General features: G+C 68.7%; 89 protein-coding genes, 8 pseudogenes and 1 riboswitch (2 of these 98 cut by a window edge). Of the genes and pseudogenes, 48 read left to right on the top strand and 49 right to left on the bottom strand.

The genetic code is table 11. From position 1 onward, the window contains the following. From AC1UKG_RS20265 to AC1UKG_RS20255, 3 genes are all read right to left on the bottom strand, one after another. Positions 1 to 961, bottom strand: the 5' portion of a protein-coding gene (locus AC1UKG_RS20265) for a phosphotransferase family protein (protein WP_482642943.1). The gene continues 17 nt to the left of window position 1, outside the view; only the first 961 of its 978 coding nucleotides appear in the window; it begins with the start codon at positions 959 to 961; its stop codon lies off the left edge, out of view. A 68-nt stretch (positions 962 to 1,029) separates the two neighbouring features. Beyond that, entirely contained in the window at positions 1,030 to 1,428 is a 399-nt protein-coding gene (locus AC1UKG_RS20260) for a phosphotransferase (RefSeq protein WP_482642944.1), read from the bottom strand. Beyond that, positions 1,421 to 1,663, bottom strand: coding sequence for a hypothetical protein (locus tag AC1UKG_RS20255; RefSeq protein ID WP_475889273.1), 243 nt, complete (start codon positions 1,661 to 1,663; stop codon positions 1,421 to 1,423). Before AC1UKG_RS20255 ends, AC1UKG_RS20260 begins: the two co-directional genes overlap by 8 nt. 78 nt (positions 1,664 to 1,741) lie before the next feature. On the opposite strand from AC1UKG_RS20255, the gene AC1UKG_RS20250 reads away from it, so the two are divergent. Beyond that, a complete protein-coding gene (locus AC1UKG_RS20250; RefSeq protein WP_080644667.1) occupies positions 1,742 to 2,014 on the top strand; it encodes a GntR family transcriptional regulator in 273 nt (90 codons plus the stop codon). A gap of 197 nt (positions 2,015 to 2,211) precedes the next feature. On the opposite strand, the gene AC1UKG_RS20245 is transcribed toward AC1UKG_RS20250, so the two are convergent. Next, positions 2,212 to 3,531 carry an MFS transporter gene (locus tag AC1UKG_RS20245; protein ID WP_482642945.1) on the bottom strand — a complete coding sequence of 440 codons (1,320 nt, stop codon included), beginning with the start codon at positions 3,529 to 3,531 and terminating at the stop codon, positions 2,212 to 2,214. Between the two features lie 1,147 nt (positions 3,532 to 4,678). On the opposite strand from AC1UKG_RS20245, the pseudogene AC1UKG_RS20240 reads away from it, so the two are divergent. Further along, positions 4,679 to 4,871, top strand: a pseudogene (locus AC1UKG_RS20240) (discoidin domain-containing protein); the annotation flags it as partial. 63 nt (positions 4,872 to 4,934) lie between these two features. Here the strand turns inward: AC1UKG_RS20240 and AC1UKG_RS20235 are convergent. Next, the gene (locus tag AC1UKG_RS20235; protein ID WP_018743487.1) at positions 4,935 to 5,168 is read right to left on the bottom strand and encodes a hypothetical protein; all 234 of its coding nucleotides are present in this window, start codon (positions 5,166 to 5,168) and stop codon (positions 4,935 to 4,937) included. A gap of 358 nt (positions 5,169 to 5,526) precedes the next feature. Here AC1UKG_RS20235 and AC1UKG_RS20230 point away from each other — a divergent pair, with 358 nt between their 5' ends. Beyond that, positions 5,527 to 6,174 (top strand): hypothetical protein, encoded by a 648-nt coding sequence (locus tag AC1UKG_RS20230; RefSeq protein WP_018813844.1) that lies wholly within the window; start codon positions 5,527 to 5,529, stop codon positions 6,172 to 6,174. Between the two features lie 21 nt (positions 6,175 to 6,195). On the opposite strand, the gene AC1UKG_RS20225 is transcribed toward AC1UKG_RS20230, so the two are convergent. The 5 genes from AC1UKG_RS20225 to AC1UKG_RS20205 all read right to left on the bottom strand — a co-directional run bounded on the left by AC1UKG_RS20225 (position 6,196) and on the right by AC1UKG_RS20205 (position 11,328). Beyond that, positions 6,196 to 6,750, bottom strand: a complete 555-nt coding sequence (locus tag AC1UKG_RS20225; RefSeq protein ID WP_018813843.1) for a MaoC family dehydratase — start codon at positions 6,748 to 6,750, stop codon at positions 6,196 to 6,198. Further along, complete coding sequence (locus AC1UKG_RS20220) at positions 6,740 to 7,981, bottom strand: 8-amino-7-oxononanoate synthase family protein (RefSeq protein ID WP_018743484.1); 1,242 nt, start codon at positions 7,979 to 7,981, stop codon at positions 6,740 to 6,742. The genes AC1UKG_RS20225 and AC1UKG_RS20220 overlap by 11 nt, the downstream gene beginning before the upstream one ends. 47 nt (positions 7,982 to 8,028) lie before the next feature. After that, entirely contained in the window at positions 8,029 to 8,871 is an 843-nt protein-coding gene (locus tag AC1UKG_RS20215; RefSeq protein WP_018743483.1) for an HpcH/HpaI aldolase/citrate lyase family protein, read from the bottom strand. Next, entirely contained in the window at positions 8,871 to 9,893 is a 1,023-nt protein-coding gene (locus AC1UKG_RS20210) for a zinc-binding dehydrogenase (protein ID WP_026271282.1), read from the bottom strand. Before AC1UKG_RS20210 ends, AC1UKG_RS20215 begins: the two co-directional genes overlap by 1 nt. Positions 9,894 to 9,993: 100 nt before the next feature. Then, entirely contained in the window at positions 9,994 to 11,328 is a 1,335-nt protein-coding gene (locus tag AC1UKG_RS20205; protein ID WP_026271281.1) for a preATP grasp domain-containing protein, read from the bottom strand. A gap of 521 nt (positions 11,329 to 11,849) precedes the next feature. On the opposite strand from AC1UKG_RS20205, the gene AC1UKG_RS20200 reads away from it, so the two are divergent. Then, the gene (locus tag AC1UKG_RS20200) at positions 11,850 to 13,004 is read left to right on the top strand and encodes a glycine amidinotransferase (protein ID WP_026271280.1); all 1,155 of its coding nucleotides are present in this window, start codon (positions 11,850 to 11,852) and stop codon (positions 13,002 to 13,004) included. Positions 13,005 to 13,106: 102 nt separating this feature from the next. Here the strand turns inward: AC1UKG_RS20200 and AC1UKG_RS20195 are convergent, their stop codons facing one another. Both AC1UKG_RS20195 and AC1UKG_RS20190 read right to left on the bottom strand, forming a co-directional pair. Beyond that, entirely contained in the window at positions 13,107 to 13,679 is a 573-nt protein-coding gene (locus tag AC1UKG_RS20195; RefSeq protein WP_018743479.1) for a TetR/AcrR family transcriptional regulator, read from the bottom strand. Between the two features lies 1 nt (position 13,680). Continuing rightward, a complete protein-coding gene (locus AC1UKG_RS20190) occupies positions 13,681 to 14,376 on the bottom strand; it encodes a type 1 glutamine amidotransferase domain-containing protein (protein WP_018813839.1) in 696 nt (231 codons plus the stop codon). A 182-nt stretch (positions 14,377 to 14,558) separates the two neighbouring features. On the opposite strand from AC1UKG_RS20190, the gene hrpA reads away from it, so the two are divergent. Then, complete coding sequence (gene hrpA / locus AC1UKG_RS20185) at positions 14,559 to 18,581, top strand: ATP-dependent RNA helicase HrpA (protein WP_018813838.1); 4,023 nt, start codon at positions 14,559 to 14,561, stop codon at positions 18,579 to 18,581. Here hrpA and AC1UKG_RS20180 read toward each other — a convergent pair. After that, positions 18,578 to 19,513 carry a LysR family transcriptional regulator gene (locus AC1UKG_RS20180; protein WP_018743476.1) on the bottom strand — a complete coding sequence of 312 codons (936 nt, stop codon included), beginning with the start codon at positions 19,511 to 19,513 and terminating at the stop codon, positions 18,578 to 18,580. The genes hrpA and AC1UKG_RS20180 overlap by 4 nt on opposite strands. A gap of 80 nt (positions 19,514 to 19,593) precedes the next feature. Between AC1UKG_RS20180 and AC1UKG_RS20175 the strand changes: the two genes are divergently transcribed. The 5 genes from AC1UKG_RS20175 to AC1UKG_RS20155 all read left to right on the top strand — a co-directional run bounded on the left by AC1UKG_RS20175 (position 19,594) and on the right by AC1UKG_RS20155 (position 26,757). Further along, positions 19,594 to 20,277, top strand: a complete 684-nt coding sequence (locus tag AC1UKG_RS20175; protein ID WP_080644666.1) for a succinate dehydrogenase cytochrome b subunit — start codon at positions 19,594 to 19,596, stop codon at positions 20,275 to 20,277. A 2-nt stretch (positions 20,278 to 20,279) separates the two neighbouring features. Beyond that, the gene (locus AC1UKG_RS20170) at positions 20,280 to 22,211 is read left to right on the top strand and encodes a fumarate reductase/succinate dehydrogenase flavoprotein subunit (protein ID WP_018743474.1); all 1,932 of its coding nucleotides are present in this window, start codon (positions 20,280 to 20,282) and stop codon (positions 22,209 to 22,211) included. Continuing rightward, complete coding sequence (locus AC1UKG_RS20165; protein WP_018743473.1) at positions 22,208 to 22,963, top strand: succinate dehydrogenase/fumarate reductase iron-sulfur subunit; 756 nt, start codon at positions 22,208 to 22,210, stop codon at positions 22,961 to 22,963. Before AC1UKG_RS20170 ends, AC1UKG_RS20165 begins: the two co-directional genes overlap by 4 nt. Before the next feature lie 129 nt (positions 22,964 to 23,092). Next, complete coding sequence (locus AC1UKG_RS20160; RefSeq protein WP_033662686.1) at positions 23,093 to 24,268, top strand: MBL fold metallo-hydrolase; 1,176 nt, start codon at positions 23,093 to 23,095, stop codon at positions 24,266 to 24,268. 104 nt (positions 24,269 to 24,372) lie between these two features. Beyond that, the gene (locus tag AC1UKG_RS20155) at positions 24,373 to 26,757 is read left to right on the top strand and encodes a Tex family protein (RefSeq protein WP_018813836.1); all 2,385 of its coding nucleotides are present in this window, start codon (positions 24,373 to 24,375) and stop codon (positions 26,755 to 26,757) included. Positions 26,758 to 27,012: 255 nt separating this feature from the next. Here the strand turns inward: AC1UKG_RS20155 and AC1UKG_RS20150 are convergent. Next, positions 27,013 to 27,350 (bottom strand): annotated as a pseudogene (locus tag AC1UKG_RS20150) (dihydrofolate reductase family protein). An 81-nt stretch (positions 27,351 to 27,431) separates the two neighbouring features. On the opposite strand from AC1UKG_RS20150, the gene AC1UKG_RS20145 reads away from it, so the two are divergent. The 3 genes from AC1UKG_RS20145 to AC1UKG_RS20135 all read left to right on the top strand — a co-directional run bounded on the left by AC1UKG_RS20145 (position 27,432) and on the right by AC1UKG_RS20135 (position 32,186). Continuing rightward, on the top strand, positions 27,432 to 27,857 hold the full coding sequence (locus AC1UKG_RS20145) for a hypothetical protein (protein ID WP_018743468.1): 426 nt from the start codon (positions 27,432 to 27,434) through the stop codon (positions 27,855 to 27,857). 154 nt (positions 27,858 to 28,011) lie between these two features. Next, positions 28,012 to 31,116 carry a M14 family zinc carboxypeptidase gene (locus AC1UKG_RS20140; RefSeq protein WP_018813833.1) on the top strand — a complete coding sequence of 1,035 codons (3,105 nt, stop codon included), beginning with the start codon at positions 28,012 to 28,014 and terminating at the stop codon, positions 31,114 to 31,116. Positions 31,117 to 31,256: 140 nt separating this feature from the next. Then, positions 31,257 to 32,186: an NAD(+)/NADH kinase gene (locus AC1UKG_RS20135; protein WP_018743466.1), complete on the top strand. Its 930-nt coding sequence runs from the start codon at positions 31,257 to 31,259 to the stop codon at positions 32,184 to 32,186. A 1-nt stretch (position 32,187) separates the two neighbouring features. On the opposite strand, the gene pgm is transcribed toward AC1UKG_RS20135, so the two are convergent. Further along, the gene (gene pgm / locus AC1UKG_RS20130) at positions 32,188 to 33,840 is read right to left on the bottom strand and encodes a phosphoglucomutase (alpha-D-glucose-1,6-bisphosphate-dependent) (protein WP_018743465.1); all 1,653 of its coding nucleotides are present in this window, start codon (positions 33,838 to 33,840) and stop codon (positions 32,188 to 32,190) included. Positions 33,841 to 33,908: 68 nt separating this feature from the next. Continuing rightward, positions 33,909 to 34,895, bottom strand: coding sequence for a phosphatase domain-containing protein (locus AC1UKG_RS20125; protein WP_018743464.1), 987 nt, complete (start codon positions 34,893 to 34,895; stop codon positions 33,909 to 33,911). Positions 34,896 to 35,075: 180 nt separating this feature from the next. Here AC1UKG_RS20125 and AC1UKG_RS20120 point away from each other — a divergent pair, with 180 nt between their 5' ends. The 3 genes from AC1UKG_RS20120 to AC1UKG_RS20110 all read left to right on the top strand — a co-directional run bounded on the left by AC1UKG_RS20120 (position 35,076) and on the right by AC1UKG_RS20110 (position 38,518). After that, on the top strand, positions 35,076 to 36,683 hold the full coding sequence (locus AC1UKG_RS20120; RefSeq protein WP_018743463.1) for a hypothetical protein: 1,608 nt from the start codon (positions 35,076 to 35,078) through the stop codon (positions 36,681 to 36,683). Between the two features lie 122 nt (positions 36,684 to 36,805). Further along, on the top strand, positions 36,806 to 37,477 hold the full coding sequence (locus AC1UKG_RS20115) for a hypothetical protein (protein ID WP_482642946.1): 672 nt from the start codon (positions 36,806 to 36,808) through the stop codon (positions 37,475 to 37,477). 84 nt (positions 37,478 to 37,561) lie between these two features. After that, positions 37,562 to 38,518, top strand: a complete 957-nt coding sequence (locus AC1UKG_RS20110) for a TAXI family TRAP transporter solute-binding subunit (RefSeq protein WP_482642947.1) — start codon at positions 37,562 to 37,564, stop codon at positions 38,516 to 38,518. A gap of 7 nt (positions 38,519 to 38,525) precedes the next feature. On the opposite strand, the gene AC1UKG_RS20105 is transcribed toward AC1UKG_RS20110, so the two are convergent. After that, a complete protein-coding gene (locus AC1UKG_RS20105; RefSeq protein ID WP_018743460.1) occupies positions 38,526 to 39,950 on the bottom strand; it encodes a sensor histidine kinase in 1,425 nt (474 codons plus the stop codon). 6 nt (positions 39,951 to 39,956) lie between these two features. Continuing rightward, a complete protein-coding gene (locus AC1UKG_RS20100) occupies positions 39,957 to 40,613 on the bottom strand; it encodes a response regulator transcription factor (RefSeq protein ID WP_026271278.1) in 657 nt (218 codons plus the stop codon). A gap of 191 nt (positions 40,614 to 40,804) precedes the next feature. Between AC1UKG_RS20100 and AC1UKG_RS20095 the strand changes: the two genes are divergently transcribed. Next, positions 40,805 to 41,353: an acyltransferase gene (locus AC1UKG_RS20095; RefSeq protein WP_482642948.1), complete on the top strand. Its 549-nt coding sequence runs from the start codon at positions 40,805 to 40,807 to the stop codon at positions 41,351 to 41,353. 68 nt (positions 41,354 to 41,421) lie between these two features. On the opposite strand, the gene AC1UKG_RS20090 is transcribed toward AC1UKG_RS20095, so the two are convergent. The 5 genes from AC1UKG_RS20090 to AC1UKG_RS20070 form a co-directional block, all read right to left on the bottom strand. Beyond that, complete coding sequence (locus AC1UKG_RS20090; RefSeq protein ID WP_018813827.1) at positions 41,422 to 42,705, bottom strand: nucleotide sugar dehydrogenase; 1,284 nt, start codon at positions 42,703 to 42,705, stop codon at positions 41,422 to 41,424. Between the two features lie 5 nt (positions 42,706 to 42,710). Further along, the gene (locus tag AC1UKG_RS20085; RefSeq protein ID WP_018743456.1) at positions 42,711 to 44,267 is read right to left on the bottom strand and encodes a glycosyltransferase; all 1,557 of its coding nucleotides are present in this window, start codon (positions 44,265 to 44,267) and stop codon (positions 42,711 to 42,713) included. Continuing rightward, positions 44,264 to 45,835: a glycosyltransferase family 4 protein gene (locus tag AC1UKG_RS20080; protein WP_018743455.1), complete on the bottom strand. Its 1,572-nt coding sequence runs from the start codon at positions 45,833 to 45,835 to the stop codon at positions 44,264 to 44,266. The genes AC1UKG_RS20085 and AC1UKG_RS20080 overlap by 4 nt, the downstream gene beginning before the upstream one ends. Positions 45,836 to 46,086: 251 nt before the next feature. Continuing rightward, positions 46,087 to 48,138 carry a glycosyltransferase family 4 protein gene (locus AC1UKG_RS20075; protein WP_482642949.1) on the bottom strand — a complete coding sequence of 684 codons (2,052 nt, stop codon included), beginning with the start codon at positions 48,136 to 48,138 and terminating at the stop codon, positions 46,087 to 46,089. 161 nt (positions 48,139 to 48,299) lie between these two features. Further along, positions 48,300 to 49,649 (bottom strand): glycosyltransferase, encoded by a 1,350-nt coding sequence (locus AC1UKG_RS20070; RefSeq protein ID WP_018743453.1) that lies wholly within the window; start codon positions 49,647 to 49,649, stop codon positions 48,300 to 48,302. Positions 49,650 to 50,657: 1,008 nt separating this feature from the next. Here AC1UKG_RS20070 and AC1UKG_RS20065 point away from each other — a divergent pair. Then, the gene (locus AC1UKG_RS20065) at positions 50,658 to 52,793 is read left to right on the top strand and encodes a glycosyltransferase (protein WP_482642950.1); all 2,136 of its coding nucleotides are present in this window, start codon (positions 50,658 to 50,660) and stop codon (positions 52,791 to 52,793) included. Positions 52,794 to 53,363: 570 nt separating this feature from the next. Here the strand turns inward: AC1UKG_RS20065 and istB are convergent. From istB to AC1UKG_RS20040, 5 genes are all read right to left on the bottom strand, one after another. Further along, entirely contained in the window at positions 53,364 to 54,158 is a 795-nt protein-coding gene (gene istB, locus AC1UKG_RS20060) for an IS21-like element helper ATPase IstB (RefSeq protein WP_482642336.1), read from the bottom strand. Continuing rightward, positions 54,159 to 55,439: an IS21 family transposase gene (gene istA / locus AC1UKG_RS20055; protein ID WP_026271760.1), complete on the bottom strand. Its 1,281-nt coding sequence runs from the start codon at positions 55,437 to 55,439 to the stop codon at positions 54,159 to 54,161. It lies immediately after the preceding gene. A 347-nt stretch (positions 55,440 to 55,786) separates the two neighbouring features. Beyond that, positions 55,787 to 56,821 (bottom strand): Gfo/Idh/MocA family protein, encoded by a 1,035-nt coding sequence (locus AC1UKG_RS20050; protein WP_018743450.1) that lies wholly within the window; start codon positions 56,819 to 56,821, stop codon positions 55,787 to 55,789. Further along, entirely contained in the window at positions 56,818 to 57,927 is a 1,110-nt protein-coding gene (locus tag AC1UKG_RS20045; protein ID WP_026271277.1) for a DegT/DnrJ/EryC1/StrS aminotransferase family protein, read from the bottom strand. Before AC1UKG_RS20045 ends, AC1UKG_RS20050 begins: the two co-directional genes overlap by 4 nt. 98 nt (positions 57,928 to 58,025) lie before the next feature. Continuing rightward, positions 58,026 to 58,697, bottom strand: coding sequence for a TetR/AcrR family transcriptional regulator (locus AC1UKG_RS20040; protein WP_018743448.1), 672 nt, complete (start codon positions 58,695 to 58,697; stop codon positions 58,026 to 58,028). Between the two features lie 156 nt (positions 58,698 to 58,853). Between AC1UKG_RS20040 and AC1UKG_RS20035 the strand changes: the two genes are divergently transcribed. From AC1UKG_RS20035 to AC1UKG_RS20020, 4 genes are all read left to right on the top strand, one after another. Continuing rightward, positions 58,854 to 59,753 carry an ABC transporter permease gene (locus AC1UKG_RS20035; RefSeq protein WP_018743447.1) on the top strand — a complete coding sequence of 300 codons (900 nt, stop codon included), beginning with the start codon at positions 58,854 to 58,856 and terminating at the stop codon, positions 59,751 to 59,753. Further along, positions 59,746 to 60,561, top strand: a complete 816-nt coding sequence (locus AC1UKG_RS20030; protein WP_018743446.1) for an ABC transporter ATP-binding protein — start codon at positions 59,746 to 59,748, stop codon at positions 60,559 to 60,561. The genes AC1UKG_RS20035 and AC1UKG_RS20030 overlap by 8 nt, the downstream gene beginning before the upstream one ends. Before the next feature lie 146 nt (positions 60,562 to 60,707). After that, the gene (locus AC1UKG_RS20025; RefSeq protein ID WP_018743445.1) at positions 60,708 to 62,255 is read left to right on the top strand and encodes a bifunctional cytidylyltransferase/SDR family oxidoreductase; all 1,548 of its coding nucleotides are present in this window, start codon (positions 60,708 to 60,710) and stop codon (positions 62,253 to 62,255) included. Next, entirely contained in the window at positions 62,245 to 63,939 is a 1,695-nt protein-coding gene (locus tag AC1UKG_RS20020; RefSeq protein ID WP_482642951.1) for a CDP-glycerol glycerophosphotransferase family protein, read from the top strand. Before AC1UKG_RS20025 ends, AC1UKG_RS20020 begins: the two co-directional genes overlap by 11 nt. 69 nt (positions 63,940 to 64,008) lie before the next feature. Here AC1UKG_RS20020 and AC1UKG_RS20015 read toward each other — a convergent pair whose 3' ends face one another. Further along, entirely contained in the window at positions 64,009 to 64,845 is an 837-nt protein-coding gene (locus AC1UKG_RS20015; RefSeq protein WP_482642952.1) for a C39 family peptidase, read from the bottom strand. 224 nt (positions 64,846 to 65,069) lie between these two features. Beyond that, a riboswitch (cyclic di-AMP (ydaO/yuaA leader) is annotated at positions 65,070 to 65,203 on the bottom strand. Between the two features lie 686 nt (positions 65,204 to 65,889). Here AC1UKG_RS20015 and AC1UKG_RS20010 point away from each other — a divergent pair. Further along, a pseudogene (locus AC1UKG_RS20010) lies at positions 65,890 to 66,149 on the top strand (spore coat protein); the annotation flags it as partial. A gap of 1 nt (position 66,150) precedes the next feature. On the opposite strand, the gene AC1UKG_RS20005 reads toward AC1UKG_RS20010, so the two are convergent. Both AC1UKG_RS20005 and AC1UKG_RS20000 read right to left on the bottom strand, forming a co-directional pair. Continuing rightward, positions 66,151 to 68,634, bottom strand: coding sequence for a DNA topoisomerase IV subunit A (locus tag AC1UKG_RS20005; protein ID WP_018743441.1), 2,484 nt, complete (start codon positions 68,632 to 68,634; stop codon positions 66,151 to 66,153). Between the two features lie 71 nt (positions 68,635 to 68,705). Beyond that, positions 68,706 to 70,763 (bottom strand): DNA topoisomerase IV subunit B, encoded by a 2,058-nt coding sequence (locus tag AC1UKG_RS20000; protein ID WP_018743440.1) that lies wholly within the window; start codon positions 70,761 to 70,763, stop codon positions 68,706 to 68,708. 453 nt (positions 70,764 to 71,216) lie between these two features. Here AC1UKG_RS20000 and AC1UKG_RS19995 point away from each other — a divergent pair, with 453 nt between their 5' ends. From AC1UKG_RS19995 to AC1UKG_RS19975, 5 genes and pseudogenes are all read left to right on the top strand, one after another. Further along, on the top strand, positions 71,217 to 72,491 hold the full coding sequence (locus AC1UKG_RS19995) for a hypothetical protein (RefSeq protein ID WP_018813817.1): 1,275 nt from the start codon (positions 71,217 to 71,219) through the stop codon (positions 72,489 to 72,491). A 157-nt stretch (positions 72,492 to 72,648) separates the two neighbouring features. Continuing rightward, positions 72,649 to 73,503 carry an alpha/beta fold hydrolase gene (locus AC1UKG_RS19990; protein WP_018743438.1) on the top strand — a complete coding sequence of 285 codons (855 nt, stop codon included), beginning with the start codon at positions 72,649 to 72,651 and terminating at the stop codon, positions 73,501 to 73,503. A gap of 82 nt (positions 73,504 to 73,585) precedes the next feature. After that, positions 73,586 to 74,961, top strand: a pseudogene (locus tag AC1UKG_RS19985) (adenylyl cyclase); the annotation flags it as partial. 6 nt (positions 74,962 to 74,967) lie between these two features. Further along, positions 74,968 to 75,381 (top strand): metalloregulator ArsR/SmtB family transcription factor, encoded by a 414-nt coding sequence (locus AC1UKG_RS19980; protein WP_196230525.1) that lies wholly within the window; start codon positions 74,968 to 74,970, stop codon positions 75,379 to 75,381. Beyond that, positions 75,378 to 76,079: a cation efflux transmembrane domain-containing protein gene (locus AC1UKG_RS19975; RefSeq protein WP_018743436.1), complete on the top strand. Its 702-nt coding sequence runs from the start codon at positions 75,378 to 75,380 to the stop codon at positions 76,077 to 76,079. Before AC1UKG_RS19980 ends, AC1UKG_RS19975 begins: the two co-directional genes overlap by 4 nt. A gap of 57 nt (positions 76,080 to 76,136) precedes the next feature. Here the strand turns inward: AC1UKG_RS19975 and AC1UKG_RS19970 are convergent, their stop codons facing one another. Continuing rightward, complete coding sequence (locus tag AC1UKG_RS19970) at positions 76,137 to 77,042, bottom strand: LysR family transcriptional regulator (RefSeq protein ID WP_018743435.1); 906 nt, start codon at positions 77,040 to 77,042, stop codon at positions 76,137 to 76,139. 72 nt (positions 77,043 to 77,114) lie between these two features. On the opposite strand from AC1UKG_RS19970, the gene AC1UKG_RS19965 reads away from it, so the two are divergent. Next, on the top strand, positions 77,115 to 78,368 hold the full coding sequence (locus tag AC1UKG_RS19965; RefSeq protein ID WP_482642953.1) for an MFS transporter: 1,254 nt from the start codon (positions 77,115 to 77,117) through the stop codon (positions 78,366 to 78,368). 18 nt (positions 78,369 to 78,386) lie between these two features. Here the strand turns inward: AC1UKG_RS19965 and AC1UKG_RS19960 are convergent, their stop codons facing one another. Then, the gene (locus AC1UKG_RS19960) at positions 78,387 to 78,527 is read right to left on the bottom strand and encodes a hypothetical protein (protein ID WP_482642954.1); all 141 of its coding nucleotides are present in this window, start codon (positions 78,525 to 78,527) and stop codon (positions 78,387 to 78,389) included. 250 nt (positions 78,528 to 78,777) lie between these two features. Here AC1UKG_RS19960 and AC1UKG_RS19955 point away from each other — a divergent pair. The 6 genes and pseudogenes from AC1UKG_RS19955 to AC1UKG_RS19930 all read left to right on the top strand — a co-directional run. Beyond that, a pseudogene (locus tag AC1UKG_RS19955) lies at positions 78,778 to 78,861 on the top strand (polymorphic toxin type 24 domain-containing protein); the annotation flags it as partial. Between the two features lie 844 nt (positions 78,862 to 79,705). Then, positions 79,706 to 79,792: pseudogene (locus AC1UKG_RS19950) on the top strand (polymorphic toxin type 24 domain-containing protein); the annotation flags it as partial. A 22-nt stretch (positions 79,793 to 79,814) separates the two neighbouring features. Then, positions 79,815 to 80,105 (top strand): polymorphic toxin type 24 domain-containing protein, encoded by a 291-nt coding sequence (locus AC1UKG_RS19945; protein ID WP_482643219.1) that lies wholly within the window; start codon positions 79,815 to 79,817, stop codon positions 80,103 to 80,105. Between the two features lie 63 nt (positions 80,106 to 80,168). Next, positions 80,169 to 80,597: a hypothetical protein gene (locus AC1UKG_RS19940; protein WP_051418990.1), complete on the top strand. Its 429-nt coding sequence runs from the start codon at positions 80,169 to 80,171 to the stop codon at positions 80,595 to 80,597. A 1,079-nt stretch (positions 80,598 to 81,676) separates the two neighbouring features. Next, entirely contained in the window at positions 81,677 to 81,922 is a 246-nt protein-coding gene (locus AC1UKG_RS19935; RefSeq protein WP_482642955.1) for an HNH endonuclease, read from the top strand. 98 nt (positions 81,923 to 82,020) lie between these two features. Continuing rightward, complete coding sequence (locus AC1UKG_RS19930; protein WP_155253954.1) at positions 82,021 to 82,515, top strand: DUF4265 domain-containing protein; 495 nt, start codon at positions 82,021 to 82,023, stop codon at positions 82,513 to 82,515. A 68-nt stretch (positions 82,516 to 82,583) separates the two neighbouring features. Here AC1UKG_RS19930 and AC1UKG_RS19925 read toward each other — a convergent pair. Further along, a pseudogene (locus tag AC1UKG_RS19925) lies at positions 82,584 to 83,445 on the bottom strand (IS5 family transposase). A 1,189-nt stretch (positions 83,446 to 84,634) separates the two neighbouring features. Here AC1UKG_RS19925 and AC1UKG_RS19920 point away from each other — a divergent pair. Further along, positions 84,635 to 84,934 (top strand): type II toxin-antitoxin system Phd/YefM family antitoxin, encoded by a 300-nt coding sequence (locus AC1UKG_RS19920; RefSeq protein ID WP_188115270.1) that lies wholly within the window; start codon positions 84,635 to 84,637, stop codon positions 84,932 to 84,934. Continuing rightward, complete coding sequence (locus tag AC1UKG_RS19915) at positions 84,931 to 85,173, top strand: type II toxin-antitoxin system RelE family toxin (protein ID WP_018732983.1); 243 nt, start codon at positions 84,931 to 84,933, stop codon at positions 85,171 to 85,173. Before AC1UKG_RS19920 ends, AC1UKG_RS19915 begins: the two co-directional genes overlap by 4 nt. A 79-nt stretch (positions 85,174 to 85,252) precedes the next feature. On the opposite strand, the gene AC1UKG_RS19910 is transcribed toward AC1UKG_RS19915, so the two are convergent. Then, a complete protein-coding gene (locus AC1UKG_RS19910) occupies positions 85,253 to 85,570 on the bottom strand; it encodes a helix-turn-helix domain-containing protein (protein WP_029123370.1) in 318 nt (105 codons plus the stop codon). Beyond that, positions 85,524 to 85,967 (bottom strand): type II toxin-antitoxin system RelE/ParE family toxin, encoded by a 444-nt coding sequence (locus AC1UKG_RS19905; protein ID WP_482642956.1) that lies wholly within the window; start codon positions 85,965 to 85,967, stop codon positions 85,524 to 85,526. Before AC1UKG_RS19905 ends, AC1UKG_RS19910 begins: the two co-directional genes overlap by 47 nt. A gap of 175 nt (positions 85,968 to 86,142) precedes the next feature. On the opposite strand from AC1UKG_RS19905, the pseudogene AC1UKG_RS19900 reads away from it, so the two are divergent. Continuing rightward, positions 86,143 to 86,729, top strand: a pseudogene (locus AC1UKG_RS19900) (ISL3 family transposase); the annotation flags it as partial. 160 nt (positions 86,730 to 86,889) lie between these two features. Here AC1UKG_RS19900 and AC1UKG_RS19895 read toward each other — a convergent pair. From AC1UKG_RS19895 to AC1UKG_RS19845, 11 genes are all read right to left on the bottom strand, one after another. Then, the gene (locus tag AC1UKG_RS19895) at positions 86,890 to 87,912 is read right to left on the bottom strand and encodes an ABC transporter ATP-binding protein (protein WP_482642957.1); all 1,023 of its coding nucleotides are present in this window, start codon (positions 87,910 to 87,912) and stop codon (positions 86,890 to 86,892) included. Beyond that, the gene (locus tag AC1UKG_RS19890; RefSeq protein WP_018743427.1) at positions 87,909 to 88,901 is read right to left on the bottom strand and encodes an ABC transporter ATP-binding protein; all 993 of its coding nucleotides are present in this window, start codon (positions 88,899 to 88,901) and stop codon (positions 87,909 to 87,911) included. The genes AC1UKG_RS19895 and AC1UKG_RS19890 overlap by 4 nt, the downstream gene beginning before the upstream one ends. Next, a complete protein-coding gene (locus AC1UKG_RS19885) occupies positions 88,898 to 89,779 on the bottom strand; it encodes an ABC transporter permease (protein ID WP_018725488.1) in 882 nt (293 codons plus the stop codon). The genes AC1UKG_RS19890 and AC1UKG_RS19885 overlap by 4 nt, the downstream gene beginning before the upstream one ends. Further along, positions 89,776 to 90,720 (bottom strand): ABC transporter permease, encoded by a 945-nt coding sequence (locus tag AC1UKG_RS19880; protein ID WP_018732978.1) that lies wholly within the window; start codon positions 90,718 to 90,720, stop codon positions 89,776 to 89,778. Before AC1UKG_RS19880 ends, AC1UKG_RS19885 begins: the two co-directional genes overlap by 4 nt. 50 nt (positions 90,721 to 90,770) lie before the next feature. After that, positions 90,771 to 92,303 (bottom strand): ABC transporter substrate-binding protein, encoded by a 1,533-nt coding sequence (locus tag AC1UKG_RS19875; RefSeq protein WP_482642958.1) that lies wholly within the window; start codon positions 92,301 to 92,303, stop codon positions 90,771 to 90,773. Positions 92,304 to 92,408: 105 nt separating this feature from the next. Further along, entirely contained in the window at positions 92,409 to 93,860 is a 1,452-nt protein-coding gene (locus AC1UKG_RS19870) for a glucose-6-phosphate dehydrogenase (protein WP_018743425.1), read from the bottom strand. A gap of 208 nt (positions 93,861 to 94,068) precedes the next feature. Beyond that, a complete protein-coding gene (locus AC1UKG_RS19865) occupies positions 94,069 to 94,374 on the bottom strand; it encodes a hypothetical protein (RefSeq protein ID WP_018732975.1) in 306 nt (101 codons plus the stop codon). Positions 94,375 to 94,488: 114 nt separating this feature from the next. Continuing rightward, positions 94,489 to 96,447: a Na+/H+ antiporter NhaA gene (gene nhaA, locus AC1UKG_RS19860; RefSeq protein WP_018743424.1), complete on the bottom strand. Its 1,959-nt coding sequence runs from the start codon at positions 96,445 to 96,447 to the stop codon at positions 94,489 to 94,491. A 93-nt stretch (positions 96,448 to 96,540) separates the two neighbouring features. Continuing rightward, on the bottom strand, positions 96,541 to 98,133 hold the full coding sequence (locus AC1UKG_RS19855) for a GGDEF domain-containing protein (RefSeq protein ID WP_018743423.1): 1,593 nt from the start codon (positions 98,131 to 98,133) through the stop codon (positions 96,541 to 96,543). A gap of 414 nt (positions 98,134 to 98,547) precedes the next feature. Then, positions 98,548 to 99,219: a Crp/Fnr family transcriptional regulator gene (locus AC1UKG_RS19850; RefSeq protein WP_018743422.1), complete on the bottom strand. Its 672-nt coding sequence runs from the start codon at positions 99,217 to 99,219 to the stop codon at positions 98,548 to 98,550. Continuing rightward, the gene (locus tag AC1UKG_RS19845) at positions 99,216 to 100,826 is read right to left on the bottom strand and encodes an adenylate/guanylate cyclase domain-containing protein (protein ID WP_482642959.1); all 1,611 of its coding nucleotides are present in this window, start codon (positions 100,824 to 100,826) and stop codon (positions 99,216 to 99,218) included. The genes AC1UKG_RS19850 and AC1UKG_RS19845 overlap by 4 nt, the downstream gene beginning before the upstream one ends. Before the next feature lie 219 nt (positions 100,827 to 101,045). Here AC1UKG_RS19845 and AC1UKG_RS19840 point away from each other — a divergent pair, with 219 nt between their 5' ends. The 5 genes from AC1UKG_RS19840 to AC1UKG_RS19820 all read left to right on the top strand — a co-directional run bounded on the left by AC1UKG_RS19840 (position 101,046) and on the right by AC1UKG_RS19820 (position 106,314). After that, positions 101,046 to 101,684 (top strand): hypothetical protein, encoded by a 639-nt coding sequence (locus AC1UKG_RS19840; RefSeq protein ID WP_482642960.1) that lies wholly within the window; start codon positions 101,046 to 101,048, stop codon positions 101,682 to 101,684. After that, positions 101,681 to 102,277 carry a DUF6529 family protein gene (locus tag AC1UKG_RS19835; protein ID WP_018743419.1) on the top strand — a complete coding sequence of 199 codons (597 nt, stop codon included), beginning with the start codon at positions 101,681 to 101,683 and terminating at the stop codon, positions 102,275 to 102,277. Before AC1UKG_RS19840 ends, AC1UKG_RS19835 begins: the two co-directional genes overlap by 4 nt. After that, positions 102,274 to 102,897: a Rieske (2Fe-2S) protein gene (locus AC1UKG_RS19830; RefSeq protein ID WP_026271275.1), complete on the top strand. Its 624-nt coding sequence runs from the start codon at positions 102,274 to 102,276 to the stop codon at positions 102,895 to 102,897. Before AC1UKG_RS19835 ends, AC1UKG_RS19830 begins: the two co-directional genes overlap by 4 nt. Positions 102,898 to 102,994: 97 nt before the next feature. Then, on the top strand, positions 102,995 to 104,812 hold the full coding sequence (locus tag AC1UKG_RS19825; protein WP_018813805.1) for a dynamin family protein: 1,818 nt from the start codon (positions 102,995 to 102,997) through the stop codon (positions 104,810 to 104,812). Then, complete coding sequence (locus AC1UKG_RS19820; RefSeq protein WP_482642961.1) at positions 104,809 to 106,314, top strand: dynamin family protein; 1,506 nt, start codon at positions 104,809 to 104,811, stop codon at positions 106,312 to 106,314. Before AC1UKG_RS19825 ends, AC1UKG_RS19820 begins: the two co-directional genes overlap by 4 nt. A 5-nt stretch (positions 106,315 to 106,319) precedes the next feature. Here AC1UKG_RS19820 and AC1UKG_RS19815 read toward each other — a convergent pair whose 3' ends face one another. After that, positions 106,320 to 106,946, bottom strand: a complete 627-nt coding sequence (locus tag AC1UKG_RS19815) for a hypothetical protein (RefSeq protein WP_018743415.1) — start codon at positions 106,944 to 106,946, stop codon at positions 106,320 to 106,322. Positions 106,947 to 107,144: 198 nt separating this feature from the next. Here AC1UKG_RS19815 and AC1UKG_RS19810 point away from each other — a divergent pair, with 198 nt between their 5' ends. From AC1UKG_RS19810 to AC1UKG_RS19790, 5 genes are all read left to right on the top strand, one after another. Beyond that, positions 107,145 to 109,034, top strand: coding sequence for an Hsp70 family protein (locus tag AC1UKG_RS19810; RefSeq protein ID WP_482642962.1), 1,890 nt, complete (start codon positions 107,145 to 107,147; stop codon positions 109,032 to 109,034). A 23-nt stretch (positions 109,035 to 109,057) separates the two neighbouring features. Next, positions 109,058 to 111,424: a helix-turn-helix transcriptional regulator gene (locus AC1UKG_RS19805; RefSeq protein ID WP_482642992.1), complete on the top strand. Its 2,367-nt coding sequence runs from the start codon at positions 109,058 to 109,060 to the stop codon at positions 111,422 to 111,424. A gap of 152 nt (positions 111,425 to 111,576) precedes the next feature. Then, positions 111,577 to 112,614, top strand: a complete 1,038-nt coding sequence (locus AC1UKG_RS19800) for a hypothetical protein (protein ID WP_018743413.1) — start codon at positions 111,577 to 111,579, stop codon at positions 112,612 to 112,614. 640 nt (positions 112,615 to 113,254) lie between these two features. Next, positions 113,255 to 114,754 (top strand): SulP family inorganic anion transporter, encoded by a 1,500-nt coding sequence (locus tag AC1UKG_RS19795; protein ID WP_018743412.1) that lies wholly within the window; start codon positions 113,255 to 113,257, stop codon positions 114,752 to 114,754. After that, positions 114,754 to 115,209: a helix-turn-helix domain-containing protein gene (locus AC1UKG_RS19790; protein WP_018743411.1), complete on the top strand. Its 456-nt coding sequence runs from the start codon at positions 114,754 to 114,756 to the stop codon at positions 115,207 to 115,209. Before AC1UKG_RS19795 ends, AC1UKG_RS19790 begins: the two co-directional genes overlap by 1 nt. 50 nt (positions 115,210 to 115,259) lie before the next feature. Here AC1UKG_RS19790 and AC1UKG_RS19785 read toward each other — a convergent pair whose 3' ends face one another. Next, a protein-coding gene (locus AC1UKG_RS19785) for an SAM-dependent methyltransferase (RefSeq protein ID WP_018743410.1) crosses the window boundary here: on the bottom strand, positions 115,260 to 115,343 show its end. The gene runs 726 nt beyond the window's last position; the window shows 84 of its 810 coding nt (coding positions 727-810); the start codon falls outside the window, past its right edge; the stop codon is at positions 115,260 to 115,262.

Here is a 115,343-nt window from a genome sequence, read left to right as displayed (position 1 = left end):
CCTTGGTGATGTTCCGCTCGGCCAAAGCCAGCATCCACCGGCGGTCCGGGAAGTCGGTGTCGGCGATCCGAAGGGGGCCCTCGATCAGAGACAGGACCTGGGCGAATCGGTAGAACTCCAGCCGGTTGGGGTCGAGTTCGACGGACTGCAGCGCGGGGTACGCGTCACCGAAGCGCAACTGCAGCCAGGCGTGCTCCCACTCCACGTCGAAGAACGTCATCCCCTCGATGTCGACCATGGCGGGTGCACCGGAAGGCGGGACGAGCACGTGGTCCGGCCCGAGTTCGCCGTGTATCAGCCGGTAGTCGTGGCGAATGGTGACCGCGCCGCGCAGGCGCCGGAGATGGTCGGTGATTCGGTCGTGGGCATCGGCGAGCCGCACGTCGCGGACGGCCGCCGCGTCGAGGTGGCCGAGCGCCCGGTCCTGGATGATGTCCTCGGTGCTGCGGGTCTGTAGGGCCTCCCCGCGGGCGATGGCGGCAAGCTTGCCGTAGTGGGTGCCGCGGGTGGTGTGCATGCGGCGCAGGGCATCGCCAAGTGTGGACAGCGGGGTCACGGCTGCGACCGGGTCATGTTCCATGAGCGCCTCGAGCGTCACCGCACCGACATCCTCGACCAGTGCAAGGTCGGCCGGGTGGTAGCGGCCGGCGCGGTCGAGCATCAACAGCCGTGGCGTCCGCACGTCCACAGCGGTGAGGGCCGCGTGGTTGGTGGCGAACAACTCGACGCCCGATGCGTCGGTGAAGGGATCGTCGGGGACGGCTGGTGCCGGCGGCCAGTAGTTCTCGCCGGTTGCCCAGACATAGAGGATCGCTGTCGACTGGTCGTCCAACGTGAGCCGGTAGACGCCCTTCTTGCTGCCACCGGTCAGCCGGCCCAGGGCGGCAGGTCTACGGTCTGCGCCGAACTGGTCCAGCACCAGGTCATGCAGGTCGTCAGATTGTAGGACTGTCCGTGTCACAGGTCGCCTTTCTCCTGTTGCTCGGCGGTGGTTCACGATGGGCGCAGCCGTTCACCGAGAGTCCGGAGTCAGCGTTCTGCGGCGTCGGTGAGGATCGTGTCGAGTCGCGTCCGGCATTCGCTCGCGAAGGCGGGCCAGGAGTTCCGGTAGTAGGAGATTCCGGCGATGCCCACGGCGATGGCCCATGCCCGAGCCTTCGCCCAGCTCACGTCGTCGAGGTTCATGGCATTCCAGTAGGCCTGTCGCGCTGGAGCCGGCAGGTCCCAGACCGGGGCGTGCTCGGCGGCAGGAAAGCCGATCGACAGTCCCCCGAAGTCGATGACAGCGTGCAGCCGGCCCCTCGCTGCCAGAAGGTTGGCGGGGCGAAGGTCACCGTGGAGCCACACGTGCGGGCCGCGGGGCTCGGGCAGCCTGATGGCGGCGCTCCAGAGTCCTGCCAGGGTGTCGACATCAAGGTCGTCATCCATCGTGGTCCAGCAGTCCGCGAAGTAGGTACTGATGGCCTCTCCGCACCCCTGCAGGCAGCGCCTTGTCGGCTGTTCGCGGCAGCCGGACCAGGAGGTCCTCTCCCAGCCGGTACATCACGTTGTCAGTGCCGGCGCCTGCCGGCGCCAAGGGCAGCGATGCCCAGTCCGGGCGTTGAAGCTGCAGAAGTGACGTGACGACTGCCTCGTCCACCGAGATCTCGTCCTTGTGCAGCATGGCGGAGATGCTGCCGTAGCGGGAAGATCCAGACCAGCCAATTCTCGGCAGCAGCGGTGACCACGACCCGGCGACCGCCTGCCACCGCTGCGGCAACTCGCCAGCGACCTCGGCCTGGCCGTCGGCACCGTGGCCCGCACCTACCGCGAGTTGGAGGCCGCCGGGCTGATCCGGTCCCGACGCGGCGGCGGCACCCGCGTCGCGGACCAGGCACCCGCACCACCCGCCGACGGACACCGCCAAGCACTCGACCGGCACGCGGCCGCCTACCTGCGACAGGCACAGCTGCTCGGCGCCGACCGGGAAACCGCCCTCGACGCCGTACGCCGCGCCTGGCCCGCCGACGCGTGACACGAATCAGGCCCCGCCGCACCGGAACAACTCGCGTCATCAGACGATAATCGTGGACGCAGATCTCGCCGCCAGCACCATGCTCGGCGTGACTCACCGTGATTGCTGGACGAACCACTCTCGACAAGGAAATCGGAGGAGGTGGAATCAAAGGGAAGCGAAGCAGGAGGAGCAGCTTCCCGAGAGCGGGTCCGAGATTATTTCCTCAAGGACTTCTCTCCCTCACCTGAATTCAGGCTAACAGCCGTCCGGAGAATTTCACCCCGCACACTTCCGCGAATTTTTCGAGCAGTCTGAGACAGGGCCGTGACGGCTGCGGGAAGCAGCACAACGGCTCCGGTCACAGCGAAACACCAGGCCAAAGAGAGGGGAGACAGCAGCAGGCCGATCCCGGCCGCCCCCGCGGCATTTCCCGTGTTGAAGGCGGTATTCACCCAGGTACCGGCCTCCGTACTGCGGGCCTGGGAATCCACTTCGCCGGCAATCAGATAGGCCGTGGTCAGCGCCGGCGCCATCAGAAACCCAACGGCACCGGCCAGCGCAACCAGCCCGACCATTCCAGTGGCCTGGCCGGACAGCACACAGAAAACTCCGAGAAAAGCGGCCAGAATCGGCAGCCGGGTGCGCGTGGACAGCCGCCAGCGCACCGCACCGTAGAGCAGCCCGCCCAGCGCGCTGCTGACCGCCAGCGCCGCCGACACCCAGGACACGGAGGCAGCGGCGCCGTGCCGGTCCGCGAAGGCGACGGCCAGGAGAGTGAAGGCCCCCATGCAGGCCCCCAGCCCGGCGGTAGCAAGAACCGGATCGGCCAGGGACGTCCACCAGCGTGCGTCCCGGCGGGGCGGGGCGGCCCCCTGCTCGCCGCCGGTGTCGGGCTGCGGCGCGGCTGAACCGCGGAAGGAGGCGGCGACCGGGGAACCCGCGAGGACAGCCGTGCCGCCGAACAGCAGCACCGCGCTCAGGGCGACTCCGAGGGCGGGCTCGGCGAGCGCCGTGAGCACCCCGGCCAGCAGGGGCCCGACGACGTAGAGCAGTTCCTCCGCGACAGTGTCCAACGAGTAGGCCCGCTGGAGCAGTTGCTCGTCGTCGTCCGGGACCAGATCACGCCACAGGGTGCGCATGAACGGTCCCAGCGGGGGCGCGCACGCGCCGGCCGCGGTGCCGAGCACCCACAGCGCTGCACCGGGGGCGCCGGGCTGCCAGGCCACCGCCGCGATCAGGCCGAGCAGCGACGCACATGCCGCCGCCATGGGCAGCAGCGCCCGGTGCACACCGTGCCGGTCGATGAGGCGGGCGCGGTACGGGGCCAGCAGGGAACTGGCGAGTCCGAAGACGGCCAGGACACCACCGGCGACGGCGTACGACCCCGTCGCGTGTTCGACGGTGAGCACCAGCGCCAGGAAGACGATGCCGTAGGCGAACCGGGCGACGAGCGCGGCACCGAACGTGCGGGCCGCCTGCGGTAGCCGGAGGACGGTGAGATAGGAGGGGGCATGCACAGGGGATGCGGATGACACGGGGGACTCCTGCGGGTTCACGCGTCCCGGTGGCGGGCACGGGACGGGCTGCGGACCAGGGGGTACGGGATCGCGGAGGGCAGGGTTCGTCCGGGGCCGGGGTGCGGCCGTGGGCGGCTACGGACGGAGGCCCGTGACGGTGCCGGCGCCGGACGGAGCACCCGGCATACGGGCAAGGGACAGGGTCACGGCGGCCTTGAGAGCGTCGGCCGTAGCCGTGCCCAGGCCATGACGGTCCAGAGTGGCCAGCGCCTAATCCGTCATGCCACCGGGGAGCTCACGGCTGAGACGGTGTCGGCGAACGACGCGCCCGGCCGGGCGTGCAGGACCCGCGGGCCGTGCATCAGGTCACTCCACAGGGCCCGTATCACCGGCCCGAGCGCAGGCGCGCAGGCGCCCGCCGAGAGCGTCAGCACCAGCGGTCTCCAAGGCGATGTACCCGAACCGCAGGTTGCCGCTGCCAGTGTCGCGAGCAAGGCCGCATAGACGGTCGCCATGACCGGCAGAACCTGCCGTGGTCCTCGCCGGTCGAGCAGTCGGGCACGCAGTGGCGCCAGGAGAGTTAGAAAGACGATGCCGTATGACAAGCGGCCGACTGTGGCTGCAGCAAAGGTCGACAGCACAGATGGCTGACACAGCACCGTAGAATACGAAGGATTCCCTGAAAGGGAAGACATGTGACGTTCCTCATCGAACGCGGCGCGCGTACGCGCCAAAGGCAGGTCAAAGACAGCAGGGCCTTGATCCGCACCAGGGCGGAGGCAGTCTTTGGTCTACGCACGAAGGAGGAACATTCCGGTAACGGTAGCAGCACCCACGGGGTCGGCCCCGACGGCGGGGTGGCCGACTGCCTGAGCAGCGGGAGTTCGCTGACATCAGCACCGTCGGTGTGCCAGTCCGGCACCCCGATCCCACAACGTTCGTACCCGATGGGCGTGTGCCTCCCCTATCACCGGTGAGTACACCGTCAAGGGTCTCCGGAGTGCTGCCTGATTTTCCGCAGTTGGTGGGCACGCGGATGCGTCGGGCCGGGGATCCATGGTGTGCTCGCAGATCTCCGAGCGGCTGAGCCACCGGTGGGCACGCACCGTCGCCACTGCGACGGGACTGCCCCCGTCGCCACACTCACACTCACGGCCAGCGGCGGCATGCGACCAGCTATCGGGTCGAAACCTCAACCGACGGGACAGACTGGATACTCCTTCACCACGCCACCAACGGGACCGGTGGGACCGCGCGGGTCAGTGCGGCTATGGCACTCGCTCGCCACGTTCGGGTCATGGGTGTCCAACGTGCTACCAGCTACGGATTACTCGCGGTGGGAAATTGAGGTGCGGTGAACCGAACCTCCGCCCCGTTGATCTGGCCGTTGCTGACGATGGGCCGCGCCACACCGTCCGCCGTCAGCAACTGCCGCCGCCGTCTCCGCCGGAGGAACCTCCACTGCTGTCCCCGCCGGAGAACCATCCACCCCCACTCGAACCGCTGTCGCAGGAGGCGCCACCGTCGCCGCCTGCCGTGGCGCTGGGCACCGACGACGCGTACGCCGACGAGCCGCGCCGGCCCGTCGCCGTACGCCGACGCGCGAGGAAGGTGAAAACGACCGCGGCGGCGAACAGCCCGAAGAAAATCTCCATGTCGACGACGGTACGGAAGCCGATCAACCTTCTGTGCGGACTGCGGGCGCAGTCCCCGCGCGGCCGCCAAAGCCTGCCTGACCGACGGTGACGAGTATCAGGCGTATCTCGATGGTGACGAGTACGAGCGCTGGCGCTGGCGCTGGCGCTGGCGGCGGTCATTCTTGGTCACCGACAGCCGATCGCCCCGCGCGACTCACCAACCGGAGCCGAACGTCGCCAACTGCTCGCCTGCCACCCCAGCGATTCGCCAGCTAGAGCCTAAGGCGCAAGCGGGAAGGGGATTTGTCCTGGGCGACGTCAGCTCGGTCGATTAGAATGTATGTACTAATATCGCTGTTGAGCTGGGAGGATGCCCGTGACCGTGCCCACCCCCGCCGCTCCCCTCGCCCCCTACACCACGCTCCTTGGCTTCACCCGTTACGTCGACCGCACCGGCCCAACCAAGGCCACCTTCGTCGGTGGCCTGCGCCGGCAGCGGGCCAGCCGCTCCGGCTTCAACCCACATGGTCAGTTCGTCAAGGCCCTCAAGGCCGACATCGCCTTCCACACCAGCGGCACCCACCTCGATCGGGTGGTCGCCACCGTCAAGCCCCGATGGCGTCCGCTCTACCAGGCGTTGGCGCCGGGGGCGATGGCCTGGCTGCTGTCCCTCGGCGCACCCAGGTCGATCGACCTGGCCCAGACCCGCGACGCCCTCGCCCTGCTGGGCGACCTACCCGTGAAGATCAACCCACACTTCGGAATCCGGTATGCCGACGGGCGGGCCGAGGCCGTCCGCCTGCACTTTGACGAGGCTCCGCCGACCGACGAGGCAGCGCTGGCCATGCTGCACCTGATGGGCCGACAGATGGAGGCGATTTTGCCGCACGCCGAACCCGTCCTGGTCGATGTCCGGCGCGGCCGGACGCACCGCACGCCAGCGACCGCGAAACCCGCGGAGATCGAGCGCTGGCTGACCGGCGAGGCCATCGCCTTTCAGGCGCTGTGGAGCACTGCTGCCTGACCGCGTGGGGTGGGTGGAGGGTCAGTAGCCCGTCGTATCGTCGATGCTGGATTGCGCGGTCGGCACCAGGAAGCTCCGCTCGAAGGTGAGGACCACCTCACCGGTGGCTTTGCGGCCGATGGTGCGGCAGCTCACGATGCCCTCGCCCGGCCGGCTGGCGGAGAGCCGTTTCGCGGTCACCTCGCTCTCGGCGTACAGCGTGTCGCCCACGAAGACCGGCTGGGGAAGGTGGATCCGCTCCCAGCCGAGGTTTGCGATGGCCCGGCCGCTGGTACTGCGGGCGGTCATCCCGCCGACGATGCTCAGGGTCACCAGACTGGAGACCAGGGGCTGGCCCCACCGACCGGCCTCGGCGTATGCGTCGTCGATGTGCAGCGGTGACGCGTTCATGCTCAACATGCTCATCAACACGTTGTCCATCTCGGTCACGGTGCGGCCGGGCCGATGCTCGATCACCGTGCCGATGACGATCTCGTCGTAGTAGAAGCCGACCTGCTCGCGGTATCGGTTCTCGCCTACCCTGCGGAAGCCGACTGGACCGGAGCCGGTCGGCTTCCCGGCCTGCTCAGGCCGCATCGGTGAGCTCCCGTACGTGGTCGGCGAAGGTAGCCAGGACCGACCGGTCAAGGTCGGCACGGATCATGATCCGCAACCCGGCCTGGCCCTGCGGCACGATCGGAAAGAACACCGCCGAGCTGTAGAAGCCACGCCGGTACAACTCCGCGGAGAGTTGGACCGCCCGGTCGGCGTCGCCCACGGTGATTCGACGTACCGGCAGTCCGTTTCCGGCAAAGGAGGTGGGCAGCAGCTCATCGAAGTACGCCACGTTCTCGTCCAGTCGGCGCTGCAACTGGCCCAGCTCGGGTGAACGGTGAATGGCGGCGCTCGCCAACGAGGCCCCGACCAGTGGCAGGGCCATGTTCTGCGACCACCCCACCGGCCCGGCGTGCCGGGTCAGGAAGCGGGACATCGCCGGGTCGCCGAGCATGGCCACACCACCGCCGGTGCCGAAGCCCTTGCCCAGGCTGGTGACGATGACGGTGAGTGGATTCATGACCAGTCGGGATCGGACAAAGCCCTCACCCCGCTCGCCGACCAGCGACAACGAGTGCGAGTCGTCGATGAAGAGGAACAGACCGTACCGGTCCTGCAGTTCCAACAGACCGTCCAGGGCAGCGGCGCCGCCCATCGAGTACGCGCCGTCGGCGACATAGGCCACGCTGGGGTACTGCCGGCAGACGTCCTCCAGGTAGTTCAGGTCGTTGTGGTCGCAGGTGAGGACCAGACTTTCCTCTGCGCAGATGGGCTTCACATACGACATGCAGAAGTGGCAGTGCCGGTCAAAGACCATCACCCTGGGGCCGCCCGGAGCGAGGTGCCCGGAGGCCACCAGGGGCAAGATGCCGGCGGTGAGCGCGCTACAGGTGGTACCGGGGAGGATCTGGGCACCGAACAGTTCTCCCAGTTCCTCCTCCAACCGGGCCAGCAGTTGGTGCCGGATGCGGGTGGTGGAGGTGACCAGCCAGGTGGTGCCGGCCTCGCGTAGCGCCGACACCGCCCCCTCAATCACTGCCGGATGGTGGTTGAGGCCGAGGTAGGCGCAGGAGCACATGTTGACGAACTCGTGGCCGGTCGCCCGGTCAACGAGCCGGTTGTTGGAGTCGCCCGAGGGCGTGTCGACACTGATCCCGGTCAAACCGTGGTCGGCCGCTGCCTGCCAGACCGGGTCGGCGGTCCGGATCATCTTCTCCGCGTGGCGGTACCGGTGCGGACCGACGAAGCTCTGGTGTTCCGCTGTGCTCGTCATTTCCTCTCCCTGCCAGTGAGACTGACCGCTGTTGTCCCGGCCATGGGTCAGCCGGATGAGTCGAATTCGTCAAGCAGCCGCTGGGACGCCTCGAAGAAGGGCCGGCCGACCATCACCCCGTCGACGGTGGTGATGCCCTGGCCGCTTCGCTGGCCGGCGGCCACCACTCGTCGGGCCGCCTCCAGGGATGCCGCGTCGGGGGAAAAGACCTGGTTGATGACCGCCACCTGGCGTGGATGCAGGGCGATCTTGCCGCTGAACCCGAGGTCCCGTGCCAGAATCGCCTCCCGCCGTAATGCGGTCAGGTCCTGCACGTGGAAGGTCGGCGAGTCGATCGCCTCCACCTCAGCCGCCCTGGCGGCGTTCACCACCCGGGTCCGGGCCTGCTCCAGCGGCTCCCAGCGCAGTGGGGCACCGATAGCAGACGCGTAGTCCGCCGACCCGAAAATCAGCGCACGCAGGTGCGGCGACGTCGCCGCGATCGCCGCGGCGGCCTCCACCCCTCGTGGTGTCTCAATCACCGCGCACAGCTCGAGGTCCGGACGGACCGGCCGGAGTAGTCGCGCGACTATCTCAATGTCGCGTGGCGATTCGACCTTGGGCACCAGCACGATGGAGGGCCGGATCGGATACTCGCGCAAGGCGAGCAAATCCCGCATGCCTTCCGATTCGGTGAGTGTGTTCATCCGAACGGCGCAACGGCGACCGGACGCGCTCTCCCCACTGAAGAACGCGCTCCCCCGGTCCCGGGCCTCGGCCTTGTCCTGCGGCGGCACCGAGTCTTCCAGGTCGACCAGGCAAATGTCGGCTCCCGAACGGTGGCAGGTTGCGTACCTGCCGACCGCGGTCGCCGGCGTACACAACATGGAACGGCAGTACCGGGCGTACATCACACCTCCCGCCCTACGTCGATGAGCACCTTGCCCGAAGTGGCGCGGGCGGCGACCGCCGTGTGGGCGGCGCCGACCTCGTGCAGCGCGACGGTTCGGTCGACGTGGACCGTGAGCTGGCCCTGGGCCGCCAGCTCGAAGAGCCGGCCGACGATCCCGCACAGCAGCTCACGGTCGTCCACCACGTGCCGCATCCAGAAGCCGGCACAACCGATGGATCGCTCGGCCAGTTGCGCGGTGGTCACCGCGACGACACCGGTGGGGTCCTCCGGACCGACGGACACGTCACCAGCGACGCCGGTTCCGGGATCGCGCGAGTTGCCGGGCCGCCAGCCGAGGCAGACCAACCGCCCAAACGGCGCCAGGCCGACCAGGGCGGCCCGCGCCACCGCGCCGCCCACCGAGTCGACGAACAGGTCCACGCCGGTTCCGCCGGCCGCCTCCCGCACCCGGTCGGCCAGCTCTGGATCTGCCGGGTCCAGCACCACATCTGCGCCGAGCCCGGTGACGAACTGTCGCTTCGCCGCGGTCGACGCCAGGCCGATCACCGGCGAGGCGCCAAGCGCCACCGCGAGCTGCACCGCGAGGTGTCCAACCCCGCCGGCTGCGGCGGAGACCGCGACACTCTCCCCGGCCCGCAGCCGACCGGCCAACGACAACGCCCCGTACGCGGTGCTGCCCTGCTCGAACAGACCGAGAGCCTGCGGGTCATCGATGCCCGCCGGAATCTCCACCGTGTGCGCCTCCGGGGCCGCCACCACCTCGGCGTAGCCACCGCCGTGGCGTAGGAGCGCGACGACCCGCCGTCCGTCGGCCCGTCGACGCCCGACCGCCTCCACGCCGAGCACCGCCGGCAGCGGCAGCTCGGGGTGAGCACCGGCGCAGCGCTCCAGGTCATCGAAGTTGACCCCGGTCAACGTCACGTCGATCAGACTCTCCCCAATCCCCGGCGATGGCTCGGGTATCCGCTCGACGCGTAGTGCTTTCGGACCATCTGGTCGGCGCAGAACCACCGCACGCATGGACCGGGTCATCGCGGCCGCCGACGGCCGCTGCGGCGCGCACCGACGAGTACCGGTCCCCAGCCACCGCTACGGGTGCGTCCCGACGACGCGGAGCAGGTCATGCCGACTGGTCCACGAAGAGTTCCCCCCGCCGGCGGTGCATCTCCTCCGCTGCCTGAAGGTCATCCGCGATGGCGCAACAGGCGACGGTACCGTCCGCGGCAACGTCGTCGGAGGTGATCACGACCCCGGTACGGCTGGTGCGGTCGTACGCCAGGCCGGCCGTCGCGAGCCGCTCGACAGCCGCCGTGAACGACGGCACGGCCCAACCGAAGCGTTCCAGGAAGACCCGCTTCTCTCGGTATCCGGGATTGACCACCCGACCGTAGAGGGCCAGGTGGAGGTGGGTGGAGCCAGTTAGGCGACAGTTGGTCTCGGTGAAGAGCACCTGCTTGTCCGGAGTAGCGATAGCGTCCGCACAGACCACGCCCCGGTAGCCGAGTACACGGAGGGACTCGACCAGCCGGTGGGCGCCGTCCAGCAACTCTGCCCTGGTCTCCGCGTCGATCGTCTGCGCCGGCAGCACCTGGCCGATCGCCCTTGGCGCCATCAGCAGATCTCCCACCCCGATCAGCTGCGCCGCCTCGTCGGTGACGATGTACTCCGCGTAGCTGGTGGCGGACCCGGGGAAGAACTGCTCCACCACCAGCCGGTGTGTCTGGCCTGCGGTGAGCCCTTCCCATCGCTGCCCTACGTATGCCACCAGCGCGGGACGGTCCGGCAACACCACCGCCCGGGTCGCGCCGATCGGCGCGACGCCATCGGTACGGCTGAGAACCTCGTTGCCGAGACCACCGCCGTTGAACTCCATCTTCACGATCGCATCGTGTCCCTGGTCGAAGAGGTCAGCTATCGCCTCCAGTGCCTGCTCCGGCCGGGCGACCACGGTGCCCGGCGCGATCGGCACCCCGGCTCCGGCGGCCAGGGCCCGGAACCCGGCCTTGCTGTTCACCAGCGCATCACCGGCCTGGTTGCTGAACGGATAGCCGGGGAGGGCCGCTTCGGCGCCGAGTGTCCGGGCGATCCTGGTGATGGAGAGGTCCTTGTAGACGGCCAGGATCTTGGCCGGAGGCCGGTTGCCGAGAGCGCCGCGTAGCTCGTCTAAAAAGCTCGGATCGGTGAGCCGATCTGGGGTGAGGATGTCCGAGCCGAGACTGCCCGGTGGCGGGATCACAGTGGTCAGGGTCGAGGCGCGGGTTCCGGTCAGGTCAGTGATGTAGCTCAGGTAATCCGCCGGCGGGGCGAACGGCAACACCAGCACGTCGCCGTCCCGGGCGAACCAGAGTAGGCGCTGCGCGGCACAGCCACCCCCGCGCAGTTGGTCGGCGGTCAGCGCCGCCAGATCGCCGACCATCTCCCAGGTTCGACTATTACCGATAATCAAGGTTCTCATTACCGCCCCATCAGTTCGGCGGGATTTTCGGACACGGCCCCGCCCAGCCGGATCAACCGACTGTTGAGCTGCGAAATGAGACAGAACGGGGCATCGTTACGAACCGTGTGGCAACGTATGAAGAGATCTCCGATTTGCTGATCGACACGCTATCAATTGACACCGTCGAGAGCAAGGAGTGATCTTGCAAGCACCCAGTGTAGCGGCGATCGGCCTCCCGAGGTCACGCCGTGAAAGATCATCAGCGACGCCACCCCACCCACGCCCGGTCGCGTCATTCATCCACATGAGATTTAAGCAGCTCACCGACGTTACGATCACCGCTGGTCACGGCCAACCCACCCCAGCCGGCCGGCCCACCCCCACCGCGTCGCCGGCCTAGATCATCATTGCCGAAAGTATCGATCACTGGTTGCATGAGTGACGGACATAGCTCCAAGCCGCCACTGCAGGTAACAACAACGTCACGCTCCTCGCCACTGCGGGTGAGCGCACCACAATACGTCTCCTGGGGGCGCCACATGAGGCTGCACAGTTTCGATGAATGGTCGCCGTTACGCGAAATCGTCGTGGGTTCAGCCTCGGGCTACCGACAACAGGCCCGCGACCTTTCCTTTGATCTCTTCTTCTACGACAACCTCATCCACGACAACCCAAAGACCCACCCTATCTACTATCCACGGTTCATGGCCCACGGCCAGCCGACGCCGGGGTCATTGACCTCGAAAACCCTGGATATCAAGCAACGCTATGTGGACGAGTTACACGAAGACGTGGAAGGAATAGCCGGGACGCTCAAGTCCCTTGGCGTACGCGTTCACCGACCGATGAACCTCCGCGAGGGCGCCGCACACTTCGCCACCCCCGCGTGGTCCGCCACCGCGCTGCCGCCCCTGAACGTCCGGGACAACACGTTGATCCTGGGTGACGAGATCATCGAAACGCCACCAATGATGCGCTCGCGCTACTTCGAGACGCAGTTTTTGAAGCCCGTTTTCATGGAGTACTTCAAACACGGTGCCCGGTGGACGGTGATGCCCCGGCCGTGGATGACCGACCGCTCCTTCGACCTCGCCCAGGCCGAACAAATCGTCACGATGGAGACGGTGCCCACCATCAACGACTCCCCCTATGACGTGGGCATCGAGATGCTCTTCGACGCCGCCCAGTGCCTGCGATTCGGTCGGGACATCCTGGTCAACATCGCGACGGCGAACCACCTCCTCGCGTGTGAGTGGCTGGAGCGCCACCTGGCGGGCCGCTACACCATCCACCGGATCGACCGGCTGGCCGACAGCCACATCGACAGCATGGTGCTCCCCCTGCGACCGGGCACGTTGTTGATCCGCTCCCGACGGTTCCTCGACTACCTGCCCAAAGCTCTCCAGAAGTGGGATGTCATCGAGGCGCCCGAGCCGAAAGCACAGAACTTCCCCCAGTACGACGACGATGACGTCATCCTCACGAGCCCGTTCATCGACCTGAACGTGTTGTCCATTGATGAGCACACCATCATGGTCAACGATTCCTGCCCGGAGCTGAGCCGTGCACTGGAAAAGCACGGCTTCGACGTCGTACCGGTACGTCATCGCCATCGGCGACTGTTCGGCGGCGGCCTCCACTGCTTCACCCTGGACACCGTGCGCGACGGCACACTCGAGGACTACTTCTCCTGATGGAGCTTGTCGCACCGACTAGCCCCAGCGGGTAGCAACACCGATCTTGCCGGCTCGACCTACCGACCCCTGCGGCGTGTCGTCGGGGCCGACGGAGGGATCCTAACCAGTGGTACCACTGACGTGACCGACCTGCTCGACCGGGTGCAGTAAACCGGGGACGAGCGCATCGACGGCGCGCCCCAGCAGACGCCGGCTGTCCGGGACCGTCTCCAGGCCGGAGACCAGGGCGACACAGATCTCGGCGGCCGCGTCCGCATCCGCCGCACCCGCCTCGGTGAAGAGATCCCCCAGCAGCTTCCGCAGCTCCACGGTGAACTCGGTGCAGATCTCACCGAAGAGCCGGGCCTTGCTGTCCATGAGCTCGGCGGTGTGCGGCGAGTCCCCGATCAGACGCAGGGACAGGTCGAGTTTGGCGGCCAGGACGCCCCGAATGCGCTGGGCATAGGGGGCGTCCTGGCTGGCGGCCTGCCGAGCGCGGGCCAGCGCCTGGGTGTGCAGACGTCCGGCGAGTTGCCGGAACGCGTCATCCTTGCCACGAACGTACTGATAGACGGCGGACCGAGAGACCCCCATCGCGGCGGCGATGTCATCCATCGTCGTCCGCCGTACGCCATACCTGGTCAAGCAGGTGTAGGTAGCGTCGAGGACGTCGGAGAGCCGACTATTGTCCATGTCAGCTCAGTTTACCCAGCAGCTCCGTGGCGACCTGCGCGGAGGACGCCGGGTTCTGCCCGGTGACCAGGTTGCCGTCGACGACCACGTTCGGTGCCCACGGCTCACCTTCCTGGACCTGTACGCCGAGGTCGACCAGGCGGTCCTGAAGCAGCCACTTGGCCTTGTCGGCCAAGCCGGCCTGGGCCTCCTCCACGTTGGTGAAGGCAGCCGCCCGGCGTCCGGTGAAGGGGTTGCTGCCGTCGGCGTCCACCGCGGCGAGCATCGCGGCTGGCCCGTGGCAGACGATGCCGACCGGCTTCTTGGCCCGCATGGCGTCCACCAGCAACTGGCCGGAGTCCTGGTCGACCGCCAGGTCCTCCATCGGCCCGTGACCACCCGGGTAGAAGACAGCCTGGTAGTCGTTGAGGTTGACCTCCGACAGGGTGAGCGGCTTGCGTAGATCTTCGATGCTCTCCACGGCCTTGGTCATCCGGGCGGCCCCCTCCGGACCGCCGGTGGCCTCCGGCTGCAGGCTGCTCCGGTCCACCCGCGGCACCACTCCTCCCGGGGTGGCGATGCTGACCTCGTGGCCGGCGCTGGTCAACATCTCGTGGGGCACCACGAGCTCCTCGGCCCAGAGACCGGTGGGGTGCTTGGTGCCGTCGGCGAGCTCCCAGTAGTGAGCGCCGGTTACCACGAACAGGATCTTTGACATTGATCAAACCCTCCGTAGCTGGGCGGGCCAAAGCAGTCCGCCTCGAGACCCACCATACAGACTGACGTTCTGCATGCAAAATGCCAGTTCAACTTCTCGTGCCGGCTCCGCGGCGATGCCGGGGCTCCAGCGGAGGTAACTCCGGGCGGAGAATCACCCGGCTGCCTATCCTTGGCGACGACATGCCGAACGAAGTCGCCTCCACCCCGCCCGACGTCACCCGCGAGCTGCACCGCCGGCTACGCCCGCTGATGCTCCGTGACCAGCACCGTCTCCGACGGCGGCTGGACGGCGCACAACGAATACCCGACCCCCAACGCCGGGAAACAGCCCTGGCCGAAATCACGTCGGAGGTAATCCGAGCCGAGACCCGGCTGGCGGGCCGGCAAGCCGCCGTACCCCGAATCACCTATCCGACGATGCTGCCGGTCAGCGAGCGCCGGGACGAGATCGCCGCGGCGATCCGCGACCACCAGGTCGTTATCGTCGCCGGCGAGACCGGCTCCGGCAAGACCACCCAGCTACCCAAGATCTGCCTGGAGCTGGGCCGCGGCGTCCACGGGCTGATCGGGCACACCCAGCCCCGTCGGCTCGCCGCCCGCACGGTCGCCGACCGCATCGCCGACGAGCTCGGCACCGAACTGGGCGAGGTGGTCGGCTACCAGGTGCGCTTCGCCGACCAGGTCAGCGACCGAAGCCTGGTCAAGTTGATGACCGACGGCATCCTGCTCGCCGAGCTACAGCACGACCGGATGCTTCGCCAGTACGACACGATCATCGTTGACGAGGCGCACGAGCGCAGCCTCAACATCGACTTCATCCTCGGCTACCTACGGCAGCTTCTTCCCCGCCGCCGGGACCTCAAGGTGATCATCACCTCGGCCACCATCGAGACCGACCGGTTCGCACGGCACTTCGCCGACGCCGACGGCAACCCGGCACCGGTCGTCGAGGTGTCGGGGCGAACCTACCCGGTCGAGGTACGGTACCGACCGCTGGTCGAGGTGAGCGAGGACGAGGACGACACCGACGACGAGCAGGTTCGCGACCAGGTCCAGGCGATCGGGGACGCGGTGCAGGAACTCGCCGCCGAAGGCCCCGGCGACATCCTGGTCTTCCTCTCCGGCGAGCGGGAGATCCGGGACACCGCCGACGCGCTCGGCAAGCTCGTCACGCACCGACCAGCGTTACGCAACACCGAGATCCTGCCGCTGTACGCCCGGCTGAGCACCGCCGAGCAGCACCGCGTCTTCGCCCCGCACACCGGCCGGCGGGTGGTGCTGGCCACCAACGTCGCGGAGACGTCGCTCACCGTGCCCGGCATCCGGTACGTGGTGGACCCCGGCACGGCGCGTATCTCCCGCTACTCGAACCGGCTCAAGGTGCAGCGGCTGCCCATCGAGCCGGTCTCGCAGGCCTCAGCCAACCAGCGCAAGGGCCGGTGCGGGCGTACCTCGGACGGCATCTGCATCCGCCTCTACGACGAGCTGGACTTCCAGTCCCGGCCCGAGTTCACCGACCCGGAGATCCTGCGGACCAACCTCGCCTCGGTCATCCTCCAGATGACCGCGATCGGGCTCGGCGACATCGCCGCGTTCCCCTTCATCGACCCACCGGACCGGCGCACCATCACCGACGGCGTCAACCTGCTGCACGAGCTGGGCGCGTTGAACCCGGCCGAGACCAACCCGGCGAAACGGCTCACCCCGCTCGGCCGACGGCTCGCTCAGCTGCCGGTCGACCCCCGGCTGGCCCGGATGGTGCTCGAGGGGGAGCGCAACGGCACCGCCACCGAGGTGGTCGTGATCGCGGCGGCGCTGTCGATCCAGGACCCCCGCGAACGACCGGTCGACAAGCAGGCCCAGGCCGACCAGGCGCACGCCCGCTTCGCCGACCAGGAGTCGGACTTCGTGGCGTACCTCAACCTGTGGCGCTACCTGCGCGAGCAGCAGCGGGCCCGGTCGTCCAGTGGATTCCGGCGGATGTGCCGGTCGGAGTACCTGAACTACCTGCGGGTGCGGGAGTGGCAGGACATCGTCAGCCAGCTCCGACAGGCGCTGCGGACTCCGGAGCAGGGCCGGCGACGCGGCGGGCCGGCCGCCGACGACGGCGGCGCGCGACGCGGCGGCGGGGCGGACCTGCCGGAGGAGATCGACACCCCGAAGGTGCACCAGTCGCTGCTCGCCGGCCTCCTCTCCCACATCGGCCTGAAGGACACCCAGCGGTACGAGTACCTGGGTGCGCGGGGGGCGAAGTTCGCCCTCTTCCCCGGCTCCGCCCTGGCGAAGAAGCCGCCGCGCTGGGTGATGGTCGCCGAGCTGGTGGAGACGAGCCGGCTCTGGGGCCGGGTGAACGGTCGCATCGAACCGGAGTGGGTCGAGCCGCTCGCCCAGCACCTGGTGAAACGCAGCTACAGCGAACCGCACTGGGAGAAGCGGCAGGCAGCGGTCATGGCCGTCGAGAAGGTGACGCTGTACGGCGTTCCGATCGTCACCTCCCGCAAGGTCAATTTTGGCCGGATCGACCCGGTGACCAGCCGCGAGCTGTTCATCCGACATGCACTGGTCGAGGGGGACTGGCAGACCCACCACCAGTTCTGGCGGGACAACCAGCGCCTCCTCGACGAGGTGACCGAGCTGGAGAACCGGGTCCGACGGCGGGACATCCTGGTCGACGACGAGACGATCTTCCAGTTCTACGACGAGCGGATCCCGGCCGAGGTGGTCTCCGGTCGGCACTTCGACGCCTGGTGGAAGCGGGAGCGCCGGCAACGACCGGAGCTGCTGACCTTCACCCGGGAGCTGCTGGTCAATGCCGGCCGCGGTGGCGTGGACGGGGACGGTTTCCCCGACGAGTGGCGCACCGACGGGGTGCTCCTGCCACTGACGTACCGGTTCGACCCCGGCACCTCCACCGACGGGGTCACGGTGGACATCCCGCTACCGCTGCTCAACCAGGTGCCGGCGGAGAGCTTCCAGTGGCAGGTGCCGGGGCTCCGCGAGGAGCTGGTCATCGCGCTGATCCGCTCGCTGCCCAAGGCGCTCCGGCGCAACTTCGTCCCGGTGCCCGACTACGCCCGGGCCGTGCTCGCCGAGCTTCCGGCCGGCGAGGAGGACCTGCTGGACGCCCTCACCCGGCAGTTGCGCCGAATGACCGGGGTCACCGTCCCCCGGGACGCCTGGGAGCCGGGGAAGCTTCCACCGCACCTGCGGGTCACCTTCCGGGTACTCGGCGAGGACGACCGCCCGGTCGCCGAGAGCAAGGACCTGCCGGCGCTGCAACGCCAGCTCACCGCGGAGGTACGTCAGGTGGTGGCCGCCGCCGCGCCGGACGTGGCCCGCACCGGGCTGACCGACTGGGAGATCGGCGCCCTGCCCCGCACCATCGAGCAGGTCCGGGCCGGGTACGCCGTCACCGCGTACCCGGCGCTGGTGGACGAGGGCGCCACGGTCGGGGTACGGGTCTTCGACTCCCCCGCCGAGCAGGAGGCCGCGCACTGGGCAGGGACCCGACGCCTGCTCCGGCTGGCCGCGCCGTCCCCGGCGAAGTTTCTCCAGGGGCGGCTCTCCAACGAGGCGAAACTGGCGCTCAGCCGCAATCCGCACGGGGGCGTACCGGCGCTGATCGATGACGCGGCCGGCGCGGCGCTCGACAAGTTGATCGCCGACGCGGGCGGTCCGGCCTGGGACGCCGAGGGTTTCGCCGCGCTACGCGGTACGGTCCGCGCCGGTCTGGTGGAGACCGTCGTCGAGGTGATGCAGCGGGTCCGCGGGGTACTCGCCGCCGGCTACGCGATCGAGCAACGCCTCGGCGCGACCCGAAACCTGGCGGTGGTGGCCGCGCTCACCGATGTCCGCAGCCAGCTCACCGGACTGATCCACCCGGGTTTCATCACCGAGGCCGGCTACGCACGGCTACCGGATCTGGGGCGCTACCTGACCGCGATCGAACGCCGGTTGGACCGGCTCCCCGGCAACCCGGCCCGGGACAAGCAGCAGCAGGACCGGATCGCCGTCGTGCAGCGGGAGTACGCGGACCTGCTCGCCGCGCTGCCGCCCGCGAAGCGGCGGACGGCGGCCGTCCGGCAGATTCGGTGGATGATCGAGGAGCTGCGGGTGAACGTCTTCGCCCAGGCGCTGGGGACCCCGTACCCGGTCAGCGAACAGCGCATCTACAAGGCCATGGACGCCGCCGAGGTGGCCTAGCGGGGCTCGAGGCCGGATGGCAGGGCGGCGGCGGCGATCGCGTCGTCAACGTACTCGAGGAGGATGCGACGCAGCTCCCGGCCGGCATGGGTGGGGACGACATCGCGGCGGCGGGCGACCGCGATGGTCCGGCGGACGCCGGGCGCGGCGAGTCGGGTGACGTGGATTCCGGGCCGGCTGGCGACGACACTGCCGGGTACCAGGGCGACCCCCAGCCCGGCAGCGACGAAGCTGAGCACGGAGTCCATCTCCCCGCCGTCCACCGAGATCCAGGGCTCGAAGCCGGCCTCGCGGCACGCCTGCAGGGTCGCGTCCCGCAGGTCGTACCCCTCCCGAAACATCACCAGCGGGTGGCCGCGCAGGTCGGCGACGCGCATCGGGTACGTCGGCGGGGAGTCCGGCAGGGGCCCGACGCTGGCGACCACCAGGCTCTCGGTGAGGATCGCGTCGGTGCGCAGCCCGGGGTCGGTGCCCTGGGCCGGCGCGATGATCAATGCCAGGTCCAGGTCGCCGCGGAGCAGGTGTCGGACCAGATCCTGGGAGCCGCCCTCCTCCACCCACAGGTCGACGGTCGGGTAAGCGTCACGGAAGCGGCGCAGCACGGGTGGGGCCAGTGCGGTGGCCAGGCTGGGGGTCGCACCGAGGCGTACCCGACCCCGCCGCAGGCCGACCAGCTCCTGCACCTCCCGGGTGGCGATCTCCACGTCGGTGAGGATCCGTTTGGCGAACGGCAGCAGCACCTCACCCGCGGCGGTGAGCGCGATCTTTCCCCTTACCCGTTCGAAGAGCGGGGTGCCGAGTTCCGTCTCCAGAGCGTGAATTTGCTTACTCAACGAGGGCTGCGTTATGCCGACATGATCGGCGGCTTGGGTGAAATGTCGTACTTCTGCGACCGCTGCGAAGTAGCGAAGCTGATGGAGTTGCATCTTCATAGCTTATGGCTATGAAGACTGCGGAGTCGATGCATTGGACGACTGATCTGACTGCTCCTAGCGTCAGCAATGTGGTAGTCATGTCACGAACTCGGTCGCCCATCCGCTCCACTGTCGGCCTGAAAGCCGTCATGGCGGTGACGGGCCTTGTCTTGGTGCTGTTCCTCGTCGCACACATGCTCGGCAACCTGAAGATCTTCACCGGAGCCGAGGATTTCGACCACTACGCGCACTGGCTGCGTGAGCTCGGCACGCCACTGCTCCCCTACGGCTGGTACCTGTGGTTGCAGCGGGGCGCGCTCCTGGTCGCGCTGGCCGGCCACATCTGGGCCGCGACCATGCTGGCGCTGCGCGCGCGCTCCGCCCGCCCGGTCAGGTACGCCCACCGCAACAAGGTCCAGGGCAGCTACGCCGCCCGCACCATGCGCTGGGGTGGCGTGATCATCGCTCTCTTCGTGATCTACCACATCCTGGACCTGACCACCGGGCACCTGAACCCGGTCGGCGACCCGACCCGGCCACAGGCCAACGTGGTCGCCGACTTCGCCCCGGAACGCTGGTACGTGACGCTGTTCTACACACTCGCGGTCGTCGCTCTCGGCTTCCACCTACGGCACGGCGCCTACAGCGCGCTGCGCAGCCTCGGTCAGCAGACGCCGCAGGGCGAACGCCGCGCCCGGGGCGTCGCGCTGCTCTTCGCCGTCGCGCTCAGCGTCGGCTACCTGGTGGTCCCGTTCGCCGTACTCCTCGGATTGGTGCGTTGATCATGGATCTCTACACCGAAGGTAACCCGGTCACCGACACCCGGGCCCCGGACGGACCGATCGAGGGCCGCTGGGACAGTCGCCGGTTCAACGCCAAGCTGGTCAACCCGGCCAACCGCCGCAAGCTGACGGTGATCGTCGTCGGCACCGGCCTGGCCGGTGGTTCGGCCGCCGCCACCCTCGCCGAGCAGGGCTACCGGGTCCGGTCCTACTGCTACCAGGACAGCCCGCGCCGGGCCCACTCGATCGCCGCGCAGGGCGGCATCAACGCGGCGAAGAACTACCGCAACGACGGCGACTCGGTGCACCGCCTCTTCTACGACACCGTCAAGGGCGGCGACTTCCGCTCCCGTGAGTCGAACGTGCACCGACTGGCCGAGGTGTCGGTCAACATCATTGACCAGTGCGTCGCCCAGGGCGTCCCGTTCGCCCGCGAGTACGGCGGTCTGCTCGACACCCGCTCCTTCGGCGGCGCCCAGGTACAGCGCACCTTCTACGCCCGGGGGCAGACGGGTCAGCAGCTGCTACTCGGGGCGTACCAGGCGCTGGAACGTCAGGTCGGCCTCGGCAACGTGGAGATGAACACCCGGCACGAGATGCTGGAGCTGATCGTCGTTGACGGCCGGGCCCGGGGGATCGTCGTCCGGGACCTGGTGACCGGCGAGATCACCACCGAGTTCGCCGACGCGGTCGTGCTCGCCTCCGGCGGTTACGGCAACGTCTTCTACCTCTCCACCAACGCCAAGGGCTGCAACGTCACCGCCACCTGGCGGGCGCACCGCCAGGGGGCGTACTTCGCCAACCCCTGCTACACGCAGATCCACCCGACCTGCATTCCGGTCTCCGGCGACCACCAGTCGAAGCTGACGCTGATGAGCGAGTCGCTGCGCAACGACGGCCGGGTGTGGGTGCCCAGGGCCGAGGGCGACGACCGCGATCCCCGTGAGATCCCCGAGGACGAGCGGGACTACTACCTGGAGCGGATCTACCCCTCGTTCGGCAACCTGGTGCCCCGGGACATCGCCTCCCGCGCCGCGAAGAACGTCTGCGACGAGGGACGCGGCGTCGGCCCGACCCGGCTCGGCGTCTACCTGGACTTCGCCGACGCGATCCAGCGGCTGGGCCGCAAATCCATCGAGGCCAAGTACGGCAACCTCTTCGAGATGTACGAGCGGATCACCGGCGAGGACCCGTACGAGGTGCCGATGCGGATCTACCCGGCCGTGCACTACACGATGGGTGGGCTCTGGGTCGACTACGACCTGCAGGCGACCATCCCCGGCCTCTTCGTGATCGGCGAGGCGAACTTCTCCGACCACGGCGCGAACCGGCTGGGCGCCTCCGCGCTCATGCAGGGGCTCGCCGACGGCTACTTCGTGCTACCGAACACCATCGCCAACTACCTCGCTTCCGGCCCGTTCGAGAAGCTCGAACCGAGCCACCCGGCGGCGGTCGAGGCCCGCCGCACCGTCGAGGATCGGATCCACCGGCTCCTCTCCGTGGACGGCGACCGGACCGTGGACTCGTTCCACCGGGAGCTGGGCCAGATCATGTGGGAGCACTGCGGCATGGAGCGTTCCGCCGCAGGTCTGCGCAAGGCGGTTGACGAGATCCGCGCGCTGCGGGAGGAGTTCTGGCAGCGGGTCCGGATCGTCGGCGACGCCGACGGGCTCAACCAGTCGCTGGAGAAGGCCGGCCGGGTGGCCGACTTCTTCGAGCTGGCCGAGCTGATGTGCATCGACGCCCTGCACCGCGAGGAGTCCTGCGGCGGCCACTTCCGGGCCGAGCACCAGAGCCCGGACGGCGAGGCCCAGCGCGACGACGAGCGGTTCGCGTACGTGGCGGCCTGGGAGTACGGCACCGAGCAGCCGGTGCTACACAAGGAAGACCTCAAGTTCGAGTACGTCCACCCCACGCAGCGGAGTTACAAGTGAACCTGACCCTACGCATCTGGCGCCAAACGGGCCCCGAGGACAAGGGTCGGATGGTGACCTACCCGGTCGAGGACATTTCCCCGGACATGTCGTTCCTGGAGATGCTCGACGTACTCAACGAGCGCCTGACCCTCGCCGGTGAGGAGCCGGTGGCGTTCGACCACGACTGCCGTGAGGGCATCTGCGGCATGTGCGGCATGATGATCAACGGCAACGCGCACGGGCCGCAGCGCGGCACCACCGCCTGCCAGCTGCACATGCGGCAGTTCACCGACGGCGAGACGATCGACATCGAGCCGTGGCGGGCCCGGGCGTTCCCGGTCGTCAAGGACCTAGTGGTCAACCGCAACGCCTTCGACCAGATCATCGCGGGGGGTGGCTTCGTCACCGCTCCGACCGGCAGTGCGCCCGAGGCGCACGCGGCCCCGGTGGCGAAGGCCGACGCGGACGCCGCCTTCGAGTCGGCCGCCTGCATCGGCTGTGGCGCCTGCGTCGCGGCCTGCCCGAACGGCTCTGGCATGCTCTTCACCGCCGCCAAGGTCACTCAGCTCTCGCTGCTGCCGCAGGGCCAGCCGGAGCGGTACACCCGGGTGATCGGCATGGTGGATTCGCACGACGAGGCCGGCTTCGGCGGCTGCACCAACGCCGGGGAGTGCACCGTGGTCTGCCCCAAGGGCATCCCGCTGCACACCATCGGTCGACTCAACCGCGACTACCTGGCGGCCACCGCCAAGCACACCGGGCGCTCCTGACCGCGACACCGTCGGTTCAACCCCTCCGTTGCGGGTAGCCCCCTTCTCGGAAGCGAGAGGGGGGCGGAGCCGACGGCGCTGATGCGGTAGGGCCGGTGGGTACGGCGGAATCCAGTCGGAGGGGCGGCGATGGGGGCACCAACGGAGCGGGGCCGTCAGCTGCGGGGCCGTCAGCACCGGAGCGGTGGGCGGCGACTGGGCGGAGTGGTCGGTTTGGCCGCGCTGGCCGGCCTCGCCTGGGCGGTACGGGATGTCCCGCTGGCCCTCGGTGGCCGGCTGACCGGTGCGCGGGCCGCGCGTGCCCGCCGCTCGCCGCAGTTCCGGGCCGGTGCCTTCCGGAACCCGGCAAGCAGCCGTCCCGCCGCCAGCCCCACGACGGGCTCCACGGATCGGAACCTGCTCCGCGAGCTCCTCTTCGGCAAACAGCAGCGTCACCCGCGTCTGCCGGTGCCGTTGGTGCGCCCAGCACCTGCGCCGGAGTCAGCCCCGCACTCGCCCGAGCTGAACGTGGTCTGGTACGGCCACGCCTCCACGCTGGTCGAGATCGAGGCGCGCCGGGTGCTGATCGATCCGGTGTGGAGTCGGCGTTGTTCCCCGTCGACGCGGATCGGGCCCAAGCGGCTCCACCCGCCACCGGTCGGCCTCGACGAGTTGCCCGCGGTCGACGCGATCCTGATCTCCCACGACCACTACGACCACCTCGACCTCGCGACCGTACAGGGGCTGACAGCAGGACAGGACGCACCGTTCGTGGTGCCGCTCGGGATCGGTGCCCACCTCCAGCGGTGGGGGGTTCCGGAGCACCGGATCGTGGAGCTGGACTGGTCGGAGAGTCACGACATCGCCGGATTACGGCTCACCGCCACCCCGGCCCAGCACTTCTCCGGACGCGGCCTGCGCCGGGACGCCACCCTCTGGAGCTCCTGGGTGATCGCCGGGGCCCACCGCAGCGTCTTCTACACCGGCGATTCCGGGTACTTCGCGGGATACACTGCCATTGGTGCCGGATATGGGCCTTTTGATGTGACGTTGATGCAGATCGGCGCCTATGACCGGGCCTGGCAAGATATTCACATGTTCCCGGAGGAGGCGGTCACCGCCCACCTCGACCTGCGCGGCGGACTACTTGTCCCAGTGCACTGGGCGACCTTCAACCTCGCCGTGCACGACTGGTCGGAGCCGGTGGACCGGCTCTGGGCCGAGACGAAGGCCCGGGACGTGCGGCTGGCGGTGCCCCGGCCAGGCCAGCGGGTGATGGTTGACGACCCACCGCCGGTGGATGGCTGGTGGCAGGCGGTCGCCTGATCGAAGAGGACAACCCGAACCGCCGTACCGGACGGTGATTCCACCACCGCTTCGGTGGCCCGGCAGAATGCACGGGAACCCACTCCCGAAGGCGGATCGAGATCGTGACCCTCTCTGTTTCCCAGCGGATCGCCGAGGAGCTCGGCGTCGCCGAGCGCCAGGTACACGCGGCCGTGGAACTACTCGACGGCGGCGCGACCGTGCCGTTCGTCGCCCGGTACCGCAAGGAGGCCACCGGCCTGCTCGACGACACCCAACTGCGCACCCTCGAGGAGAGACTGCGCTACCTGCGCGAGTTGACCCAGCGGCGGGACGCCATCCTGGAGTCGATCCGCAGCCAGGGCAAGCTCGACGAAGCCCTGACGGCACAGATCATGGCCGCCGACTCGAAGTCTCGGCTGGAGGACATCTACCTGCCGTACAAGCCCAAGCGGCGCACCCGCGCGCAGATCGCCCGCGAGGCCGGCCTGGAACCCCTCGCCGACACCCTGCTCGACGCGCCAGCTCAGGAGCCACGGGCGACGGCCGCCGGGTTCGTCGACCCGGACCGGGGCATCGCCGACGCCGCCGCCGCGCTCGACGGCGCCCGGGCCATCCTCGTCGAACGGTTCGCCGAGGACGCCGACCTGATCGGTACGCTGCGCGAGCAGATGTGGTCACGGGGCCGGCTGGTGTCCCGGGTCCGCGACGGCCAGGAGACGGCGGGCGCCAAGTTCGCCGACTACTTCGACTTCGCCGAGCCGTACCCGAAACTGCCCGCACACCGGGTCCTCGCCCTGTTCCGCGGGGAGAAGGAGGGCATGCTCGACCTGACGATGGAGCCGGAAGAGGCCCCGGATCCGGCGACCACCGGCCCGACCCGGTACGAGACGGCCATCGCCGCCCGATTCGGGGTCAGCGACCAGGGACGGCCGGCGGACCGCTGGCTCTGCGACACGGTTCGTTGGGCCTGGCGTACCCGAATCCTCATCCACCTCGGCGCGGACCTGCGCCTGCGGTTGTGGCAGGCGGCCGAGGCGGAGGCGGTACGAGTCTTCGCCACGAACCTGCGGGACCTGCTGCTGGCCGCCCCGGCCGGCACCCGGGCGACGATGGGGCTGGATCCCGGCCTGCGCACCGGGGTGAAGGTCGCCGTCGTTGACGCCACCGGCAAGGTGGTCGCCACCGACACCATCTACCCGCACGAACCGCGCCGGCAGTGGGATGCCTCGATCGAGACCCTCGCCCGGCTGGCCGCCGCACACCAGGTGGAGTTGGTGGCGATCGGTAACGGCACCGCGAGTCGGGAGACCGACCGGCTCGCCGGAGAGCTGATCCGGCGCCACCCCCAGCTGAACCTGACCAAGCTCGTCGTCTCCGAGGCCGGGGCCTCGGTCTACTCGGCGTCCGCCTACGCGGCGCAGGAGCTGCCGGGGCTGGACGTTTCGCTGCGGGGAGCAGTCTCGATCGCCCGCCGCCTCCAGGACCCGCTCGCCGAGCTGGTCAAGATCGACCCGCGCTCGATCGGAGTCGGGCAGTACCAGCACGACCTGTCCGAGGTGTCCCTGTCCCGGTCCCTCGACGCGGTCGTTGAGGACTGCGTCAACGCGGTCGGGGTCGATGTCAACACCGCCTCCGCACCGCTGCTGACCCGAGTCTCCGGCATCGGTGCCGGGCTGGCGGAGAACATCGTGCTACACCGAGACGCCAACGGACCGTTCCGGAGCCGACGCGACCTGCGGCAGGTCCCCCGGCTCGGCCCGAAGGCGTTCGAGCAGTGCGCCGGCTTCCTGCGCATCCCCGGCGGTGACGACCCGCTGGACTCGTCCAGCGTGCATCCGGAGGCGTACCCGGTGGTGCGGCGGATCCTCGCCGCGGTCAAGCAAGAACTACCGGCGGTGATCGGCCGGAGTACGATCCTGCGCGGGCTGCGGGCCACCGACTTCGTGGATGACACCTTCGGGCTGCCGACGGTCACCGACATCCTCACCGAGTTGGAGAAGCCCGGCCGGGACCCGCGGCCGGAGTTCCGCACCGCCACCTTCGCCGAGGGTGTGGAGACGATCGCCGATCTGGTGCCCGGCCTGATCCTGGAGGGAGTGGTCACCAATGTGGCCGCCTTCGGCGCATTCGTGGACATCGGCGTGCACCAGGACGGCCTGGTGCACGTCTCGGCGATGTCCCGCGCCTTCGTCCGGGACCCGCACGAGGTGGTGAAGTCCGGTGACGTGGTGAAGGTCAAGGTCCTCGACGTGGACGTACCGCGCAAGCGCATCTCGCTGACTCTGCGCCTGGACGACACCGAGGCTGGCCGCGGCGGGCGGGAACAGCAGGGGGGCCGCGGCGGCGACCGGGAAGCCGGCGGCCGTTCCCAGGGTCGCGGCGGGCAGGGCGGTCGCTCCCAGGGCGGGCAGGGCGGTCGCGGCGGGCAGCCACGATCGGGACGTGGGGGCGGGGCCCCGGCCAACGACGCAATGGCGGATGCCCTACGCCGCGCCGGTCTCGCCTGATCGCACCTGCGCGACGCCGGGCCCGGAAACAGGCCGAGTCGCATCTGATGCAACGGCTCGGTGAGCGTGGGAGCCGGCCGGGGTCGAGGCGTTCCTCGCTCGCCTACGGCCGGCTGGTCCACGGCCCAGCACCGGGTCGATGGCCGGGTCGAGCGGATCCGCGCACATCGACCCAACGGCGTCCTGGCGGCGTAGCGCGACCCAGCGATACTCAGGACGGTTTACGCCTTCGGACCGCGCCGGGACTCCGGTGGTTCAGTGCGCGCGGCGGTGGTGCAGGGCCACCACGCCGTTGCGGAGCGGTTCCGCCGAGAGCAGCTCGAGTTGGCGCGTGCCGGGCAGCCCGCCCTGGTACAGCCTCGGACCGTGGCCGGCGATCCGGGGATAGACGAGCAGCTTGTACTCGTCGATCAGCGGGCCACGGCCGGCCAGTAGCCCTCCAACATCTCGTAGGTGACGCGACCCCACAGCATCGCCCCGGCTACGTCCATGAGACGGGTGAAGAAGACGTGCGTCTCGTCGTCCGCGATCCCCTCCTGGTGGTCGACGCAACCGTCCAGGGTGAGGTTGAGGGTGAAGGTGAGCGCTCCCAAGGCCAGCCACCCTAACCGCCACCACCGCCGCGCCACCCCAGGCGAGCGTCGCGTGTGGCGAGCTCGCGTAGCGTCACGGACGTGGGCGTGGAAGAGAGCCGGGACTGGCGGGAGCAGCGACGACGGGCGGTAGCGGCGCACGCCGCGGCCGAGGAGCACCGACGACTCGCCGAGCAGGCGGAGGCCGCCGAGTTGGTTGCGGAGTTCGTGGCCGAGGCCCGCCGTCGCGGCCTGCCACCCGAGCGGCTCACGGCGACCGGATACGGGGGCCGGGGCCGTTACCGGACCCGGCTGCGGGGCTGGTACGTGGACCGGGCCCGCAGCCGGGCGGTGGACGTGACCGGCCGATTCCACCTCCTGGTCGTACCCGGCGGTCTTCGCGCCCGGCTCTTCGGCGCGAATCCCCAGCCCAGTCCAGCGCCGCTGGTCGTCGGCGCGGGTGGGCGCGACGGCGAGTCGGTGCCGCTGCGGACGCTGCTGTGCCGGCGGCTGGAGGACGCCGGCTGACCTTGGAAGAACCACGCAGCAAGGCGCCGAAGCGGCGACGACCTACCCCAGTGTTCCCCCCTCCATCGCGGAGAAGCCACCCGGACGTTTGATTGACAGTCGTTGACGGATGGCGAAAGCTCGCGGCACAGGCCCTTCCATCCCAGGAGGCGCGATGAGGCGCACACGGCTGGCGATTGCCGGCGTGTTTACCCTGGTCGGCGCATTGGCGCTGACCGCACCGGCGACCGCACAACCGGCGTCCGAACCAGGCAGCCGGGACAGTCTGGAGGTGTACGTCGGCACGGTTGACCCGGAGCAGCTGGAGAAGCTGCGGCAGGCCGGGGCCGACCTCGGCCACGAGCACACCGAGACCGACCGGTCCGGCGACATCCGCGTCGAGACGGTTCTCAGCAAACGCCAGGCCGCCCGTCTGGCCAGCCAGGGCGTGCAGCTGGAGGTCAAGAAGGTACGGGGCAAGCCGGCCAGCGAGGCGCTGCGGGAACAGGCCGCCACCGGTTGGTCCGCATTCCGGTCCTACAGCGAGCCGGGCGGCATCCGAGACGAGATCACCGCCACCGCCGCCCGCCACCCGGAGCTGACGAAGGTGATGACGATCGGCCACAGCCACCAGGGCCAGCCGATCCTCGCCGTCAAGGTAACCAAGAACGCGGACCGGACCCGGGACGGCAAACGGCCGGCGGTGCTGTACGCCAGTGCGCAGCACGCCCGAGAGTGGATCACGCCGGAGATGACCCGGCGGCTGATGCACCACGTCCTGGACAGCTACGGCACGGACCAGGAGATCACCCGGCTGGTGGACACCACCGAGCTGTGGTTCCTGCCCGTCGCCAATCCGGACGGCTACGACCACACCTTCACACCCGGAAACCGGCTCTGGCGCAAGAACCTACGGGACAACGACGGCGACGGGCAGATCACCACCGCCGACGGCGTCGACCTGAACCGCAACTGGGGCTACAAGTGGGGATACGACAACGAAGGCTCCTCCCCCGACCCGAACAGCAACACCTACCGGGGGCCCAGCCCGCACTCGGAGCCCGAGACCCGGGCGCTGGACCAGCTGTTCCGACGGGTCGGCTTCGAGTTCTTCATGAACTACCACTCCGCCGCCCAACTGCTGCTCTACGGCGTGGGCTGGCAGGTCGCCACCCCCACCCCGGACGACATCATCTACGAGGCGATGGTCGGTGACGACGAGAACCCGGCTGTGCCCGGTTACGACCCGGACATCTCCGCCGAGCTGTACACCACCAACGGCGACACCGACACCCACGCCACGGTCCGCTACGGGACCCTCGGCTTCACTCCGGAGATGTCGACCTGTCAGGCCGCGGCGGCCTCCGACCCGGACGACGAATGGCTACCGGAGGACTGCGTCAGCGGTTTCATCTTCCCCGACGACGAGAAACTGATCTCCGCGGAGGTGGCGAAGAACCTGCCGTTCGCCCTGGCCGTGGCGCAGTCGGCACACGACCCGGACGAGCCGGTGTCGGTCGTCGGCCGCAGCACCCCGGACTTCGTGGTGGACGCCTTCGACACGTCGTACGGCCGCGACCAGCAGGTCGCCTCGCTCACCCGACGGGCGCTGCGCAGCGTCCGGATGCACTACACGATCAACGACGGCCGGACCAAGACGGTCAGCGTCCGGGAGTGGCAGGGCGGTGAGCGCTACGGCGACACCCACGACGACTACTACGCTGAGCTGCGGGGCACGGTGCAGGGCGCCACACCCGGCGATCGGGTCGAGGTCTGGTTCAGCGGCAAGAAGCCCAAAGCGGGGAAGGTGACCAGCGAGCGCTTCACCTACCAGGTGCACGACGACGTCGGCGGCGACGTCCTGGTGCTGGCGATGGAGGACGTCACCGGGCCGAGTCCCGATCAGGACGGCACCAGCGCGAAGTATGCCGACGAGATGGCCGACGCACTGACCGCGGCCGGGCGCACCAGCGACGTCTACGACTTTGACACGATGGGCCGCCAGGCCCCACACCATCTGGGTGTCTTGTCGCACTACCAGATGGTGCTCTGGGAGACCGGTGACGACATCATCCCGCGCGCTCCGGGACAGGTACCGGGCACCATCGCCCGAGCAGCGGTGGAGACCGAGTTGGCTGTCCGGGACTACCTGAACGAGGGCGGCAAGCTGCTGCTCAGCGGTGAGTACGCGCTCTACGCCCAAGCCGCCAACGGCCTGTACGGCTACCAGCCGAATGGGCCGGCGGAGTGCACCGACTCCAACGACGAGACGTGCCTGCCGGTACTCAACGACTTCCAGCAGTACTGGCTGGGGGCCTTCACCTACGTCAGTGACGGTGGCACCGGCGAGACCGGGCCGTACCCGGTGACCGGCACCGACGACCGGTTCACCGGCTTCGCCGGTGCGCTCAACGCACCGGGTTCGGCGGAGAACCAGGAGCACACGGCATCGTTCCTGACCACGTCCGGCTTCCTGCCACCAGAGCAGTTCCCACAGTTCGAAAGCGCGGCGCCGCTCGGCTGGGAGCGGCCGGGAGGTGCGCCGTTCGACCCGCGTACCGGTGACTGGTACCTGTGGAGCGACCAGACCAACAATTCGTACAAGCGGCTCACCCAGACCGTTGACCTCACCGGCGCCAACGCCGCTGAGCTGCGCTTCTTCGCCTCTTACGACATCGAGACGAGCTGGGACTACCTGATCGTCGAGGCGCACGAGGTGGGCAGCGACAGCTGGACGACGCTGCCGGACGCCAATGGCCGGACCAGCACCGACACCGGGGACAGCTGCGAGTCGGGCTGGGTCGAGGCGCTGCACCCATGGCTCGCCCGTTACCAGAGCGAGGACTGCTCGCCGACGGGTACCACCGGCAGTTGGAACGCCGTCACCGGCGCCTCCAACGGCTGGCAGGAGCTCGTGGTCGACCTCTCCGGGTATGCCGGTAAGGAGGTCGAGCTGTCGATCTCATACATCTCGGACTGGAGCACCCAGGGTCTGGGGGTCTTCCTTGACGACGCCCGGGTGATCGTGGACGGCGCCACGGTCAGCGACACCTCGTTCGAGACGGACCTGGGCGACTGGGCGCTGGCGGGCCCGCCGCCCGGCTCGGCCGAGACCACGGAAGACTGGGGGCGCAGCCAGCAGGCCTTCGCGGAGGGGTCGGCGGTGGTCACCGCGGACACCGTCTACCTCGGCTTCGGCCTGGAGGGGTTGGCTCCGGAGGCCCGGGCTGACCTGGTCCAGCGCTCGATTGACCATCTGTTCGCGGCGGATCGCCGCTAACGGCTCGGGGCGCCGGCGGTCTGTGGAGGCCGCCGGCGCCCGCGTGGCGCCGGGCGGGGCGCGGTGGGGCGCGGGCGGGCCCGCACCGTCGGCCCCAGCGAAGTCCCGCCGGGCCAGCCCGGATGTGGTGAGCTGGGCAGATGGATCAGATCCGGCTCGGACTGGTGCTGCACCCAACCCGGGACGTATCCGAGGTGGTCGACCTCATCGTCGACTGGGCGACGAGGCACCGGATAACGCTGGCGGTTCGGGGGCCGGACCGGCACCGGGTACCGGCGACGGTCGAGCCGCTTCCCACCGAGCAGGTGGCCCCGACCAGCGACGCACTGATCAGCATCGGCGGGGACGGCACCATGCTCGGCGCGTTGCGCTCGGCGGTCGGCGACCCGAAACCGGTGCTCGGGGTGCACCTGGGCCAGCTCGGCTTCCTGGTTGAGGTCGAGCCGCCGGAGCTGCCGACCGCATTGTCCCGGCTGGCCCGCCAGGACTTCACCGTGGAGCGGCACAGCTGCCTGGCCTGTACGGTCTGCGGGGACGACGCGGTCGCGTTCAACGATGTCGCGCTGGTTCGGCAGCCCGGCGCGGGCTTCGTCACCGCCACCCTCGCCGTGGATGGGCAGCGGTACGGCTACTACCGGTGCGATGCGCTGGTGGTGAGCACGCCGACCGGGTCAACGGCGTACGGCTATGCTGCCGGCGGACCGCTCGTCTCTCCGGCGAGCGACGTGGTGGTGGTGACCCCCTCCGCGTCGATGGCGGGGATCGCCCGCTCGGTGGTCCTCTCCCCCGATGAACGGATCCGGCTGGAGCTTGCCCCCGGCTCCGCACCGATTGCGGTGGAGATGGACGGGCAAGTGATCCAGGACGCGGTGACCGAGGGCGCGGTGGAGGTGCGATACCACCGCGACGCCGGCCTGGTGGTCCGCCTCGACCCCCGCCGCCATCGAGAGCGCAACCAACTCACGTTGAGCCTGCTGGACCTGCCGCTCCTGCCCGAGCAGCTCCGCGAGCTCCTCCCCGAAGGCCTCCGCGAGGAACTGAGCCGACGGCGGCTCCCTCCGCACCGTTGACTCACCCGCCCGCAGCTGCCAGCACTGACGAGACCAGTTCCTTCGCCTCCGCCTGAATGCGCGCCAGCTGCTCGGGGCCCTGGAACGACTCGGCGTAGATCTTGTAGACGTCCTCGGTGCCGGAAGGGCGGGCGGCGAACCAGCCGCTCTCGGTGGTGACCTTCAGGCCACCGATCGGAGCCCCGTTGCCGGGTGCGCGGGTGAGCGTGGCCGTGATCGGTTCACCGGCCAACTCGGTAGCCGGCACCTGTTCCGGCGAGAGTCGACCGAGCACCGCCTTCTCCGCCCGACTGGCGGGAGCGTCGATCCGGGCGTACGCGGGGGCGCCGAACCGCCCAGCCAGCTCCGCCCAGTGTTCGCTCGGGGTACGCCCGGTGGTGGCGATGATCTCGGACGCCAGCAGGCAGAGCAGGATGCCGTCCTTGTCGGTGGTCCAGGTGCTGCCGTCGCGACGCAGGAAGGAGGCGCCGGCGCTCTCCTCGCCACCGAAGCCGACCGCGCCGTCGAGCAGGCCCGGCACGAACCACTTGAAGCCGACCGGCACCTCCAACAGCGGGCGCCCCAGGTCGGCGGCCACCCGGTCGATCATCGACGAGGAGACCAGGGTCTTGCCGACAGCGGCGTCGGGTGCCCACCTCGTCCGGGTACGGAACAGGTGGGCGATGGCCACCGTCAGGTAGTGGTTCGGGTTCAGCAGACCGCCGTCCGGGGTGACGATGCCGTGCCGGTCGGCGTCGGCGTCGTTACCGGTGGAGACCGCGAACCGATCCCGGGCGGCGATCAGCGACGCCATCGCGTTCGGAGACGAGCAGTCCATGCGGATCCGGCCGTCCCCGTCCAGGGTCATGAACCGCCACGTCGGATCGACAGTCGGGTTGATCACGGTGAGGTCCAGCCGATGACGGTCGGCGATCTCGCCCCAGTAGGCGACACTGGCCCCGCCGAGCGGATCGGCCCCGATCCGGACGCCGGCTGCCCGGACCACGTCGAGGTCGAGCGCGGACGGCAGATCGGCCACGTAGCGGCCGAGGAAGTCGTACCGGCTGGTGGTGTCGGCGGTGCGCGCCCGCGCGTACGGGATACGGCGCACCTCCTTGAGCCCGGCGGCGAGGATCGCGTTCGCACGCTCCTGAATCCACGTCGTGACATTGCTGTCTGCCGGGCCGCCGTGAGTCGGGTTGTACTTGAACCCACCGTCCTCCGGCGGATTGTGCGATGGGGTGATCACGATGCCGTCGGCGAGCCCACTGCTCCGCCCCCGATTGTGGGCCAGGATGGCATGGGAGACGGCTGGCGTCGGCACGTACCCGTCCCGGCTGTCCAGCAGGACCGGGACCTCGTTGGCGGCGAGCACCTCCAGCGCGTCCACCGCCGCTGGGGCGGAGAGCGCGTGGGTGTCCCGGCCGAGGAAGAGCGGGCCGTCCAGAGCGCACTTCCGCCGGTAGTCACAGAGCGCCTGGGTGATCGCGACGATGTGATCGGAGTTGAACGCGTTTCGCAGCGGGGACCCACGGTGCCCGGAGGTGCCGAAGGAGACCTGCTGCCCCGGGTCCGCCGGGTCGGGATGCCCGGCGTAGTACGCGGTGACCAGCATCGCCACGTCCACCAGGTCGGATGACTGGGCGGGCTGACCCGCGCGGGAGTGCGTGCTCATCAGCTGACCTCCTCGTCCGGCCCCTGTCCGCCAGTCCCGACGCTATCAAGATCCGGCGGGGCCAGAACTCAGACCAGGCCCGCGTCCCGCAGCAGTTTCCACAACCCGGCCCCGTCCGGCGCGGAGAGCCATTCCTGCCCCACCGGGGGAGCCGACGCGCTGTCGCTGGTCGAGTGGGGCAACGCCCCGGCGAGCATCGCCTGGGTCGGGGAGAGACGGCGAATCGCGATCCCGGCGACGTTGTCCGGATGGGACACCGCGAACTCCCGGTAGATCTCCTGGTCGTGCTGACCATCGTCGCCGACCAGCAACCACCGCACGTCCGGGAACTCCCGAGCGAGCCGGGTCAGGGTGGCCCGCTTATGCTCCCGGCCACTGCGGAACCAGCGGTCCGCCGTCGGGCCCCAGTCGGTGAGCAGCAGCGGCCCGGCCGGGTAGAGGTGCCGAGACAGGAACCGGGTGAGAGTCGGCGCCACGTTCCAGGCGCCCGTGGACAGGTAGAACACCGGAGCGCCGGGGTGGGCCGTAACCAGCCGCTCGTACAGCACGGCCATCCCGGGCACCGCGGCCCGGGCATGCTCGTCGAGGACGAACGTGTTCCAGGCCGCCAGCAGGGGCCGGGGCAGCGTGGTGACCATGACCGTGTCGTCAACATCGGAGATCACCCCGAAGCGCACCCGGGGGTCAAGTATCCGCACCGGCGCCTGGACCGGCTCCGCCTCCGGGACTCGGATCCGCACCGATCCCCAACCCGGGGGCAGGTCCACCGGCACGATCGTATCCACGAAGCCGCTGCGGTCGGTTCGCGTCTCATGCCGCTCGCCCCCCGACTCGATGTCCACCTGGACGTGCTTGGCCGGCAGGGTGGCGAAGCTACGCCAGCCCCGAACCTTCTCTGGCCGGCCTCGCTGCCGGTTGTCCGGCCGCCGCAACAGCACCCGACACATCACCCGAACCCAGCCCGGGGCTCCGTAGCCCGGGTAGGCCACGGTGTGGATCCGCCAGCCGGTGCGCCGGAGCCGCCGCTCGACCAGACGGTGCACGGCGTCCTCCATCCGCGCGGCCCGGTGTAGTTGAGGTACGGCCAGTTGGCCGGCGGGGTTCGGTGGCACACGGCCACCCTGCCACAACCGACCTACCGCGACCACGCCAGGCGAACGGGCCGGCAGCGAAACCGCTCCGCCCCGCCGGACGCCTGTGCCAGACTCCGGTGAAGGGATGACGGGGGCTTGGTCGTGTCGCAACCTCTACCGCGCCGTGGGCGGTGGCGCCGGCGGCTGGACCCGCCGGCGGTCGTCGCGCTGGTGCTTGGGGCGGCCGGAATCGGGTACCGGCTCCTCCTCACGCTCTCCACCGTCCCGCCGTCAAACAGCGACGAGGCGACATTCGGACTCGCCGCCCTCCACATCGCCGCGGGCCAGGAGCGGCCCGTGTTCCTGTACGGGCAGCACTACATGGGGGTGCTGGAGTCGTATCTCGCCGCGCCCCTGCTCGCGCTCTTCGGGCCGAGCTGGCCGGCGCTCCGGCTGCCGCTGCTGGCCCTCTACGCACTCTTCCTCTGGCTGATCCATCGGCTGACCCGCCGGATCGGCTCCCCCTGGTTCGCCACCCTGATCGTTGGCCTGCTCGCGCTCGGTGCAGAGCGGGTGATCCGGGACCAGCTGACCGCAGTGGGCGGGCGCCCGGAGGGGAAGGTCGCGGTGCTGCTGATGCTGCTGGTCGTGGTGGGGCTGGCCCGGGGGACGCTCCGGCTCCGCCGGCTGGCTGTCGGCCTGTTCGGCCTGCTCGCCGGGGTGGCCGTCTGGTCCGACTGGCTGCTCCTGCCCTACCTCGGGGCCGCCACTCTGGCGCTGCTGTGGGCGGCCCGCCGCGACCTGCTCGGCTGGGCGGGCGTGCTGCTGGTCGCCGGATTCGCGCTCGGCGTCGCACCGATGATCGGGTACTACCGCACCGCCGGCCCGGGTACGGACCCACTGTCTGTGCTCAGTCAGGTCCACGACGATTCGGACCCACCGCTGGCCCAACGGTTCTCCGGTGCCGTTCTGGAGGGGGTGCCGCTGGCCACCGGGCTCTGCCCCGTCACCGGGTGCAGCCGCTGGCTGGAGGGGTTCGGCCTGCTCTACCCGGCGCTGCTGGTGATCGCAGCCGTGGTCGCGGTCGTCGCGTATCGGCGGGCCACCGGGCGGGCCGCGCGGGTCGCCCCGGTCGTGCACCTCGCGCTGGTCGTCGGCGCGGCGTTGACCCTCCTGTCGTACATACGCACTTCGGTCGCCGCCACGGATCCCCTGGCTAACGCCCGCTACCTGGCGCTGCTGCAGCTGTCCCTACCCGCGGTGCTGTGGCCCCTCTGGCAGGCGGCGGTCGCGGCCCTGCAGGGCACCGCCGGTGTGTTTGGTCGGCTGGCGGGCGCGCTCGCCGCGGCGTTCCTCGCTGCCCTCGCCGTCACCGCCTCACTGATCACGGTCTTGTTCATCACCACCGGCACCGCCGCTTCTCGGGCCAACGAACGCGCCGCCCGGGAGTTGGCGGACGCCCTGCGGGCGTCCGGTCCCCACGAGGTCTACGGGACCTACTGGACCTGCAACCGACTGATCTTCAACACGGACGAGGAGGTGGCCTGCGGAGTCCTCGACGACGAGCTCAACCCGGGAAATAACCGCCACCCCGCCTACTGGGACCGGGTGGCGGTGGCGAGCCGGCCCGGTTACGTGGTGGAGACCGGATCGCCCCAGGAACAGCGGCTGCGCCAACTGCTGGGCGAGCGAGCCGACGCCGCCCTCATCGCCGACATCGATGAGTATCGGGTGTATTACCCAGAGACACCGCTCCGGCCCTGGCAGTAGGGCGACCGTCATCGCGCCGCGCCATACCCGCAAGATTTCCTCAAGGCTTGGCCCGATCGGTTCCCTACGCCTGTGACAGCCGCCACCGTAGGGGAAATCCGACGCCGATAAGGAGTCCCGAGGTGAACCCGATCCTGCTGGACCGCCCCCGGTCTGCGTCGACCTCACACCCGCTGGACTGGCTGACCCTGACCGCCGGGTTCGAGGCCGCCTGCCTCCTGCGCTGCGTGACCACGCCGACGACGGTCCGACGCCAGCGTGGCACCCCGATCCACCCACCCGAGCGGGTGGAGTTCAACCGCGAGGACGCGGCGCAGCGGCTCCGCCGCCTGCTCTACCAGCTCGACGTTCCGGTCACCCAGGAACGCGCCGTCGGCGGCCTGCGCCGCCGTTACGAGCTGCACCGGCTGACCCTCGCCCCGGCCCACCAGCCCAGGTACGCCGCCATGCTGGATGCCAGTTGGCGCCGTGGACGCGGGGAACTCATCGGTGCGCCGGTGCGCGGCGCGTCCGGCGCCCGACGAGTGGGACGAACCCGGCTGGCCGCAGCGGCCTGGCGGGCCGCGCTGCTGGCTGGCGGCCGACACATCCGCCGGCACATCCTCGGAGTCCGGGTGACCGACCGGGACCTGGCGGCGATTCTGGTCCGGAGCGCCGCTCTGCTGGACGCACCGGCGATACTGCGCCCCAGCACCGGCTGCTATCTGGTGAGCGTGCCACACGGACCGGCCCGCGAACGGATCATGCAGGCCACGGAGTTGGGGCCACCACCCCCCGAACTCATCGCCGTCTGATCCTCGCGGTGGGCCGGCGGGACGAACGCCGGGACCGCATCGGCGGGCAATGGGGGTTGCGCCCGACCACCCGTACGACGCACAGTGCAGCGCGTGATCCGAATCCCAGGTCGCCGACGCGACGCGGTGCTACCGGTGCTGCTCCTGGCGATGGCGCTGCCGGGCCTCACCGGATGCCAACACGGCCCTCCGCCGGCCATGCAGATCCGCATCGCCACCGGCAGCCCCGCCGCCGTTTACCATGCCTTCGGGCAGTCTCTGGCCACCATCCTCAATCGGGAGCTACCGAACGTGGAGGCTGAGGTGCTGGTGACCGCCGCGTCGGCGGAGAACATCCAACTCGTGGGCGCGGGCGAAGCGGAACTCGGCTTCACCCAGGCCGACGTGCTCCCCACCTTCCCGGCCCCACCGCCGACAGTGGCCGCGGTGGCCCGCGTCTACGACGACCTCCTACACCTCGTCACCAGCCCGACCAGCGGCGTCCGCACCCTCGCTGATCTGCGGGGCCGGCGGGTCTCCGTGGGGGCACCCGGATCCGGCACCGAGGTCACCACCTCCCGGCTGCTCGACGTGGCCCAACTCGACGGGGATGAGGTCCGTCGGGAGCGGCTCGGCCTGGACGACTCGGTCGAGGCGCTGCGGGCCGGCCACATTGACGCATTCTTCTTCTCCGGCGGCCTACCGGTGGGGGCGGTAGCGACGCTGGCCGCACAACAACGCGTCCAGCTGGTCGGACTGGGTGCGTGGAGCACGCCGTTGCGCGCCCAGCACCCCGGCTTCTACGTCTCCCGGGACATTCCCCGCTCGGTGTACGGGGTGGACCCGGTGACCACCGTCGCCAACCCGAACTACCTGATCGTCCGCGCCGACCTGCCGGAGGGGCTGGTCCGGGAGTTGACCCGGTTACTCATGGATCGGCGCGAGGAGTTGGCATCGGCACACCCCGCAGCCGGCCAGATGAGTCCGCGCTCGGCCATCAACACCACACCCCTACCCCTGCACCCCGGGGCGGTGGCCTGGTACAACGCGGTCAAACCGTAGCCACCGGTCAGCTCCGCGCCGAAGGGCGGTACCGCTCCTGCGCCCCGTCCTTGACGGGCATCGGCAGCGACGCGGGAAACCACAGGGCTGCGATCAGTCCGTGGGGCTGGTTCGGACACATACTGAGCCGCCCCGCGGAGGCGTCCACCAGGACGGCGACGATGGCCAGTCCCAGCCCGGCACCGTCGATGTTCTGCGCCTCCGGCGCCCGCCAGAACCGTTCGGTCGCCTGGTCAAGCTGGCTGGGCGTCATGCCCGGGCCGGTGTCGCGTACCCGCAGCGTCGTCCCATCGTCCCGACCCCGAACCTCCACCGTCACCTCGCCCCCGGCACCACTGAACTTCACCGCGTTGTCGATCAACGCATCAAGCGCCTGGTCGACGGCGGTCGGCACGGTCCTCGCATAAGCCGGCGCAACATCAGTGTCCAGCCGCAGCGTGACTGACCGGCGGCGGGCGAGCGGCTCCCACGCCGCCACCCGGCTCGCGGCGACCGCCGCCGCGTCAACGGTCACGCGCAGGTTCTCCGTCCGCTCGGCCCGAGCCAGGGTGAGCAGAGCATCCAGCACGAGTGCCAGCCGGTCGGTCTCGGCCAGGGCAAGCTGGTGCTCGGCCTGGCCCTGCGGGTCACCCAAACTGGGCCCCAACTCCTCGACCCGCAGCCGCAGTGCCGTCAACGGATTACGGAGTTGGTGGCTGGCGTGCGCCACGAACGCCCGCTGCCGATCCATCACGTCGGACACGGCGCCGGCCATATGGTTGAAGCTCGCCGCCAGGCGGCGTAGTTCGGGTGGGCCCTGCCGATGCTGCACCCGGGCGGTCCGGTCACCCTCGGCGATCTCGTGGGTAACCGCGTCCAGCTCGGTAACCGGTCGCAGCACCCACCCGGCCAGGGCGAACGCGGTCGAGACACAGGCCAGCACCGCGAGCAGGCCAGCGCCGGCGAGCAGCAGCCACCAGCGGGTGACGGTCCCCCGGATCCGCTCGGTGGGGGTAGTGGTGACCACCGCGCCGAGCACCTCGCCGCCGTCGTTGATCGGCACCGCGACGACGATCGGCCCGTCCACCCACGGCAGCACCGAGTCGGGGCCGCTGGCCTGCTGCCCGGAGAGGGCCACGTCAAGCGCCCCCCGCGTGCCCGGAGCGGGTTGCCAGCTCGGCGACGCGACCACCGTCTGCCGGTCCCGGTCAACCACCGCGGCGCCGATGCCGTACAACTCGTCGTAGCGGTCCAACTCACTGCCGATCGGGCCGGCGCTTCCGCCGCGCAGCGCCGCGTCGGCCAACGACGCGAAACGGGTGGCGTCGGCGAGCCGGTCGGCGCGGACCCGCTCGGTCTCCCGACTGGCCAGGGTGGCCGCGAGCGGGGTTTCCAGGGCGACCAGGACCAGCACCATCAGCAGCAGATAGCTGATCACCAGACGGCGACGCACCGCCCCTCACCCGCTCCGCAGCCGGTAGCCGATCCCGCGTACGGTCTCCACCAGGCGCGGGTCGCCCAGCTTGCCGCGGAGGGAGCCGACGTGCACCTCGACGGTGTGCCGGTCGGCGAAGGTCGTGCCCCAGGCGTCGAGCAGGATCCGATCGCGGGGCACGGCGGACCCGGGCTGGCGGGCCAGGGAGAGCAGCACGTCGAACTCTTTACGGGTCAGCGCCACCTCCTGGCCGTGGATGCGGACCGTACGGGCCGCCACATCGATCTGCACCGGACCAACCTCGATCAGATTGCGCTCTGGCGCGGCCTGGGCGGCGCGGCGCAGCACCGCCTCGATCCGGGCCTGCAACTCCACCATCGAGAACGGCTTGACCACGTAGTCGTCCGCACCGAGCCGCAGCCCCAGCACCCGGTCGCGCTCCTCCCCCCGCGCGGTCACCGCGATGATCCCGAGTTGGCTGCTGCGCCGCCGCAACTCCCGACACAGGTCGGTGCCGTCCCCGTCGGGCAGGGTGAGGTCCAGCAGGGCCAGGTCACACGGGGCAGCGCAGAGCGCGGCGGCGACCGTCGCCGCGTGCTCCACCTCGTAACCGCGCCGGGTCAGGGCCGCGGTAAGCGCGGCGGCCACACGGTGGTCGTCCTCGACCAGCAGGATCCGCACCCAGTGCCCCCAACTCTTGCCTTCGCTGACCACGAATGGTTGCAGACATCGGCGGCTGATGGGAGGGCGGACTTCACCCCACAGCCGGTCGCGACCGGTCGCAGCGTTGGCCGACGTGGCGGGCCGGCGGGCCGGCGCGGTGGGGTGGCTATGCTACGACGCGTTTGGGACCCAAGACGATGTGAGTTGACATGGCTGACACCAACGACCGCACGCCGGTCTTTGTCCACCCCACCGCCGACGTGGAAGCCGGTGCCCAGGTCGGCGACGGCACGAAGGTCTGGCACCTGGCCCATATCCGCTCTACCTCACGGGTCGGCGCGGGCTGCGTCATCGGACGCAACGTGTACGTGGACGCGGAGGTTACCGTCGGTAACCTGGTAAAGATCCAGAACAATGTCTCGGTGTACCAGGGCGTGGCCCTTGAGGACGAGGTCTTCGTCGGCCCCTGCGCGGTCTTCACCAACGACTTCCGGCCCCGGGCCCAGAACCCCGACTGGACGATCACCGAGACGAGGGTCCGCCGCGGGGCTTCCATCGGCGCGAACGCCACCCTGGTCTGCGGGATCGAGGTCGGCGAATATGCCATGGTTGCTGCTGGCTCCGTGGTGACGAAGGACGTCCAGCCGTACCAACTGGTGGTGGGGAACCCGGCCCGCCCGAGGGGTTGGGTGAACGCCAAGGGCGAGGTTGTCTCCCGCGACGTGGAGAACCCACCCCCCGGGCTCACCCAGTCCTGAGTCCACCGCAGCCCGCTGGCAGAACGGTCCCGACCGCTGGTCGGGACCGTTCTGCCAACTGCGCTGAGTCAGCCGCCGATGATGACGCGCCGCACGTCCGCCCAACGCGCCGGGTCGGTCACCCGCCGGCCGTCCACCAGCACCCGCACCGACGGCAGATCTGCGGGGGCGAGGGTGCGGTACTCGGCGTGGTCCGCCTGCACCACCGCAGCGGTGACCGGCTGGCCCTCGTACGGTGGCAGGCCGAGCGCGGTCAACTCCTCCGAGGTGTACATCGGGTCGGAGACGTAGGGCTTCGCTCCCCGGGCGCGCAGCGCCTCGACCGTCGGGAAGACGCCAGAGAACGCGGTCTCCTTGACGCCACCCCGGTAGCTGGCCCCCAACACCACGACCTCGGCGTCGGTCAGGTCGCCGTACGCGGCGGCGAGCAGGTCAACGGCGTACTGCGGCATCGCCGCATTCGCCTCCCGCGCGGAGCGGACCACCGTGGCGGCCGGGTCGTTCCACAGGTACATCCGCGGGTAGATCGGGATGCAGTGCCCACCGACCGCGATGCCCGGAGCGTGGATGTGGCTGTACGGCTGCGAGTTACACGCCTCGATAACCTTCAGCACGTCCACGCCGACGCTGTCGGCGAACCGGGCGAACTGGTTGGCGAGGCCAATGTTGACATCCCGGTAGGTGGTCTCAGCGAGCTTGGCCAACTCCGATGCCTCGGCGGAGCCGAGGTCCCACACGCCGTTCGGCCGGCCCAGGTCGGAGCGCTCGTCGAAGTCGAGCACGGCCTCGTACAGCTTGACCCCGTGCGCAGCCGAGGCCTCGTCGATCCCGCCGACCAGCTTCGGGTAGCGGCGCAGATCGGCGAAGACCCGACCGGTGAACACCCGCTCCGGGCTGAAGACCAGGTGGAAGTCGGTGCCGGCGGTCAGACCGGAGCCCTCCGCCAACATCGGTGCCCAGCGGTTGCGGGTCGTACCCACCGGTAGCGTGGTCTCGTAGCTGACCAGAGTGCCCGGCTTCAGGCCGCGAGCAATCGCCCGCGTCGCGTCGTCCATCCAGCCGAAGTCCGGCACGCCCTCGGCGTCAACGAAGAGCGGGACGACGACCACAACTGCTTCGGACTCGGCCACCGCGGCGGCGGTGTCGGTCGTGGCCGACAGCAGGCCGGCCGAGACGACCTCCTTGAGCTTGACATCCAGATCAGTTTCGCCGGGGAACGGCACCGCGCCGTTGTTGACGAGACTGACCACCCGCTCGGAGACATCAGCACCGATCACCCGGTGCCCCTTCGTCGCGAACTGGACGGCCAGCGGCAGCCCGATCTTCCCGAGGGCTACGACGCAGATGTTCATGACTACTACTTTCCTCCTAGTGGAAGCCGGCGCCGCAGCCGAGCCATCACCCGGCGTGGGGTGACCGGTGCTACGGCGATAACAAGCTGGCCCTTGTGGTTGGTGGTGGTGGTCAGGACATGCAGTCTGGCGCCCCGACGCAGCACCGCCCGCTGTGGCACCGGCCGCCGGGCACCACGCAGAGCCGCCGCGCCGGTGGCACCGAAAGCTTCCGCAAGTGCCTGGACAGTGCGTAGTTCCCCGCCCGGACCGGCGTCTTCCAATAACCGAGCCAGCGGAATCCGGGCACGCAGGGTCGTCCCGGTTGCGTCAGCGACCATCGACACCGTCTCGCCGGTCACGTCGCCTGCTGCGAGCCGGACCGACGACGCCAGCTCCGGCAGGTCGGGGCGAGGGCTGCGCGCGGTCACCAGCAGCGCCCGCGAGCCCTCGAAGGCTGCCGAAACGGTGTCCAGTCGGGCCACCCAGTCCGCGGCGGTGTCGGTGATCTCGTACCAGCAGTCCGGGATCTGCAGCTGCGGATCCCGGAAACCTGGGTAGCCGGCGTACCAGCGCTCACCGTCAACCACGGCGGCCGGAATTCCCAACTCGGCGTCCTGCCGGATCACCGCGAGAAGGTGGTCGGTGTCACCGTAGCGGACAGCGGCGAGCCGCACCCGGGCCTCGATCGGCAGGCGCTCGCGGATGCGGTCGGTCAGATACGCCTCGGTGAGCGCCCGTACCCCCACCACCACCTGGTCCTGCACGGTGCGCGTAAGCTGCAGGAAGTCGTTCTCCAGCAGCTTGGCGACCTCCCAGGTGAAGTGACGCAGCAGGACCGCGTCCCGCTTCGGGCCGGCCTCGACCAGCCCGGCCACGAAGGTAACCAGTTCCTCGGCGCAGCGCAGCCGTTCCAGGTGTCGGCTGCGGTAGGTGATGTTACGGGCGTTCAGCCGGCGCACCGCGTAGTAGTAGTCGTAATCGGCGAGCACCGAGATCCGACGGGCCCGCACACAGGCCTCAACGGTGAACGGTTGGTCACTCCCGACCGGCATCTCCTCCGGGTAGCGCAGCCCGTGCCGCTCGATGAGCTCCCGCCGAAACAACTTGGTGTTCGACAGCGACCAGGGCAGGGCCGAGTCGAACAGGTCGACGCTGGCCGAGGTCTCTGCGTAGATTGCCTGGTGGATGTAGCGGCTGTTCACTCCGACCAGACGCCCGAGCACCACGTCCGACTCCCACCGGTCGGCGGCGGTGACCAGCCGCTGCAGCGCCTCGGGCCCGAGGTAGTCGTCGGAGCCGATGAAGAAGACGTATCGGCCGGTAGCCAGCTCCAGCCCGCGGTTACTCGGTGCAGCCGGGCCGCCCGAGTTGGATTGGTGCACCACCTGCACCGTGCCCGGATAGAGTCGGGCAAACCGGTCCAGCTCCGGACCGCTGCCGTCCGTTGATCCGTCGTCAACCGCGATGATCTCCAACCGGTCCCGCCCGATGCTCTGCTCCACCAGCGACGTCAGGCACCGGGTCAGGTACGGCATGGTGTTGTAAACCGCCGTGATGACGGTGACGTCGGGGCCAGTCACGGGACAACTCCGGCTGCGGGCTGCTCCCCCTCCTGCGCCGCTGACTGCACCCCGGCCGGGTCCGCCGCGGACGGGCTCGCGGGCAGCAGGCGGTGGTATACGGAGTCCAGCACCTTGGCCTGCGCCTCCCAGGTCCAGCTCTCCAGCAGGCCCGGTCGGTCGTACGCGGCCCGGTAGCGTTCCGGTTGCGCCAGCACCGCCCTGACGGCGCGGACGTAGTCGGCCACCTCCTCGGCCCGGAACACCTCGCCCTGGCCGGTGGAACGCACCGTGTCGGCCATCGTCTTCACGTCGCTGACCACCAACGGCAACCGCGCGTGCGAATACTCGAAAAACTTGGTGATCAGCGCGATCTCGTGGTTGGGCCAGTGGTGGATAGGGATGATCCCCGCGTCGGCACCAGCCAGGTACGGCACCACCTGCCAGTGCGCCACGTACGGCAGGACGTGCACTCGATCAGCGACACCGAGCCGGGCAGCGGTTGCCCGCACCTCGGCCATGTAAGGTCCGTTTGGCCTGTTGACGACCAGTGCGGCGTGCACACCAGGCAGCTGTGGCAACGCTTCGACCATGGTGTCCAGGCCGCGCTGCCGGGCAGCTGTACCGCTGTAGACCAGCAGCGGCACGTCTGGACCGATTCCACAAGCGGCACGCAGGTCCGGCACGGGGGCATCCGCCCAAAGGTCCCCCGAGTCCACCGCCGGGGCATTGAGCACCACCTCCGGCACCGTCACCAGGCTGTGCTCCCGGACGAGCAGCTCGGCGAGGCCGTCGGAAACCGTCACCGCCGCGTCGGCGTACGGCACGTACTCCCGCTCGTGGGCGAGGTTACCGGGCAGCCAGCGGGCGTGGTCCTGCCAAGGTTTGATCCCGGGCAGGAATTCGTGCGCGTCCCACACCACCTTGATGTCCCGCCCGTTCGCGGCGGCACGAAGCTTGGCTCGGGAAGCCACCCCGAGCATCCGGAAGTCGTTGGCGTGGATCAAGTCCGGCCGTAGCCCGTCAACCACCGGCCCGTACGCGAGTTCGTAATCCCACAGACCCGGCTCCAGCCGCCGCCATGAGCCATCACCCTTGACAGCTTGCCAGAACATCGTGTAAAGGCGATCCCAAGGGTGACGGAACCGCCGCCGGACACGAGCCTGGGTGAGCATCCAGTGCCGCCCGGAAACCCAAGTCTTGGTCAGCCTTGCGGCAGATTGCTCGACCCGTAGGGCCCACCGGCGTAGCCCCAGCCGGGGAGTCGCTGGGCCAGCGACGGCCAGTTGCGCGGCCCGCACGGCAAGGTCAGCCTGCCAGGCTTTGACGGCTTGCTGACGATACGGGGCGACCCCATTCGGCGGGTAGGCCAACGGCCAACGCAGCCAGGCCCGCCGGAACTCATGGCGTCGCCGCGCCAACGGGGCCGGCATCGACAGCAGGCGCACCTGCGCTCGGCCAAGCTGCCAGGTCTTCCCCTCTGCTACCGGCGAGCGGCCGAGCAGAATGACCTCCCACCCGGCCTCGGCAGCAGAGCGGGCGGCCTTCTGTACCCGAGAGTCCCCGTTCACACCGTTGTCAACCAGCATGACAACCCGTCCACGCGTCCGCGCAGCAGCACTGTCCATCGCCATTGTGCCTGTTTCTACCTCTCTGCGGACCTGCGCCTGACCTTCGCGAAGGCCACGGAGCGGACCACCGCCACCGCACACCGGCACTCGCCACGAATCTCCGCGAGTCTACGTGAGGACTTTCCGTACCACCCATACGTCGCGCCGGAAGGCCGCCCTCCCCGACAGGCACTCAAGGAGGTGCGACGCGGCTGCCGGTGTGAAGCAAATCAGTGGGACGCTGATTCTGGCGGCAGCAGAGACGTGGTGACGGTCAGGTCGTGGCGCAGGCGAGCCAACTGCCATCCGATTGAGACGCCGAACACCCCGCTCACCACAATCCTCTCCGTATTGGCAAGGTCGAGCTTGGGCAGCACTTCCCGCCGGACAATCTTCCATAGCACCCGCGGACGCACCACCTGGTAGCCCGGGTCGAAGACCGACCGGTGGAACCACTGCGCGGCCTTCGTGTGACGCCGTTGCATCCGATGCACCATCAACTCCGGCCACAGGGCCTCGGCCGTCTTGGCCCGCCTACGCGCAATGCCGAGCGCCTTGCGCGGAGCGCGGTAAACGGCCACCTGCTCGGCCCAGTAGAGTGGCCGGCGCCGCTCGCTCACGTTCAGCGGCAGCAGGCGTACCCGCTCGTCTATCTGCGACCGATGCCACTGAGCCGGATCGTTGCTGATCACGTCGACGCCCACGCCGGAGTCGAGGAGGCGTTGGGCGTACTGCCGCACGACCGTGAACTGGGGCGTGCCAATCGCAACGATCACGACCCGCGGTGCGACCGCGCCGGCTGCGCCCGGCGGTGACGATGCTTGCGCACCCCCCACCTCGTCAGCGTCCGTCAGGGCCTCGACCCGCGTCGTTACCTCGGTCGAGGTCGCGACCTCGACCGGCTCCGTTGACGCATACACCTCCCGCAGTCGAGACGTGACAGCGTCGAGCCCGTATCGCTCCACCAGCGTGGCGCAAGCTGCCGGTAGGTCGAGCTCGTTGATGCACTTGCGCAGCTCACGATAGCCGTCCACGAGCGTCGCTGGGTCCTCGCTAACCTCGATCAGAAGGCCAGCGCGCCGGTTCAGCCCCTCTAATGTCTCCTTCGGGCCCCTACTCGCCGTTACCAGCACAGGCGTGCCACAGGCAACGGACTCCACCACCGTCATCCCGAAGGTCTCGGCCGGACTGGCGTGCACAAGCAGGTCATGTGCCCGGATCAGGTCGGGGACTTCCTCGGGCTGCACTGCGGGACGCAGGTCAACCCGATCACTGTACGGACTGCGCTCAATCTCCTCTTGGATGTGCTCCACCAAGGGGCCGGAACCGACCAGCGTCAGCGTGGCCGCGGGCTCCTCGGCTGCCACGGTGAAGAATGCCGACAGCAGCCGGTCGACCCCCTTCTGCTCACTCAACCGACCAAGGTACAGCCACTTCAGCAGATCCCGTGGCGGCTCCGGACGCAACGAGAAGCTATCAAAGTCGATCGCGTTCGGGACGACGCGCAGCTTCTTCTCATGGTGCGGAAACTCGTTCCGGAGTTGGTCGTACAGATGCTGGCTGACGCAGAGGAACGCGTCTGCCCGGTGCAGCACCTCCTCGTAGAGACGACGCGCCGCCGGTTGCCTAAAAATCTGCCGCAGGAAACTGGCGTGCTCGGTCACCACCACCCGGGCTTCGGGCCGGGCGAGCCTCAGGGCCAAAACCCCACCGTAAATGCCGGTGTGAGCATGCACCAGCGGGGCCTCGATTTGGCCCGTTGGCAGCGTGCGGCGTACCGCCGCCACATGACTGTTGGCCCAAGAAGCGTAGTTTCGCCGAGATGGGATGGGAACCGGAATCCGAGTGATCTCCCCCATCGGCGTGTCCCGCACCAGCGGTTCACTCCGCGCTACTAGGCGGGCGGCACTGAGGGCTATGGTGTCGGCGTTCGGTGCGTCATAGCGGTATGGCCAGTCCTCAGTGTGCAGGACCGAGACCCGAGGAGCCAGCGACCGGACCGCACCGACGGATGCCTCCACGAATGCACCGGCGAGCGGATTGTTTGGCGAGGGGTACCAGGGCGTGATGATGGCGAGGTCGGCCGGGGCGGGCCGACGACCCGGCTCGCCCCCCGGCTCAAAGGCGACCGCAAGGCTGGGCCACCGCCGGCACACGTCCCAGGCGACGGGAAAGGCGTACGGATCACCGACGATGAGCATATCGGCCCCGCGCAGCGGACCGCTCGAGTCACGCAGCACCCGTCGGGCGGCCCGTGCGTCGCTGCCTTCCAGCCGGCACACTGAAACACCTACCGGAAGGTCTATATCACTCCACTCGGCCAAATCGGGCATTATGAGTGTAACGTTTGCGCCTTCGCCAGCCAACTGGGTGACATGCTGCACAGCCGCACGAACTCGATGTGGGCCAAGGGCTAGGTAGACAATCTGACGGGGGGTGGTACTCAACGAGACTCCTCGACCAGCATGCGCATCCGGGCTTCCCAGGGCTGCAGCGTCGCGCTCCTGGTGTACTTCTCGGCGTGGTCCTGCGCCCTGGCGTGGCGGGACGGATCAAGCTCACGTGCCGCCTTCGCTGCAGCAACGAAAGAGTTAGCCACGGAGTCGGCGTCCAGTCGCTCGCCAGCGAACCAAAGCGGGTAGCCCTGCAGCACTTCGGCGGCAGCGATGTCCGGCTGGTGCACCGACACGACGGGCTTACCGGACGCCATGTACTCAAACACCTTGCCGGAGGTCACATACTTCGCTCCGGGCACACAAAACACCAGTACGTCGGTTTCGCCGTAGACCTTCGCTGCGTCCGCCTTACTGAACGATCCGCAGTAGCGAACCCCGGCGTCCTCCTGCCGGACCAATTGCTCCCGCAACGACTCAACCGTCTGGGCAAAGAATCCCAGATGGCCGTGGATGTGCAGTTCAGCGTCCGCCAGCAGCGGATCCATGCGGGCCTGCCGCCAGCCCTCGAAGAGCACGGAGAGCGGCAGGTACGGAGTGACCGTGCCGAGGTAGCCGAAGCGCAACGGACGATCCGGGACAGCCGGCTGAAAGGCCGGTCGACCAACGAACTCCGGCTCCCAGCCGTTCGGCACCACCGTCATCCGGTCGGCCGCGAATGGGTAACGCTCCGCGTACCACTGCCGCATTCCGTCGTTTACGAAGACTATTTCCGCGGCGTCCCGCAACACACGCGCCTCCCAGCTCGCCGTACGCGTGCCGGGGCCAAACCGGACCTGTTCGGTGAACTGATTGAAGGTCCAGGCATCCCGATAGTCCACCACGTACGGCACGCGCCACGTACGCCCCAGGAGCCAGGCCGCAGCGAACGACGCGAACGGGTTGCCGGTCGCGACGACAAGGTCAAACCGATTCCGTGCATGCAATGCGAAGGCACGCTTCAGCAGACCCGGGATCCAACCGATGTAGTGCTCCGGGAGAAAAAGCCTCTGCATCCGCCGATAGAAGCGGTCGGCGACCACGGGCACGGCCTTACGGAACCGGCTGAACCGGCGCACGTCAGTTTCCCAGTGGTACGTGTTCATCGGCGGCCGCTCCACACGCACCCGGGGATCGACCGTCGCCTCGAGGGACGGGTCGCTACCACGGTCGAGGTAGTAGCTGAAAAACTCCCGCGGAGCGGTTATGACGGTCACATCCCAGCCGGCCTCGACGAAGTGGTTGGCCGTCGCCCGGGCACGGAAAACACCGCTGGCCCGGCTGGGCGGAAAGAAGAAGGCCAGATAGAGAAGGCGGGGGCGCCGACCAGGGGAGCCGGCAGACTTCTCGTCTCGTTGCATCGCACCTCTTCGATCGGTGTGGTAGCCGCGGCTGGACCGGGCCATGGAAGGAGCACTCCGGCACGCGGCCGGAGCGCCGCGCTGCCATAATGCCCTACGCACTACACAACGAGCCTGACGGGCTCCCGAGGTCTCCGTCCGCAGAGATCCACCAGGCTACACGCCTCAGTTGCCGCCCCCGTAGACATACGCCGAGGCACCGGCCTGCGAACCGGTTGCCACCGACATGACATGCACCTCGTCCGGCAGGGCCCGCGCCTCAACCACCGCCTGCTGCACAGCCATCTACCCCCAACGGCAACGGAAGGCGCATTTCAGACCAGGGTAATACTGCCACCCATCAAATCACGATCCGACCGACCTCGAAGCACCCCTGGACCTCATACGGACAGCAGCCCCTTCGCGTTGCCCCCTACCGGGTTGGCGCGTCTGTGGTAGCTATTCACACGAACTCGTTAGTCTGTCCGAGCGCCCATTCCGCCGACAGACCCCGCCGAGACTTGGAGTGCCCGCACGTGAACGTCGTCAGCGTTGCTAGTGCCCGGCCACGGTCGGTCATGCTGACGCCGATCGCCAGACACTGGCCGAAACGACAAGCCGGCGCGTCGCCATGACACCGGTCACGATCCGACGCTCCCCGATGTTCTCCTCTGATGTCGACACCTGACCGGCGCGCACCCACCCACCCCTGAAGAGATCGTCGAACACCGCCATGCTCAATAGCCCTCTCCCCCGCACCTCTCTGGTCTCGGCTACCCGTCCGCGGCCCCACCGAGAACTGCGCCCACACATCGCACACCGGACCGGCCCACCCCACCGCGGATTCGTTCCCTTACGGCCGTACAGCTCACCGTTGGGACTACCGATGCACGGCGTGCGGCGGCGCGGACGCGCACCGTACGCTCTATGCGACGCGCAACTCGTTCTTGCTCTCGCCGAGGTAGCTACGCTGGCGTCCGACATCTTGGCGCCCAGCACCGCCGGCATCTATGACGAAAGCGGACAGGCATGACGAAGGTGCTCATCGTCCTCGGTAAACGACCACAGCAGATGTCGGCGTTACACCAGGCGCTGCACCGGCTCCACGACCTGGGCGCCTCCATCAGCATGGTCGGCGACATCAGTGCCGAGGAGCTGGGACTCGGTCCGTCCGTGGCCGACATCCGCCTCCTTCCCGCCGAGGCGGCGGGTCCGACGCTCCGGCGGACGCCGGACCAGACCCCGCAGCCGTCCCCGGCTCTGTGGCGGCGCGCATGGGCGGATCCCTGGGTACGGCGCCGTGTCCGGATTGCCGACGTACTGGTCGCGCTCGACCCGACAGCCACCGAAACGGTACGGGAGATGGCCTATCGTCGGCCTCAGGCCGATGTGTGCGAAGGAATCGAGGCCGCGGGGCGCATCCTCGCGGGTCGGCCCGTGGGCCCGCGCAGCGCTACTCGACCTCCCACTGAAGGCGTCGCCGACCGCGCCGGCGTCATCGGGCGTAGAGTCAGACGGGCCGCCGGAGCCGGAGCCCGAAGGTCCTTGGAGGCCATGATGGCTCCCGCCGTGCTCCGCAGTCGAGTAGGCGGTGGACTGTGGCGCTCGGCCGTTTCCGCCCCCGGCCTGCCGGACCGAATTCGTTCGGCCCTCGCGCACCGGGTACACCTGCGCTCGGTACAGGCCGGACGTCCCGACCTGGCGGCGACGACCACCGCTCTTGCCATGGGCCGGATAGACGGCCGAAAGAGCCGCGCTGACCTGCTAACCCGGGAGGCCGCCGGTGAACTCGCGCTAGGTCACGTCCCGGTCCACCTCGCCGAAGCCGTCGAGGCCGAGCTCACGCTCGCGGACGACGCTCTTCCCGAGCAGCCGGCCCGCGCGTCGACGTCACTACACAAAGCGCTGCGACTACTGTTCCACCGTGTGGTGCACTTCGACCAGCTCTCCTCGCCGCTGGTCGAGAAGCCAGGCGAGTTCCTGGCCGCGCTTCGGACGAGCCCAGCAGCCCGAGCATTGACCTCGCCCCGTGGTCGAGCAGCCCGCCCTGCCCCGCCTCCGACCGACCGGCCGTTACGCCTCCTGGTCATGACCAACGGCAACGCGCACTTCCTGAGCGAGATTCGGCAACGGTATGCCGAGGCGCCCGAAGTCGAGCTGCGATATCTACACCTGGCCGATGACGAGGTCGCCGCACCGCTCACACACCAGCCGAGCCGGATCGTTAACCACCTCGTCACAGGCCGCAGTGAGTACGGCGAACGGGTCGAGGAGTGGCTACGCCCACACCTTGACTGGGCCGACACACTCTTCGTCGACTGGTGTGTGGCCGCCGCCGCGATGACCACCCTGGTCGATCCGGGAGACACCCGGATCATGGTCCGATTGCACAGCTTCGAGACGTTCAGCCTCTGGCCCCACCTGGTCGACTTCTCCAGAGTGGACGACCTGATCTTTGTCTCGAGCCACCTCCGTGATCTGACCCGCCGAGTGGTACCGGCGCTGGCCGACGAGCAGGCTCCCACGCTGCACGTTCTCCCCAACGGAATGAACCTGCGCAGCTTCGCACGTCGAAAGGAACCGGCTTCCCGCTTCACCCTCGGCCTGATTGGTAACAGTGCCATCGCGAAGGACCCGCGGTGGGCCATCGAGATACTCCGCCGGCTACGGGCAGAGGACGACCGATACCGGTTACTGCTCGTCGGCAGCGGCCTCGATCCGACCGCGAGCAACTCCGTCTGCCGCTACCAGCAAGCCCTGTCAGCGGATCTCGCCGAACTGGAGCCGTCTGGTGCGGTGACCCGCATCGGGCACGTCGACGACGTAGCCGAAGTGTTAGCCAGCATCGGGATCATCATCAGCAGTTCAGTGCGGGAGAGCTTTCACTGTGCGCTGGTCGAGGGGGCTGCCAGTGGCGCCGTCCCAGTCGTCCGGGACTGGCCGTTCTTTGCCCAGGGTGCCAACGGCGCACGGACATTGTTCCCCCCGGATTGGGTGGTCGCCACCCCGGAGGAGGCAGCGGCCCGGATCCGAAGGACAACCGCTAGCGAGGATACCTGGCGCACGGAGGGTGCCGCGGCAGCCACATACGCGGTGGAAGCCTGGGACTGGTCGGTCGTCCGGCAGGAATACGACGAGCTCTTCCTGCCCCAGCGCCAACTCTGACGGCGACCCCGGTGGGCGGCTCAGGTGGGCCCGAACGCAGGCCGGATGACGGGTGCAGATCCGTGATCCAGAGCGACCGGCAACAGGCGTTCACCTGAGCGGCGAGTTGCCCGCCGGGTGTCCCAGCGACAAAGCGTGCGGGCTCGTTGGATGAGTTGACGGATCGTGACACGATCGCGTGCGCTCGACCACTGTCGTAGCCAGCGTTGAGGTGGGCGGTGACCTGCTGCGGTCAGTGGTGTCACAGTTGGCGGATGCACTGCGCGACGTCTCGCGTAGCAGCGACGAGTCGTGCCGGTTAGGGGTGGCCCGGTGATCCCGGGCTCCGATGTTTCATTTCGCCACACTCAGCCGGTGCCCGCTGGTCGGCCGTACGGGGTATCTGCCCCCTACGGCTAGGGGCGACGCCCTGCCCCCGCCGCAGCTGGCATCGCCACGGACGCCGGATTCGCCACGAATCCCGCGCTAAAACAGCCCATTACCAGCCAAGGCTCCGGGGTTTGTCAACGGCGGATTGGAACTGACCCCCTATCGACGTTTTGGGATTGACCCCCTGGAGGTCGTTTCGTGCTACTTGTTGCGGTCCTTCGCGAGGAGTTCTCGGCGGGCTCTGGTGCGGTAGGACTCGCCTGCGAGGGTGAGGACCTCGGCGTGGTGCACGAGGCGGTCGATCATCGCGGCGGCGACGACTTCGTCGCCGAAGACCTCGCCCCACCGCCCGAACGGCAGGTTCGAGGTGACGAGGATGGAGCCGGCCTCGTAGCGAGATGCGACGAGTTGGAAGAACAGGTTTGCTGCGTCGGTGTCGAAGGGGATGTAGCCGACTTCGTCGACGATGATGAGCTTGTAGCGGCGGATCTTCTTCAGCTCGGCTTCCAGGGCGCCGCGGTGGTGGGCGCGGGCGAGGCGGTCGATCCAGTTCGTCGCGGTGTCGAACAGGACCGAGTAGCCGGACTGGGTGGCCTTGATCCCGAGCCCGATGGCCAGGTGGGTCTTGCCCAGGCCGGGCGGGCCGAGCAGGATCACGTTCTCCGCCTTCGGGATGAATGTCGCCGTGGCCAGGTGCGCGAGTACGTCCTTGCGGAGGCTCGGCAGGTGGTCGAGGTTGAAGTCTTCCAGGGTCTTGATCGCCGGGAAGTGCGCGGTGCGGATCCGCATCGTCGTGCCGGCGGACTCGCGGTCGGCGACTTGCCGTTCCAACACGGCGGCGAGGTACTCCTCGTGCGACCAGTTCGCCTGTCTGGCCTGGTCGGCCAAGGTCTCCCAGGTCCGCCCGATCGTGGGCGTCTTGAGGACTCTGGTGAGGTAGGCGAGCTTGGATCTCAGCCCGTCCGGCGCCGGTCTGGTCTTCGTTGTCGTGGTCATCTACTTTCCTCCGGCTGCGCTTTTCTGGACCGCCTCGACGTCGGGGCGGGGGTCGAAGTCCACGCCGAACAGGGCGTCGTAGTCCGGCAGGGCACGGATCGCCACGACGTGTCCATCAGCGTGCGAACGAGTCGAGGCCTGCCGCCGGCGGGCAGCCAAGTCCTGGCGCAGCAGCCGGGCGGTGGCCTGATGCTCGGGATCGGTGATCGTGCGGGCATGGCCCCAGTCACGGTCGTGATCAGCCACGACCTGCCCGGCGCACGAGGCGACCATCCGGGCGGGGGTGGCGAGCACGTCGATGAACCTGCCGATGCACCGAGGGTCCACGGAGTAGTCGTTGCCGTCGATACGCACGTAGTAGTCCCGCCCCAGCCGCACCCGATGCGTGAGCCCGATCGCCGGCGCCACCGGCGGCAGAGCCACCATCGCGGCCCGGTCCGCCGCCCACCTAGCCGTGGGCGTCGTCAAGCCGATCGCGCGCAGGACGCGCGTGTTCGCGCGCTGCACGAGCCAGTCGCTGATCTGGACGTTGAAGTCGAACGGCGAGGTGAACACACGCCCAGGCAGGAACGAGGTCTCGAAGAACCCGTTGCGCCGCTCGACCAACCCCTTGAACTCCGGATCCCTGGGCGGGGCCAGGCGAATACGCACCCCGATCGTCCCGGCGAACGCCGCCGCCTCCGTCGTGAGCTTCCCGGTGCCACCGATCGCGGCCTCCCGATCCCAGACCAAGGTCCGTGGACAGGCACCCCACCCGGCCACGATCTCCCACATCCCCGCCAGGATGTCTCCGGCCTTGCGACTGGGAATCATGACCGCGTCCGTGACCCGCGAGTACCCGCAGGTCATCGCGAGCACCGGCAGGATCCGCTCAGCCCCGCCACCAACCGGGATCGGCTGAGGTGGGAACCACAGATCACACTGGGCGACCTCACCCGGGTCGTACTCCACTCGGTCGGTCGGGTCCGGCGGAACGAACAACGGACGCAGCTCCCGAACCCGGTCCTTGAGGATCGTCAGCGACTTCGTCCACCCGATCCGCTCAGCGATCACCGTCGCCGGCATCCGCGGGAACTCCGCGAGCAACGCCCGGACCTGCGGCTCGACCCCATCCACACACGAACCGCGAGGGCCGCGCTCACGCGACGGCGGCGCCTCGGCCCGAAGCGCCGAACGGACCGTGTTACGCGCCAAACCCAACCGACGCGCAATCTCCTTGATCGGAACACCCTCAGCCCGATGCAACCGACGGACCTCAGCCCAGTCTTCCAATGCGATCACCCCTCCAGCCTCGGAGGGGTCAGTCCCAATCCGCCGCTAGAGGGTCAGTCTCAGCGCGTCGTCGACAGGGTTCACCAGGTACAGCGGAGGCATTAGGGAGTGGGCGGGTCGAGCGGACGAGGTAGACGGATCAGCCGCAACCACCCAGTTCCACTCGACCAGCCGCGCTATCCCCAACGGGGACGCCGAACAGTGTGACGTCCCAGCCGGCCCCGCAACCGAGCATGCTGTTCCTGCACCAACGGGTCACCCTGTACCCAGTTCTATGGACGAAACAACGGCCCGGCCGCGGGTCTGGCGCGGCGCACAATCAGGTGTTGTCCGCTGTCCTGCTCGTCGAACGACGGTCAGGACGTGACCACGGATGACAGCGGATTCGTGCCGTCCAACGGTGCAACCGAGACGGTTGTCCCCGCGGACGCCGACTCGAGCAACGCAGCGGCGACCTGGACGGTGCGCAGGCCCTGCCGCAAAGTGACGATATCGCTGTCCTTACCCTCCACGGCGTCCCGGAAGCGCTCGTGCTCGACGAGCAACGGCTCCCGCTTCGGGATGGCATAACGAATCATGTCGCCAGTTGCGACGCCGCGGAAAGTCCGCAGCGCCTCCCACTCCATGTCAATCGCCGCGTTAGCGTAGAAGGTGAGGTCGGCGGTCAGCGTATCGGCGACATAGCAGCCCCGGTCGCCGGTGATCACGGTGGAGCGTTCCTTGAGCGGGCTCAGCCAGTTGACCAGGTGGCTGACCATTGTGCCATCGGATAGCTGCCCGACCGCCGAAACCATGTCCTCGTGCAACCGGCCGCTGCGAGAAACCGTCCGAGCCGAGACTGAGCTGTATTCCCGACCGGTCACCCAACCCGTAAGGTCAATGTCATGGGTGGCCAGGTCCATCACCACGCCGACATCGGCGATCCGGTGTGGGAACGGGCCCTGCCTCCGAGTCACCACCTGGTAGACCTCGCCCAGCTCTCCGGCCTCCAGCCGGAGTCGCAGGCTCTGCAGGGCGGGGTTGTACCGCTCAATGTGACCAACACCGGCGACCAACCCCGCAGATTCAAAGGCCTCTACCAGCCGGACCGACGCCTCGATCGATTGGGCCAACGGCTTCTCGATCAAAGCACTGACGCCGTTGCGGGCTAGCTCCGACCCGATCTGCTCGTGTAGCGCGGTAGGGCACGCGACCACCGCATAGTCGATGCCGAGGGCGAGTAACTCGTCCATAGTGGGGAATACCGGCGCGCGGAACGGGACGGCAGGTTCCCCGGCAGGGTCGACAATACCAACCAGTTCCACACCGTCCAGGCCAGAGAGCACCCGGGCGTGGTTGCGCCCCATCGCACCCAGACCGATCAGGCCGGCACGTAGCTGCCTACCGCTCATCGGGCCCCTCCGGCGAGATTCGCGCCCTCGGCGATCCGCTCGAGGTCGTCCTGACTCAGCGACGGGTGCACCGGCAACGAAATTACCTCAGCCGCTGCCCGTTCGGTTTCCGGCAGGTCCCACGGGCCGGGCTCGCCATCCTCGTTCAGGAACGGCGCCAACCGGTGAATAGGCGTGGGATAATAGACGGCGTTTCCAATGCCTAGCTCATTCAGCCGCTTCTGGGCTTGATCCCGGTCGCCCCGAACCCGGACAGTGTACTGGTGGTAGACGTGCATCGCACTATCGGCTACTGGTGGAGTAACCATGCTGGAGATCTGCGAATCGAGGAACTTTGCGTTTGCACGACGTTGCGTCGTCCACTCCGCCAGCTGACGCAACTGCACCCGACCAATCGCCGCAGCCACGTCGGTCATCCGCATGTTCGCGCCGACGATCTCGTTAGCATACCGCTGCTCCATGCCCTGGTTGCGGAGTAGCCGCAGGGTACGGGCGAGGTCGGCATCGCCGGTGCTGATCATCCCACCCTCAAGAGAGTGCATGTTCTTGGTTGGGTAGAAGCTGAAACAGCCGGCGGTACCGAAGGCTCCTACTGGCGTACCGCCGAGAGTAGCGCCGTGCGCCTGGGCCGCGTCCTCAACAACAGCTAGCCCGTGCCGCTCGGCGATCGCCATAACGCGGTCCATGGCGGCTGGATGCCCATACAGGTGAACCGGCATGATGGCCACCGAACGCGGGGTGATCGCCGCCTCGACGCCCGAGGGGTCCAGGCAGAAGCTGCCGGGCTCGATATCTACGAAGACCGGCGTCGCACCGACCAGGCGGACAGCATTGGCGGACGCCGCAAAGGAAAACGAAGGCACGATGACCTCGTCTCCTGGGCCGAACCCGAGAGCCATAAGAACAAGCTGGAGGGCCGATGTGCCGGAATTAACCGCCACGCAGTGTCGGCCGGCGACAAGTTCGCCGAACTCCTGCTCAAAGGACGCCACCTCAGGCCCTTGAACGACCATGCCGCTGCGCAGCACCCGAACCGCCGCCTCGATCTCGGCCTCGCCAATCATTGGTCTGGCTGGTGGGATGAACTCTGCATTAGGCCCGGGCATGGGCTTCCTCCTGTCGGTTGGAGCTCGTCCGGTCGCGATGTTAACCGGTACGAAGTTGGTTGGGACGTGCGGTGCCCACCGGGGGCAACCGGGAAAACTCACGGTTGCTGAGGGATCACTGACGCCTCCCTCTGCATTGACGCCTCCCTCTGAATGGAGACGGAGGACTGGCCGACGGCCCGCAGAGCACCAACGATGCCCTCGGTTAGGCGCAACACCTCGTCGGGTTCCAACGGCGTCCGGGCGACGGCAAGCCGCCAGTACACCGGCCCGACGATCAGGTCCGTGGCGAACGAGTAGTCAACGCCCGCCGGCAGCTCACCCCGGACGACGGCCCGGCTGATCAGACGCTCACCCATCACCTCCTGGTAGGTGCGCAGCGCCTCCTGCAACGTCTGGCCGATCTGCGGGTTGCGCGCCGCCTCCGCCAGCAGGTCCGGGATGATCTGAGACGCCAGCGGGTGACGCAGGGCACGGCATATGACCATGCAAGCCAACCGGAGGTCACCGAGCAGACTGCCGGTGTCGGGAAGCTGGACACGCTGCCCAGCAACGGACTCGACGATCTCCAACACCAGATCCAGCTTCGAACTCCAACGCCGGTAGACCGCGGACTTACTCACCCCGGCCCGTCGCGCCACAGCCTCGATCGACATCCGCGCATAGCCGACCACCGCGAGCTCCTGCATGACAGCATCGCGGATGGTCGCGGTGATGTCGTCGCGAAGCACCGCCGCACCGGCGGGAGCGCGCTTCCTCTCGGTCGCCACGTGGAACAATGTAGCGCAGGGACGGAACGGTTGCGTCGCGGCGTAGCCTTGCACTACTTTGCGTCCAGCGATGGGGTGGGCCGTCCACCAACTTCGGCCAGCCGTCCGCTTGTCGCGCCCGCCCCGCATACATCCAGAAGATCGGAGCGCCTACCCATGCGCCACACAGCGGTGGCAGACCCCGACTCAGAACTGACGCAGACACAGCTCGCCGCGCGGTACGGCCTGAGCTTCGCCGGGGACAGGCCCAGGCTGACCGCGTACATGCGGCAGCTGTGGTCCTACCGACACTTCGTCTCGGCCTACGCGACCGCGAAGCTGGTAGCTTCGTTTAGCACTGCCCGCCTCGGGCGGGTCTGGCAGGTGCTAACCCCACTGACCAACGCGGCCGTCTACTTCTTCATCTTCGGGATCATCCTCGGAACACGGGACGGCATCAACAACTTCATCGCGTACCTCTGTGTTGGGCTATTCGTCTTCAACTTCACATCCAGCACCGCCTCCGGCGGCGTGCAGGCAATTAGCGGAAACCTCGGCCTGGTACGAGCGTTACACTTCCCCCGCGGGTGCCTTCCGCTGGCGGTAATGCTGACCCAGCTCCAACATCTGATCACCGCAATGGTGGTGTTGGTCGGCATCGTGATCGTCACCGGCGAGCCGATCACACTTGAATGGCTGTTGGTGATACCCGCGGTGGCCCTCCAATCGATCTTCAATGCCGGCCTGGCAATGGGAATGGCACGGGTGGGTGCCAAAGTTACCGACCTCAAACAGCTAATGCCGTTCATCCTGCGCACCTGGATGTATGGTTCGGGCGTGCTCTACAGCGTCGACCGGTTCGCCGAAAACCTGCCCCACCCGGTGTTGGTCGACATCGTGCATGCAAACCCCCTACTGGTCTACATCGAGTTGGTCCGGCACGCGCTGCTGGAGGGCTCCCCCCTCAGCTCGCCGGCGCCACAGCTCTGGATCATGGCCGTCGCCTGGGCCGTCGTGATTGGCACAGCGGGCTTCATCTACTTCTGGCGTGGCGAAATGGAGTACGGCCGTGGCTAACACCGTAACCGTCGACCGCTCGACCACCACCACAACCGATGGGCGGCGTATCCCCACTGTCGTCGTCGATGATGCGCACGTAATCTACCGAGTTCATGGCGCCGGCCCAGCCGGCGGCACCTCGGCGGCTGGTGCCCTACGGCGAATGATCAAGCGGACACCATCCCCCACCTTGCGTGAGGTACACGCGGTCAAGGGCGTCACCTTCACCGCATACCGTGGGGAGGCGATCGGCCTCATTGGCAGTAACGGTTCGGGCAAGTCCACACTGCTGCGCACGATCGCCGGGCTGCTGCCGGTCAACAAGGGCGGCGTCTACGCCCAAGGGCAGCCCTCCCTACTCGGAGTCAATGCCGCCCTACTCAACGATCTCTCCGGTGAACGGAACGTAGCTCTCGGTCTGCTGGCTATGGGCTTCTCCCCGGAAGAGGTGCGCGCGAAGACGCCCGAAGTAATCGAATTCTCCGGCATCAACGAGCGGGGTGACTTCGCCTCGCTGCCGATGCGCACGTATTCCTCCGGAATGTCGGCCCGCCTACGCTTCGCGATATCTTCTGCGAAGACCCACGACGTACTGCTCATCGACGAGGCGCTCGCGACCGGCGACCGGCGGTTCCGCCGACGCAGCGAGCAGCGCGTCCGCGAACTGCGCGAGGGTGCCGGAACAGTCTTCCTCGTCAGCCACCAGATCGGCACGATCCGCGAAACCTGTGAGCGGACCATCTGGCTGGAATCCGGCGTGATTCGCGCGGACGGGCCGACTAGCGAGGTCGTCGCGCAGTACGAGGAGTTCACAAACACCAAGTAGGCCGCCCCACGCCACCGGCAGGGACCGGGGTCGCACCTTCCGGGCCACACAGGTCACCGAGCCCGGGAGGGTGATCTCCCAACCCCGACCGGGGTAGGCGATACCACAAATCCCAGACGAAGTCCGTAACCGCAGTGAGGGCCCGCATGACCCAGCATCCAGCCACCGCGCCGGACCACTGCCCATGGCGGCCCACCCGGACCGTCGCGGTGATCCTGGCCGGTGGTACCGGCACCCGGCTCGGCCTCGGCATCCCCAAACAGCTACTCAAGGTCGCCGGCAAACCAATCATCGAGCACACCCTCGCCGTCTTCGAGTCCGCGCCCGAGATTGACGAGATCATCGTGCTGATGGCGGCCGGGCACATCCCGGATGTCGAACGGATCGTTCGGCGGGCTGGATTCGGTAAGGTCTCGGCCATCGTCGAGGGCGGGCAGACCCGCAACGCCACCACCCGCCTCGCGCTGGACGTGATCGGTCCCGGCGACTGCAACATCCTCTTCCACGACGCGGTACGTCCACTGATCAGCGGGCGAATCATCCGGGAGTGCGTGAACGCGCTCTGGACATACTCGGCGGTTGACGTGGCCATCCCGTCTGCGGACACGATCATCCAGGTGGACGAGGACGACTGCATCACCGACATCCCAGTCCGCTCCCGACTACGCCGGGGCCAGACCCCCCAGGCGTTCCGCTCCGGCACCATCCGGGCGGCATACCAGGAAGCGGCGGGTGACCCAGACTTCGCCGCGACCGACGACTGCGGCGTGGTGCTGCGCTATCTACCCGCCACGCCGATCAAGGTGATCGACGGCACCGACGAGAACATCAAGGTCACCCACCCGCTGGACGTGCACCTGGCGGACAAGCTGTTCCAGCTCGCCGCTGCCAAGGCGCACCGGCTGGCCGACCACCGGGCCTACACCGAGGAGCTGGCCGGCCGCACGATCGTCGTCTTCGGCGGCAGCCACGGCATCGGCCAGGAGCTGACCGAGCTGGCTCGGCGCTACGGCGCCCGGGTCTTCCCGGTCAGCCGCTCGAGCACCGGCACCCACGTGGAGCGAGCCGAGGACGTAGCGGCCGCACTCCAGACCGCCTTCGCCGCAACCGGCCGGATCGACCATGTGGTCGTCACCGCCGGGCTGTTGGAGAAGGGCATGCTCGCCGACATGGACGCCGGCACCGTCGACCAACTGCTCCAGGTGAACTTCGTCGGCCCGGTGACGGTAGCCCGCGCGGCCCTACCGTACCTTCGACGAACCCAGGGTCAGCTGCTGCTGTACACCTCCAGCTCGTATACGCGGGGCCGAGCCCGGTACGCGCTGTACTCGGCCACCAAGGCAGCGCTGGTGAACCTCACCCAGGCCCTCGCCGACGAGTGGGCCGAGGCCGACGTCCGGGTCAACTGCGTCAACCCGGAGCGCACCGCCACGCCGATGCGTACTCGGGCGTTCGGCCCAGAACCGGCGCACACCCTACTCACCGCGGCGGCGGTGGCCCGGGCCTCGCTGGACGTGCTGCTCTCCGGGCTCACCGGTCAGGTGATCGACGTCCGCCGTGCAGACGACGAAGAGACGGAGTTGCCGGCTGTCCTGCCGGTGCAGGTCGGGCGGGAGCGCGAGGAGCACCCCGCGGAGCCGACGGAGGCCGGCCACCGTGCGGAGCCGACGGAGGCGGGCCACGGTGCGCGGTGACCTGGTCCGGAAGCTGATCGCCCAGGGCCTCTCCGCCGGCCTGGCCGTGCTGGCCTTCGTCGTGCTCGCCTTGACCGGTGCGACCGGCTGGGGTCTCGGACTGGCAGTCGCCGCGCTCGCGGCCACCGGCTGGCAACGGCGGGTTCGACCGCAGGCCGACAGCGTGGCCGAGACCACGCTGCTCGCGGCGGGGGTCCTGATCGGGTACGCCCGTCGCCTCGACACCGGCTTCGACCCCGCGCTGGCCGCGACGGCGCTGATCCTACTCGGGCTGGTCCTACTGGTCGGACCGCTGCGGACCGCAGCCGACCGGGAGATCCGCACCGCGAACCTGCCGGTACGCGACTGGTCGCCCGTGCTCGCCGCCGAACTGCCGACCGTCCTGCTCGTGCTGCTCGCCGTGGTCGCCAGCGCGGCCGCGGTGCCCCTGCCGGCCTGGGTGGCGCTGGCCGCCGCCCTGCTGGTCGCTTCGGCCGCCGGCGCGGGGGCGCTGGACCTGGCCCGACGGCGTTTCCGTCCGGCCGCCGAGGGGGGACCGGTGGGCCGGGCGCTGCGCCGGCACCGGCCCGAGTTCCTGCTGTACTTCTCCGCGCCCCCCGGCTCCGAGTACCAGGTGACGATGTGGCTGCCGTACCTAAAGCGGCTCGGTCGGCCGTTCCTGGTCATGCTGCGCGAGCCGGAGTTGCTGCCGACCGTCGCGGCGGCCACTGATGCCCCGGTCGCGTACTGCCCCACGCTGCCCGCGATGGACGAGGCGCTCGTGCCGAGCCTGCGGGTCGCCTTCTACGTCAACCACGGCGCGAAGAACGGCCACTGCGTCCGCTTCACCCAGCTCACCCACGTGCAGCTACACCACGGCGACAGTGACAAGGCCCCCAGCGCCAACCCGATGTCGGGGATCTTCGACCGGATCTTCGTCGCAGGTCAGGCGGCGGTCGACCGGTACGCCCGGGCCGGCGTGCACCTACCGGCGGAGAAGTTCGTCCTGGTTGGCCGCCCTCAGGTGGAGGGGATCGAGGTACGCCGTGGGGCGGTGACCGCCGCCGCGCCGACCGTCCTCTACACCCCGACCTGGACCGGGCATCACGCGGACGCCAACTACTGCTCGCTGCCGGCGGCCGAGACAGTGCTGCGGGACCTGCTTGCCCGGGGTGCGACGGTGATCCTGCGAGCCCATCCCTACACCACGCAGAACCCAACCTCGGCCCGACAGCTGGCCCGGCTCCACGAGCTACTCGCCGCCGACCGTGGGCGGACCGGACGGGGCCACGTCTTCGGGGCAGCGGCCAGCCGTGAGCTGACCCTGACCGACTGCGTCAACCGCTCCGACGCGCTCGTCTCCGACGTGTCGGGGGTCATCTCCGACTACCTCTACTCCGGCAAGCCGTACGCGGTGACGGACATGCTGGACCTGCGCGACCGGTTCCCGGCGGACTTCCCGCTCGCCGCCTCCGGCTATGTGCTGCGGCACGACATGTCCAACAGCGGCGAGGTGCTGGACCGGCTCCTCGGGGACGACCCGCTGGCCGAGACCCGGTGGGCCACCCGGACCCGCTACCTCGGTGACTTCCCCGCCGAGTCGTACGCCGAGGGCTTCCTCGCCGCCGCTCGGCGGGAACTCGATTCCGGCGGCGGCGTTCCGACGCCACGCGCCGCCGGGACGGCGGTCTCCCCCACCGGCTGACCGCGCAGATACGACGACGGGCGTCGGTCCCCGTGGTGGGGACCGACGCCCGGGCGACAAAACTGTCGGTCAGGCGGAGTAGCCGCGCGTCGCGGCCCAGTCCGCCAGGGCGATCGTGGTCATCCAGTAAGAGCTGGTGGCGGGGTTCGCCGAGTCAGCGATCTGCACCAGACGACCATCATCGTCGTATCCGACCACGGCGACGTAGTGGCCGCCCGGGAAGGAGTGCCACCCCCCGGCGGTGTCGGTGGCGGAACCGGCGACGTTCACCACCACGCTCCGGTCATCAGTGATGGCCTCGACCACGTCGGCCTGGAGCTGGTCCATCTGCGCCGGGGTGGCCGAGCCGCCGGAGATCATCCGAGTCTGGTAGGGCGCGCCCTCCACCTCGGCGTTGAGCACCCGCGTGGTGTCCTCGGCCGAGTCGGTGCCGAACTGGTCGGTACCGAGCGGGCCAGCGAGTTCGTTCTGTGTCCGCTCGATGCCGGTGGCGCTGAGGGCGTTCCGGACGGCAGCCGGGCCGCAGTAGTAGAAGTTGATCTGCGCCTGGTAGTCGTACTCCAGCACCTTGGAAGTCGGTGGCTCCGGTGCCGCCTCCTTGGTCAGGTCCGGGTCCGCCGCGCTCGACGGTGCGGCACTGAACGACTCAGCACTCGACGGCGCGGCACTCGACGGCGCGGCGTTGACCGCGACCGCCTCGGGGCTCGGGTCGGCGACGTCGCCGGCCGCGGAGACGGCGGAAGCCGGCTGCGGCGAGGTGGAGCCCTCGTCGCTGCCGACGGCGAGGGCGCCGGCACCAGTGGTCACCACGAGCACGGCAGCCGAGGCGGCGGCCAGCTGGTATGGGCGCTCCGTGGTCAGACGGCGGAGCTGTCGTTTAAGGCGATGTTTCACGGGATCCTCCACAGGCGGTCGGGGCTGTGGCGCACCGCGCCGTTGGCGGGCAGCAGAGATGGCCGCACGAAGCCGGAATTCGCGCGCCGGTGGCCACGGGGGGACTACGCCCGGCCTCAGTGCCGGGCTATGCGGGATAGATCAGCGCCCGGCGGCGGGCCGGACGGACGCGGACCCCGCAGCGCCGTGGAGGCGGCGGAACGCCCGCTGGGCGAAATAACGCTGCACGGAAACGGGACTCCTTCCAATACCGCTGACCGGGTTAGCTGACGGATTCGGACGGGAAGTTCGCCCTACCGCAAACTCGCGGATTCACCCCAGATAGAACGGGTCCCCGGTTTGCCTGTCGGCAATTGAGCGGGTCGGCACGGCGTCGCCTTTTGCGATCGTCAACCGCACCGGACGCGCCGACACTACTGGCCAACCACACCCCCGCCAACCCACCCTGACCTGCTAAAACATCGATCATGGCAAAATTTTCGGACAGCGCTCCCGGCCCTGAACCAATGGGACGGTAGGCGGTCACGGTACGCCTGACCAGGAACGGGACGGCTCGCCGAAATTTGCTACCGACACGCTTGGTTAATCGAACAGTCTGCGCTGCTTGACCGGTTCGACCGGACTATGAGCAGCCTCATAGAAATCGACTACGTTCAGGCAGCAAGCTACAACAGTGCCGGCTGTAGCTTCGCCCCGAATCCCGCCACTGGACACTCCGCAGGAAGCCATCGAGAAACTGAGAACCCCGGCAGCGACGGTGCTGTCGCGCACCGCGGCAGCCGGGCGACCCCATCGGGGCGGCACCGATCCGGTCGGCGCCGGGAGCCCACTACTACCGGGGGGACGGTTGCATCCGGCTTACCGAGCGCCCTGAACTCCTGCGAGACCAGCACACCGTCTGAAACAAGGTGGTCCGCCGATGGGGGTCCGGGTCGTTCGACGCTATGAACGGAACATTGATGGCCAAACACGCCAAGTGGTGTCGACGGAGTCGTCCCTACAGGTGGTCGCCGATGTGCGGGCCGGCGACCTGGTGACCCAGGCGAGTGATCCGAGGGCATCGCGGCCGGGCTCGGCGAGCTGACCGCGCTGACCGTCACCGGACCGGCCGGGAACTCCGCCCGCACCAACGCCGTCCGGACCCTGGGCAAGCTGCTCACCTCCGCAGAACACCGGGCCGAACTCGCCGCTGTGCCTGGCCGTTGGTGGAAGAACGAGGACAGGCCCGCGTGGCTGGTGCTGACCGGGTCAGGTCAGCCGCCGGCAGGAGCGTCCAAGCACTTGTCGCAACGCCCGTCCCCGGCGGCCAGCGGTAGGTCAGTCGCGGTCGATCTGATGGCCGATCACGGCGGGGCCGAGCAGCACAGCGAAGCCGCTGCCGTCGCGACGCGGATCAGCCGCGGGCAGTTCCACCGGCTCACCATTCACCGTCGCACCAACCGGGCGCGGACCGACCCAGGCGACGGCCACCTCGGTATCCCCCTTGAGGAAACGCTGGGAACGTACGCCGCTGGTCGCCCGCCCCTTCGCCGGATAGGCCGCGAACGGTGTCACCTTCACCGTGGCGCCGGTCGAGGTGACCACCATCGGCTCACCGTGGGCGGGATCGTCGGTGCGGACCGCGCCGAAGTACACCACCCGTGCGGCATCGGGGAGGCTGATTCCGGCGACGCCACCGCCACGCAGTCCCTGCGGACGGACCGACCCCGCCGGGTAGCGCAGCAGCGACGCCTCCGAGGTGACGAAGGCGAGGCTCTCAGCTCCGTCGGTCAGCCAGGTCGCCCCGACCACCTCGTCCCCATCCCGGAGGCTGATCACTTCGAACTCGTCGGCGCGCACCGGCCAATCCGGAGCGGCGACCTTCACCATGCCCTGTCGGGTGCCGAGAGCCAGCCCTGGCGACCCCTCCGCGGACGCGCCCAGCGGCGCGATCCCCACCACCGTCTCCCCCGGTGCCAGCGGCACCAACTCGGCCGCGGACATCCCACCGCGCAGGGAGACCGTGCCGGACTGCTCGGGGAGCACCGGCAGCGGCAGCACGTCCACCTTGAATGCCCGGCCGCCGCTGGTGACCAGCAGAACTTTGCCGCGGGCCGTGGAGTGGGCGACGGCGCGTACCGCGTCGTGCCGGACCCGGCCATGCCGGCGATGCCCCTCGACCGCCTCCTCCGACTCGGCGGCGGTCCGGGCGACCAGCCCGGTTGAGGAGAGAATCACCTGGCAGGGGTCGTCGGCGACCTCCAGTGGGCCGGCCGGCACCGACGCGGCGAGCACCTCCTTCAGATCCCCGTCCACCAGGGTGGTGCGGCGCGGCGCGGCGAACTGCTTCACCACCGCGCCCAGTTCGCCGGAGACGACCTTCCGCAGGATCTTCGGGTCGTCCAGGAGCCGGGACAGCTCGGCGATCTCGCCGCGCAGCTTCTCCTGCTCGGCCTCCAACTCCAACCGGTCGTACTTGGTGAGCCGGCGCAGCGGTGTGTCGAGGATGTAGGTCGCCTGGATCTCGGAGAGCCCGAAGCGCCGCATGAGAGCGTCCTTCGCGGCCTGCGCGTCCTCGCTGCCCCGAATCAGCGTGACCACCTGGTCGATGTCGAGCAGCGCGACCAGCAGCCCATCCACCAGGTGTAGCCGTTCCTCCCGCCGACGCTTCCGGTATGCGCTGCGTCGGGTCACCACCTCGTACCGGTGGGCCAGGAAGACCTCCAGTAGGGCCTTCAGCCCCAGGGTCTGCGGCTGCCCGTCCACCAGCACCAGGTTGTTGACGCCGAACGACTGCTCCAGCGGGGTCAGCCGGTAGAGGTCGGCGAGAAGGACCTGTGGATTCACCCCGACCTTGCACTCGATGACCAGCCGGGTGCCGTTCTCCCGGTCGGTGAGGTCCTTGACGTCGGCGATCCCGGTGAGCCGCTTGGTCTTCGTGACCTCGTTGGTGACGGCGGCGATGACCTTCTCGGCGCCGATGCCGTAGGGCAGTTCGACGACGGTGATCGCCTGCCGGCCGCGGCTGCCCTCGATCGGGCCGATCTCCACCTTGGCGCGCATCCGCACCACGCCGCGGCCGGTCTCGTAGGCCCGCCGTACCTCGTCCAGGCCGAGCAGCAGCCCACCGGTCGGCAGGTCCGGCCCCGGCACGAACTCCATCAGCTTGTCCAGCGTCGCGTCCGGGTGGTTGATCAGCCAGCGGGCGGCGGAGACCACCTCACCCAGGTTGTGCGGGATCATGTTGGTCGCCATCCCGACCGCGATCCCCGAGGCACCGTTGACCAGCAGGTTCGGGAAGGCGGCCGGCAGCACGGTGGGCTGGGTCAACGAACCGTCGTAGTTCGGCCCCAGGTCGACCGTCTCCTCGCCCAGCTCACCGACGAGCAGCATCGCCTCCCGCGACATCCGGGCCTCGGTGTAGCGGGCCGCGGCCGGCCCGTCGTCGGGGCTGCCGAAGTTGCCGTGCCCGTCGATCAGGGGTGCGTTCAGGGAGAAGTCCTGCGCCAGCCGGACCAACGCGTCATAGATCGCCACGTCGCTGTGGGGGTGGTACTTGCCCATCACGTCGCCGACCACACGGGCGGACTTGACGTGCCCCCGGTCCGGGCGGTGGCCGGACTCGTACATCGACCAGAGGATGCGCCGGTGCACCGGCTTGAGCCCGTCTCGGGCATCTGGCAGGGCGCGGGAGTGGATGACCGAGAAGGCGTACTCCAGGTAGGAGTCGGAGACCTCGGTGACCAGCGGATTGTCGAAAACCCGAGCGCCCGCCTGGTCGAACGCGGACAGGTCGACCTTCGGGCCCTTGCGGCGTGCCATGACTCAGCTTTCCCCTCGGACTGTTTCCGTGCTCGTGCCGGTGCCCGCGCGAACCGCGGCCGGTCCGGGTCTCATGCGTCGATCGCCTCACGGTCAACCCGGTCGGCGGAGGCGATCAGCCAGTTCCGGCGGGGCTCCACCTTCTCCCCCATCAGCAGTTCCAGGATCCGTTCGGCTTCCTCGGCATCCTCGAGGGTGATCCGACGGACCGCCCGGCCGGCGGGGTTCATCGTGGTCTCCCACAACTCGTCGGCGTCCATCTCACCCAGACCCTTGAACCGCGGGATCGGAGTGACGATCTGCTTGCCCGACTGCTCCAGCCGCCGGACGGTCGCCTCCATCTCCTCCTGGGTGTAGGTGTAGATGGTCTGCGGCTTGCGCCCCTTTGTGGTGATCTTGTGTAGGGGCGGCATCGCCGCGTACAGCCGGCCAGCCTCGATCAACGGTCGCATGTACCGGGCGAAGAGCGTGATCAGCAGCGTCCTGATGTGCGCGCCGTCCACGTCGGCGTCGGCCATGATCAGAACCCGGCCGTAGCGCACGGCGGCGAGGTCGAAGGTGCGCCCCGACCCGGCCCCCAACACCTGCACGATCGCCGCGCACTCGGCGTTGTCCAGGACCTGCTGCAGGTTCGCCTTCTGCACGTTGAGGATCTTGCCGCGGATCGGTAGCAACGCCTGGTACTCCGACGAGCGGGCCAACCGCGCCGTGCCGAGGGCGCTGTCCCCCTCGACGATGAACATCTCGCTGCGCTCCACCCCGGTGGACCGGCAGTCGACCAGCTTCGCCGGCATCGACGCGCCCTCCAGGGCGGTCTTGCGCCGCGCCGCCTCCTTCTGCTGCTTCTGGGTCAGCCGGACCCGGGCGGCATCGGCGATCTTCTGGAGGACCGTCCGTGCCTCGGTCTTGGTCTTGCGCTCCTCCAGCCAGGCCTTGAGGTGTTGCTCGACCAGGCGCTGGAGAACCTTGGTGATACCGGCGGTGGAGAGCTCGTCCTTGGTCTGGGAGGTGAACTGCGGCTCCGGGACGCGCACGTGCACGACCGCGGTCAGGCCCTCGAGGATGTCGTCCAGCGTGGGCGGATCCTCCTTGGCCTTGAGCAGGCCGCGGGTGTTTCGGATCGCCTCGGCGAGGGTCCGCGTCAGGGCCCGCTCGAAGCCCTTGCGGTGGGTGCCGCCGTGCGCATTGCGGATGGTGTTGGTAAAGCACTCCACGGTCCGCTCGTACCCGGTGCCCCACCGGAAGGCCACCTCCACCTCGGCGCGACGCGGCACGTTGGACTGCATCACGCCGTTGGCGTCGGCGGCGTTCTCCCGGTACGCCCCTTCGCCGCGGACCAGCAGGGTACCGGAGACCGGGCGGTCACCGGCCGGGGCGAGGAAGTCCACCATGTCGGTCAGACCGTTGGGGTAGTGGAACCGCTCCTCCACCGGCTCCGCTCCGGTGTGGTCCCGCAGCAGGTAGCTGACCCCGGGGACCAGGAAGGCGGTGTTGCGCAACTTCATCCGTACGGCATCGGCGTCCAGCGCGGCGCCGACCTCGAAGTAGCGCGGGTCGTACCAGTAGCGGATCGAGGTGCCGGTGCGCTGCTGACGCTTCGCCGCACCGATCACCTGCAGGCCCGGGCCGGCCGTGAAGGGCGCCTGCGGCCCGTCGCCGCCGAACGCGCCCGGCACCCCGTGCCGGAACGACATCGTGTGGATCTTGCCGCCGCGACGGACCGTCACGTCGAACCGGCGCGAGAGGGCGTTGACCGCCGATGCACCGACACCGTGCAGGCCGCCGGAGGTCTTGTAGCCGGAGCCGCCGAACTTGCCGCCGGCGTGCAGCCGGGTGAGCACCAGCTCGACCCCCGATATTCCGGACTTCGCGTGCACGTCGGTGGGGATGCCGCGGCCGTCGTCGTCCACCTGCACCGATCCGTCGGCGTGCAGCGTCACCTCGATGGAGGTCGCGTGACCGGCGACCCCCTCATCGGTGGAGTTGTCGAGGATCTCGTTGACAAGGTGACCCACGCCACGGCTGTCCGTCGAGCCGATGTACATCCCCGGACGCTTACGGACAGCGTCCAGTCCCTCGAGATGCGTGAGGTCGTCGGCCTCATACAGGGTCTCAGGCTCTGCGGTCAACTGGTCGTACTCCCCAGGTCTCGGCGGGTATGGTGCCACGCACGACAGGTATGGGCCGGTGCGGCACGCCGCAGCGAGCCTAGCCGTAGGCCCCGACGGGCCCCGCTGGGCCCGTTCGCCCGGCCACAACCGGAGTAACGGGTCGGGGCCGTCCAACGATTCCGGCCGTGACCCAGGCGACAGGCGTCCCCGAGTGCGGCGACGCCGGAGCCGACACCCGTGGGCCCCGAGCGGGCCGGCATCCTGCCCCGGGCGCGCAGGCGCGTCCGGTCGCTCCCATCGGGAGCGGCCCGGCCCGGCCAAGCACCCCCATCACCACGAGATCGACGAATATTTTTCACCACAAAACCCACGGCCGTGAGATTTGTTACTAGTGAGTATTGACACTGTTATCGATGGCTGATTTGATCACTTCCAGTCGATCTTCCATATCTCGATAGGGGTGATCATCACATGTCCAGATTGGGTCGTATCGTCCTGGCCGTCGGCATCGCCGTCGCCACGACCACATTCTCTGCGACAGTCATATCGCCGGCTCTGGCCGAGACACCGCTCACCGCTCCGGCCGGCGCACCACCCACCGCTGCCGTAGCGCTCGGAGACAGCTTTGTCAGCGGCGAGGGCGCCGGGGCGTACACCCCCGTGGTCGACATCAACGGGGAGACCAGCACCTTCCCCGGATGGTCCGCACCGAACAGCGCGGCCTACTTCTGCCACCGCTCGGCGAACGCCTCACTCCACCGGGCCGACCTGCCCGGCATCGAGAACCGCTTCAATCTCGCCTGCTCCGGCGGACAGCCGGCCGACATCGCCAACGCCTCCGCCGACCGGGCGAACGGGCGCCAGGTCGCCGCCCAGCTCGACCAGCTCCGCGCGGTGGCCCAAACCCACGATATCGACCTGGTCCTCATCGGCGTCGGTTCGAACAACAGCTCGTTCACCTTCGGCACGGTGGCCGAGAAGTGCGCGACCCGGTTCATCTCCGACGCCTGGATCGGCTGGTGGGAGTTCTGGGCGCACCCCTGGGCGGTGGAACAGGATCCCTGCTCCGACGCTGACCTGGCAACCGCCGCGGAGCTCGCCGCGGCGACCGCGGAGACCAACGCCGCCGTGCGGCAGGTCCTCAGTACGCTCGCCGAGGTGGACGCCGACGGCGAGCACCGGGTCGTCCTCCAGGACTACACGAACCCGTTGCCGGAGCAGCTGGACCAGGCCTACTGGACCGAGGACAACCGGGACGACACGCGGGACAAGTTCCGCGACCTCGGCCGCGAACGGTACGCCGCCGGGTGCCCGATCCACCGCGCCAGCATCGCTCCCGGCCACCGCTTCTCGCAGGGTCTGGGCACAATGGTGAGCCAGGTCCACACCGACGTCACCAGCGAGTTCCCCAACGCCGACGTGGTCCTACTCAACGTGCAGCAGGCCTTCGACGGCGCCCGGCTCTGTGAGACGACAGATGGTCCGCAGAACGCCCTCGCCACCGCCGTTCGGCTGATGGATGGGCCCACCGGCACCTACGTCACCAGCCTCGAAGGGGCAGACAAGCTCGACATCAACCGAATCGCCGGCACCTGCGTGGATCACTTCCAGACGTGCCAGGAGTCGTGGCACCCGAACGCCGCCGGTCACCTGGCGCTCGGGCAGTGCCTGACCGGCGCCGCCGCCACGAGCGCCCGTGAGGTCTCCTGCGTCCGCTCCCCGACCGGCGCGATCACGGTGAGCTGACCCCTAACCGCACCCCGACGCCTCGCGGATCCGCGCACCGATCGGATCCGTGAGGCGTCTGTGTTTCCCGGTGCACCGACGCCAGCCCGACCAGATCGACGTGACGACAGTCACCGATTGGTTACTCGTCGGTAGATTCACCCCGTAGATTGGGCTGGTGAATGCGGAATACCAGCAAGAATTCGTCGAGGTCGACGGAGCCCGCCTCGGTCTGCAGATCTATCCGGAGCCGGCGGAGACCGCCGACGCCCCGCTGGTGCTGATCTCCCCCGCCATGGGCGTCCCCGCCCGGTACTACCGCCCGTTCGCCACCGCGCTCCGCGCCGCCGGGCTCGCCGTCGCGGTCGCCGACCTCCGCGGCACCGGAGCGAGCACACCGCGCCCGAGTCGCCGCTGCCGCTACGGGTACGCGGAGCTGGCCACCGATGTCGGCGCGGTGCTGGCGGCGTTCAAGGAACAGCGAAACGGCCGGCGCACTCTCCTGCTCGGACACTCCCTGGGCGGCCAGACGGCCCTGCTGCACCTGGCGCTGACCCCCGGGCACGATGTGGACGGGCTGGCCCTGGTCGCCGTCGGACTCCCCTGGTGGCGCAGCTATCCGCCCGGACCGCGGGGTTACGGCGTCCTCCCGTTCTCCCAGACGATCGCGGTCGCCACCCGACTGCTCGGGGTCTGGCCCGGCTGGGGCTTCGGCGGGCGGCTGGCGCGCGGGGTCGTCCGGGACTGGGCCTACACCGCCCGCACCGGGCGCTTTCCCCGACTGGCCGGCGTGGATGCCGAGGCGGCGCTCCGCGACCTCCGCACACCGGTGCTGGCGGTCAGCGTGGACAACGACCAGTACACCCCGCACGAGACCATCGACCACCTCTGCGCCAAACTCACCAGCGCTCCCATCACCCGCGAGCGCCACGGGGCCGAGCCGGGCGGCAGCCCGCTCGACCACTTCAGCTGGACGCGCACCGCAGCGACCCCGCTGGCCGCCCGGATCGCCCAGTTCGCGACCCAGGGGTAGCCCGAGAAGAGGTCTGTCCCCGGCCGCGAGGGGACAGATCTCTTCTCGGCTGGGGTGCGGCGAGCTCCTCCGAGCCGGGCGAACAGACCGGCACGCCTACCTCTTCCTACCCGGCGAATACGGCAGCGCCGACCAGCCGTTGCAGGTCAAGCTCGGCTACTACACCCAGGTCTCCGGCCTCGGCGCCACCCCCACCGACGTCCAGGTCAACGGAAAGATCGAGGTCTACAACCGCTGCCTCGACGACGAGGGCACCAGCAACTGTCTCGCGCTGGTCAACTTCTGGCGCACCCTGTCCAACCCGGCACTGCGCATCGACCCCGCCGGGCAGGACGACTGCCGCTCCTCGGCGAACTTCTGGGCGGTGTCGCAGGCCGTGTCGATGCGCCGCCTCGATGTCAGCGGCGGCACCCTGTCCCTGATGGACTACTGCACCGCCGGTCCGCAGTACGCCAGCGGCGGCTTCATCGCCGACTCCCGGCTCCCCGAGGTCGTCAACGGTTCGCAACAGCAGTGGTTGACCCGCAACAGCGAGATCGACAGCTGGTCCAACGGCGTCTGGAACCAGGTCTTCACGGGCGTTGCCGGCGCACCGGCCGACGACAGCTCCCCGACCCGCCGTACACGACGCTCGACACCACCCCGCTGAGCCGGGAGAAGCCGTACCTCTTCGTCGACGATCGGGGCCACTACCAGGTACGGGTGCCGACTGCTCGCCGCGACACCCGGGGCGTCTCCTGGGCGACGGGCCGCACCCCCGGTCGGACCATTCCGATCCGCGACCTCCGCATCGCGCGTCCTGGTGACTCCGTGCAGACGATCAACCGGGAGCTGGCGCGGGGCAAGCACCTCCTGCTCACCCCCGGCCGGTACGACATCGCCCGGAGCATCGAGATCCGCCGGCCGGGCACGGTCGTCCTCGGGCTGGGGCACGCCACCCTGACCGCCGTGGAGGGCGCCACACCCCTCAACGTCGCCGGTGTTCCCGGCGTCGTGGTGGCCGGGGTGACCATCGACGCGGGGCTCCACGAGTCGCCGGTGCTGCTCCGGGTCGGCAACCGGCACGGACGCCACCACCGCACGCCACAGAACCCGATCACGCTGTCGGACGTGTACTTCCGGGTCGGCGGGCCCCACATCGGCCGGACCCACACCGCGCTGGAGGTCAAGGCCGACGACGTGTTGATCGACCACACCTGGGTGTGGCGGGGCGAGCACGGCACCACGATCCTCTACCAGAACGAGTTGCCCTACGACCCGCCCACGCAGGCCGACTGGATGAAGGGCGAGGTGCAGGGCTGGGCCGGCTACAAGGTCAACGACCGGGTACGGCACCACACGCTCTACGGCGGCGGGGTGTACGTGTACAACCGAAACAACCCGTCGATCCATACCGAAAACGGATTCGAGGTACCGGACCGCCCGGGAGTGCAGCTCCATCGCGTGATGACCGTGAACAGAGTGATGCACCAGCAGTGCTATCATCGCTGCGTGACGATTGGTTCCTCGACGGCACCCGCACCCTCAACGAAGGCACACCCTTCGGGGCTCACACCGGCCGTCGCACTGTTTCGGTCTCTCGGCGACCCGGCCCGGCTGGCCATCCTGCACCGGCTCACCCGTGGTGAGGCCCGGGTGGTGGACCTCACCCGCGAGCTGCGACTGGCGCAGTCGACCGTCTCGAAACACCTCTCCTGCCTTCGGGACTGTCAACTGATCGACTTCCGGGTCGAGGGTCGCCAGTCGTTCTACGCGCTGGCCCGGCCCGAGCTGCCCGCCCTGCTGCGCTCGGCGGAACAACTCCTCGCCGCCACCGGCGAAGCCGTCGCCCTCTGCCCGACATACGGCTCGTCCACGGATCGAGGGGACGACGCGTGACCACCTCCACCCTGACCCCCCAGCGGCGTGCGCTCCTGTCCCGCCGCAGCCTCTGGCTGGCCTACGCCACCGCCGGATACAACCTCCTGGAGGGCTTGGTCGCGATCGCCGCCGGCGCGGCGGCCTCCTCCACCGCACTGATCGGCTTCGGCCTCGACTCGTTCGTCGAGGTGTCCAGCGCGGCCGTGGTGATCTGGCAGTTCCGCTCCCGGGTGCCGGAGGAGCGGGAACGGCTGGCGCTGCGACTGATCGGTGTCTCCTTCTTCGCCCTGGCCGCCTGGATCACCGTCGACGCCGGGCGCGCGTTACTCGGCGACGGAGACGCCAGCCCCAGCCCGGTCGGCATCGGCCTCGCCGTCGCCTCGCTGATCGTCATGCCCCTGCTGGTTCGCGCCAAGCGGCGTACCGGCCGGGAACTCGGCTCGGCCACCGTCATGGCCGACTCCACCCAGACCGCGCTCTGCACATACCTGTCCGCGGTGCTCCTCGTGGGCCTGCTCCTCAACGCCGGGCTCGGCTGGTCCTGGGCAGACCCCATCGCCGCGCTCGCCATCGCGGCCGTCGCGGTACGGGAGGGAATCGCGGCGTGGCGGGGTGATCAGTGCGACGACTGCGGGCCGCCCACCCGCACCACCGCTGACCCGGCACCGAGCTGCGCCGACGGGTGCCAATCCGACGCGGCCACACCCCAGTCGTAGCCGCTCCGGCGGTGCGCGTGCCCGGCAGGCCAGGGACGAGCGGCTGCCGGGCCGCCGTTACCGGCGGGCCACACCCAGCTCGGGCCCGCCCCGTGCGTCCCGCGGGGAGCTCAGGATCCGCGCGGTCAGGGCAGGCAGCACCTGTGCCAGATGAGATGGTTGCGGGGGTCTGGTCACCAGCGAGAGCACGACCTTCCCCGGCACCGGGGAGGGCAGCAGGCGGTCGGTGCGGTCATCCCACCAGCGTGCCGCGAGGTCGGGAACCACGGCCGGGACCTTACGGTGCCGGGCGATACGCAGGGTGGCCTCGACCGTGGGGCCCGGCTGCGGGAGCGCACCGAGCCCGGACAACCCTGCGTGCAGGTGCTCACCGGCCAGATCAATAGAGGAGTACAGCACTTCCCTTCCCGCTAATGCCCTCCTCCCGACGGCCAGGGGTGCGGTGTCCGCGGGCAGGACGAGGACCAACGGGGAGATCCCGATCCCGGTGACCTGGAGGCCGTGGGGCAGGACGGCCTGGTCTGCGATCGTGACGATCGCCGCGTCCAACAGGCCCTGGTGGACCCGGCCGATCAGGGTGGGGCCGTGCTCGACCTCAGCCTGAAGCGTCACGCCCGCGAGTTCGATCCGGGCGGCAGTGAACACGATCGGGGCCAGCGCCTGGATCGTGCCCAAGCTCAACGACGGGGCCTGCATCGCGGCGGCGAGCTGGGCGGGGAGGGCGTCGAGGTCAGCCAGCAGGCGTACGGCTCGCCGGGCCAGCTCCCGCCCGGCCGGCGTCGGGCGGGCCCCGGTCGTGTCCCGCTCGAACAACCTGATCCCCAGGCGGCGTTCCAGCGCGGCCAGCCGACGCGAGGCCGAGGGCTGGGTGGTCAGCAGTTCCTTGGCCGCGGCCCCGACCGATCCGTGCCGGGACACGGCCTCGACCAGCACCAGGTCCTCGGCTTTCAGGCTGGGTCTCATGCCCCCAGCGTATGAGCCAGCCACGCGAAGAGATCTCTACCCGGTCGGCGGAGGGCGGTTGAGGATCGGTGCGTGCGGAGAGGACTGCTGCTACTGACCGTGATCACGTTCGTGACCTGGGTCGGGACGAGGATGACCGCCGTCGCCCTGCCCCTGGTCGCACTGCAGGAGACCGGACAGGCCTGGACCACGGGGCTGGTGGGCGGGATGGCCGGGCTACCCCTACTGACGGTGGGCTGGTGGGGCAGGGGACTGCGGGAGCGCCTCACCGATGGGAGAGCTCTGGCGGTAGTGGCAGGTGTGCACGCCGCCGGGCTCGCCATCGTCCCCGTGACCTCCCTGGTCGGTCAGGTCGGGGCGGTCGCGCTGTGCGCCTCGGGCCTGGTGACCGGGGTCGCGGGCGCACTGCTGGGCCCGGCCGAGCGATCCCTGGTCGCCGACCTCGCCGACGAACACCTCGCCCGTGGCGGCAGGACCGGGCCAGCGAAGTGGTTGGCCCGGCAGGACCTCGCCCACCGGGTCTCGATGATCTTCGCCCCACCCGCTGGGGCCTGGGCCGTGACCATGTTGGGCGCGAGCGCGCTGCTGTGGTGCCAGACCGCGGTGGCCGCCCTGGCCGCGATCGCCTTCCTGGCCGTCCCCGCCCGCAGCGCGATACCGCACGAAGGCCAGGGCGGCGGTCCGGAAGCGGCCACGCCGGGACGGCCAGTCTCTGCTCTGGCAGTGCTCCGCTCCCACCCGCAGATCGCGACCGGCGCGCTCATGGCTGGGGTTGGCGGGGTGTGCTGGTTCGGGTTCAGCCTGGGCCTGGCCGTGCTCGGGGTCGAGCACGACCGGCCTGGCGCACTCATCGCCGCGGGCATGAGCGGGTACGGGGCCGCATCCGTGGCCGTCTCCCTGCTGGTGCCAATGGTCATCGACCGTCTGCCGCGGATGACGGCGATGCTGTCCTCCTGGGTCGTGCTCGGGGCCGTGTTCGTCGCCCTGCCACTGGTGGCACCGAGCCTGACCGGTGTCGCCGCCGTGGCCGCAGTGGGCGGAGCCGCGATGCCGTGGGGGATCGCCGCCCGGAACGCTCTGATCAGCGAGCAGACCCAGGGCCCCGAACGCCGGGCGGCATTCACCGCAGAGACAGTCCTGCACTCCGGAGGCACCTCCCTGGGGCTGCTGGCTGGCGGAGCCCTGATCGGCTGGGCAGGATCTGAGGCCGTACTCCTGGCCACCGGGCTCCTCCAGATCGCCGCCGCAGTCGGCGCGGCCGGGTTGTCCTGGAGACCCGTCACCAGCAAGCCGTCGAAAGCGGATGCCCGCACGGCCGTCTGCTGACCTTCAGGTGCCATGTGGTCACGACCTCACCGATGAACGGCGGGCCAGGTCCATCCTGGCGCCCTGCGCCTGCGCCTGCGCCTGCGCCTGCGCCGTGCGGGCGGACAACGGCACGAACACCGACAGGCCGTTGACGGGGATCCGATGGCGGCTGCGCACCCGGATCCATCTGGCCTCAGACGCCCGTGACCCGCCACGGTGACCCTCCTGGCCCCGGGCCAGGCCAAGGCCGCTCCCTCGCCCCGGGGCTTCGCCCGGACCGGCTATCTCCACCGCTGAGCACACCCGAACCGGCTGCGCGAGGCCAGGACCGGTCGCCGCGAGCAATTCAAGCCCCGCATGGGCTGCGGGCCTCGGCCGAACCTGGATCCAGATCACCGCAATCACCAAAGCTCCCTGCCAGGGACGAGTGCACAACCTCACCGTTGACGGCCTCCACACGTACTATGTGATAGCCGGTAACACGCCGGTACTCGTACACAATACGGGAGGGGGAGATGACAGCTGGAATCCCGCCTGGGGTCCTAAACCGGACTGGAACGCCGGAGACGCGGATGACGATGGATATCGTACCCCCCGCGGAAATCAAGTTCAAAATAAATCGTTCGATGATGCGATTCGCGAGGCTGAGAGGAAGATCGGCAGGGCCCTTTCGCCAGCTGATAGGCGATCGGTGCACGAAGCGATCACTAAGCAGGGATACGGCTATCACCAAATTGTTGACGAGGCCGTGGGACGTTTTGGTGGGGGGCGTGCTGAATGTCGGAAGCCGCCGAACTGATCCGATCGATGATCGGCCTCGGTCTGTCAGGCATTGGCAGGGCCCTGAATATGGGAGTGTTCTCCTTTGGGGCTGACGTGGCCTGGGTTGAATCAGATACGGGGGCCTCTCGTACGGGAAGTGAGTACGCAATTCATGCGCAATGTCCTTTTAGGCTGACGAGAGGGGGTCGTATTTTGGTTGGGTCCAATGACGCCCTGCCTTCCCGTGAGGTCATGACCGATCCTATCGGTCGCAATTCCGAAAAGGAATCCGTAACTGCCTTCGATGTTGTCGCTGATCGTATTGTCAAGGCAACCCAGTCATCCCCGCTCGTCGTCCGTGATGTAAGAATCACAAAGTCGGGTGATCTGCGTGTAGACCTATCGGATCGGGTAGCGATAGAGGCGTTTCCGGCTAGCGGCAGCCCATCTGAGGCGTGGCGGCTCTTCAGGCGAGGGGGGCAACATTTGGTGTTTCCCTCGGACTTCGACGTATAGCAGGTTAGTTCGCGGTTATCGAAAGTGCGCCTGATGGGGGCAACGCCGAATCGACGCCGTTTGCGAGGAAACTTTCCATGGTCTACGACCTTACCGTAGCCGACATCCACACGTACTATGTGCTCGCCGGCAACACCCCGGTCCTCGTCCACAACGAGGGTGGCGACAGCTTGAACCCGTGGAGCAATTCGCGGGAATGGACAAGGTCGCGTACCTACAAGTGGCGGCCCTGAGAACGGTGTCCTCTATCGGCGAGGGGCTGGCGGCGCTATTGTCGACTGGGGTGTGTATAACGAGAGGGGGAACCTTCGGTATCGAGTAGATCTTTTCGGTGCCGCACATGGCGGTGTAGAGACTCCTCATTGGCAGCCTTATCGCGAAAACACAAATCCGAAGACCGGAAAGGTATTTGTACAGGAAACGGGTGAAGCGTTTTCGGGTGCAGGCCCAGTGGGAGAACCGCCCTGTGGTTTCTGATAAGCAATTCCTTCGGTTTTTAAGATTTGAATGAGAATCCGCCACGGATTGTGGAGTAGCGAAATGACTGATGTAGACGACCTCCTTCTGCTAGCTGAGTCGCAGTCCTGGCAGGACCGTAGTCGGGCTGGCCAGGGGCTTGTCGCTCGCATCGGGGAGCCTATGGTTGATGCAGTTGTCCTTCAGTTGGTATTGGATCCGAAGGACACCGCTGTAACCACCGCCACGGCCGACGCGCTTTTGGGTCGGGGGGATCTCGCGTCTTGGCGGATATTTGCGCGCGCATGGACGGTAGCTGCGAAAATGCCGACTGAAACAAATCATATAGATCATCTCGTCAGTTGCTTGAATGGCGCCATGTATGCCGCGAGCATGAATTCCGAGACGGCCGATACCATGATGGAGATCGTAGGACAGCTCTCCGCCGACGAAGATGAGACGGTGAAGCCCGCGGCAGAAGAGCTTCGCAATTTGGTATCCGAAGGGCTGTGATCGCAAGTATTAGGCACATAGGTAGGGACGGGAGCTTGCCTGTGTCGGTCTTTCCCGATGAGATTGGTGGGGATGCTGCTACGTGACCGTCCGGAGGTTACTGATGACGATCACTGTGCGTGACGGTGGGGTGTCGAGGTCTGCCGTGGTCTGTTCGGGTTGCCGTCACGGTTGCCGTCAAGATTTGCCTCGCATCTTTAGACGTCGATTGGTGCCCACCGGTCCGGTTGCAGGTCGGCCGTAGGTGATGGGATCTTCGGTGGCGTGCCGCGTAGCGGTTCGGCGTCGATCGCCGGTTGCTGGCCGTTGGTTGACCCGCGAAGCGATCGTCACGGCCCTGCGTCGCCGCAGATGGCCGCGTGTTGATGGGCGGTTCGGTGTTGGTGGGCGTGCACGCGGGGCCGTAGGCCTTGAGCGCGTGCGCGCGGCCCGGCTTCGGCCGGGCCGTTCTTGACTATTTAGAGCAAATTTGGACCAGCTCCCTCCCGTAGTCGGTGCTCGGTGTTCTGATCGACTTGCTGGCGGCTGGGTGGCGCGGTGGCGGGCGGGGTGCCGCCAGTTGCCTGCCCGGTGGGGTGTCGGCGTCTGCGGGGCCGTAGTGGTCTCCGGGGTCAAGGGACGCCCGTAGGGCGGTCGCAGGGCGACGCGTAGCGCCCTTGATGCCGGAGGGGCGGCCTCGTACGCTCGCGCCGCCCATGGGTCGTCGCTCGCGGCCTGGGCCGGCTGTCCCAGGAGATGTGTCGACGACGTCCAATGGTCGACCTGCCGGGCCCTTCGATGTGCGGCGGCGTGCGCTGGCGTCTGTCCGTGTTGCCGTCACCGTTGCCGTCAACCAGGTCCTCGGCCGAGGACCGACGCTGTTGCGGTCGATGAAAGTCCAGGTCAACGGCATGCCGCCGTAGGTCACTCTCCGTGCTTGCCGTGAACATGCCACACGTACTATGTGATAGCCGGCAACACGCCGGTACTCGTACATAACACCAATACTCCATTGGATATGGCCCCGGCGGCCCCCCAATTTACGATATTCCGGCTGGTTCCAGTGGGGGCCCGGGGCTGGGAAGCGAATTCCGCCAAGCATGTTAGAGGATTACAATATTGGCGTTGATGCTGACCCAAGTTTGCCAACACCCCTTTGCTCCTACTGTTGCACTAATCCGGCCAGAAGCGTCGACCACGTCGAACCGCGGGTCCATGGCGGGGACCTAACGGACGCGAATACCACGCCAGCGTGCACCTTCTGTAATAGTTCGATGGGTGCTCGGGGTCAGCCTGTTAATCCTCCTCCAAATTACACCGGCCCATTCCCTCCGCCTTGGTGGTAGCCAGTGTGCGGTAACCTAAAGATTCGGTAGTGGCTGCGCGCCCCCGACGTTGAGGTGTCAGCGTCGGGGACGCAGCTTTGGTGAAAGTTGGTCAGGACGTGTCCGTTACGAAGTACATCGTTCATGAATCTCCCGTGGGGCGTGCCAGCTCAAACTATCTGGCGATGGTGAATCTTGAGCCTTATGGCTTCGCCGGCTCTCTGGAGCAGATCTGGTTAAGACCCCTCGACGGAGATGGATACGAGGTCTCGTGTATTCCATTTCGAGTTTACGGACTAGCGCTCAATGATGCGGTAAGGCTCGACTCCGAAGGTAAACATATAATTGAAGTGCTCAGTCCTTCCGGTCATCGCGTGCTCCGCGTCTTCCTGACGCCTTCGCTGTCTGTTTCTGAGTCGTGCGAGTTGCGTAGTTCGATTACTCAGGGCATCATCGATGATGCCCTGATATCTGAGTGGAGTGGCGATAGACACGTCGCCATCGACGTGCCGCTAGGCCGTGAGGTTGGTCGTCTTTGGCCTACCATTGAACATGTCGCTGCTGAAGAAAAGGTTTATTGGGAATGGGGCGATGTTGAGCCGTTTCATCAGTAACTAGTGGCGTCGGCGATCAGCAAACTGCTTGAGTTGGCGCCCGCCGCCCGTGTCAGAGGACGTCTGATTTACGTATTTTGTGTTTGTTGTGGTTGTAGTGGTTCTCGCCAGGTTGGGGTGGTTTCGGCGGTGAGGTGTTTGGCGGGGTTGTCGATCGTGGCGAGGGTGATCATGCTGGCGGAGTTGTCGGGTCGGGCTTCGTAGTCGCGGACGAGTCGGCGGTGGTGCATGAGCCAGCCGATGGTGCGTCGACGACCCATCTGCGTTTGACCACGTTGAAGCCTTTGGCCTGGGGGGTTTTGGTGACGGTCTCGACGTCGACGCCGAGTGCGGCGCCGTGTTCGATGACGCGGTTTGTGAAGCCGGTGTCGACCCAGGTTTTGGTGAGGGTGGGGTAGGTGGTGGTGGCCTGGTTGGGCAGGTTGATGCCGATGGTGTTGTCGCTGGTGCTTGCGGCGGTGACGGTGACGGCGAGGAGGAGGCCGAGGGTGTCGGTGATGATGCCGCGTTTGCGGCCGATGATTTTCTTTCCGGCGTCTGGGCCTTGTGTGGATAGTGGGACGTTGGTGGAGGTTTCACGCTCTAGCTGTCCATGATGGAGGCGGTGGGTGTGATGGTGCGGTCGTGGTGGTCGTGGACGAGGCCGGTGAGTTGGTAGTTGAGTTCGGTGAAGATGCCTTCCTTGCTCCAGGCGGCGAAGTAGCCGTAGACGGTGTGGTGCGGCGGGAAGTCGTGGGGTAGGTAGCGCCAGGCGATGCCGGTGCGGTTGATGTGGAGGATGGCGTTGAAGATGTCGCGCAGGTCGTGGGTGGGGGTACGGCCGTTGGCGCCGGCGTCGGTGCGGGCTTGCCGCCAGGCGGTTAGGCGGGGTGCGATGAGGGTCCAGCGGGCGTCGGACAGGTCGGACGGATAGGGGCGCCGTTCGGTCATGAAGCAGGCGTACGGTGTCGGGGCCTTGACCTGGCGGACGTCATGTCCGTCAGTGCGGGATGACAGTGAACCAGACACGAACCCGGGGTGATATCCGCTGAAACCGGTTAGGCCTATGTCCACCGATATGTCTTCTGTCTAGGTCGGGTCGGGCATCTCGCGCTATCGAGGTCGAGGCGCGAATCGGTCATTACCGGCCCGAAGATGAAGCAAACGTCCAGTCAGACAAGCAGCATCATGTCGCATACGGCCGATGTTGTGGACGGCGGCGTTGCACTGCCACCCGAAGCGCTGGACAAGCTCGGGCGGCTATCATGACTGGCATGAGCACTGGGATCGGCTGCTAGTTATAAAATCGATGAGATCGATATCGTATCTTCGAACGAACGCAAGCTGCTTGAGGTGTCTCAGCTGCTCGGCGATTTTCCCCATGTAGAACTCAGGTTGGCTCCATGGCGGAGGTCGCAAAGAAATGTGATGCCGAGGTCATGCGTTACATCCTTGCCCACAGCCGCCATGGCGGCAGTCCAGCGGTCGGAAAGTCGCAAGTTGTGCGCAACCTGCGAAATGACGGAGCGCCACCCACCATCCTGGCAACTCCGCCCCTTGAGGCCGATGCTGGGCTAGGGCCAGACAGGGAGTTGGAAACTGAGTCGCATGCAAAGCGGGTGGCTGAAATGGCGCTTACCGAATGGGGGATCTTCCGGCTTCCCTAGGAACTCTTCACACACTGCGTGTCTCATACATCTTGAGGGGCCGGGCTTGACTTCGGCTCGACTGAGGCGATCTGCCTCGGCATCAAGGGAGCGATCGGTCGCTATAGTCCGGCCCGCTAGATAATCAGTTCTCCGCAGGAGTGGCATCATTACTCGACGTATTGGTGTCACTCCTGTGTGCGCCGAGGGGCGTGATTATACGCGTGGGTTGCTGTCAGGGCTACTGTAAGACAACGATGCACATGCGGATATACAGATTGATGCGGGCGGCATGACTGCTCGGGTCCACCCCGCGTAGCGGCATGGCGGCTGATCCCCGGATGCCATAGCGTCGGTTGACCCGCAAGGGGATCGTCATGGTGAAGCCATTTTGGGCCCAGTGGCTCCGTCGACGGCGGGGTCGCTTGGCCGGGGTCTCGGGGCTGCGACGTTTCCTCCAGGTCCGCATGGTACCGCGTGGTACGGTATGGTGTATGACAAGGATTACGTTGCGGGAGTTCCGTGATGGGGCGGGTCGGGTGCTGGACGGGGTTGAGCGCACCGGTGAGCCGGTTGTCATCACGAAGTACGAGCGGCCCGTGGCCGTCTTGGTCGGTATCGACGAGTGGGAGGAGATCGAGGCGTTCCGGGATCGTCGGGATGCTGCGGTGATTGCTCGTTCCCGTGCTGAGGGTGAGTTCGTGCCGTTGTCGGCGGCACTGGAGTCGCTCGGGGTGGATCCTCGGGAGGTGGAGGCGTTGCTGGCCGACCGGGCCGGTGGTGCGGCGGCGTGAAGGTACAGATCGACCGGGATGTGCTGGTGTGGCTGCACAAGCAGCCCCGCAACGTGTTCCTGACCGTCCTGAGCGCGATCCTCGGCCTGGTCTCCGATCCTGCGCCGCAGAACTCGACCGAGATGCGGGACGGATCCGGGCGTCGGTTGCGGGTCGGTGACTACCGGGTGCTCTACCGCCTCGACGGTGACGAATTGACCGTCCATGACGTCGGACATCGCAAGGACGTCTACTCGTAGGCCGTAGCGCGTGCGCGAGGCACCATGATGTTCTTGTAGAGCAGTTTTGAGCCGGCCCGATCTTGGCGTGTTGGTTGGGCTATACGATGGCGGTGATGTTGCCGTCGTCGCAGTAGATGGCTTGGTGGAGGCGTCCGCCGAGGGCGGTGGCGTATCGGGCGACGATGTCTTGGCCGGAGATCTTGCCTTGTTCGATCTGGGAGATGCGGCCTTTGGTGACGCCCATGCGCTCGGCGACCTGCTGTTGGGTCAGGCCGCGGGTGCGGCGCACCTCGGCGAGTCGGTGTCCGACGACGGTGGCGAGGAGTTCCTGTTTGCCGTCTTCGACGGCTTGTTCGCCGCCGGCGCGTTCAACGTGGGTGGTGCGGATGCCGCTCCAGCGTGCGTAGCCGTTCATGGCTGTCGGCCTCCTCCTTGGCGCGTTCCATGAGGTAGATCTCGTAGCGTTGCTCGGCCAGGGGAATCGCTTCGGTGTACCACTGTTGCCATCGTCCGGCCTTGTCTCCGGCGACGAGCAGGATGCTGTCGCGCCATGGGTCGAAGGCGAACAGGATGCGGACGGTGCCGGGGCGTAACTCTTTGAGGTTGGCGAGGGTGGAGCCGTGGATCGTGTCGACCAGTGGCCGGCCGAGTCCTGGACCGGCTTCGGCGGACGATAAGCATGGGAACTGACATAGGAGCGGCAGCTCTAACGACCCTGACAGTCGGGGCAATCCGGTAGAGATGCCTAAAACCATATCCCTCTTCAGGTTCGGCGGAGGTGAAGATTGAGATTCTTGGACGATGACGGCCATTTCGGCTTGCTGGTGAGCCCGCCCTCTGGGCGTCGCATGTAGGTTGGCCTTGCTCTTGGTTGGCGGCATGGCCATGGTGGGCGCGCGCGGAGCCGGAACAGCTGTAGCGCGTGCGCCCGGCCCAATAAATGGTAAGACAGTGGTCAAAGGTCTACTCAAAGACCCCCTTACCCTGATCCTGCCGCACGCCCAACTCGTCGTCGACCACTTCCACCTCGTGCAGTTGGCCAACGCCACCGTCACCGAGTCCGCCGCCGGGTCACCGTGCAGGTCCGCAGCCGACGCGGACGCAAAGGCAACCGCGAGTGGGAACTGCGTAACCGGCTGACCCGATCGGCCGCCCGCATGCGCGCCGAGCACGTAGACGACCTCGAAGCCGAATTCGCCGCGCTGCCGGCACGCATCGGGGCGCCGATCCTGGCCGCCTGGAACGCCAAGGAAGACCTGCTCGACCTGCTCGCGCTGGCCCGCGTCAACCCCAATCGCGAACGCGTCGCCGAGCTGCTCTACCGCTTCTACCGCCGCTGCACCCACGCCGAACTGCCCGAACTCACCCGCCTGGCAACCACCGTGCAGACCTGGTGGCCCCAGATCCTCGCCTTCCTCCACACCGGCATCACCAACGCTGGCTCCGAAGGCACCAACCGAGTGATCAAAACCGTCGCCCGCGACGCCTACGGCTTCCGCAACCCCGTCAACCAGCGACTACGCACCCGCTGCGCCACCACCCAACGAACCCGAGGACACCTCAACTCCCGCTAATTTCGTAGAGCCGACATGAATTCCTATCGCAATTCGGAACCACTAGTTGACTGTTCACGCCGTTGGACACCACAGGGGCGTCTACTCGTCGGCAATCTCGGTCCGGCGGCCTTGTCCCCGGACCGGGTGCACTGACCTTGTTGTTGTGCGATCGCAGCGGTCATGGCGAGGACGCGTCGACGGGCTGCGCCCGCATCGCACGTACCGCCTCGCCCGCGAAGAGGCAGGCCGCCTGGTGCCCGGAGCCGATCTCGACCAACACCGGGTCGGTCTGGGCGCAGTCGGGTCGGGCCTGCGGGCACCGCGTCCGAAACCGGCAGCCAGTCGGCGGGTCGATCGGACTCGGGACATCACCGGCCAGAATGATCCGCTGGCGACTACGCTGCACCGGTGGGTCGGCCACCGGTACCGCCGACAGGAGGGCGGCGGTGTAGGGGTGGGCGGGCTCCCGCCAGATCTGCGCCGGGGTGCCGCTCTCCACGATGCGGCCGAGGTACATCACCGCCACCCGATCACTCATGTGCTCGACGGCGGCGAGATCGTGCGCGATGAAGAGGTAGGTCAGCCCGAGCTCTCGCTGCAGCCCCCGGAGCAGGTTCATGATCTGTGCCTGCACGCTCAGGTCCAGGGAGGCGATCGGTTCGTCAAGGACGATCAGATCCGGATCACCAGCGAGCGCCCGGGCGATGCCCACCCGCTGCCGCTGACCGCCGGAGAGTTCGTGCGGGTGCCGTTCGGCGAGATCGCGCCGCAGGCCGACCAGGTCGAGCAGTTCGGCCACTCGGTCCCGCCGGGCCGCGCCGCTGGCGGCGAGCCGGTGCACGGCCAGCGGTTCGGCGATACTCGCCCCGACCGTGTGCCGCGGGTCGAGGGAGGCCTGCGGATCCTGGAACACCATGGCGACGCGGCGGCGCAGCCGGCGCAACCGCCGCCGCGACCAGCGGGTCACGTCCTGCCCCGCCACCTGGACCGTACCCGCGGTCGGCTCGACCAGGCGCAACAGCGCCAGCCCGGTCGTCGACTTGCCGCTGCCGGACTCACCGACCAGACCGAGGGTTTCGCCGCGGCGTACCGTCAGCGACACCCCGTCCACGGCGTGGACCACCCCCGCCGGGGTCGGGAACCACACCGCCAGGTCGGTCAGCTCCGCGACCGCGTCGGCGGCCACACTCTCCCCGGTCATCGGTCCTCCCCAGTCGGCCGACGCGGATAGAAGGTCCGCACCTGGTGCCCCGCCGCGACCGGCACCAGCGGTGGCAACTCCCGCTCGCAGCGGCTGTCCCCGCGGACCGAACAGCGGGGCCAGAACGCGCACCCCTCGGGAAGCTCCAGCGGACTGGGCGGTGTCCCCGGGATGGTGACCAGTTCGGTGACGTTCGCGTCCGGGTCCGGCCGCGCCGCGAGCAGCGCCGCGGTGTACGGGTGCGCCGGTTCGGCGAAGACCGCGTCCACCGATCCCTGCTCGACGATGCGACCGCCGTACATGACGGCCACGGTGTCGGCGAGTCCGGCGACGACGCCGAGGTCGTGGCTGATCCAGACGACGGCGGTGCCGAGGCGCCGTTGCAGGTCGGCGACCAGCTCGACGATCTGGGCCTGGGTGGTCACGTCGAGCGCGGTGGTGGGCTCGTCGGCGATCAACAGATCCGGCTCGCAGACCAGGGCCATGGCGATCACCGCGCGCTGGCGCATCCCACCGGAGAGCTGGTGCGGGTAGGCGTCCACCCGTTCGGCGGCGGACGGGATGCCGACGAGTTCGAGCATCTCGATCGCGCGGGCCCGGGCGGCCCGCCGGGTCAGCCCGAGGTGAACCTCGCTGGCCTCGCCGATCTGGCGGCCCACGGTCAACACCGGGTTCAGCGAGGTCATCGGGTCTTGGAAGACGAACCCGACGTGCCGCCCCCGCATCCGCCGGCGACGTGCCGCCGACAGCGTGGCGAGGTCCGTACCGAGCAGCCGGACGTCCCCGGTGACCCGGGCCGCGCGGGGGGCGAGCCCGGTGGCGGCAAGCACGCTCATGCTCTTGCCGCTGCCCGACTCCCCGACCAGGGCGAGCGTCTGCCCCGCCCGGACCGACCAGTCGACGCCGGCGACCGCGCGGGCCGCTCCCCGGCGGGTACCGATCGTCACGGTCAGGTCCGCGACGGAGAGCACGGTTTCTTCGTCGGTCATCCGGCGTTCCTCCTCGCCTCGCTGACGGTGAGCTGGCGAGGGTCGAGCACGTCGCGGAGCGCGTCTCCGACCAGGTTGAACGCCAGGACGGTGAGGAAGATCGCGGCGCCGGGGAAGAAGCCCAGCCACCACGCGTCGGTGACGAATCCGCGCCCGTCGTAGAGCATCCGGCCCCAGGCCGGCTCGGGCGGCTGCACTCCCAGCCCGAGGAAGGAGAGCGCCGCCTCGGACAGGATCGCGAAGGCCAGCGAGAGCGACGTCTGGACGATCAGCGGCGCCGCGATGTTGGGCAGCACATGCCGCCGCATGATGCGCAGGTCCGAAGCCCCGGTGGCGACTGCCGCCCGGACGAAGACCTGCTCACGGACGGAGAGCACTCCCGCGCGGGTGACCCGGGCGAAAATCGGGGTGTAGACCACGCCGATCGCGACCATCGCGGTACTCAGGCCCGGCCCCAGGACCGCGACGATGGCCACCGCGAGCAGCAGGACCGGGAACGCGAACAACACGTCCATGCAGCGCATGAGGACGTTGTCCAGCCACCCCTGGTAGTAGCCGGCGAACAGCCCCAGCGTCACGCCCGCCAGCAGGGCGATCCCCACGCTGACCGCGCCCACCTGAAGCGAGACGCGGGCGGCGACCAGGACCCGGCTGAGTACGTCGCGACCGAGTTCGTCGGTGCCGAAGGGGTGCGCCCAGCTGGGCGGCTGAAGCATCCGGTCGACATCCACCTCGTTGATGCCGGCGGGGGCCAGCCAGGACCCGGCCAGGCCCGCCACGACCAGGAGGACGAGCACCACACCGCCGGTCACGGCCAACGGGTCGCGGCCCAGCGCCACCAGCGCCCGGCGCGACGTCGAGTCACCGTTTCCGCTCATCGCACCCGAATCCTCGGATCAAGGCGGGCGTAGAGGAGATCCACCAGGAGGTTGACCAACAGGAACAGCGCCGCCACGAGCAGGATCGCCCCCTGGAGCACGGGATAGTCCCGGGCCTGCACCGCGTCGTAGGTGAGTCGGCCCACCCCGGGCCAGGCGAAGAGCACCTCGATCACGATCACGCCGCCGAGCAGGCTCGCCAGCTGCACCGCCACGACGGTGACCACCGGGATCAGCGCGTTCCGCAGGACGTGCCGCACCACCACCACGCGGGTGGGTAGCCCCTTCGCCTCGGCGGTGCGGACATAGTCCTCAGCGAGCACCTCCAGCACGGAGGATCGGATGAACCTGGTCAGGATCGACGCGGTGACCAGACCGACCGTGACCGCCGGGAGGAAGACGTGCGACGCCCAGCCAGCGGGATCCTCGGTGAGGGCCACGTAACCCGAGGGCGGAAACCAGCCCAGCACCCCCGCGAAGAGCAGGATGCCCATGATGCCCATCCAGAAGTCCGGTACCGAGACCCCGAACTGGCTGAACACGCGCGCGGCGTGGTCGAACACCGAGCCGCTCCGCAGGGCCGAGAGTACCCCCAGCGGGAAGGCGACCAGGAGCGCGAAGACGACCGCGGTGATCGCCAGGGAGAGCGTCGCGGGCAGCCGCTCCAACACGATCGCGGTCACCGGCCGTCCGCTGCGGAAGCTGACCCCGAGGTCGCCGGTCAACGCCTGCCCGACGTAGCTGGCGTACTGCACCGGCAGCGGCTGGTCCAGCCCGGCCCGCGAGCGCAGCGCCTCGTATGTCTCGGGGTCGAAGCGGGTGCCGAGCGCCACCCGCACCGGATCACCGGGGACGAGTTGCAGCAGCAGGAACACCACCAACGTCACGCCGAGGAGGACGATGCCGGACTGGAGCAGACGGCGCAGGATGAAGCGGGTCACCGGGAGTGACCCGCCAACTCACCGAGCATCACCAGCAAGGATCCGCCACCTCACTGGGCCAGAGCGACGTCGCGGAACCGGATCGCCCGGTCGGCGCGGACCTCGTAGCCGCTGACCTGCGACGACCAGCCCTGCACCACGTCCGGGTTGTAGAGGTAGAGGTAGCTGACGTCGTCCACGATCTGCTTGGCCGCCTGCTCGTACTGCTGCTTCCGCGCGGCCTGGTCAGTCTCGGTCCGGGCCTGGTCAAGCAGGTTGTCCACGGCCGGGTTGCGGTATCCGTGGAAGTTGAAGGTGCCGGCACTGTGGTGCTGGGCGTAGTAGAACTCGTCGGGGTCGATGTTGCCCAGCCAACCGAGCATGAACGAGTCGAAGTTCCCCTTGCCCTGCTCGTCGAGCCACTGGGCGAAGTCCAGCGTACGGATCTTGACGGCGATGCCGATCTCCTTGAGCTGCGCCGCGATGACCTGCGCCGCGGTCACGGTCTCCGGGTACTCGTTGGTGACCATCAGATCCATCGTCAGGTCGGTCCCGCCGGCCTCGGCCAGCAGCTGCTTCGCCTGCGCCAGGTCCTGCTGGTACGGCGCGTAGTCGTAGTAGAAGGCGCTGTCCTTCGGAATGGCGGTCTGGTTGACCGTCGCCAGCCCGAACTTGGCGGCCTTGGTGATCGCCGCCCGGTCGAGCGCGTAGGCGATCGCCCGGCGCACGTTGACATCGTCGTAGGGCTTACGCGCCTGGTTGAGAGCCAGATACCAGTAGTCGCTCGACGCCGCGGAGCGCACCACGAGTTCGTCGTCCTCGCGAAGCGCCGACACCTGCTGCGGCGGCAGGTTGTCGGTCCACTGCACCTCGCCGCCGCGCAGGTTCTGCAGGGCCACCGTCGGGTCCTGCACGAAGGTGAAGGTCACCCCGTCCAGCCTGGGCTTCGTGCCCCAGTAGTTGTCGTTGCGCACCAGCTTGATGTTGTCCCCGGCGCGGTAGGAGGAGACCGCGAACGGGCCGCTACCGATCGGCTCCGTCTTCACCGCCCCGGATTCCACGTTGGACTTCTTGACGACCGCCACTCCCTTGAAGCCACCGAGGCTGGCGAGCAGGTTCGGGGTGGGCGCGGTCAGCTGCACGACGACGGTTCCCGGATCGGGGGCCGTCACCGACTCGACGGTGCCGAACCGGTACGCGGCGTTCAGCTCCTCGTCGATGATCCGGTTGTACGAATAGACCACGTCCTCGGCCGTGAGCGGGGATCCGTCGCTGAAAGTCACCTCCTCGCGGAGGGTGAACGTCCAGGTCAGTTGGTCGTCGCTGGTGTCCCACTCGGTCGCCAGGGAAGGCTTCATCGCCAGGTTCGCGTCCGGCTCGACGAGCGTGTCGTAGACATTCTCGAGCACCTGGAAGCTGGCATAGGCCGAGGTGTGGTGTGGGTCCAGTTGATCCGGCTCCCCGCTGATCGCGGCGGTGAGTACGCCCCCCGCACCGGCCTGCGCCCCGTCAACCTCGACGCCCTCCCCGGCGCTGCAACCCACCAGCAGACCGAACGTCAGGGCGAGCGCGACACCGGCCCCCCGGAATCTCTTGCTGGACATGGTCCCCCCTGTGGACTCTTCCCGGCAAAGTGAACGATCATGTGAGTCTCACCTTCGAGCCGGACCATGTCAAAAAACTGGGCGGATACCTACCCGGTACCGGGCTCAGTCCTCGGTCTCCACGCCCGGTACCGGGGTCAGCAGGGAATCCTCTGGGCCCCAGCTGCCGGCCGGGTACTCCCGCAGCGGCACCGCCCCCGCCCGCCAGCAATCGAGCACCGGCTCGATGATCTGCCAGCAGTCCTCGGCGGTGTCCCCCCGGACCGACAGCGTGGGGTCGCCGTCGAAGGCGCCACGGAGCACCTCCCCGTACGGCGGCAGACCCCCCGGACCAAAGTCGGCCACCAGGTGCGCCTGGCCCAGTTCCAACGGGTTCCCGGGGCCGTTGATGTTCACGTCGAGGCCGAGCCGGTCCGGGCCGAAGCCGATCCGCAACCGGTCGGGCTGGTCGTACCCGAACAGTCCGGACGGCACCCGGGGCGGTTGCTTGAACGTGACCACGGCCTCCTTGCGGCGGGCCGCGAGCCCCTTTCCGGTACGCAGCCGAAACGGCACACCGGCCCAGCGCCACGTGTCGACGCAGAGCACCACCTCGGCGAACGTCTCGGTGCCCCGGCTCGGGTCAACACCGGGCTCGTCGGCGTACCCGGACAGCCGTTTGCCATTGATCTCCCCCGCCGCGTACCGACCCCGACGGCTCCACGTCGCCGGGTCGTCCGCCCACACCCGGGTGGCCCGCAGCACCTGCGCCTTCCGCCCCCGCAGGTCTCGGGCGGCGAGGGTGGGCGGGGCGTCCATCGCGATCAGCGCGAGAACCTGGAGCAGGTGACTCTGCACCATGTCGATGAGCGCGCCGGCACCGTCGTAGTAGCCGGCCCGCCCGGCCAGTCCCAGCGTCTCGTCAAAGACGATGTCCACGCAGGCCACGTGCGCGGAGCTCAGCATCGGTTCGAAGATCCGGTTGGCGAAGCGCAGCCCGAGGATGTTCATCACCGTGGACTTGCCGAGAAAGTGGTCGATGCGGTAGACCTGCTCCTCCGGCACCAGCCGGGCCAGCACCTCATTGAGGGAGCGGGCCGAGACAGCGTCGGTGCCGAAGGGCTTCTCCAGCATCAGCCGAGTGCCCGGCGGCAGGCCGATCCGGGTTAGCGCGGCGGCCGCCTGGGCGGTGATCGCCGGCGGCAACGCGAAGAAGATCACGAGTTGGTCGTGACAGTTCGACAACAGCCGACGTAGATCCTTCTCCTTCGTCACGTCGGCGGGCAGATAGCGGGTGGTGCGGACGAGCTCCTTGACCCGGGGACCGGTCGCGCCCGCCGTGGCGAAGGCGTCCGCCACCCGGCGGCGCCAACGCTCGTCATCCCAGTCGTCCGCGCCGCTGCCGAGCAGGGTGAGATTCGACCGGGCACCGGGACCGCTGGCCACCAGCCGCCCCAGGCCCGGCAGCAGCAGCCGGTCAGCCAGGTCACCGCTTGCTCCCAGCAGGAGCAACGTCTGGGGGCGGTGATCCCCCCGATTGACGCGGTGACCAGCGTGGTCGGACTGCGAGGTCGTCATACCCCCACCATGCCCTGCCGGGCCGGTCGGTACGGCCTGGTTCGGCGGGGACCGCCCGGCCAGTCGCGTCGAGGGCTCGTTCCGCCGCCAGCTCGACCGGGTCCCCCGAGGTGGGGCCACGCGTGTGCCGCCCCCGCGGCCGAACCCGCTGGTTCGGCTCCCGGGGGCGGTGTGCCCGTAGTCTGTGGTCAGTAGTCAGTGGTCGAGGTCAGCGCTCGGTGCGGTCGGGGATCTCGGTGCCCGACTCCCCCGGCCTGGCACCGATCGACTCCTCAGCGGCCCGTCCACCAGTGCTCTCGTCGCCCAAGGTGAGATCACTGCGGGGCAGGCCGGCGAGCCCGGCCGGATCCCGGGTCGGCTGCTCGGCCGCATCGCTGTCCGGTTCGGCCAAGCCCGCCCGACTTAGCATCTCGACCAACTCGTCGTGTGGCATGCGTTCGGTGTCCGCTATCCCGGCGCCACGCGCGATGGACTGCAGGGTAGCCAGATCCTGATCCGCGAAGGTTTCGGCCATACCGCTGGCTTCCCCGACGGGCTGACCAGGAAACCTTCCCGCCCCGACCCGCCCACACGGTCCGCATCCGCCCCGCCGGCGGAACCACCCGGTCGCTCCGCCGGGGCGGGACCCTCAGCTTCCCGGTTCCGCGTCCGGCCGTTCCGGCCCGTCCTCGCGCCGGTAGCCCGGTTCCCGGCCGTCCTCGGGGCGAAGCCGAGCACTGGCGAACGCCGACGTGACCGCTGCGGAGAGCGCCTCGATGTTGTACGGGCCGTGGTGTCGGCGACCGTTGACGAAGAAGCTCGGTGTACCGGAGACGCCGCTCAGATCGGCCGAGTCGACATCCTCGGCGATCCGGGCAGCGCCACGACGAGCGGCGAGGTGTTCCCGGAACCGGTCCAGATCAAGGTCGAGTCGTTCGGCGTACCGGAGCAGGTCGGCGGGGCGCAGCTCACCCTGGTTCGCCAGCAGCAGGTCGTGCATCTCCCAGAAGGCCCCCTGCTCGCCCGCCGCCTCGGCGGCCTCAGCGGCCAGCTGGGCGTTGGGGTGCACCTCGGTGAGGGGTAGATGCCGCCAGACGTACCGGATGCTGGTGAAGTCGGTCAGTAGTTCCCGGACCGCCGGTTCGGCCTGCCCGCAGTAGGGGCACTCGAAGTCGGCGTACTCCACGACGGTCACCGGGGCCTCGAGTGGACCACGGATATGGTCCCGGTCCGGGTCGACCGGGACCATCAGGTCGATGATCCCCTCCGCGGCGCCCAGCAGCGCCCGGGCCCGCCGCGCCGGGGCGAGCCGGGCGGCGAGGCGGAACACCAACCAGGTGGTGAGGGAGGCGGCGACCGTCGCTACGAGGATGCCGACCTTCGCCTCGTCGAGGGCGGGTCCGTGGAGGGCATGGGTGGCGATCAGCAACGCGATGGTGAACCCGATGCCGGAGACGGTGCCGACTCCGATGATCGCGGCCCAGCCGACCGGTGCGCGGAACCGGTTCCGGCTGAGCCGGGCCACCAGCATCGAGGCGATCACGATTCCGGCCGGCTTGCCGACCAGGTAGGCGAAGAGGACGCCGAGGGTGACCGGGGAGGTCACCGCGCGAGCCAGAAGGTCACCGTCGACCACCACGCCGACGTTCGCCAACGCAAACAGCGGCACGATCAGATAACTGGCCCAAGGGTGGTAGATATGTTGCAACCGGTCGTTCGGGGACAGCGCCGCGGCGAGCCCTGCGCGGACCGAACTCGCCAGTTGCGGGCTGGGTTGCTCCCGGAACAGCCGGAACCGGTCGGCCGCCTGCCGTAGCTCGGTGCGGGCCGGGGCGTAGGCGAAGGTGAGTAGCCCCATCACCAGACCAACCACCACGGGGTCAACCCCCGACTCGGACACCGCCAGCCACGCCGCCACCCCCAGCAGCAGGTAACCCGGCCCCCACCGCACGCCGGCCGCGCGGATGAGCAGGACAAGCGCGAAGATGCCCGCCGCGACGAACAACGCCGTCGGCGATGGGTGCTCCGGGTAGGCGATCGCCAGTACCACGATCACGATCAGGTCGTCCACGACGGCGACGGTCAGCAGGAAGTTGCGCAACCGGTCGGAGAAGCGGGGGCCGAGGACGGCGAGCATGCCCAACGCGAGCGCGGTGTCCGTCGCCATCACCACGCCCCAGCCCATGGCCGTCGGCTTCCCGGCGTTGAACGCCAGGTAGATCGCGATCGGCGCCAGAATGCCGCCGATCCCCGCCAGCAGCGGCAACATCACCCTGCGCCGCTCCCGCAGTTCGCCCAGATCGAAGTCGCGCCGCACCTCCAGGCCGATGACCAGGAAGAAGAACGTCATGAGTCCGCTGTTGACCCAGAACCGCAGATCATGTGAGACCCGCCAGTTGCCGAGTTCGACGGAGAAGGTGCTACCCCACAGCGACTCGTACGACGACTCGTCGAGGTTCACCCACACGAGAGCGACCACGGCGGCGGCCAGCAGCACCCGCGCGCTGCCGGTCTCGGTGTGCAGGAACGCCCGCAGTGGGGAGCTGCGCCGGTTGGTCCCGGTGCTCCGGGCTGACCACCGCCGCCCACGAGGAATGTCGCCCGTCACGTAAAGATCCTCCCCCAACGAACTGCGGGCTGGCATGATATCGGCAGCCGCCGCGCCCTTCGGGCGCCGGGGCGGCGGGAGCCGCTGCCGAGCTCAGGCCGCGCCGTGCGCCCGGCTCACCTGGTTGCCGCCGGCCCGCTTCGCGGCGTACATCGCACGGTCGGCATCGGCGAGCGACATCCCGAGCGAGTGGGCGGCACCGCTGGCGACCCCGACGCTGACCCCCGTCCGCCACGGCGTCAGGCCGCTCACGGCGGCAACGGCCCGGAGGGCGACCTGTTCCGCGGCGACGCAGTCGGCACCGGGGAGGATGGCGACGAACTCGTCGCCGCCCAGTCGGGCCACGAAGTCGCCCTTGCGGACGCTGGTCGTCAGCGCCTGCGCCACCGCGCGCAGCACCTCGTCCCCGGCGGCGTGTCCCTGTGAGTCATTGATCCGCTTGAAAGAGTCAACGTCCAGGGCGAGCACCGCGACCCGGCCGTCGTCGACGGTGCCCGGGTCCACCAGCTTCCCCAGGAAGTTGTCGAGGCCCCGCCGGTTCGCCACCCCGGTCAGCGGGTCGGTCCGCGCCGCCCGCTCTGCCTGCTCATGCTGCGAGCGCAGGAGATCGTACGACTGCATCGTGACCGCCGCGTGCAGCCAACGGTGCCGTTGGCGCCACAACAGCTCGGCGAGCGTGTCACCGTAGGTGAGTCCCGGCCCGACATCGCGCGCACCGTTCTCGGCCAACAACACCGCGTGCGTCCGGTGCAACGCCGCCGACACCAGCCAGGCGACGTCGGACGTCAGGTCGACGACGGCCTCCTCGATGACACGGAGGGCTTCGTCCAGCCGACCGGAGCGGTTGAGCGCGACCGCGTGGAAAGGCCGGCACAGCAGCACCTCCGCCTGCTGCGCGGGCACGCCGAACGCCTGGAGTTGGGCGATGCACCGAGGGATGTCATCGGCCGCGCCGGTCGGATCCCGGCCTTCGGCACGCGCGGACGCCGCGAAGAGCAACCCCAGGTGCCGCCACACCTCCGCCTTCGGCCCGGAGGCCTCCGCCGCCGCCCGTACCGCGTGCTCCTCGGCCACCGTGAGATGCTGCTCCGCCTCCGCCACCTGGCCGACCTGGTACAGCTCCAGGGCCCACATCAGGTTACTTTCGGCGAGGTTGCACAGCCACATCGCCCGGTTGCCGTTGTCCGGGTACGCCGCCTGATAGGTGGCTTCGTACGCCGCCTGGAACTGGGGCTCGGCCAACTCGTACAGGCGCAGCTGCGCGTACCCGATCGCGATCCCCGTGTGGGCGTTTCCCGCGATGACGGGGTCGGGTTCGCCGGCGAGCAGAGCGGTCTCCGCGGTGACCAGATCGCGGAGCACCGCGACGATGTCGTGCTCGCGGATGTCCAGGTCGCCGAGACGCAGCCGCCGGATGGCACGCAGCGACAGCGCGCACGAACGCCAACCCACGCTGTGCTCCCGGTCCGCGGCGGCCAGCATCAGGTCGGCTGCGGTGAGGGCGCCCCGCAGGTCACCCAGTCGGGTCAACGCCACAACGCGCGCGAAGTGCATGGCGGCTGGGCCGTCGCAGATGTCCCCGGTCGGTGCCCGCAGCGCGGACTCGGCGGCCGCCAGTACCTGGGCCGCGCCGCCGGCCTGTGCCTCCTCGAGGAGGCGCAGGGCCCGGAGGGTGACGTCGTCCATCCGGTCTCCTCAGAACAGTCAGATGCTAGCGGCAACGACCACGTTTTTGGCACCGCGACCATGATCCCGTCGGCTCGGGCATCGTGCGCGACCGATTCGCGGTCAGCGACGTCGGATTCCCGTCACCGGCGCCCGGCCTCGACATGGGCCGCCAAGGCCGGGGCGGCACCACCACCTCAAGGTCATCCTTGGGTACGCGTGCGCGAACACCGCGTTGGCGTCACCCTGATCGAGCTTTCCGCACCCGCCGCTCTCGTTGGCGCTACCCCGCCCACGAACCCAGGTACGACTGCCGGAGCCGGAGCCGAGGAAGCCGACCTGGCCGACGACCGCAACGGCCGCGACCACCACGGCATCCGACCAGGTGCGGCAACAGGTCGGTGGTACCCGCCAGTCAGCCGCCTGAGACGCGGATCAGTCCGTCGCGCACCCGGCCGCCCGCCGCCGCAACGCGTCGAGGTCGAGCACCACGACCGAAAGGCGACTGGTGCGCACCCAGCCCGAGTCACGCAACACACGCAGGGACTTGGTGACGGCCTCCCGAGACGCACCGATCCAGCCGGCCAGCTCGTCCTGGGACAGCCGGACGGCGACGTGAATACCGTTGTCCACCGGGGTGCCGAACCGTTCGGCCAGTTCCACCAGGCGAGCCGCCACGCGGCCGGTACTGTCCTGGACGCCGAACTCGATTCGTTTGCGGTCGGCGTCACGCAACCGTTCCGCGAGCAGCCGCATGAGTTGGAAGGCGACGCGGCCCTGTTGTTGTAGGTACTCCTGGAATCCGGCCGGTGACATGACGAGTGCGGTGACCGGGTCCAGCGCCTGCACGGTTGCTGAGCGCGGCAGAAGGTCTACTGCGGACAGCTCGCCGAGGAGTGCTCCGGGTCCGCGTACCGCGAGCAGGATCTCGGTGCCGGAGGCGCTGTGGCAGGAGGCTTTGACCCGGCCGGCGGCGAGGGCGGCGACCCATCCGGATGTGTCGCCTTCGTGGAAGAGGACGTCGCCGCGTTGCCAGTGGCGGGTGGCGGCGCGTTGCCGGAAGGCATCGCGTTCGCTGGTGGTCAGGGTGCTCCAGAATTCGTTCACTGCCGCACCTGTACCGCGTAGGCTCGGACCAGGCCGGTTCGTCCTTTGACGGTGAGGTCCCCGAGTGGCTCGACCGGGATCTGGGTGCGGGTGGATCGCCACGTGGATTCGCCAATGACGATCTGGCCGGGGTCGGCCATCGCTTGCAGTCGGGCGGCCACGTTGACCGCGTCGCCCATCGCGTTGAAGCCGCGTAGCTGGTCACTGCCGATGTTACCGACCAGCGCCGGGCCGGTGTTCACGCCGATGCGAAACCGCGGCCAGTCGGGGTGGCCGCCGGCGATCTCGTCCACGGCGTAACGCATCTGGGTCGCCGCGCGTACCGCTCGTAGCGCGTGGTCGGGCTGCCGGGCTGGGGCGTTGAACAGGGCCAGTAGGGCGTCACCGACGAACTGCACCACGGTGCCGCCGTTGTCGAGGATGCAGGGAACCGCTACCCCGTGGTAGCGGTTGAGCATGGCCACGATCTCCGCGGGTTCGGCCGCCTCAGAAAACGTGGTGAACCCACGCAGGTCGGCGAAGAGGGCCGTCACCTCGACAACCGAGCCACCCAACGCCGCCTGGTCCGGGTCAGCGATCAACGCAGCCGCGACATCCGGCGACAGGTAGTGCCGAAACAGGGTACCCAGCCGGCGGCTGACCTCCCGCTCCGCCGACAACGCCTGTGCGGCGCGTTCCAGCACCGCGGTCTGCCGCTCGGTCAGCCCGAACCGTTCCCCCAGCCCGGCCGCGACCGGGCCGATGTCACCGGTGCCGTCACGTTCCCGCTCCGCGAGCGCGGATACCAGTTCCTCCAACGCCGCACTGTACTCGGCCCGCACCGCCCGAATGGTCTGGTCCAACGCCAACCCGTCGAACAAGCCGGCAGACGAACCCTCACGACGGTACTGAACAAACGCGCTGTAGCCGACAAAACCGAACGCCAGCGCCAGCAGCACATGCCACTGCCACCACGACAACGCCCATTTGTCGGCGAGCACCACCGTCACCATCGCCTCAGCGAGCAACACGAACGCCGTGATCACACTGATCAACATCGCCGACGGCTGACGCCGATACAGCAGGAAGTACCGCACCGCGGCGACCACCAGCAACGCCACCGACACCGGCGCCAACCAGGCTAGCCACGCGTCCTGCACCGTCGGGTCCGGCTGATCCGACAACGGCGGCATATCCAGCAACGACACCACGCCCCACAGGGCGAGGATCACCGCCAGCTCACCCCAGAAGATATGCCGCGCGCGTAGGATCGCCGCGCCCCGCCGGCCATCCAACGGCAGCGACGAGGCCACCGCGAACACGGCGGCGAACGCCAGCCCCACCGGCTGCGCCAACTCGAACCCGAGATTCGGATGCTCCACCAGCACCTGCGGCGTGGCCAACCCGTGCAACACGAAGAACCCGGCGCTGGCCACAAACGCCAACGACACGAGGAACAGTCGCGCATCATGCCGCCGATGCGCCGCCGCACTGACCATGACGCCGATCACCAGGTTCACCAGCGCCACCGCAACGATCAAATAGAAATGACCCAACGGATCGTGCCAGTGCACATCAGCCTGCGGACGCGCCACCAGCAGCCACAACCCCAGAAGCGGCAGCGCCATGTGAAACACCCAGACCAGAGCCCGCACCGGCACCGCAACCTGGCGGCCTCGAGGACGAGCCGGCCGCGGACGACGCCACCGCTGAGCCAACGAAACAGGAGACCCGGTCAGCTGTCGCCACACGCGCCTCACCATACGTGCCCCACAACACCCCACGACCCGACGGCTATGGGTACTAGTACGCAGACTGCCGCGCCGAACGCGCGTTGACTACCCAGCGTGAAATCCACTCCGCTGTTAACACTGCTCGGCGGCGTCACGCTCGGCGCGGTTGTGCTCGCGCTCAGCGTGCACGCCACCGGTGGGAACGACGAGCCACCAGTCTCGGCCGCCACCCCCACCGCCACCGCCGTCGCGGGAGCATCCGCCGCACCATCGCCATCCCCAACCCACGCACCCATCAACGCCACCTGGGCAGGGCGACTGACCGCCGGCACACTCGCGATCTCGGTACAAGACGGCGTCGCGGTGGCCTACCTCTGCGACGGTTCCGCGATCGAGGCGTGGCTTCAGGGCACTGCCGCGGGCGGACGACTCGACCTGGCCGGCCGTGCCGGCGAGACGCTCAGCGGCACGTTCGGCGAGGGACGGGCCAGCGGCCAAATCAAGATCGACGACCAGGTCCTACCGTTCACCGTGGCAGCGGTCACGGCGCCGTCCGGGCTCTACCGGGCCACCGCGACGGTGCGCGGCGCGCAGGTCGACGGCGGGTGGATCGTGCTCGCCGACGGCACCCAGGTCGGCCTGGTGACTGTGGACGGCGTCGTCCAACCCGCGCCACCGCTGGACACCGCCGCGGGCCAGGTCACCGTCGACGGCGATGTGCTCACCCCGACCCGCCCCAGGGAGTTGTCGTGACCATCCCCAACGAGATTACGACACACCACACCGTCGACGAGGGCGCGGGGCGCACTGCCGGCACCAGCCAGCTGACGCTGCTCGGTGTCCCATTCCTGATCGGTGCCACGGTCGCGGTGACCCTCGGGGTCTACGGCAGTCTGCACGAACCAACCGGTGTCGCGGTGAACGTGGGTGGCTTCTCCAGCCCACAGACAGTCAAGGTGTGGCTCGCCACCGGCGTGGCCGTGCTCGCGGTGATTCAGCTGCTGTCCGCGCTGTCGATGTGGGGCAGACTCGGCTCACTGGCTCCCGGTTGGGCCGCACCCGTACATCGTTGGTCGGGGCGACTGGCGTTCCTGCTCGCCGTCCCCGTGGCGATCCACTGCCTGTACGCGCTCGGTTTCGCCACCTACGACCTGCGCGTCGTGACGCACGGGCTGCTCGGCTGCTTCTTCTTCGGCGCCTTCACGGTCAAGATGCTCGCCCTACCGAAGCCTGGCCTGCGTGGTTGGGTCCTGCCGGCGCTGGGCGGCACCGTGTTCACCGCCCTGATCGCGCTGTGGTTGACGTCGTCGTTCTGGTACTTCACCACGATCGGAGTCACGCTGTGAGCGAATTGAGGATGGCCGCCGGCAGGCCCGGTGGCGAGTTGGCCCGCAACGACCGGCCGACAACCGTGGTCGGCAGCGAGGCGCACGGCCCCGACGGCCTGAACCCAGAAGTGACCACTTGCCCCGACCCACCCGACGGTCAGGACCGCGGGCAACCAGGAGGATGCGCATCGCGGCGACGGTGGCTGGCCGGGGTGGGCGCTACCGGGGCGGTCATCCTGAGCGGTTGTGCCACCTACGGCAACTCCGCGCCGGCCACGAATGGCGGCGACAACACCGGTGGCGGTGACGGCACCGCAGCCGGCGGCGACGCGCAAGACGCGGCCAGCGGCGGGCAGGTGCTGGCGCAGGCAGCCGAGGTCCCGGTCGGCGGGGGAAGGATCCTCGCCGACGCCGGGGTGGTCATCACCCAACCGCAGGAGGGCACGTTCAAGGGATTCTCGGCGACCTGTACGCACCAGGGCTGCACCGTGGCTGAGGTGTCCGACGGGACGATCAACTGTCCTTGCCACGGCAGCAGGTTCTCGGTGGCCGATGGCTCTGTGGTGGGCGGGCCAGCTCCGCGCAGCCTCGACCCACGGGACCTCGTCGTCGAGGGCAGCGACATTCGCCTGGCCTGATGAGCCGCGCACCGCGGGCCGTGCGGATCCCTGGTCCGGACGGCCGCCACCCAGGTCGCCTGCCGAGTTGGCAGGCGTCTGGGGGCACGAGGAGAGCATGATGATGACGGCATCGAAGACGGCAGCGACGAGCGTGATCGAGCGGACAGCGCAACTGGTGGAACACGCCCTGCGTGCCAGTGAGGCGTACCAACGCGCAGACCTCGCCACCCGGCTGCGGCATGCCCGCCGCCGCCTGTCCGCCACCGACGTGCACGTGGTGGTGGTCGGCGAGTTCAAGAAGGGGAAGAGCTCGCTGGTGAACGCGCTGGTCGGCACGGATCTGTGCCCGGTCAACGACGGTCCTGCCACCGCAGTTCCCACCCAGGTGCGCTATGGCGAACAGGTGGCCGCGGTGTTGCTACGCGAGGGCGATCCGCCGGCACGGGAACCGATCACACTGGAGGACATCCGCGGACACGTGGTGGAGCCCGATGCCGGGTCTGGTTCCACGCCGCCACGCGCGATCGAGGTGAGCCTGCCCCGCAAGCTGCTCGCCGGTGGCCTGGTCCTGGTCGACACGCCCGGCGTGGGGGGCCTCAACTCCGCCCACGCGACAGCCAGCCTGGCGGCGACCTCGATGGCCAACGCGGTCGTCTTCGTCACCGACGCGTCGCAGGAACTGACCCGCACCGAGGTCGACTTCCTGTACCAGGTGCGGGAGATGTGCCCCACCGTCATCTGCGTCATGACGAAGACCGACTTCTATCCAGCCTGGCGCAAGGTCCGCGACCTCAACCAGCGGCACGTCGGCACCGACTTCCCGATCATGGCGGTGTCCTCGACGCTGCGGTCCCGTGCGATAGCTGCCGGAGACAAGGACCTCAACCGCGAGTCCGGCTTCGGGGACCTGGTCACGTTTGTGGCCGACCGGGTTGGCGTGTCGGCGGCGAAGCGTCTGGCGACCGAATGCGCCGCGGACGTCGCGAACTCGATGGATCAGATCAGCGCCCAGTTCCGGGCCGAACGGGCGACGCTGGCTGACCCGGATGCCGCCCAACGGATCGTCGACGACCTCGCCGCCACCCGAGCCCAGACCGAGGCCCTGCGCGGCGCCGCGGCCCGGTGGAGCCAGACGCTCAATGACGGAATTCTCGACCTAACCGCGGACGTTGATCATGATTTGCGCAGCCGGATACGGCAGGTGGTCGAGGACTCGGACGACATGATCGCCGACATCGACCCGGCCGACTCGTGGGACTCGGTGGAGACATGGCTACAGTCGCGAGTCGCCGCCGAGGCCCTGGCGAACTACACCGTGCTGCGCGACCGCGCTGAGAAACTCAGCTGGGAGGTTGCCGACCACTTCCGGAAGGCATCCGGAACGGCGCTCGAACAGCTCGCCGTCCACGACCCGAGCCGGCTGGCGGCCCAGGCCGGCGAGCACAAGGATCTCGACCTGACCAAGATGAAGGTCGGAAAGCAGGCCATGGTGGCGTTGAAGAACGCGTACACCGGCGGTCTGATGTTCACGATGCTCGGCAGCCTGCTGGGACTGGGCCTGGGACCGATCGGGCTCGGCATCGGGCTCATCATGGGTCACAAGGGCCTGCGCGACGAGAAAAAGCGCCAGCTGCAGAACCGGCGCAACCAGGCGAAGAACTCGGTGCGTCGCTACTGCGACGAGGTCAACTTCGTCGTCGGAAAGGACTCCCGAGACACGCTACGCCGAATCCAGCGACAGCTACGCGACCACTATGCCGCCCTGGCCGAGGAACTCAACAAGTCCACCACCGAGGCGCTGAAGGCCGCCACCGACGCGGCAAAGACCACCAAGACCAACCGGGCGGCCCGCTTGCGGGACCTCGATGCGGAACTGGCTCGACTGGCGAAGGTGCGGCAGATGGCCGGTGCGATCGCGGAGGATGCGGCATGACCAGGCCGATCCCCACGAACCTGCTGGACCGTACCCGCGCGGCGCTGAACCGCGCGATAGGCGTATACCGTGGCACAGCGGACGAGCCGCAGCTGACTGCGATCCGCGACCGCCTCGACGAGCCGCTGCGCGTGGCCATTGCCGGCCGGGTGAAGGCCGGCAAGTCGACGCTGCTCAACGCTTTGGTCGGAGAACGACTGGCGCCGACCGACACGGGTGAGTGCACCCGCGTCGTGACCTGGTACGCCGACGGCCACACCTACCGAGTCACCGCGCATGTCGCTGACCAACCTCCGGTGCAACTGCGGTTCAGCCGGGACGACGGCGCGATCGAGATCGACCTCGCCGGCCGGGCACCGGAGGAGATCGACCACCTCACCGTGACCTGGCCCTCCCAGGCCCTGCGGACCACCACGCTGGTCGACACCCCCGGCATCGGATCCCTGACCCATTCGGTGTCCCGACGGGCCCGGGAACTGCTCGCCGCCGAACGCGCGGAGGAGGAAGCGATGCCGACCGACGCGGTGCTCTACCTCATGCGGCACGTACACGCCTCCGATATGGAATTTCTCAAGGCCTTTCGGGACAGCGAGGTGTCTCGGCCCCATCCGATCAACGCTATCGGCGTCCTGTCTCGCGCCGATGAGATCGGTGTCGGTCGGATCGATTCGATGGCGTCGGCGCGACGCATTGCCGCACACCTGACGATGGACCCGAGAATGCGGCGGATGGTGCAGACCGTCGTACCCGTTGCTGGCCTGTTGGCGGAGACTGCGGCAACACTCACCGAGGCCGAGATGGATCGGCTGCGACGAATCGCGACGCTGGCGCCCCGCGATGTCGAGGCACTGCTACTGTCCGCCGACCGGTTCCGAGAGTCGATGCCGGACCTGGGGCTGACCCTGATCGAGCGAGACGTGCTGCTGGAGCGGTTCGGCCTCTTCGGCCTACGACTGGCGGCGGCACTGGTACGGCAACAAGTGGTGCGGACCGCCGCCGAACTGGCCCGGGAGCTGTCGGAGCGAAGTGGCCTGGTCGAGCTCAGGGCTGTGCTCGGCTCACTGTTCTTCGAACGGCGCGACGTGCTCAAGAGCCGATCGGCACTGCTGGCCATTGACACCCTCACCCGCACCCGCCCAGCACCTGGCAGCGAGGCGACCGCGACGGAGGTCGAGGAGATCTTGGCTGGTGCGCACCCCTTCAGCGAGCTGCGGGTGCTGACTTCGGTGCGGGCTGGCTGGGTCACCGGCAAGCCCGCCGTCATTGACGACTTGGAGCGGGTCATCGGCGGTCGGGGCGTTGCGCCGCACGTCCGCGTGGGTCTGGAGCCGGACGCGACGCCGCAGGAACTGACGTCGGCGGTCCACGCCGCGCTCGAACGTTGGCAGATACGGAGCGAAAGCCCGATGACCAGCCGTGAGCTGGCGATTGCCGGCCGGATCGCGGTCCGCTCCTGCGAGGGGATGCTGGCCGCACTGACCGGCGGCGGCCGGGGCGAATGAACCGGTCAGACACTGTCACCGTCGAAAGCGTCGCCCAGCCACGGCTCGTCTGGTTGCTGGGCGCCGTCGACCCTGGCCAGATGGTGCACCGACTGGCCCGTCCCGTCGATGTCGGCGAGGGGTGCCGTCACAATCACTGCCACGCCCGCCAGGTCGGTGTCCAGGCCATAGTCGGGTTCCTCCTCGGCACCCACCTGCGCGCCGAGCCCAAATGCCAGGTCGGGAGAGGCATCACTGGCCGGCTCGGACCACGGTTCACCGCCGAGAGCATCGTTTTCGGAGCGCGCCGTGGTCGGGTCGCTGGACTCGGCAGCGGGATCACCGTCCAGGTCCACCACCGGATCACCGCCGTCGACAAGCGGTGCGGTAGCCAACAGGTCCAGACCAAAGTCCCCAGTCGTGTTGGTGTCGCCGAAGCCGCGGTGAGCCATGACTGTCGGGGCGAGGTGTTCCGCGAGGGCCGGTTCCGCCACGTCGGCGTAGTGGGAAACCGCCTCGTTGACGAGGTCGGCGGGCAGTCCAGGGTGACCGTGGGCACCGATGAAGGCATCCGGGTCGGCGGCGTACGCCTGCTGGGCGTTCTCGCTGCCGGCGAGGTCACCGAGCGCGTCGAGAAGTCGGCCCGAGTCCATGCCACCCACGGTAGGGATCGTGCCACCGAAACCGCAGCGGGGAGATCCCCGACTGGCCCCCTAATCGTCGCGGATGGCGGTGGTGACTGACCGCGACGCACGAGCCGTGAACAGAGCCCCGCGCAGCACCGACGGTGCCAGGCCGCGAAGCGCGAAGCGTGGGGTGGTGAACCTGAAGGCGCACACGCTGGAGTAGAGATGTACGTGTTGGGAATTGATCTGGGAACCACCTACACCGCCGCCGCGACGTGGCGGGAGGGCCGTGCGGAAGTCGCCCCGCTGGGTACCCGAGCCGCCGTGATCCCGTCGGTAGTGCTGCTGCGCGACGACGAGACCTTCCTGGTCGGGGAGACCGCCAGCAGGCGCGGGCTGACCGAGCCACGCCGAGTGGCGCGGGAGTTCAAACGCAGGTTCGGCGACACCACGCCGCTGCTACTTGGCGGGGTACCGTACTCGCCAGAGGCGCTGATGGCCCGGCTGCTTCGGTCGGTTGTCGACGACGTGGCCCGGCGCGAGGGCGAGCCGCCGGCCAGGATATGCCTGTCGCACCCGGCGAACTGGGGACCTTACAAAACCGACATGCTACGCCAGGCGGTGCAGCTGGCCAGCATCGCGCAGCCGGTCGAGTACACCACCGAGCCGGTCGCCGCGGCTGTCTCGTACGCCCAGCAGGAACGAGTCGATCGGGGTGCCGCCCTGGCCGTGTACGACCTGGGTGGCGGCACGTTCGACGCGGCGGTGCTTCGGCACACCGGGGATGGGTTCGAGATCCTCGGCCAGCCCGAGGGAATCGAGCGGCTCGGCGGTATCGACTTCGACGCGGCGGTGTTCGCGCACGTGGCGGCCGCGATTGGCGGGAAGCTCGCGGAGCTGGACGACGACGACCCGACCGCGATCGCGGCCGTGGCGCGGTTGCGCGGCGAGTGCGTCGAGGCCAAGGAGGCGCTGTCTGCTGATACCGACGTGTCCATCCCGGTGATGTTGCCGAACCTGTCCACCGAGGTCCGCCTGACCCGGGCCGAACTGGAGGCGATGGTACGCCCGCCGCTCTACGACTCCATTGAGGCAATGCGCCGGGCGCTCGTCTCGGCAGGAGTCACGTCAGATGACCTACATTCGGTCCTCTTGGTCGGCGGCTCATCCCGGATGCCACTGGTCGCGCAGCTGGTCGGCGCCGAGCTGGGCCGCCCGGTGGCGGTGGACACCCACCCGAAGCACGCGGTCGCACTCGGCGCGGCCTGGCTCGCCGCGGGTGGGCCAGCCCGCGCGGCAGGCAGCCGGACGCCTGGCCCCGGGCAGGCACCGGCGCAGGTGTCCACAACGCCGTTGGCCACACCGACCGCCGTTGTCCACCGGGCCGACACCTCGGCGACGGCGGCCGTCCCGAAGACCGGGGGCGCGGCAGCACCGCTGGTCCGCGGAGCGGCGGCTGTCAACGATGGCCGAAGTGGCCGGACCCGGCATTCCGACACCGACCGATCGTCGAACCCGAAGAAGCTGTCGGCCGCCCCGAACCGGTCCCGGGTGCTGACCCTGGGCACCGCGGCCTTCGCCCTGGTGCTGGCACTTGCCGGCGCCGGATACGCGATGTTCGGCCACAACGATGCCCCGCCAACGGATCGGGGTGCGGCGGTGGCGGCAGGTACTCCCCGCGAGGCGGCACCCCCCGCGGACGAGCAGTGCACCGAGACGATTCGTGCCAACACACGGTGGGCGTGTCTGACCACAGCGGTCTTCGACGGTTCCGCCCTCACTATCCAGGGCGATGTCGGTGTCCCGGAGGGCACGGCCCTGGACGTCAACGGCGGCTTCCATCTGCACCTCTTCGGCAGCGATGGCGTCAGCCCGGACCCCGCCTTCATGGGTGCCCACGCCACCGACCAGGAGCAGTGGTACGTCGAGGACAAGCTTCCGTCCGTCGCCACCTGGGGCGATGGCAGGTGGAAAGCGATCGCTTCCTACGCACCTCCTGGTCAGACACTGCCAGACAAGGTGTGTGTGCGGATCGCGGTTGATTGGCACGGGTTGGTCGAGGACACCAACGGCGGGTACGAGACGGGAAACTGCACACCGATCACCGAAGGTTGAGACGGGTGCAGGCCCAAGGTCAGATGACCGCCCCGGGCGCCGATGCCACGACCGTGGTCGTGGGTGTCGACGGTGCCGGACGGAGCCGGCGGATTCGTGATCTCGCCGCCGCCCTCGATCATCCGGTGCGCTGGGTGGCGCTACCCAGCAGCGATGCGGATCTCGATCTGGTACTGACCGACGCCCGGGCTGCGGGCGCCGTGGTGATCGTCGACGATGTGCACCACGGGCAACCGTCCAGCTGGCGCGCCCTGGCCGAGGCCGCGCGCGCTGGCCAGGCGATGCTGATCGCACGACGGCCGGCAATCCGCGCCGCAGAGCTGGCTGACCTGGACCAGGTCGTCGCGGCGGCCGGCACGGTCGACCAACTCGGGCCGTTGGACGCCGCCGGTGTCGCCGCGGTCGTCACCGAGGCGGGCGTAACCGAGCCCGACGAGGACACGATCGAGGAGATCCTCACCGCATCGGGTGGGATGGCCGTGGTAGCCGCTTGCCTCGCCACCGCGACGTCCAGGGGCGCGGTCCCCGCCGCACTGCGGGCCCGGGTACAGCGCCGCCTCGCGAGCCTTCCTGCCGACGACGCGGCAGTGGCGCAGGTGCTTGCGCTATTACTGGACGTCCCGGACTCCGTGGTGGCCAGGGCCGCCGGGGTGACCTTGGCGACGGTCGCCGACGCCAGCAACCTCCTACAGGAACTTGGCATGATCGCGCCTGGTTCGGCTTCGCTGATTCCGGCCGTCGCAGCGGCGATCCTGACCGACCTGCCAGTGGTGGTGCGGCGGCACCTGCATGACCGGGTGGCCACCGCCCTCCTGGATTCGGGCACCGACCCGCTGCTGGCCTCAGTGCAGCTGCGGCGGGCGCGTGTCCGGACACCCACAGCAGCGATCGCCTACGCGCATACCGCTGATCATCTGCGATTCCGCGATCCTGGTGCTGCGGTGTCCTGGTACGACGCCGCGGTCGAGGCGGGCGCACAGCCGGCGGCTGTGGACCTGGGCCGGGCCGAGGCGGCCACACAGCTCGGGATACCGGTGGACCTGACCGACGTCAGTGGTGATCCGACACGGCTGGCCATCGTGGGGGCCGCGATCGCCGCGCAACAGGGACGATGGGACAGAGCGGCAGAGGCACTGGCCGACGCCGACCGGCCCGGTGTGGCCCTGGCCGCCGTGGCCTGGGCCGCGACTGGGCAAGCCGAACGTGCTGGTGATGCCGCCCGTCGTGCCCGCACCGAGCCCAGCGGACGGACCCCGGAGGCCCTCGCCCGGCTGGCCGAGGCCGCGGCGGGCCTCGCCGAGCCGGAGGCCATGTTGCCCCTGCTGATCGAGTCTGCCGAGGCCGCGCAGCGCACGCCACCTGACGTCGTGTTGCCCGACTCACCGCACGCGCTCGGCGCCCTCGTCGCCGGGCTGACCGGTGATGTTTCCACCGCAGAACGACTGCTCCGCGCCGGGTTGGCCGCGGGTGTCGGTGGCCCGGTGACCGCCCGCCGACATCAGCTGCTCCTGGCCTTCACTCGGATGCGAGCCGGCCGCTATGACACTGCGGCGGCGGAGCTGGCGCCAGGGCCGGATCCCACTGCCCGAGACCAACTGCTCGCCGCCGCGCTCGCGGCGGGGATGGCCCGCCGTAGTGGTGACGTGGCGCGAATGCGCGAGGCATGGAACGGGGTGGAGACGCAGCTGGCCCGACGCGCGGTGGACCTCTTCGCCATCGAGGTCCTGGAGGAGCTCGTGGTGACGGCGGCACGGCTGCGCCGTATGGTGCGTGCTCGGCCCGTGATGGACGTACTCGACGATGTCGTCGCACGCGCCGGGGATCCGCCGACGTGGGTTGTCGCGGTGGGCTGGATTCGGGTTCAGGTCGCCGTCGCCCTCGAGGATGCGGCTACGGCCGCCACGGTGGCCGGTGAGCTGGCCACGGCAGCTGCCCTTGCCGGGCCACGCCAGCGTGCGCAGGGCGCCGCCGCACTGGCCTGGGCCGATGTGCTTGCGGGCGACGTGGATGTCGACCGCGTCTGCGCGGTCGCGGGGGACTTGGCGACCAACCAACTGCCCTGGGATGCCTCACGGCTGGTGGGCCAGGCCGCGATTCGCACCACGGATGCGACGGCGGCACGGCGAATGTTGGAGCACGCGCGGGGCTTGTCCGCCACCGAGGTCGGCGGAGGCGAGCAGCGCGGGCGGGCTGGGGTCCTGTCCGAACGCGAGATAGAGGTCGGCCGCATGGTGCTCGAGGGGCGCACCCAACGGGAGATCGGATCCCAGCTGTTCCTGTCACCGAAGACAGTCGAACACCATGTGGCGCGGATGCGGACCAAGCTGGACGCGTCCAGCCGCGCTGAATTTCTCGCCGCCCTGCGGGAACACCCGGGGGTTGTCGACTGAGTAGCGACCGTGCTCGTCCCCGGGTCGGCTGGCAGTGGCCCCTATTGCCAGGGCGGGCCCGTGGGGGTTTCCCCGATGTCACCGTCGGGGCTCCGGCGGCAGTGTAGGGCTATGCCGGGGCCGACCGGCCGCAGCCAGACAGGAAGAAAAAGATGAGCATTGATGTTAGTGAACTCTTTCGGGACTTCTTCTCCAAGGTCTTCGGTGACCGTGAAGTCGCGGAGAACTTCGTGGCCGACCCGGCGGGCGTGCTCGCGGCCGAGGGTATTTCCGACGCCGACCTCTCAGGTGTCAACGTCGCCCAGGTCGCCGCGGTCGTCGCTCAGGAGTCTGCGCTGCCACCGGAAACCAAGGACGCGGTTGCGCAGGTGGCCTCTGGTGGCGGGGGTGGTGGAGAGCAGGGCCCGAGCGACGGCGGGCCGGCGACAGATGGCGGGCAGCCGCCACTGGAACAGATCGTGCAGACCGTCACCGAGCTGGTCACCGTCGTGCACCAGGACATCGACCAGTCCACGAGCTTCTTCGACCAGTCGACGACCGTCGACAACTCAGTGGACGTAGACGTGGACGGCGCAATTGCAAGTGTCGTCACCACGGGTGACGGCAATGTCGTCAACACAGGTGAGGGCGACGTCAGTGCGGCCACGGGTGACGACTCCCAGGCCATTGGCGGTGACAACGCGGGGCAGGCCAACACCGGCGATGGAGCCGTCCTCGCCGGCGATGACGTGGAAAACGTCAACACGGGCGAAAACAGCGGGGTCGTCGGCGATGGCGACAATACCTTCGGCGACGGCAATATCGACTTTGGCGGAGGCAACGAACTCGCGAACCTGAACTTCGGTTCGGGTGTTCAGGACCAGTCATCGAACTCGATCGACAACTCGATCAACAACTCCGATCTGTCACAGAACAGCTCCATCGACAACTCCAATAATGAACAGTCGATCGAAAACGACATCACCACCGATATCAACAACTCCGTGAACGACTCGAACAACGAGGATTCTTTCAACTCGATCGAGGCCGAATTCAACGAGGACTCGAACAACTCGATCGACGCCGACCTCAATAACGTTGCCAACAGCTTCGACATTGAAGTCGACACGGCGCCTGCCCCGGGGCTCGCCCCCCAGGGTGAATTCGCACGCAACGCCGACAACAACGCTGACGAGCCAGTGGCTCTCTGAGGCGGGCAGGCGACTGGTGCGGTCCCCGGCGGCTGGCCCGGTCGGGGGCTCGGTCAGTCGCGTGCCTCGTCGGCCAACTGGTCTCTGCCCCCGTTGACCAACCTCGCCGGGGACGACCAACCGAACCTGAACCGCGCTCACCGATGGCGCGTTCCCTCCACGCACAAGGGCACGAGCCTTCCGGAGAACCTCACCGTCCGGCCCCTACTGTCGAGCCACGGGAGGCCAGCACCTCCCTGCCAATCCCCGACGCGGGAGTCCCGGTCGAGGCCGTAGACGGCGTGCCGGTCGGCGTCAGTGCGGTGCCCGTCGGCTGGGCGGACAGCACTGGATGCACGATTTAGAGAATAGGTGGATTGTCACCATATGCCCTGGTCTGTCCGCACCGGCTGACCTGAGGCAGGCCCGGTCCACCGTGATGATCATCACGGTGGACCAACTCTCCCCTCACCGAAGAGTAGGGTTCGACCCCGGTCGTCGAGGTGCGGCTGCTGCTCCCTCACGGCCCGCTACCGGGCAACGTTGCCTGGAAGGCCCGGACTTTCCGACCGGAAAATGCTGTGTACGACATTCGCCATGCCCCGAGCGGGATCCGGCGACACGTGTGCGCCCCCGCGCACACCCGAGTGGAAACGGCTGTATGTCTTCTGAGCTGCCTGCGGTCACCCGGCCGCGCCTGTCCCGCCCGTCCTGGCTGACACCGAAGGTCTTTCGTACCGAGGCGCTCGCCGGACTGGTCGTCGCCCTGGCGCTGATTCCCGAGGCGATCAGCTTCTCGATCCTCGCCGGGGTGGACCCCCGCGTCGGGCTGTTCGCCTCCTTCACCATGGCTGTCGTCATCGCGATCTGCGGCGGCCGACCGGCGATGATCTCTGCGGCGACCGGGGCGATCGCTCTGGTCGTGGCACCGCTGGCGAAGGAGCACGGCCTGGACTACCTGATCGCCGCGGTCATCCTCGGCGGCGTCTTCCAGGTACTGCTGGCGCTGCTCGGGGTCGCGAAGCTGATGCGGTTCATCCCCCGCAGCGTGATGGTCGGCTTCGTCAACGCGCTGGCCATCCTCATCTTCTCCGCGCAGGTGCCGTACCTGCTCGGGGTGCCGTGGCTGGTCTACCCGCTGGTCGGCCTGGCCCTGGCGATCATGATCGGGCTACCCCGAATCACTCGGGCCGTACCCGCCCCGCTGGTGACAATCATCGTCCTGACTGGGATCACAGTCACCGCCGGGATCGCCGTGCCGACCGTCGGCGACCAGGGTGAGCTGCCCGACAGCCTGCCCACCCTCGGGTTGCCGCAGATCCCGTGGACGCTCGACACCCTGACCCTGATCGCTCCGTACGCCCTCGGCATCGCGCTGGTCGGGTTGATGGAGTCGCTGATGACCGCCAAGTTGGTGGACGACATCACCGACACCCGCTCCAACAAGACCCGCGAGTCCTGGGGGCAGGGCGTCGCCAACATCGTCACCGGCTTCTTCGGCGGTATGGGTGGCTGCGCGATGATCGGCCAAACGATGATCAACGTCAAGGCGTCCGGCGCGCGGACCCGGCTGTCGACCTTCCTCTCCGGCGTGTTCCTGCTCATCCTGGTGGTCAGCCTGGGTGACGTGGTCGCCGCGATCCCGATGGCCGGCCTGGTCGCGGTGATGATCATCGTTTCGGTCTCGACGTTCGACTGGCACTCGGTGGCCCCGGCCACGCTGAAGCGGATGCCCTGGGGCGAGACGCTGGTCATGGTCGCCACCGTCGCCACGACCCTGGTCACCCACAACCTGGCCATCGGGGTGGTCATCGGCGTCCTCACCGCCATGGTGATCTTCGCCAACCGGGTCGCGCACCTGGTGGAGGTCACGAGTGTGCTGGACCCCGACGGCGGCAGCCGCATCTACTCGGTGCACGGCGAGTTGTTCTTCGCCGCCAGCAACGATCTGGTCTACCAGTTCGACTACGCCAACGACCCGCAGCACGTGGTTATCGACATGACCCACGCCCACGTCTGGGACGCCTCGTCGGTCGCGGCGCTGGACGCGATCACCACGAAGTACGCGGCTCGCGGCAAGACCGTGGAGATCATCGAGCTGAACCAACCCAGTGCCGCCATCCACGGCAACCTGGCCGGCACCCTCGGCGGGGGCCACTGATGCCCAGCCCGGTGCTCGGTGGTCCCGCGCCCGGGTCCACCGGGCGCCCGTCGGGCGCCGGGCCACTGATGCGCATCGGCGAGGCGGCCGAGCGGGTGGGGCTGAGTATTCGCACCATCCGGCACTACGAGGACGCCGGGCTGATCATTCCGTCGGCCCGCAGCGAGGGTGGCTTCCGCCTCTATACCGACGCCGACCTGGAGCGTCTCGCGATGGTAAAGCGGATGAAGCCGCTCGGGTTCAGCCTCGACGAGATGCGGGCACTGCTGGCCGTCCTGGACTCCCTGGTCACCGCCGGCGCCGCCGACCGGCCCACGCTGCTCGACCGGCTCGACCTGTTCCACACCGTCGCCGCCACCCGGGTGGAGACGCTACGCGAACAGCTCCGCACCGCGGAGGGCTTCGCCGACGCCCTCCGCCACCAGCTCGACCAGCACCGGGCCACCACTGACTGACGCCGGGCTGGGCCGAAACCGGCCCAGCCGGCGTGCGGTCGCGCTGGTGGTCAGGGCTTGCGGGCGACCCCGCAGTAGCCGTCCACGACCGTCAGCGGGCCGTGCTCCGGTCGCCAGCGCCCCAGCGGCACGAC

It is taken from the genome of Salinispora sp. CH2A1_6 (genome assembly GCF_056820975.1).
This window is presented reverse-complemented; position numbering and strand designations above follow the sequence as displayed.

Excerpts from the sequence above, each read along its gene's own strand:
- AC1UKG_RS19865 (WP_018732975.1), bottom strand. The coding sequence starts at position 94,374 with ATGGCCGAAACCTTCGCGGATCAGGATCTGGCTACCCTGCAGTCCATC.
- AC1UKG_RS19970 (WP_018743435.1), bottom strand. The coding sequence starts at position 77,042 with ATGAGACCCAGCCTGAAAGCCGAGGACCTGGTGCTGGTCGAGGCCGTG.
- AC1UKG_RS20005 (WP_018743441.1), bottom strand. The coding sequence starts at position 68,634 with ATGGCACGCCGCAAGGGCCCGAAGGTCGACCTGTCCGCGTTCGACCAG.
- AC1UKG_RS19825 (WP_018813805.1), top strand. The coding sequence starts at position 102,995 with ATGATGATGACGGCATCGAAGACGGCAGCGACGAGCGTGATCGAGCGG.
- AC1UKG_RS20065 (WP_482642950.1), top strand. The coding sequence starts at position 50,658 with ATGACGAAGGTGCTCATCGTCCTCGGTAAACGACCACAGCAGATGTCG.
- AC1UKG_RS20215 (WP_018743483.1), bottom strand. The coding sequence starts at position 8,871 with ATGTACGCCCGGTACTGCCGTTCCATGTTGTGTACGCCGGCGACCGCG.
- AC1UKG_RS20225 (WP_018813843.1), bottom strand. The coding sequence starts at position 6,750 with ATGCGGCCTGAGCAGGCCGGGAAGCCGACCGGCTCCGGTCCAGTCGGC.
- AC1UKG_RS19905 (WP_482642956.1), bottom strand. The coding sequence starts at position 85,967 with ATGGCCGTCATCGTCCAAGAATCTCAATCTTCACCTCCGCCGAACCTG.
- AC1UKG_RS19855 (WP_018743423.1), bottom strand. The coding sequence starts at position 98,133 with ATGGACGACGTCACCCTCCGGGCCCTGCGCCTCCTCGAGGAGGCACAG.
- AC1UKG_RS20180 (WP_018743476.1), bottom strand. The coding sequence starts at position 19,513 with ATGAAGATGCAACTCCATCAGCTTCGCTACTTCGCAGCGGTCGCAGAA.
- pgm (WP_018743465.1), bottom strand. The coding sequence starts at position 33,840 with ATGAGCACGCACTCCCGCGCGGGTCAGCCCGCCCAGTCATCCGACCTG.
- AC1UKG_RS20095 (WP_482642948.1), top strand. The coding sequence starts at position 40,805 with ATGGCTGACACCAACGACCGCACGCCGGTCTTTGTCCACCCCACCGCC.
- AC1UKG_RS19820 (WP_482642961.1), top strand. The coding sequence starts at position 104,809 with ATGACCAGGCCGATCCCCACGAACCTGCTGGACCGTACCCGCGCGGCG.
- hrpA (WP_018813838.1), top strand. The coding sequence starts at position 14,559 with ATGCCGAACGAAGTCGCCTCCACCCCGCCCGACGTCACCCGCGAGCTG.
- AC1UKG_RS19895 (WP_482642957.1), bottom strand. The coding sequence starts at position 87,912 with ATGACCGGGGAGAGTGTGGCCGCCGACGCGGTCGCGGAGCTGACCGAC.
- AC1UKG_RS19815 (WP_018743415.1), bottom strand. The coding sequence starts at position 106,946 with ATGGACTCGGGCCGACTTCTCGACGCGCTCGGTGACCTCGCCGGCAGC.
- istB (WP_482642336.1), bottom strand. The coding sequence starts at position 54,158 with ATGACCACGACAACGAAGACCAGACCGGCGCCGGACGGGCTGAGATCC.
- AC1UKG_RS19935 (WP_482642955.1), top strand. The coding sequence starts at position 81,677 with ATGTTAGAGGATTACAATATTGGCGTTGATGCTGACCCAAGTTTGCCA.
- AC1UKG_RS19805 (WP_482642992.1), top strand. The coding sequence starts at position 109,058 with ATGACCGCCCCGGGCGCCGATGCCACGACCGTGGTCGTGGGTGTCGAC.
- AC1UKG_RS20190 (WP_018813839.1), bottom strand. The coding sequence starts at position 14,376 with ATGTCAAAGATCCTGTTCGTGGTAACCGGCGCTCACTACTGGGAGCTC.
- AC1UKG_RS20125 (WP_018743464.1), bottom strand. The coding sequence starts at position 34,895 with ATGGAGGACGCCGTGCACCGTCTGGTCGAGCGGCGGCTCCGGCGCACC.
- AC1UKG_RS19800 (WP_018743413.1), top strand. The coding sequence starts at position 111,577 with ATGAGCATTGATGTTAGTGAACTCTTTCGGGACTTCTTCTCCAAGGTC.
- AC1UKG_RS20045 (WP_026271277.1), bottom strand. The coding sequence starts at position 57,927 with ATGCCCGGGCCTAATGCAGAGTTCATCCCACCAGCCAGACCAATGATT.
- AC1UKG_RS20090 (WP_018813827.1), bottom strand. The coding sequence starts at position 42,705 with ATGAACATCTGCGTCGTAGCCCTCGGGAAGATCGGGCTGCCGCTGGCC.
- AC1UKG_RS19885 (WP_018725488.1), bottom strand. The coding sequence starts at position 89,779 with ATGAGCGGAAACGGTGACTCGACGTCGCGCCGGGCGCTGGTGGCGCTG.
- AC1UKG_RS19810 (WP_482642962.1), top strand. The coding sequence starts at position 107,145 with ATGTACGTGTTGGGAATTGATCTGGGAACCACCTACACCGCCGCCGCG.
- AC1UKG_RS19980 (WP_196230525.1), top strand. The coding sequence starts at position 74,968 with ATGCACCAGCAGTGCTATCATCGCTGCGTGACGATTGGTTCCTCGACG.
- AC1UKG_RS19995 (WP_018813817.1), top strand. The coding sequence starts at position 71,217 with ATGTCCAGATTGGGTCGTATCGTCCTGGCCGTCGGCATCGCCGTCGCC.
- AC1UKG_RS20175 (WP_080644666.1), top strand. The coding sequence starts at position 19,594 with ATGTCACGAACTCGGTCGCCCATCCGCTCCACTGTCGGCCTGAAAGCC.
- AC1UKG_RS20035 (WP_018743447.1), top strand. The coding sequence starts at position 58,854 with ATGCGCCACACAGCGGTGGCAGACCCCGACTCAGAACTGACGCAGACA.
- AC1UKG_RS19920 (WP_188115270.1), top strand. The coding sequence starts at position 84,635 with ATGACAAGGATTACGTTGCGGGAGTTCCGTGATGGGGCGGGTCGGGTG.
- AC1UKG_RS20135 (WP_018743466.1), top strand. The coding sequence starts at position 31,257 with ATGGATCAGATCCGGCTCGGACTGGTGCTGCACCCAACCCGGGACGTA.
- AC1UKG_RS20235 (WP_018743487.1), bottom strand. The coding sequence starts at position 5,168 with ATGGAGATTTTCTTCGGGCTGTTCGCCGCCGCGGTCGTTTTCACCTTC.
- AC1UKG_RS20200 (WP_026271280.1), top strand. The coding sequence starts at position 11,850 with ATGAGGCTGCACAGTTTCGATGAATGGTCGCCGTTACGCGAAATCGTC.
- AC1UKG_RS20210 (WP_026271282.1), bottom strand. The coding sequence starts at position 9,893 with ATGCGTGCGGTGGTTCTGCGCCGACCAGATGGTCCGAAAGCACTACGC.
- AC1UKG_RS20195 (WP_018743479.1), bottom strand. The coding sequence starts at position 13,679 with ATGGACAATAGTCGGCTCTCCGACGTCCTCGACGCTACCTACACCTGC.
- AC1UKG_RS20255 (WP_475889273.1), bottom strand. The coding sequence starts at position 1,663 with ATGCTGCACAAGGACGAGATCTCGGTGGACGAGGCAGTCGTCACGTCA.
- AC1UKG_RS19795 (WP_018743412.1), top strand. The coding sequence starts at position 113,255 with ATGTCTTCTGAGCTGCCTGCGGTCACCCGGCCGCGCCTGTCCCGCCCG.
- AC1UKG_RS20070 (WP_018743453.1), bottom strand. The coding sequence starts at position 49,649 with ATGCAACGAGACGAGAAGTCTGCCGGCTCCCCTGGTCGGCGCCCCCGC.
- AC1UKG_RS19790 (WP_018743411.1), top strand. The coding sequence starts at position 114,754 with ATGCCCAGCCCGGTGCTCGGTGGTCCCGCGCCCGGGTCCACCGGGCGC.
- AC1UKG_RS20050 (WP_018743450.1), bottom strand. The coding sequence starts at position 56,821 with ATGAGCGGTAGGCAGCTACGTGCCGGCCTGATCGGTCTGGGTGCGATG.
- AC1UKG_RS20140 (WP_018813833.1), top strand. The coding sequence starts at position 28,012 with ATGAGGCGCACACGGCTGGCGATTGCCGGCGTGTTTACCCTGGTCGGC.
- AC1UKG_RS19870 (WP_018743425.1), bottom strand. The coding sequence starts at position 93,860 with ATGACGACCTCGCAGTCCGACCACGCTGGTCACCGCGTCAATCGGGGG.
- AC1UKG_RS19875 (WP_482642958.1), bottom strand. The coding sequence starts at position 92,303 with ATGTCCAGCAAGAGATTCCGGGGGGCCGGTGTCGCGCTCGCCCTGACG.
- AC1UKG_RS20025 (WP_018743445.1), top strand. The coding sequence starts at position 60,708 with ATGACCCAGCATCCAGCCACCGCGCCGGACCACTGCCCATGGCGGCCC.
- AC1UKG_RS19845 (WP_482642959.1), bottom strand. The coding sequence starts at position 100,826 with ATGGCGCTGCCGCTTCTGGGGTTGTGGCTGCTGGTGGCGCGTCCGCAG.
- AC1UKG_RS19890 (WP_018743427.1), bottom strand. The coding sequence starts at position 88,901 with ATGACCGACGAAGAAACCGTGCTCTCCGTCGCGGACCTGACCGTGACG.
- AC1UKG_RS20220 (WP_018743484.1), bottom strand. The coding sequence starts at position 7,981 with ATGACGAGCACAGCGGAACACCAGAGCTTCGTCGGTCCGCACCGGTAC.
- AC1UKG_RS20205 (WP_026271281.1), bottom strand. The coding sequence starts at position 11,328 with ATGAGAACCTTGATTATCGGTAATAGTCGAACCTGGGAGATGGTCGGC.
- AC1UKG_RS20260 (WP_482642944.1), bottom strand. The coding sequence starts at position 1,428 with ATGGATGACGACCTTGATGTCGACACCCTGGCAGGACTCTGGAGCGCC.
- AC1UKG_RS19910 (WP_029123370.1), bottom strand. The coding sequence starts at position 85,570 with ATGAACGGCTACGCACGCTGGAGCGGCATCCGCACCACCCACGTTGAA.
- AC1UKG_RS20170 (WP_018743474.1), top strand. The coding sequence starts at position 20,280 with ATGGATCTCTACACCGAAGGTAACCCGGTCACCGACACCCGGGCCCCG.
- AC1UKG_RS19940 (WP_051418990.1), top strand. The coding sequence starts at position 80,169 with ATGACTGATGTAGACGACCTCCTTCTGCTAGCTGAGTCGCAGTCCTGG.
- AC1UKG_RS20080 (WP_018743455.1), bottom strand. The coding sequence starts at position 45,835 with ATGCTGGTTGACAACGGTGTGAACGGGGACTCTCGGGTACAGAAGGCC.
- AC1UKG_RS20160 (WP_033662686.1), top strand. The coding sequence starts at position 23,093 with ATGGGGGCACCAACGGAGCGGGGCCGTCAGCTGCGGGGCCGTCAGCAC.